Below are 115,343 nucleotides of genomic sequence, written 5' to 3' on the forward strand. Positions count from 1 at the left end.
ATGGCCGTCATTCTCCAGATAGACCTCCAGCGTGTGGAGCATCTCCTTAACATATTCAGGCTCCCGGCTAAGCAGTCCCCGCAGGCTGCCGCTGTAGTAACGCTCCATGGTCTCTGCCGGAATCTTGCCCAGCAGCAGATCAAGCTCCAGCTGGCGGTAATGCACCACATTTCCGTGTGCGCCCCATTGCCGGGCCATGCCCATACATTCCTTAATCTCGGCAAAAGCTTCCTTCAGCCCCTCCGGCTTCTGCTTCACACTGCTGACAGCGGCCTGCGGATAGTACCCTTTATCGAACTTCAGGTTGTCGAAGCATTCCTGAATCAACGCCCGGAACTCCTCCGGCTGGTGAGGCCCGGCCGGATACAGCGACACCAGTCCCTCTTCCACCAGGAAGTGGACCGCCTGCAGGCCATCCAGCACCGGATGCTCCGAATACTCCTCCTTCAACCGCAGCAGCTCTCCCTGCCGGGCTTCTCCCGCAGCAGCCACATCGGTAAGCAGCAGCTGAAACGGGGCCTCAAGCAGCGTAATCTCCAGCCGGAGCGCTGCCTGTGCCAGCTCAGCGTATTTCAGCCCGTCCTTCAGGAACCGCCGCAGCAGCCCGCTGAATTCCCGGTGTCCGGCCTGCTCGAAATAATCCTCCAGTCCGGTATGCATATGATAAGAAATCAGTTCTGCCCCCTGGACGAACAGACTTTCCTCCACGGGCAGCAGCAAAGGATCAATATCGCAATAATGTAGGTAACCTAGGCATTTTCCCGCTTGCAGCAGCGGAATCCGGTAGCCTGTGCCCGTGCTGAGCCGGAAGCGCTGATTGCGGGGCTGCCAGGGCCAGCCTTCCAGCAGCTCACTTTCGGTGTACCCCGAGTTATTGAATACTACCGTTCCGCGGCTACTGATTACAGCCAGCGGATAACCGATGATCTCAGAGACGGTGTCCAGCAGCGGACGGCTGCGCCCGGAACGCAAGGCAAGACGCATCAGCAGCCGCTGCTTCTCCATCATGCTCTGCAGGGTGCCCACGCTGCGCGACAGCTCCGCGCGGAACAAGCCGTTCATCTGGTCGGAGAAGGTGAACTGGAACGGCAGCTCGATCAGCGGGAAATTCAGCTGCTCCGCCTCCGCAATCAAGGGCGGCGGCACAGCCTCCCAGAACCGGCCCAGCTTAATGCCCAGCCCCGCTGACCCGCGCCGGTTCAGCATCTGCAGCAATGCCGAGGCATCCTCCGGGCTGTCCTTGATCAGATAGGCTGTGGTCAGCAGCATTTCTCCTTCCTTGATCCAGTCCGAGATATCGGGAGCATCCATGACATTGATTGATTTCACAATCCTATGCTTCCCCTTGGACCCGGCTATCAGCTTCGCTTCGGATAAAGGATAAATGGACAACGCTTCTTCCACTGTAAGATGCATAGCCACCCCTCCTTCTGAGCTTTATTATAAGTTTATTCGATTCATATGTTACTTTATGTAACATTATAGATAAAATGACCGCTGTTGGAAAGAGAAAAGTTAGAGTGGGATTAGTTTGCGTTATATAATATTACTCATAAGTAACATTCATCAGCATCGAACCTCATTCGGTCCCTTGGAGCTGCATACGGCCTACTCATCTCCTCACCGGCCAATGTATGCTGTTTATCGCATACATTCGGTGCGCTCACCCGCCACCTGCCCATTGGATGCTGTTTTTCGCACACATTCGGTCAACTCACCCCCGCACCGGCCCATTGCAATCGCTCCGTCAGCCCTCGCACCGCCCAATGTAATCGGTTTTCCGATTACAATCGCACCGTCAGCCCTCGCACCGCCCGATGTAATCGGTTTTCCGATTACATTCGCCCCGTCAGCCCTCGCGCCGCCCAATGTAATCGGTTTTCCGATTACATTCGCCCCGTCAGCCCTCGCGCCGCCCGATGTAATCGGTTTTCCGATTACAATTGGATGCTGTTTTCCACATACACTGAGCAATCAGCAAATAGCCCTGGTTCTCTTCGTTCAGAGAACCAGGGCTATAACTTTCTACTTCCATACCTCCTGTATCCAGGACAGGAGTCTCAGATCTTGTCCGTGCCCGCCGATGACGGACAACCCCAGCGGCAGTCCGCCGGGGCCGGGCACCGGCAGCGTAACCTGCGGCAGCCCGGCCAGTCCGGACAGGCAGCTGAGCATCATGGCGCTGCTGCGGCTCCGCTCCAGCTGCCCGGGTCCCGCGCCGCGCAGCGGGGCCGGACCCGGCACGGTCGGAAGGACGAGACAGCCGTCCTTCCCGAGCAGCGCCCGCAGCCGCTGAGTGATCCGGCTGCGCAGCATAGCGGCCGGGCTGTGATCCGCCCCGGCCAGCTCCGCCGCCCAAGCGAACCGGGCGGCAATATCCGGCCCGAAGACCGGCTGCTCCCGCCCGATCCACTCCCCATGGGTTGCCCAGATCTGGGCACCCTGCAGCTCGCGGAAGGCGTCCATCCAGGTCTTCAAGCCTTCAGGGGCAACCACGGCTTCAGCAGCCTGCAGCGAAGCGCCTGTCTGAAGCTTGTCCAGCCCCCGCCTCAGGTAGTCTGCACAGTCCTGCTCCACAAGCGCCCAGCCTTCCGGAGGGAAGAACATCCGGGATATTTGAAGGTCACCGGCTGACTTGTCAACCGCCTCCCCGCCGCTCTGCTCCATGCTATTTTCCATGCTCTGGGCAACTACGCCGCTGTTCGCAGACCTGAGCTGATCGCCTGCCTTCTTCCTGTTCTCCCCGCTACAGGCATCTTCGTTGCTGTCCGCATGCCCGAGCAGATCACTCTCCTTTTTCCCACTCTCCCCGCCCTGGGCCTCTCCGCCGCTGTCCACAGAACCGAGCAGAACTCGCCCCGTCTTCAGCAGCAGCTCCGTGCTTCCCGCGATCCATCCCACCGTGTCAAAAGCCGGGGCCAGCGGAATAACTCCCTCCAGGGACACCGCCCCGTGCGATGGACGATAACCGAACACACCGCAATAAGCCGATGGAACCCGGATAGAGCCGCCTGTATCCGTCCCGAGGGCAAAATCCACACTCCCCGAGGCCACCGATACCGCCGACCCGCTGGACGAGCCGCCGGGAATCCGGTTCTCCCCGTGCGGATTCACTGGCGTACCGTAATGATAGTTCTCTCCGCCAAGGCTGTACATCAGCTCATCCGTATGGGCAGCCCCCCGCAGCGTAGCTCCCGCTTCCAGCAGCCTGCGTACAGCAGCTGCATGGGAGTCCGCCGGTTCGTGGCTGCGCAGCCAGTCCGGGTTACCGGCGGAAGCGCGGTGCCCGGCCACTGCGAAGACATCTTTTACCGTGAAGGTCAGACCGTACAATACCCCATGCCCGCTGCCGGGAATCTCCAGCTCCGGGACCCGGAATGCACCGTGCCGATTATCAAGAACCATGCTGTTCCACCCTCTCCCTCCCGGACACACCGGGTCTATCTCCCTATCTCCCTGCCTCCCTATCTCCCTATCTCCCTATCTCCCTATCTACCTATCTCCCTCTCTCCCTCTCTCCCTATCTCCCTATCTCCCTATCTCCCTATCTCCCTATCTCCCTATCTCCCTATCTCCCTATCTCCCTATCTCCCTATCTCCCTATCTACCTGCCTTTCCGCCTTCCTGCCTCCCTATCTCCCTGCCACGAATTCAATCCCTCTACCACCCGATAGCCGCTCCATCAGAGCGAGGGTCCGTCCCCCCGCTGCGGTAGCCGTTACCATCAATCGAAATAGCATGGGCGTGCCCCATCACCCCGTCATAACTCTCTGCCTCACGAACCAGATGCCCCGCTTCCGCCAGCTCCGCCCGCACGGCTTCCTCTACCCGATTCTCGATCCGCAGCCCCTGAGTCGGCTCCCCCCAGGTTCTGCCCCAGACGAAGCGCGGTTCACTCACCGCAGTCTGCGGGTCCATCCCATAGTGAAGCATGCGCGTGAGCAACAGGGTCTGCGTCTGCGGCTGTCCTTCACCGCCCTGCGTGCCATAGAGATAAGCCGGCTTCCCGTCCCGGCAGGCCATCGCCGGCATCAGCGTGTGGAAGGTGCGCTTGTGGGGCTCCAGCGTATTGACATGGGCGGGATCAAGCGAGAAGAAGGACCCGCGGTTCTGAAGCAGAATTCCCGTATTCCCCGCCACAACCCCCGACCCGAATTCGAAATACAGACTCTGGATGAACGAGACTGAATTACCCTCTTCATCCACCACCGCTGCGTAAGCCGTGTCCCTTCCAACCGGTTCGCTGCTGAGAGCAAGCGCCTTACGGGGAGAAATTGCCGCCGCGAGTTGTGCCGCATAGGGCTTACTCAGCAGACGGTCCAGCGGAATGCTGCTGAAGGACGGGTCGGTGAGCACCTGGTCCCGGTCACAGAAGCTCAGCTTCAGCGCCTCAACCAGCAGATGATAATACTCATAGGAGCCGTGCCTGATCTCCGCGAAGTTAGAATGCTCCAGGATATTAAGCGCCATGAGCGCCGTGAAGCCCTGCGAGTTCGGCGGAACCTGATAGACGGTATGCCCATGGTACTCCGTCTGGAGCGGCTCTTCCCAGCTCCCCTGGTGATCCGCGAAATCATCGCGGGTCAGGTACCCGCCGGAAGCCTGCATATAATCACTGATCTCTTCCGCAATGCTCCCTTTATAAAAAGCATCCCGGCCTCCCGCCGCAAGCGTCCGCAGCGTCCCGGCCAGCTGCCGCTGCACAAACCGCTCTCCCGCCGCCGGTATCCGGCCGCCGGGAAGATACACCGCCGCCGCTTCGGGTGACAGCGCGGCTCCGGCCAGTACGCTGCCGCCATGCTGATCCGGCGACAGCGGAAAGCCCCCGGCGCTGTAGCCGATAGCCGGCTCCAGCACCTCGGCCAGGGTCAGCCGTCCATACTCCCGCTGGACGGCTGACCAGCTATCCGCCATTCCGGGCACCGTAATGGCGCTGCGCACACCCCGCCGGGGAATGGCTTCCTCCCCGGCATAGCAGTCCCGGCGGACGGCGTAGCCCGAGCGTCCGCTGCCGTTGTAAGCCCGCACGCGCCCTTCGCTGGCGCTGTACCCCAGCCAAAAGGCGTCGCCGCCGAGCCCGGTCATATGCGGGTAGACCACAGCCAGCGCCGCGCTGACTGCAACGGCCGCATCATAGGCGTTGCCGCCTTTGGCCAAAACTTGCGCGCCCGCTGCCGAGGCCAGATAATGCGGGCTGACTACCATCGTTTTCGTTCCGGTCACCGGTCCTCTACTCATGTTCAGCCTCCGCCTCCCTTCCCTGCCGCTTAAGTTAGTGTCATTTAACAGCAGGCCCGGAACCTCTGTCAACGGCTTCCGCAGGACCATACATTTGCTGCCGCTTATTTTGTGAGCCGTGCACAAACTTTAGGAGACAAGCAGGCGGATGCAGAGCGGCCTCTACGCACATCCCCTTATTTCAGGATATATTGGGACAGCACAGCCTGCACTTCATAGATATCGACCGATTTGTTGAAGGTTTTCTTCAGCGGCAGCCCCGCACCAGAGATATACAAGCACAGCTCCGCATCCAGATCGAAATGCCCCGCCGTCTCTACAGAGTAATGAGTGATGCTTTTGTAAGGAACAGAGTGGTATTCGGTTTTCTTTCCGGTCATCCCCTGCTTGTCTACAAGAATCAGCCGCTTGTCTGTAAAAATAAACATGTCCCGGACCAGCTTATAGGCGCGCTCAATCTTTTCATTCGAAGCCAGAATCCGTCCGTATTCCCGCTGCACCTCCCCCAGCTCCACCTGAGTTGCATTGCCGAGCAATCCGTTAAAAATCGCCATAACTCTCCTCTTTTCCCGCAGCCGTTATAAGGGCAGTGCCCCTTCGCCACACTCCATACTACTTGCAGTGCCATGCATTTATGTCTCTGCGGGAACAATTCTCCCTTGCTTATTTCGGGATTTTTGGTTACACTAGCTTTAAATTTATCAAAAAGGAGGTGTAGGAGAATGGATCACAATCGGACCAACAGTGTTAGCAGCCGGCTGATTAATATTATGGCTGGCGTTATTCATGCAAATCTGGACAACGGGAGAAGTCTGTCCATTTACATGAATTTAATAACACTACAACATTGTGAAATGCCTTTCTCGCCTACACTTCAACGGATATCCTAACCCGAAGAATACTCAGGCCGCGGGGAAATTTCCCTGCGGCCTTTTTATGCTGTTTTGACCGGAATCCGCAGAAGCCAAAGGACGGCGAAGGAGAGTGCATTCCTAATTAAAGGAGAAGAATAACGATGATAATCTCATGTCAAAATATCCAAAAATACCACGGTGCCCAGCTCGTCCTGAGCGATGTCACCTTCGATATCCGCCAAGGCGAAAAAATCGGTCTGATCGGCCGCAACGGCTGCGGCAAAACCACCCTCTTCCACCTGCTGAGCGGGGAGGAACGCCCGGATCAAGGGCAGCTCTCCATCCGCCGGGGCAGCGTCATCGGCCTGCTTGCCCAGATTCAGGAGGTGAACGAGAGCGACACGGTCTATGCCGTCCTTCAGCGCAGCTTTGCGGAGCAGCTCGGCTGGCAGCGCCGCCTGCGGGAGCTGGAGCTGGAGATGTCTTCCGCAGGCGCGGGCGAAGACGGGCAGGCCTGGAACCGGCTGCTTAAGGAATACGGCACCCTGCAGGAGAAGTTCGAGGCCGCAGGCGGCTATGAGCTGGAAGCCTCGATCCAGCGTGTAGCCTCAGGGCTGGGGATTGGAGCGGAGCAGTACGACCGCCGCTTCTCTTCCCTCTCCGGCGGAGAGAAGACCAAGGTAGGGCTGGCCGAGCTGCTGCTGCGCCGTCCCGACATCCTGCTGCTCGATGAGCCGACCAACCATCTGGACATGGAGGCTATCGAGTGGCTGGAGCAGTTCCTCCAGAGCTATGACGGCACGGTGCTGGCGATCTCCCATGACCGTTACTTCCTGGATGCCGTGGTGAAGAAGGTCATCGAGATTGAAGACGGGGAGGCCTTCACCTTCCATACGAACTACAGCGGTTATCAGGTGGAGAAGGAAGCCCGGCTCCTTCAGCAATTCGCTGACTACCAGGAGCAGCAGAAGAAGATCAAACAGATGCAGGAGAGTATCAAAAGGCTGATTGAATGGGGCAACCGCTCCAATCCGCCGAACCCTTCCTTCCACCGCCGTGCGGCGTCCATGCAGAAGGCGCTGGACCGGATGGTCAAGGTCAAACGCCCGATCCTGGAGCGCAAGTCCATGGATCTTCAGCTCCAGCAGGAGGACCGGACCGGCAACCAAGTCGTCATCCTGGACCGGATCAGCAAGTCTTACGGGGAGCGCAGGCTTTTCTCGGCCGCCAGCGATATTCTGAGATACGGTGAGACCACCGCACTGATCGGCGGCAACGGAGCAGGCAAAAGCACCCTGCTGAAGATCATCCTCAGCCAGGAGACACCGGATAGCGGGAGCTGTACGCTTGCTTCCCGAGCTGTCGTCGGTTATCTGGCCCAGGAAGCTGTGCCGGAAGAGGGCGGCCACTCCGTGCTGCGGTATTTCCGCGAGGAGGCCGGACTTGAAGAAGGCGAAGCCCGCAGCCAGCTGGCCCGCTTCCTTTTCTATGGCAGCGATGTCTTCAAGAGCATCACTAACCTCTCTGGAGGAGAATGGACCCGGCTGCGCTTCGCGATCCTGATGCACAAGAAGCCGAATCTGCTGATTCTGGATGAGCCGACCAACCATCTGGATATCGATTCACGCGAGGCGCTGGAGGAAGCGCTGGAGGAGTTCCCCGGCACCGTGCTGGCGGTATCCCATGACCGTTATTTCATCAACCGCTGCTTCGGCAAGCTCTGGCATATTGACGGCGGACACTTCTCCTCCTTCCCGGGCAACTACGAATACTATAAGGAAAAGCAGGCCGAAGCCGCCCAGCGGCAGGAGGTCACGCAGCCTTTCGGAGGCGGAACCGGCAAGCCCCGCTCCTTAAGCGGGCAGGTAGACCGCTCCCCTTCTGCCTCTGCCTCAGCAGGTTCGGGTACGGAATCCGCTTCCTCCCGCCGCAAGAATACAGGGGGATCACCCTCCAGTCCTGCCAGTCCGGACCGCAAGCCGCGTCCGGCAGCTTCGTGGGAGCAGGATATTGCCGCAGCGGAAGCGCAGCTTGCTCTTATCGATGCCGAGATGCTGGACCCGCAGCTGTCGAGCAATGCAGCGAAGCTGGCCGAGCTGCAAGGAATGAGAGATGCTGCGCAGCAGAAGCTCGATGACCTGTATAGCGGCTGGTTAAGCGAAGCGGAGATGTGAATTGTAGACAGACTAAATACTAAATCTAAGGTAGAGGTGACCGTAATGACATTAACCCCGGAAATTGCGAAATATTGGGAGAGTTATCTGGCGAAGCATCCGGAAGCGGCAGACAAATTCGACAGCGCCTGGGCGTTCGGCGACAATCCCCGGCTGGCAGATGAGCTGCTGGATCTGGTTCTGAGCGGAATCAAGACAGGAACCGCGCAGAATTATGAGCTGGTTGAAGCTCAAGGGCTGACCATGCCTTTTACAGGCGGGTTATCCGTCCTGCTTGACAGTAATGGGCAGCCGCGTGCGATCATCGAAACAACGAAGGTGGAGGTCGTTCCATTCGCTGAGGTAACCGCTGAATTCGCCTACTCCGAAGGGGAGGATGACCGCAGCCTTGAATCCTGGCGCTACGAGCATGAGGTGTTCTTCACCAGGGAGCTGGGGCGTGAGGGCAAGCCATCATTCGACCCGGATATGCGGGTGGTCTGCGAGACCTTCCAGCTCGTGCATATCAACAACGACTTGTAATTTCAGCATAAAAAGGCTGCTTCTTCACTTCGAAGAGGCAGCCTTCATTGTATATGTGCAGTTAGTAGTAGTGAGACTTAGCAATTGCTGCGGACGGGTCTTAGAATTTCCAGATGCCCATCATCCAGCCGATCAACGAGATCCATAAGGGAATACTGATCAGGACACCCCATACCAGGCCCGTGGCGATATTGCCCTCTGTAGGCCGGGTCATCCCCTCCTGCGCAAGCGGAAGTCTTAGCTCTTCTTGTTCCATGCGATCCCCTCCTAAAATTCTTATCGTCAAAGCAGAGGAAAAAATGTAGACCGCCAGGCCCAAAAAGAGATGTTTTCGATAAATTTTTTAGATATAAAGGCTCAGCGGACTATCATTGTAAAGGCTTACATAAATAATATTAACCAAAAAATGTATTCATAAAACTTATATACACTCTTGGTTACCTAATATATGCAGTTCTTTAGTCCAATATTACTTCTTTTTCGGGATTGTGTAAATATTGGAATAGGGTGTGCAGCTGCTCGGCCGTGTTGCGTTCCTCAGACAATTCGGGCAATGCATCCTCGGCAAAAAATCCCGCACCGCTCGTCTCCACACCACCCGCCGCTTCCCCGCCTGTAATTCTGCACAGGATAAACATTTTATAGGTATGGTATGGCTCCGGCGGATGCTGGTGGAACTTCTTATCCAGTACAGCAAGCAGACGGACCGCTTCCGCCTGGTAACCGGATTCCTCGGCAATTTCCTTCACTACTACCTCGCTTGGTGACAGGCCGATATCCGCCCACCCTCCGGGCAGTGCCCATTTTCCGTCGAGCTTCTCGTGTACGAGCAGAATTTTATTATCCTGAAAAAGTACTCCCCGAATATCCACCTTAGGTGTGCTATACCCGCCTTCGCCCGCGAAAGAGAGCCTGATACGTTCCTTGCTCTCATACGTATAGTTCGCCAGAATATCCACACTCAGCTCGCGCAGCGCCTGATAACGCTCAATATCATATACATCCTTGGCATACGCCAGCCCTGTCTGGGCAATCCCTTGAATTTCTTTGGCCCAGGTTAACCATTTCGGTTCCACAAGCACACCGCCTTCACTCGGATTTAGTTACGCTGTTTCTTCCAGCCGCTCTACTCGCACAGCATCAGGTGACGGGAGAACGCACCTTTGCGCGCCACACAACGGTCTACAATCGTAAAACCGGCCGCAGCAATCATCTCATCCACCGCCTCAATCGCCACAATGACCACTCTGTCCGCAATCCGCCGCGTATGGCTCAGAATCCCAAGCTGCTCTTCGGGGGTAATCCGTGAATACAGATTATAAGGCATATCCACGATGGCCGCATCGTAATGCTCCTGGATGTCTGCGATATCTCCGAGCGTAACAACGCTCTCGAAGCCGAAGTGAGTAATGTTCGTCCGCGCACCTGCCGCTATGAGCGGGTTAATATCACGGCCGACGACATCGATTCCCATCGACAGAGCTTCCACCATTACTGTGCCAATTCCGCAGCAGGGGTCGATCAGCTTCACACCGTGTATGCGCGGAACCGCCATATTGACCGCTGCCCGGGCTACCCGTGTGCTGAGCGCTATCGAGTAGCTGCGGGGCTTTTTCATCTGCCGGAACCAGGTTGCATTGTTCTTATGATAAGGGCCGAAGTACCAGCGTCCGCCGAGCGTAACAATCCCGTACACCAGCTCCGGATGGTTCACATCCGCCTCTCCCTCAATCCGCAGGCCGATTTCCCGCTCAATCACTCTGCGCTCACCATATTCGATTTTATGTTCAGGAGCCAGATCATTAGTCTTCACAAAAATAACCTTGAAGCTCCGCCCCGCAACCTCTACCTGCTCCGTCTGCTTGTAAATCTCCGGGAGCGTGTCCCCTTCGTACATCACATCTATCCGCTCTTTGATAAAAGGACTGCGGCTGACATCCACCTCCACCCCGCTTGCAAATATAGCCGGAGGAATCTCCCTGCCGAACAGGCAGCGCAGCTCCATCCCGCACAAAGAGGTCTCATCCGGCGAATGGGCATACGTATAAATATATATCGGTTCAACACTTGCAGGTATATTCATTGACACTACAATTTCGCTCCTGTCGCTTCCGCCGCGCCCGGCGGTTCCTTTGCTTAAACTAATTAAGTCTATCACGGTTACTGCCAGTTATCAACAGCCTGCAAGGAACTGTTTGCTAAGCTGCGCAGCTCCGGTCACCCTCTGTTGAAGGGGTAGGACAATCCTTTTTTGATCCATCGGGATATCTCCAGTATAATGAATGCATTACACTGCCGAACCTGAGCCGCAGAGACCCTCCGTTATGCCTTTCGCCGCATAAGCCGCATAATAAGGGTAGCTGTGGTATTAAGCAGCGAATTCCAAGGAGGTACATACCTACAATGTCATACAAAACTTACTTTCAGGCTGAGCGTGAAGCACAGCTTGGCGAGCTCAAGCAATGGCTGGCCATCCCCAGCATTTCAGCCCTGTCCAGCCACAAAGAAGATATCCATACCGCAGCCGGCTGGCTGGTAGAGACCCTGAAGCGTGCAGGCCTTGAGAATATCGAGCTGCACCCTACAGCCGGTCATCCGGTGGTCTATGCAGATTACCTTCACGCCCCCGGCAAGCCGACCATTCTGGTCTACGGCCATTATGATGTACAGCCGGTTGATCCGCTGAACCTGTGGACTACGCCTCCGTTTGAACCGGAGATCCGTGACGGCAAGCTCTATGCGCGCGGCGCTACAGACGACAAAGGCCAGGTATTCATGCATATCAAAGCCATCGAGGCTATTCTCAAGCAAGAGGGTACTCTGCCGGTCAACATCAAGCTCTGCATCGAAGGGGAAGAAGAGATTGGCAGCGTCAACCTGCCGCCATTCCTGGAAGCCAATCAGGACAAGCTTGCAGCAGATGCCGTCCTCGTCTCGGATACTTCCCTGCTGGAACGCGGACGCCCTGCCATCTGTACCGGACTGCGTGGTCTCTGCTCCATGGAGGTCACAGTGAACACCGCCTTGACTGATTTGCACTCCGGCTCCTACGGCGGCGGCGTTCCCAATGCGCTGCATGCGCTGGTGTCGCTGCTGAGCACCCTTCACGATGACAAGGGCCGCGTATCTGTAGAAGGCTTCTATGAAGGCGTGCCTGCCCTGTCCCCGCTGCTGCGCGAAGAATTCGCCAAGCAAGGCGTGGATGAAGACAAAATCCGGACCGCCCTCGGCCTGGAGCAATTGTACGGTGAAGAAGGTTACACCTTCGTAGAACGGGTCGGCGCGCGTCCAACACTGGAGCTGAACGGTGTATACGGAGGCTTCCAAGGCGAAGGCAGCAAGACTGTAATCCCGAAGGAAGCCCATGCCAAGATTACCTGCCGCCTGGTCGGCGACCAGGACCCGCAGCACATCCTGGATGCCGTTGAAGCTCATTTGAAAGCTAATATTCAAAAGGGTGCCAAGGTTCAGGTGAAGCAGATGGAGAAGGCACGCGCCTTCAACATCGACCCGTCGCACCCGATCCTCCAGACCGCTGCCGATGCTTACGGCAAGGTCTACGGCACCCGCGCCCTCTTCACCAAAGACGGCGGCTCCATCCCGATCATGGAGAGCTTCTCCCGCATCCTGAAGGCGCCGGTCGTCCTGATGGGCTTCGGACTCGATGACGAGAACCTGCACGCGCCGGACGAGCATTTCAACCTGGAGAACTTCGACAAAGGCCTGTTGACCCTTGTTGAGTTCCTGAAGACCGTCTAACGTCCAAGGCAGACGGCTTACCTGTCATTTCATAAAGCCAGGCCCCCGAAGGATCGGGAGCCTGGCTGCTTTTTGTTTTATTTTCGTCTATATTGGGTCCACACGCCCTCATTTTCACAACAAAAAAACCCTTGCGGACAAGGATTTCGGAAGTTAAATATGGAGCGGGTGATGGGAATCGAACCCACGCTATCAGCTTGGAAGGCTGAAGTTCTACCATTGAACTACACCCGCAACTCGAATTGAGTACAAGAAACATTGTAGCATCACTACGAATAAATTGCAACCCTATTAAATTCAGATACCGGAGGTCCGGAGGTTACGACGGCATTTCCAGCAAAGGCCTGAGGAAGGACTGCTCGAATTCAGCGGCCTTCACCGGCTTGCTGAACAGATACCCCTGGGCCTCATGGCAATGCTGCTGGCGCAGAAAGTGCAGTTGCTCCTTGTTCTCCACTCCTTCGGCGGTAACCTTGAGCTTCAAATGGTGGGCCATCGAGGTAATCGTAGAGACAATCGCAGCATTGTTGCTGTCCTCCATAACATCGGATACGAAAGAACGGTCGATCTTCAAGCGGTCAATCGGCATATTCTTCAGATAATGCAGCGAGCTGTAGCCCGTGCCGAAATCATCGATGCTGATGCATACGCCAAGTCTTTTGAGGCGGTTGAGCTGATCGAAGGCGGTCTCCTTGTCCAAGGTCATACTCTCGGTAATCTCCAAATCCACGTAGCAGGGATCCAGACCGATATCCTTCAGGATGGCATCAATTTTTCCGGCCAGATTAGGCTGCAGGAACTGGCGCATCGAGAGGTTAATGGACACGCAAATCGGATGATAGCCGGCATCCTGCCACATTTTATTCTGCAGACAGGCCGTCTTAAGCACCCACTCCCCAATGGGAACAATTAGCCCGCTCTCTTCAGCGATAGGAATGAAATCTACCGGAGAGACCAAGCCGCGTTTGGGATGGTTCCAGCGCAGCAGCGCCTCCATGCCTACAATCTCTTCTGTCTCAAGCAGGACCTGGGGCTGATAGACCAGATAGAACTCCCCCCGCTCCAGCGCCCGGCGCAGATCATTCTCCAGCTTGAGACGTTCCTTCGCCTTCATCTGCATAGCCGGAATATAGCGGCGGATCTCCACCCCCTGTTCCTTGGCATTGTGCACAGCTGTGTCTGCATTCTGTATCAACTGCTCAGCCGTATCTCCGTCCCCGGGATAGATGCTTACCCCCAGACTAAGCGAGATATGGTATTCACCCGACTCCAGACCTACCGGTGTCTCGAACAGGCGCAGCAGCTCACCCGCCCGGACCAGACAATTCTCCAGCCCTGTCCGCTCCGTCATCAGAAAAGCAAACTCGTCCGCCCCCATACTAAAGAGTTCTTCATTGACTCTAACCTCGTCCCCGATCCGCCGGGCAACCAGCTGCAGCAGCAGATCTCCTGCATAATGACCAAGAGAGTCATTGATATTCTTGAAATGGTTGATGTTCATAATGACTAGCCCCGAGAAGCCGCGGCTTTTGTCCTGCTCACTCTGGAGCACCACCTCTTCCATGCGCTGCATCAGACGGCGTCTGTTCGGAAGACCTGTCAGCTCATCGTGGTACGCCAGATAATTAATCCGTGCTTCCGCCTGCTGGTTCTCCTGGAACGGCTCCTCAATCGTCAATCTGTAGACTCCGGTCAGCAGAAGATAATACGCCGCTGCGCTGCTGAGCATCCCAAAGAGATAATCCAATTCTCCGACACTGAACAGATTCATGAAGAAGACCTGAGCCAGTGAGAAGAACACAAGGGAACGGATAATAATCAGCAGAGAGGCTGACTTTTCGCTTTTGCCCGGATAGATGATAATCGCAGCACCAAGCAAGTAGACGAACAGTATCGCCATGTTCATCAGATCTCTTGCCGTTTCTGTCCATGGTTCGTCTGCCAGCCCGGAGACAATCAGGTTGCCGAGACCAAACACAGCCAAAGACAGCAGAATCACCACAAAAGCATTCCTGAACACCTTCCCCTTGCTGCCGGTTCCTACAAGCTGGTCTTCTCTGCTGAAAATAAGCATAATCCCCAGTGCGCTGGCCAGCCGGGAGAACGTCAGGAGCCATAAGGACTGCCCCTGGCTGATATAAGGGGTGATTCCGGGAATACCTGCAAACCCGAGTACATGCAGGAAGTCAAAAATGCTCACCCCCAGGAACAATGCAGAGGTGTACAGCCTGGCCTTGGATAAACTATTAGCGAACAGCAGCCAGCCCTGGGCGAAAATCGCAAAACCGAACGCGACAGTGCAGCAGCCCAAAATAAGGTAAAAGGCCATCAGTAAATCCTTGTCCTCTATTTGGCCCAGCGGTGTACGAAAAATCTGGATCAGAAGGAATAGCGCAGCCCCCAGAATAGCCGCATGAATCGTCTTTCTCTCTTCTTGTCTCATAAGTCCCTCGCGTCTAAAAATAATATCTATAAAGTCAGATGGTTGTGTATGATGTCCTATGTATAAATATCGGCTAGACAGCTCCGTAAAGTTACATTGATCACCTACAATATTGCACGAAAGCAGCTCCGGCAGAAAAAAAGCACCTGCCTACAAATAGAGGCCAGTGCTTTCTCCTTCCAGACGGTTATTTGTCCCCGAAATTGACCTCAGGTGTTGTCAGTGTGTCATAGAAGTCAACCGCCTTATCTTTATCGGCCGAAGATCGCAGCGCCATTGCCGAGCGTGGATGCTCATCTAGCGTTCCCGTAATCATATACGGAATGATATAGCCCCACTCTTCCTTCTCCCGCAGAGGGATCATCAGGTTCTCAACGATATCCAGAACAGGCCGGAGCGTATAATTCGTGTTCTTCAGATGGGTAACCAGCAGCTCTGTAGGACAGTTGCCTGCGGCGCGGCCCATCCCATAACAGGAAGCATCCAGCAGCTCTACCCCCTTCTCGGCTGCAATCAGCGTATTGGAGAAGGCCAATTGAAGATTGTTGTGGGTATGCACACCGAGCCGCTTCTCCGGCAGATGCGTCTTGAACTTCTCTACCAGGTAATGAAAGTCATTATGATCCAGGCTGCCGTAGGAATCCACGATATAGACTACATCAACTACGCTCTCACGGATCTGCTCGAAGGCTTCCAGCAGCTCATTCTCCATCACATTGGACAGGGCCATAATATTAATGGTCGTCTCATAGCCCAGGTCATGGAATGTCTGCACCAGTTGAAGAGCCTTGTCCACATCCTTGCTGTAACAAGCCACACGGATCAGATCGAGCATGCTCTCGCTGCGTGGCAGAATATCATTCTCGTCCACACGGCCGATATCGACCAGAGCCGACAGCTTCGTATGCCCCTTTTGCGGAATAACCTTGCGCAGGAAGTCATCATTCAAAAAGCGCCAAGGGCCTGCACCCTCTGCCCCTTTGAGCAGCTTCGGCGAGTTCTTATATCCGATTTCCATATAATCAACACCGGCTTCATTCAGTCCGGCATATAATTTCTGAACAAATTCAATGCTGAAATCCCAGTTATTCACCAATCCCCCATCACGGATGGTACAATCGACAATTTTACTATGATTAGTCTTCACAATCTGTTCTCCCTTCGGGGTATCTCTTAAGTACTATGCTTATATTATCGTTCAATCATACTTTAATGAAGAAGATATTGTAAAGAAAATTTCAGCAATCTTCATATCGATTTTCGCGAACAGAAACAATGACATTAATCACAGAAAAAATGGAAGTAAAATGCTACATTACAAGAAATCATTGAGATTGATTATCAGTCTCTTTCGGAGGGATAACAATGGCTCTAACATCCTGCTCCTTGCTGCGTTTGCAACCAGGCACTACAGGCTCCATTCAAAGAATTGAAGGCATGAATCCTATCTTGCGCCGCCGTCTGGCCGATCTGGGAGTATCTGAGGGTGTAATGATCCGTCTCAAGGGTAAAGGGCCTTTCATGGGTCCGATTACGCTTGAATGCAACGGTCAGTTATTTGCTATCCGGCGGAAGGAAGCATCTATGATAGAGGTGAAGGTATCATGAGCTCTATAGCACTTGTGGGGAATCCCAACACTGGGAAAACCTCGCTGTTCAATACCCTGACTTCTTCCTACGAATACGTGGGGAACTGGGCAGGCGTTACGGTTGAGAAAAAGATCGGCAGTCTCAAGAACGGAGCCGGCAAGCTGATCGATCTGCCCGGAATCTACTCTCTTCACCCCCTCTCCCGCGATGAGGGCGTAGCCGCACAATATCTGATCGAAGAAACCCCTGAAGCGCTTATCAATATTGTCGATGCCTCGCAGTTGGAACGGAACCTGCTGCTTACGCTGCAACTGCTGGAATACGGCAAGCCGACGATCCTCGGATTGAATATGACCGATGTCGCCAAAGCACGCGGCATTCAGGTGAATCCCGACATCCTTAAGGAACGTCTCGGTGTCCCCGTACTGCCGCTGATTGCCCGGACAGGCAAGGGAACCAGTCAGGTGCTTAGCGTGCTGGAACAGCCCTCCCACATCCCGCCTGTTACCTTCCAGTTGAATTATGGCGAAATCGCTGAGGAAGCGATAGCCTCCATTGTTGCACAATTGCAGAAGACCTCTGGTCTGCCTAATCTCCGCTGGGTTGCTCTGCAGCTGATGGAGCAGAACCCGGTTATCCTTGAGCTGCTGAAGAAACGAACGGATATTTCTGGATTGCTGCTGATCGCAGATGCCGCTCAGACCCGGCTGCAGCAGGAGAAGCTTGCACTCACTCTTCCCCAATGGATTCGCTCCGTCCGCATGGACTACATCCGTAAGGTATGCGCTGACGCTATAGACTCTACCCTGCAAAAACCGCATAATCTGACTGAACGTCTGGATTCCATCCTTACCCACCGTTTTCTGGGACTTCCCCTGTTCATCGTCTTTATGTATGCCATGTTCAAAACTACCTTCGACTGGATTGGAGGCCCTTTGTCAGATCTCTTGGATGGCTTCATCGGCGGTCCGCTCAGCGATTGGACGAATTCGCTGCTGCAGACGATCGGGGCTTCGGAATTCACGCACGCACTGATCGTTGATGGTCTCATCGGTGGTGTTGGCGGCGTACTCGTATTTGTCCCGCAGATATTCATCCTGTTCCTGATGATCTCCTTCCTGGAGGATTCCGGGTATATGGCCCGTGTCTGCCTGCTGATGGACAGCACGATGGAACGGATGGGACTGAACGGCAAGGCCTTCATTCCGTTCATTATCGGCTTCGGCTGTAACGTACCGGCGATTATGGCTGCCCGGAGCATTGAACAGCCCAAAGACCGGCTTTTGACGACGCTGCTTATGCCGCTAATGTCCTGTTCCGCCCGGCTTCCGGTATATCTGCTGTTCGCAGCGGTCTTCTTCCCCGCGCAGCAGGCCACTGCCGTATTGGCTATGTATGTAATGGGTGTTGTATTTGCCCTGATTCTATGTAAGTTCTTCTCCAAGTACCTGTTCAAGAATGAGACGTCTATCTTCATTATCGAGTTGCCTCCTTACCGGATGCCGCAGCTCAAGACACTTAGCCGCAGCACCTGGGAGAAGGGCAAGGGCTTCCTGCGCAAAGCAGGGACTATCATCCTGGCCGGCTCTGTCCTGATCTGGCTGATGTCCTACGCTGGTCCTGGCGGCCTCAATGTGGACATGGATCACTCCTTCCTGGCCAAATTCGGCGGCTTCATTGCCCCGCTGCTGCAGCCGCTCGGCTTCGGGACCTGGCAGGCCGGTTCTACCCTGGTGCCCGGCTTCCTCGCCAAAGAGGTTGTGGTCTCCACCATGAACATCATCTACCATGCCCCGGATGCAGCAGGACTGGAAGGCCAGATTGCTTCAGTCTTTACACCGCTTAGCTCGATCAGCTTCATGGCCTTTATCCTGCTCTACATTCCTTGCCTGGCCACTGTCGGCGTTATCAAGAAGGAGACTGCCTCCTGGAAATGGACATTCTTCTCCATGGGTTACTCTCTGGTATTGGCCTATGCGGTGTCACTGGTGATCTATCAGGGAGGACGTTTGCTCGGATGGTCGTAGCCCCGCAGCAAGTCCAAGTTATTAAGAGAGGAAGCGATGACAGTAATGATCGTTAATATTGTGATTGTGGCGCTAATATTCGGGTATTCCGGCTGGATGATCTACCGTCATGTACAGAAGGGCAAGCAGGGAGCCTGTGCCGGCTGTGATAAAGGCAAGACCTGTCCTGCAGCAGCGATGGATTCACCTTTGTCCTGCGGCAGTACTACACTGGGCAGCAAGCGCTAGGATGCAGCTCTAGCGGATACGGACTTCATATTCTTTCGTTTAGAAACCTTGGCATGCGGGTATGTTAGTTATAAGCTTTTAACAACCAGACTATTGCCAAGGAGGAATCACCATGAACACCAAGAAGACTTTGTTTACAACGGTAGCCTTGGGAGCCGCCTACTTGCTGAAGAATAAGAATACGCGGGATAAGATTATGAATAGCGTCCAATCCCTGACTGCCCAGATGAAGGCCCGTAAATAGGCTGCCATTCCCGCAGTTATAGGAATCAGGATGCCAAGCAGCAAAGAGCCGCAGGTCTCAGGGAACTGAGAATCTGCGGCTCTTTGTCTATCAGGGGCGATTCGGCTTAGCCTTCAGGGGAGCGGCGATCCGGTTCAGCGGCAGCGCTCAGCAGATATTCCAGCAAGGTGCGGACCATTACGCCCGTGGCACCCTTAGGATTCATTCCCCGTTCCGCAGACAGAAAGGCAGTCCCTGCAATATCGAGATGTACCCATGGCAGCCCCTCGGCGAATTCTCCAATGAACAGCCCCGCCGTACTTGCAGCTCCATACCGCCCGGCAGCATTACGGAGATCCGCAACCTCGCTGGTCAGCATCTCCCGGAATTCAGGATAGACAGGCAACGGCCAGATCTGCTCCCCCGACAGCCTTGAAGCTGCCAGAAGCTCTTCCAGGAATGCTTGGTCATTCGTTACTGCCCCTGTAGCCACATCTCCCAGAATCGATACCACAGCTCCTGTCAGCGTGGCTACGTCAATGATCCTCTGCACCTCCCACTCCCGGGCATAGGTAAGCGCATCTCCCAGAATAATCCGGCCCTCCGCATCGGTATTGATAATTTCAATTGTTCTTCCACTGAGGGTAGTAATGATATCGCCGGGTTTAAAAGCATTCGCTGCCGGCATATTCTCAGCCGCAGGAATCAGCATGATCACATTGACCTTGGGACGCAAATGCCCCAGCGCATCCATGACCGCCAGGACGGCTGCGGCCCCGGCCATATCGCTGTGCATGCTCTCCATGCCCGGTGCCCGCTTCAGAGAAATACCTCCAGTATCGAAGGTAACCCCTTTGCCGACTATGCCCACTGCGTTCTCCCATTGATTCGTTCCTTGATAGCGGATAACAATCATCCGGGGAGGATTCACACTGCCGCTGCCGACCGCAAGCAATCCGCCCATTCCCTTAAACGCAAGCTCCCGTTCATCCAGCACTTCAGCCGGAAGTCCGTGCCGTTCAGCGATTTCAATAGCGGCCACCGCAAGACCCGACGGAGTCAGCAGATTCCCCGGACGGTTGGTCAAATCACGGGCAAGGTTAACAGCCTCCCCGAAAGCCTGCCCCCGCTTGATCCCCTGTCTCCAGGCTTCCTCTTCTGCTGCTTCGCTCTTGCCTTCCATACGCAGAAGTACCGTATCTATACCCGGGTAGGCTGCCTGTTCCAACTTATATTGCCTTCTGTGATACGACCCCAGAACTAGCCCTTCTGCGATGGCCTGGCCGGCCTTCTCTGCCTTCAGCGCCCCAGCCCGCCCGCCTAGTGCCACCGGTATCTGCACAACGAGCGCAGCAGCCTTCAGCCTGTAAGCCGCCTTGGCGGTCTGTGCCATCAGTTGCCGAAGCTCGTGCATACCCATCTGGCCCTTTCCGCATCCGGCCAGAATGACCACAGGCTGCTCCATTACGGGCAGGATATACACTTGCCCCAGCTTGCCGCTGAACAGGCCCGCTGCGGACAATAGGCGGACTCGCGCGGCCCAGTCCGCCGGAAGTCCTTCTCCCTGTACCTGTGCCTCTGAGATCATTAGACATGCAGCCTCTCCTCGCGCCATTGCTACACTGGCATCACTGCTCCATTCAAAAATCAAACCTCATCCCTCCGGCAGACGCAGATAAGGCTGATCTCCTGCACTTGTTGGTGCTTTGCAGGAATCAGCCCTTACATATTGATTATAACCCGTATGCACTCCACCGAGAACAACGGGCTTAAGATAAGCATTAATGAGTAAGCGGAAGGGAAATGACGAACCGGGTTCCTTCATTCAGCCGGCTGCTGACCGAGATGCAGCCGCCATGATTCTTGATGATCCGGTCACTGACGGAGAGTCCGAGTCCCGTCCCATTCTCCTTCGTGGTGAAGAACGGATTGAACAGTCTGTCAAGCGTGCAGATATCCATTCCCTTACCGTTGTCAGAGATGAAGATGCGCACCTCTGTTCCTTCTTTACGTGCGCCTACCTCAATCCGGCCTACAGAATCATCCACCCGCTCCGAGATCGCTTCCATCGCATTTCTGATCATATTCAGCACAACCTGCTTCATTTGCTTAATATCCCCTGAGATGACCAGGTCTTCCTGGAGCATCTGCAAGTTGATCTGGCAGCCCTTCATCAGCGCCTCGCTCTCTGTCAGCAGGACCACTTCCTTCAGCAGGGCAGAGACAGGAATCATGCTGATCTGCGGCACAGAAGGCTTGGAGGAAGTCAGAAATTCATGAATAATGTCATTGGCACGGTCAATCTCCGCTAATATAATCTTCGCATATTCTTCTTTGCCAAGCAGATGCAGATGGGGATGAAGCAATTGGATGAACCCCCGGATAGCTGTCAGGGGATTGCGGATCTCGTGGGCAATGGAGGCCGATAACCGGCCCAGCATGGCCAAGCTGTCATTCTGGTAGGCCGTCTGTTCAATCAGCTTGTAATCGGAGATCTCTTTGAATGTGAACAGGTAGCTGCCCTTCATCTCCTCTCCGCTGGACAGGGTTGCGCGCCAGTACCGTCCATATTCATCCACGAATTCATAGCTTGGCTTACCTTTGAGCACCATTTCACGGTAACTACGGAGCACCTGCTTCTTCTTGAAGCGGCTGAGCTGAATATGGGATAACAGATGATGCAAGGTGCAGCCCAGAAGAGAGTGACGGTTAAGCTCCAGAATGCCGTACATCTGCTTATTGACGAAAGTCAGCACACCCTCATCATCAAAAAGCAGAATCCCGCTGTCGATGTGCTCCAGCACATCCTCAAATGTGGTATCCATCGGACCAGTTTGAAACGTTCTTGCCGATAATAGCAAGCTTTCCTGATATTGGCTTATCACGATACGAAGTTCCCCCTTTTACTGCAATTGACGAAGACGCTTAAGCGACATCAAATTACTATGTATCTGAGTATATGACGAAGCCGCCAGAACATTCGAAAATCGTATTGTATTATCCAACCGTTTCAACTATATTCCAATCATATCCAAGAGAAGAAGACAACGCAATCAGAGAATCTGTCGAATGACAAAAATATTCTTAAAATGATTCTTAAGACACATTTAAGTGTGAGGGGAATGATTTGTTTCCTGCAAATACATTGAAAAGAGCCCCCGCCATGTGGCGGGAGCTCACTAATTTATAACATGATGGTGGCAGGATCTAAAAAAGATATTCAAGCCTTCTGCTGGAGACGGTGACGCCGCTGGCTCATAACAGCCAGACGCTTCTTCAGCTCACGTTCCCATTTGGAGTCACCGATCTGTTTGGCAACTGCCAGCAGGTCCAGCGACATATCGATCTGGCTGCGTATGATCGCGAGCGGGTCCTCGCTCTCCATATTGATGACGTTCTCGAAGATCGCTTCCTCTTCCTCCATCACATAATCCTGGAAATCCACATCCGTGACGCCGTCGCCATGGGCATATTCCGCCAGAATTTCATATTCATTCTCGACTTTGTAATGTACCTCTACCCGGTGGCATACCGGACAAAAAAGCAGGGGAACATTATGGACTTGCGTGCGATAATGCTTTAGGGTCCCCTTCGTTCCAACCATACTCGCTCCACAGCAAAAGCTCATTTTTGTTCACCCTCCTTGAGTGTTGTCGTTGATTTGATTTCCTATTAGTATATTACAAAGCAGCAGGAGAGATTCCTCCCCTTACAAGCTATATATTAACCTTTATGCCCATTTTCAAACGTCTGCCCTTATCTCAAGTGGAAACGGCTTTGCCGTCCTTTTAAAGGACGGTACCGTTTCAGCGAGAAAGATAAGGATAATTATAGTGCGAAGCATATACATTCTTATCTTTTTGCAAAAAACCTCCTTGAAGGGAATAATGCTTCCCGCAAGGAGGTCCTCTTAGTATATCAAAGATCGCGGCTCATGAGGTCCGGAAGCTTACAGGTTCTTGTCGCCTGGTTTCCAGTTCATAGCGCACAGCCCGCCGGATTGGAGAGCCTGCAGCACACGCAATGTCTCTTCAACGCTGCGGCCTACATCATTGTGGTTAACAACCTGATACTTCAGTTCACCTTCAGGATCGATGATGAACAGTCCGCGCAGCGCAATGCCTTCTTCTTCAATTAGGACGCCATAATCGCTGGCAACCTTCTTCGTGATGTCAGAAGCCAGTGGGAAATTGATCTGGCCAAGGCCGTTCATATCCTTAGGAGTAGACAACCAAGCCTTGTGGCTATGGATGGAGTCGATGCTCACACCTAGAATCTCTGTATCAAGCTCTGCGAAATCCGCAGCAGCATCACTCAAGGCTGTGATTTCAGTTGGACATACGAAGGTGAAATCAAGCGGATAGAAGAAGAATACAAGCCATTTGCCGCGATAGTCGGACAAGCTTACCTTACCGAAATCCTTACCGTCGCCTGTTACTGTCTCCATGAAGAAGTCAGGAGCGGGTTTACCTACCAAACGTTCTGCCATTGCTTAAATCCTCCTTTTGATTATGTAAGAAAAACAGCTACCGGACCGTTGCCGGATGCAATATGCTTTTCTTGATTTTATGGGATGGTTACATTCTTACGGGTACAGACCAAATGTTATCATCGTACAAAATCAAAGTCAATATTACATTGATTACTTTTTTATAATAATTATAAATAAGCAACATTTTGTGAAGTTTTTCTTCATTCTGCGTCAAAAGGGATACATGTGGTAGAACTAGGCTTTGCGGATAGCGGCTACAATCAGGTCACCCATCTCTGTGGTGCTGATCGCCTTGCTCTTATCAACTGCGATATCGCTCGTCCGGTGACCGGCATCCAGTACCTCCGCAACTGCGGCTTCAATGGCAGCGGCTGCATTCTCGTAGCCGAAGGTCATGCGGAACATCAGTGCAAGCGACAGGATCGTAGCGATCGGGTTCGCCAGCCCTTGTCCGGCAATGTCAGGCGCCGAGCCGTGAACCGGCTCATAGAGGCCGTAGCTGCCTTCTCCCAGTGAAGCGGAGGCCAGCATGCCAATCGAGCCGGTCAGCATCGCTGCTTCATCGCTCAGGATATCTCCGAACATATTCTCGGTCACGATAACATCGAAGCTCGCAGGACGGCGCAGCAGCTGCATCGCACAGTTATCCACCAGCACGTGCTCAACCTCAACCTGCGGATATTCCGGCGCCACTCTGTTCACCACTTCACGCCACAAACGGGAGGTCTCCAGTACATTGGCTTTGTCTACACTCGCCAGCTTACCCCGGCGCTTCCCGGCAATCTCGAACGCCTGGCGTACAATCCGCTCAACCTCCATGACATTATAGACACAAGTGTCTACCGCTTCTTCTCCATGCTCGCCTTGACGGCGCAGCTTGTCCCCGAAGTAAATCCCGCCTGTCAATTCACGTACGACCATCAGGTCCGTTCCTTCCAGTACCTCGGGCTTCAGCGTCGAAGCATCCTTCAGACAATCGAAGACCACCGCCGGGCGCAGATTGGAGAATAGGCCAAGCGCCTTGCGGATACCCAGCAGTCCGGTCTCCGGACGCAGTTCCTTCGGATTGTTATCCCACTTCGGTCCGCCTACGGCTCCAAGCAATACAGCATCGGCGCTGCGGCAGATTTCCAGCGTATCCTCAGGCAGCGGAGTTCCGCGTTCATCAATGGCGATTCCGCCGAACAGGGCGTGCTCCGTTTCAAATGTATACCCAAACAGCTCTTCCGTTCTTTTCAATACCTTTTCCGCTTCTGCCACAACTTCAGGTCCGATGCCGTCCCCGGCAATTACGGCGATTTTTTTGACCTCGCTCATTCCTGTCACTCCTTAGGTAGTCCTGCTGGTCGCAGACATAGTTCTTCTGTATATTGTTGTATCATAACGAAGGACAAAGGACAAAGATATAGATTCTATCACGTTCATAGATATAGCCTATAAGTGAAACGGAGCGTGAATTTGCCCTTGTCCCGCCAAGTGATTACAATTAATGGGTAGGTGAAATTATCGGATCTCTAATCATATGGAAGAGGAGTGATCTTAAGATGCAATACGCGAAGCTTGGCAAGTCTGGTATGAAGGTAAGCCGCCTCTGTCTGGGAACGATGAACTTCGGTCCCATCACCGACGAGAAAGAAGCCTTCCGGATTATGGATGCGGCGCTGGACGCGGGAGTCCAGTTTTTTGATACCGCCAATGTGTATGGCTGGGGTGAGAACTCGGGTCTGACCGAGACTATTATCGGCCGCTGGTTCAAGCAGGGCGGCGGACGCCGTGAGAAGGTTGTCCTGGCGACCAAGGTCTACGGGGCGATGAGTGACAAGCTGGATGGACCCAATGATGAAGGCGGACTCTCCTCCTACATTATCCGACGCCATCTGGAGGGCTCCCTGCAGCGTCTGCAGACCGATCACATCGAACTCTACCAGATGCACCATATCGACCGTAACGTGTCCTGGGACGAGCTGTGGGGCGCCTTTGAGCTTGCGGTCAGCCAAGGCAAGATCGGCTACACCGGCTCCAGTAACTTTGCCGGCTGGGATATTGCCGTTGCCCAGCAGGAAGCTAAGGCCCACGGGTTCCTCGGACTGGTATCCGAGCAGCATAAATACAGCCTGACCTGCCGTCTGCCGGAGCTTGAAGTTCTGCCTGCGGCGCAGCATCTGGGCCTTGGCATTATTCCGTGGAGTCCGCTTGACGGAGGGCTGCTTGGCCGCAATGCGCTGAAGAAGATTGAGGGCAGCCGCAGTGGCGGCAACGCGGAGCGTGTGGAGCAGCACAAGAAGCAGCTAGAGGCCTTTGCGGAGCTAAGCCTGGAGCTGGGCGAGCCGCAGGATAATATCGCTCTGGCCTGGCTGCTGACGAATTCTGCCGTCACAGCTCCGATCATTGGACCGCGTACGCTGGAGCAATTCGAGAGCGCGCTGCGCAGCCTGGAGGTCGTTCTGGACGAATCCGTGCTGAAGCGTCTGGATGAGATTTTCCCCGGACCCGGCGGTGCCGCTCCGAAGGCTTATGCATGGTAATCAAGACTAACTGGCTGCAGCCCGCATAATCTCCCGAAATCATTTCTTCTCTTACAACAAAGAGCTGTTCACCGGCATAACGTATCCGGTGAACAGCTCTTTATGCTTCTATGTCTTTTATTGCGCCGTATCCACTGTTATAGAACCATTGCTGGTGGACAAGGTGACCTCATGGGTCCCTTTGCCAAGTACAGCCGTTCCATGGTCCTCATCGCCGCCGCCCCAGTCCACGTTGCCTTTAAGCGATCCGTTACTGGTATCTGCCGTAATCTTGGCATCCGTTACCGCCGGAAGACCCAAGACAATCTTGCCGTTGCTGGATTTCAGCTCCCATGCACCCGTGATTGACGAATTGACTGTAATCTTGCCGTTGCTGCTTCTGGCCGACACAGCGCCGTCAATATTCCCCAGCGTAATCGCACCGTTCGAGCTAACCAGGTCTGCTCCGCCCTGTACATTCTTTACCGTCAGCGTGCCATTGCTGCTATGAGCCTTCACACCGCCGGAAACATCATGGATATCCATCGTCCCGTTGCTCGTATCCACATTAATGCCTGCGGCCAGCCCACCGGCTTCGATGGAACCGTCACTGGTCTCTACCTGAGCGGCCAGATTCTGCGGAATGCTGACATTCAGATATGGCGCATTGTTGTTGAAGCCGATCTGGATATTGGAGAGCCAGCCTGAATCTCCCTCAAGCGCCATCACAAGCGTGTCGCCCTCGGTTGTCACTTTCCATTTACGCTCCAGAGCACTTGCTGCTTCATTATCTGTATTGCCCGGCAGCTCCAGTTTCCCTTCATACGCCAGCGTGTTCCCATCCACACCCTGAAGCTTAACCTTGCCTTGGGGCAGATTAATCCGCAAGTTCTTAATATCCTGCTGCACTTCTACCTTCCCGTCCACCGGCACCAGCTTGGTATTGCCGAAGATACTGCTCAGCGATCCTCCGGCCAACACCGTCTGTGCCCCGCTTGCCGCGATGAGCACAATGATCAGCAAAATGGCCCAGCCGCTTACCCGGCTTTTGACATCCGATTTAATGAAGAGCCTAAGCAGCATCTCCAGGCCGAACAGGATAAGCAGGGCCGGCCAGATATAGCCCAGCACATCGTACGTGATTACACCATACTGAGCCATGACTACAATAACTCCTACTATTATGCACCCTATTGCGGCGGTAAAGCTGCCGATCTTCCATCTCCCCATCTTTCAATTCCCCATTTCACTATACTTTTGAATTATTCTTCAGCATCCTGAATCCATACCCGATCAAAGCAAGCGACAGCAGAATCGCTCCGATGTTCATATCGTTCAGAATCTCCCACAGAGCTGGAAATGCAGTGATGAGCAGCAGCAGGATGCCCGCGATAACACACCCTATACCGACCCATACCGGATTCACATCATCATGCGGATACATCGGGGGTGCAGACATGCCCATCGACCAAGGCGCTCCAAAGCTATCCGGATGGAACATCATCCGCTCATGCTCGGCAGCCGACACCTTCATCCAAGCCGCCTTTTGCAGCGCATCGAATAATTGATAGAACCAAAGCGCAGCAAGCGCGAACGGAAACACTGTGGGCATGGACGGAATGAATATAATGCAGAGCGATGCTCCAATCATATACTCCAGACCCATTTTTTTAAAGCCCAGATACATGTGGCCCAGTCCCGGAACCATGGCCAGGAGAAACGTGAGCCAGCGTCTTTTCTTAATCATATGTTACCCTCCCAAAAGTTTTGTTGAAATAAATTAGATAACCGGCGAAGCCGCTATGGATTTATTTATGGTTACCTTGCGGGCCGAACCAGGAGCTGACCGATGTGGACATATGCCCGTTGATTTCAGTGATGCCATAGGCCAAATTCTCAAATACGCCAAGCTGCAGCAGGATAAACGTCAGGCCAACCGCCACACCGTAATGCATCCAGGAGGTTCCCCGGGTCGTGCGCCGTCTGGTCATGGTGGATTTCACGATCCGTTCTCTGCGCCCGTTCTCCAGCTGGCCGATCCTTGCCATAACATCCCCGGTCAAATCAGGGAAGTCATGCGGCAACACGGGCTCCTGCCCGTTAAGATCAAGCCCGGCTTCCATATCGCTCCACATCGCCGCAAGCTCGCGCGCCTCCTCCAGCCATTCCGCGCAGCCGGGACAGGTCAGGGTATGCAGATAGATGGCCTGCTGGGCCTCTGGTGACAACTGTCCATCTATATAATGCGGCATCCACTCTTTTACTGTTGAACAATTCATCGCCATTCCTCCCCGCTTTTGCGCATCATCTGTCTGGCCCGATAGAGCTGCGATTCAACCGTTTTAACCGAAATTCCTTTTTGCTGCGCTATCTCCTGATACGAGTGTCGCTGAAAATAGTACAGCTGCACAACCGACCGGTACGGTTCCGCCAGACTATCCAGGTTCTCACCCAGCTCACGGGAAGCCTCCTTGCGAAGCACTGCCTGTTCAGGTGTCTGCGAAGTCACCCAGTCATTCTCCGTGTAATCTGCTGCGCTCCGGTGCCGCCATTCCCGGTCATTGGCACGTTTCCAGTCCAGACAGGTGCGGTAAGCAATCCGGTACAGCCAGGTGGAGAAGGAAGACTGTCCTCTGAAGGTGGGAAGGGCTTTATAGGCTTTGATGAAGACTTCCTGAGCCATATCCTTGGCAGACTCGGCTTCTCCTGTAATTTTGATGCATACACTATATACCATGCCTTGATAACGGGTCACCAGATTCCCGAAGGTCTGATGCTCCCCGCTTAGCACAGCATTGATCCACTCCGTCTCTTCCAAGTCTTTCTTCCCTCCTTCAGCTACATAACGTTAGACGCCTGGCTTTAAGGTTCCCCTGCATGGTTTTCTAAATTATTTTAGAATAGCAGCATTTCTATTCAAAAATCAGCCTCAAGCAAGCTCAGAGGGAGGATAACCATCATCCTTGTCGAATTATCCTTAAACAGCCAATGACAAGACAACATTCCTTAATGAAGTGGTGGGATAGATATGATTCAGGCCTTGCTGGTTGATGATGAACGGCTTGCTCTTATGAAGCTGAAAATGATGCTGGAAGAACTGACAACTATAAATGTAATCGCTACTTATACTGATCCTTCCGAGGCGGTCAATGCAGCGCCGCTGCTACGTCCTGATGTGATTTTCCTCGACATTGATATGCCTGAGATGAATGGCGTCCAGGCTGCGGAGGCCATGCAAAAGCTGTGCCCGCAGGCAAGCATCGTATTTGTGACTGCCCATAACAGCTACGCCATCGAGGCGTTCGAGCTTTATGCGCTTGACTATGTTCTTAAGCCTGTACAGCGGGGCCGTCTGTTGAAGACCATTGAACGGCTGGAGGAACGTGTCAGCCGGGCACAGGAGGATTCCCGCAAGCCTGCGCAGACGGTCATGATCCGCAGCTTCCAGTCCTTAAGATTCGAACGCAGCGGCCAGCCGCTGCCCAATATCCGCTGGCGCACCACCAAAGCACAGGAATTATTTGCTTATTTATTTCACAACCGCAACCGGTTCGTAAGCAAAGATACCTTAACCGATCTGCTGTGGCCCGATTTCAATCTTAAGAAAGCCTCCACTCATCTTTATACAACGATTTATCAGGTTCGGCAATGCCTGAAGCAGGCAGAGATTGATCTGCAGATCAGCAATGCCAGCGGGGGAGAAGGCTACACCCTGGAGACCGGCAGCCTGCTGATAGACAGCTACGAATGGGAGAAGGGCATTCTGACTCAAGATGCCATCAATAAGGACAACTATGAGGAGCACCAGCGGTTGTTCGATTTCTATTCGGGCGACTATCTGAACGATTACGATTACCTCTGGGCTGAAGGGGAACGGCAGCGTCTGCGGACCATCTGGCTGCATCACGCAATGAATATCGCCGAATTCTATGTCAGCAGCGGCCGGATACCGGAAGCGGTAACCGTGTACCAGAGGGTGGTGCAGCTTCAGCCTTATTTTGAACAGGGGCATCTCGGGCTGATGAAGGTCTACGACAGCATTGGGGAGCGTTCAGCGGTAGAGGAGCAATATCATACTCTGACGGCATTACTGAAGCGGGAGCTCGGTGTGAAGCCTCCTGCGAGTATTAAGCGCTGGTATGAGGAATGGAAGCATCTTAACCTCAGAAGTATGTGATTCTCCGTGAATAGAAACGGCAATGCTGACCTTTCAGGGGACGGTATTATTTCAGAGACTTTATATTTGTAACAGCAAAGACACCCGCAGCAGGCTGCGGGTGTCTTTGTCTATACTGCCTTATTAGCTGTTAATGCTTGATAAGTTGTACTCTCCTACATTTTCTTGCGGGCATTGAATCTTCTGGACAGTACAAGTCCCAGAATGATCAATCCGCCGCCAGTCAGATACAGCGGGAGAGGACTTTCTTCACCGGTCTGAGGAAGCTTGCCGGGAAGTCCGCTGTTGTTGCCTTTGTCAGTTGGTTGTGTAACCGTACCCTTAGGCACTTCATCGACTCCAACTTCAATTGTAATCTCTTCCTCATTGCCGTCTTCATCTGTAACGACAATCGTGAATTTATCCTTGCCGGTGTAGCCTGGATCTGGAGTATACGTCCATTTGCCATCCGGTGTAATAGTTACCGTACCATGCGCCGGCTCTTCGCCGATGCTAGGGATACCTCCCAGCGGGATCTCGCCGTCAATAGGCACTTCCTCAATCGTAGTCACCTGTGTGGCTTGCGGCGTTGGAGTGCTGACCGTTCCAGGCTGAGCCGGTGTTGCTGCTGGCGTTACCTGTGGCGTAGCTGTTACTCCTGGCGTACTGGAAGCAGCCGGAGTTGCCGTTGGTGCTGGCGTTACCGATGGTGTCGGCGTTGGTGTACCGATAACTCCAGGAATGCTTGATGGTCCAGGTGTCGGTGTGTAATATACCGGCGGTGATGTTGGTACTGGTGTTGCTGTTGGTTCTGTAACTGGCGTCGGTGTTGCTGTTGGTGTCACCGGCGTTGGTGTCGGTGTCGATTCTGTAGGCGGTGTGGTTACCTTTTGGTTAGTAATTGGCAACAGCACCTTTTGCACGCCGGAATCAATCGTTACAGGATGCTCTGTATCGCTCAGAACATAACCTTCCGGAGCTGTAATTTCCTTCAGAATATAATTCCCCAGCTTCAGCGATGTGAATACCAGTTCACCATTTGCATCGGTTTTTCCGCTTACTACCAATTTCTTGGCGGAATCATACAGTCCGAACTCTGCTCCTGCAAGCTTCTTGTTCGTATCCTCCCCAGCAACCTTCGTTACTTTGAGCGAGCCGAGGATTTCAACCGGAATCAGTTTGTTCGTAATTGGTGCGAGTACCTTCTGTACGCCGGAATCAATCGTTACAGTATGCTCTGTCGCCTCCAGCACATAACCGGCAGGGGCAGTAAGCTCCTTCAGTGTGTAGGTTCCGAGCTTCAGCGATTTGAATTCCAATACGCCGTCAGCGTCTGTTTTTCCGCTTGTCACAAGCTTCTTAGTGGAATCATACAATCCGAACTCTGCATCTTTCAGCTTCTTGCCCGCATCCTCTTGCGCTACCTTAGTCAACTTCAGCGATCCGAAGACTTCGGCCGGAATAAGTGCATTAGTCACTGTAACAGTTTTCTCTTGATTGGGATCAATGGTAACATTAATGGCTTTGGTATCCAGGACATAACCGGCAGGGGCGGTTTTCTCTTTCAGGGTATACTCCCCGCCTTTAAGCTTAGTGAATACCAACTCACCGTTGCCATCAGTTGTTTTCAAACTCACTAGTGCACCCTTGGAGTCGAATAGTTCGAACACTGCGCCTTCAAGTTTCTTCTTGGAATCATTCACATCCAACTTGGTCAGCTTAAGTGAACCGAAGAAGTCATTCTTGACGGTAAGCTGCACAGGCGTGGACGAATTAATCGTTACTTTATGCTCGGTGCTGTCCAGCGCGTAACCTGCCGGAGCTTTGGTTTCTTTCAGAACATATTTACCAGCCTTAAGATTTGTAAAAGTCAGGGTTCCGTCTTCTGCAGAAGTCTGTTTTTGAGTCTCCTTCAGTTCAGTTCCAATCACCCGTGAGAGTGCGAATTCGGCGCCTTCAAGCTTTTCATCGCCGGTCTGATTGGTTTTGGTAACATTTAGCGAGCCAGTAACGCCGCTTCCTGTACCGGAAGTGTCAACAATTTTAATACTTTTCTCAGATGTAATAGGTTTTGTAATCTGTTCTACACCATCACCGCTAAACGAGATAGCATTTTTCAGTTGCACATTATTTCCTGCCTCAGTCACAACGGACTTATAAGTCAGAATATATGGTTTACTGATCGGGTTCGGGTTAATGAAGGCAAGCTCGAAGCTTTCTTTACCATCTTTGTCGGTTTTGAAGGTAAGGGTGTAATCAACATCCTTCTTCAATTCATTCCCAGACGTAGGATCTACTGCTTCCCCGCTCTGATTCACTGTAGTCACGTAGAGATGGAAGCTGTCCGGCAGCAGCACCTGATTCGTGCTAGGATTATCTACCAGTTTTACGTTTTTGACAATGGACTGGTTGGCGTTGATGACCACTTTCCAGTTCAGAAGAGTCTGATCATCTTTATCGCGTGTAAAATCTTTAGCTACATATTCGCCGCCCTTAGGAACCGTTACTGTTACTTCCAAGGGCTCTGATACAGCCTTGTTATCCTTATCGTATAAAGTGGCTTTATTTGTAACTGTACCTTGATTGACATCACTCCCAATGAACTCTGTACTGAAGACCACATAGAAGGCATAGTCAACCTCGTCTTTGAATTTCACTGTGAGTTGCTTGTCTGTGACAGTCAGATCATATTTCGAAGCGTCAATGATAGCACCCTTACTGTGCTCCCCATCTTCTTCATATCCCATCTTGTAGACTACTGCAGTTACGCTAGTTGCTTTCTGGCCTACAGGAATCGTATCCACTAGAGTGGCTCCTGCAGCCAATACACGTTTATTATAGTTGGCCCCAACGGTCCAGGTAAGCTGCTTGGTATTTACATCGTAAGAACCTGTCTTCTTACCGTTGTTTTTAACTTCTTCCCGCGGATCAAAGGTTTTGGTCGATGTCAGCGGTTTATTCGTTTTATTTTCATCCCATGTAATCGAAGCTGTGTTACTGAACTCCTTCATACCATCAATCAACTTATAAAAATCAAACTTTGTGGTGTAAGTAATCGTGTAGGCTTCATTAATCGGATTTTTAAATTCGATTTTAAAACCATCGCCCTTACTGAAATCTTCAGTACCAACCTTAGTAATGATATAATCTGTACCTTCAACACCAGGACTCGGGCTAATAATTGGTTTGCCGATAAGTTTCAGTCCGGCATTGCCGAAAGTATCCGTCAGAATCAGGTTGGTCATGGTTCTTTTGTCTTCATTGACTTTAACGGTCCATTTTACTGTTTTATTGAGATAATCGACATCTTTATCCTTACCCGTATCTACATTCTGCTTGTTTAAAATACGCTGAGTAGTATATTGGTTTGCTTCTCCCTTATACGTATCTCTGGTAACTGTGTTAAAAATTTGTTCAGCTCCATATACACGGTCTTTGACTTTGGTTTTATATTTAATTTTATATGCAGAATTGATATCATTATTAAATTGCAGTTTGAACCCGATCTTGCCTGTTTTGTCGGTCAAAGGCGAGGTTAGAGTATAATCGGGTCCTTCATTGATAGGAGTCCCGCTTCCTACTTCTTTTCCGTCTTGATCCAATTGAATTTTGTATACGACTAATGAACTTTCAACCAACTTTTGGGAATCATTAAAATAATCCAGCAACACCGCATTAGCGGATGTAATGGTTTGTTCATTATAGTTGAACTGAATCTCCCAAGGAATGGTCTCATCCATAGGATCAAAATTTCCCGCAGTCTTCTTCAGTGGAACTCCCCGCACAATATCAACCGTCTTAGAAGAACTCTTATCGATTCCTTCACCAGTAAGCTTAGCGGTATTAGTGAAATTTTTAAGCGTTGTATTTGTAATTTTGGTCGAGAATGTCACCTGGTACGCATCCGTAATGGTGTTGAAGAACTTCACATTCAAGCTGCTCGTCGTGCTGCCTGAAGGATCATATTGGTCGGACCCGATCTGCGTTCTATGGGTCACTTTACCCTGAACATCAACCTCAAGCTTATAGACCTCAATTGAACTTAGGTCAAGCTCCAGGCCTGCCGGAATGGAGTCTGTAACAACCGCTTTGTATACTTCATCCTGCACAGTGTTCACATTAACAGTCCATAAGATGCTGGACGGATTATATTTTTGCGGCTGTGGAATCCCGTCCTTGGTAATGCTGGTGCCGCCCTTAGGATGGACTTTAATCACAATCGTATTATTCAGGTTCCCGGCGATCGGGAATAACAGCTCCTGTGTCGTAGTTCCCGTGACTTTGGTGGAGCTAAGTTTGGACGTCACATTAAAAGTACCGCCCACATTGAACAAACCTTCGATATCTTTAATGAACGTAAGCACCACTTTGTTGTCAGTACCGACTTTGTACGTTCCGATTTTCCCCGATGCTACACCACTGTATACCAAGTCACCCGTGTATGATTGGTCAATGGCTAACTGGTAAGGCAACTGATATTCGAACGTGTCCCCATCCTTATAACCATGGGCTCCAGTCTCAGGGTCCGTCACTGGAAGCTTGAAGGTCAAGCCTACTTTGACTTCCGAATCAAGCTTATACACACTATCCGTGACCTGTGTGCCGTTTTCATATACTGCCATTGTGACACTTGTAATGATACTATTCGTTGCCCCCGCATTAACCTTCGTCATGAACCCGAAACCGTTGGCAAACTGTGTAATCAGCATTACAACAACCAACCAGGCGCCTATCGTCTTTTTCTTCATATCACTATTCCCTCTCTCTCTTTCTGCAAAATGATTGTTCCAGCATCGCCATTACCCGTTCCCGCCTGCTTTTTTCGGATCGTCCCCCTGTCACTAGTATGTATATGGGCCTTCGATTTCGCTTTGACTTTACTTCAGTAACTCTACTTCCCGCCTCTGAACAATTTCTGAACAGATTATGAGATAAATCATAGTTAACTCAAAAATAAAATAATTTTATCGGTAAAAAAGTGGCTTCAAACGCAGAATATGAGGAATCAGCCCTCGATTGTGAACTATTTTTCATTTTTTCGACTCATCTTGTTCATTCTTTTTATGCAAAATCTTGTTTCAAAACCTCCCCGGCTGGATTCTAAGCCAGCATGCTCTGCACAAAAAAAATTTCAGCAGATTTTTGAACAAAAAAAAGAAGCCTCCCCGGACAAATCGTACTAGTCCGGTGAAGCTTCTTTTAAATAGTTGAATTAAAGATTGGCATGTTCACGCTTGGTGTAGGTCTTGCGCTTCTCAATCAGCTTGTTCAGTGCATCCAGGTAGGCTCTGGCACTCGCTTCCAGAATATCGGTGCTAAGTCCGCGGCCCTGCGCAGCCACCTCGCCTTGCGAGAGCACGACATGTACCTCACCCTGAGCATCCTTCCCTCTGCTGACGGCTTTGATTGAGTAATCGCCAAGTGTGACTTCTTCCCCTGTAGCCTGATCAATGGCATTGTAGATCGCGTCTACCGATCCGTTGCCTTCGGCAACCGCCACAATCGGCTGCGGGTCCTGGCCGTGAATAATTACCTTGGCGGTTGGAGTAGCCTCATTGCCATACGTAACATAGATCGTCTGCAGACTGAAGGTCTCCGGCGTATCAATCAGCTTCTCTTCCAGAAGCGCAAGGATATCCTCGTCTGAGACTTCTTTTTTCTTATCAGCAAGATCCTTGAACTTGGCAAAAGCGGCATTGACCTCTTCCTCAGAAATGTCATAGCCCAGATCACTCAGCTTATCGCGGAAAGCGTGCCGGCCCGAATGCTTGCCAAGCACCAGCTTGCTTTCTTTGAGACCAATCGTTTCCGGTGTCATAATCTCGTAGGTGGTCTTCTCCTTCAGCATGCCATCCTGATGAATCCCGGATTCATGGGCGAAGGCATTGGCGCCGACAATCGCCTTGTTGCCCGGCACAACCATTCCTGTCAGCTTGCTGACGAGACGGCTGGTACGGGAGATTTCGGACAGGACCAGAGAGGTCTTGGCACCGAAATACTCACTGCGGGTCTCAAGCGCCAGAGCGACCTCTTCAATCGCTGTATTGCCGGCTCGTTCCCCGATCCCGTTGATCGTACCCTCAATCTGGTCTGCACCATTCTGAATGGCAGCGAGGGTATTGGCGGTAGCCATCCCCAGATCATTGTGACAATGGGCGCTAAGCTGAACCCGCTCGATATCCGGCACCGTATCCTTCAGGAACTTGAAGATGGCTCCGTATTCCGCCGGATTCAGGTATCCGACCGTATCTGGAATATTCACCACATTCGCACCCTCGCGGATCGCCATGGAGACCATTTCAGCCATGAATTCACGTTCGGTACGGCCAGCGTCCTCCAGGGAGAATTCAAGCTTGGGAAAATACTTCTTGGCATAGCGGATCGCCGATTGTGCCGTTTCCAGCACCTGTGACTTCTCCATGCGCAGCTTATGCTGACGGTGTATCGGCGAGGTTGCCAGGAAAATATGAATGCAAGGGTCCTGTGCCCCCTGCAGCGCTTCCTTGACCGCATCAATATCGCTCTCTCTGGAACGGGACAGACCGATTACGGTGACATTCTTGACGGCTCTGGCCACTGCGTTCACCGCAGCCAGATCTCCGGGCGAAGCGGCAGGGAAGCCTGCCTCCATCCGGTCAATTCCCAGCTTCTCCAGCTGGTAAGCGATTTCTACCTTCTCACGCGTATTGAGGTTCACACCCGGCGACTGCTCCCCGTCACGCAGCGTCGTGTCGAACACATAAATTTTCCGCATGCTGAGCACCTCCTGAAGATTGTCCATAAACCCTCAAATGCGGCCCGCAAAATTACGGCCGCATCTGAGGGTTACCTATGGTTCATTGCAATTGTAAGTATATGACCTATTTCTTAATCCAGTGCATCATTTCACGCAGCTGGCTGCCGACTACTTCTACCGGATGAGCAGCTTCGTTACGGCGGGTAGCGGTCAGGAAGGCACGGCCGGATTGGTTCTCAAGGATAAAGTCGCGGGCGAATTTACCCTGTTGAATATCAGACAGTACTTCTTTCATAGCTTTTTTAGTCTCAGCAGTAATGATGCGTGGTCCAGTTACATAGTCACCGTATTCCGCAGTGTTACTGATGGAATCGCGCATGCTGGACAATCCGCCTTCATACACCATGTCAACGATCAGCTTCAGCTCATGCAAGCACTCGAAGTAAGCCATCTCAGGCGCATATCCGGCTTCAGTCAATGTCTCGAAACCAGCCTTGATCAATTCGGACACACCGCCGCAGAGGACAGCCTGTTCACCGAACAGATCCGTTTCAGTCTCTTCACGGAAGGAGGTTTCGATAACTCCTGCACGGGTACAGCCGATGCCTTTGGCATATGCCAGACCGATAGCCTTGGCATTGCCGGTTGCATCCTGTTCAATAGCGATCAGGCCGGGAACGCCGAAGCCTTCAACATAAGTGCGGCGAACCATGTGTCCCGGGGATTTAGGAGCTACCAACAGCACATCCGCATCCTTAGGAGCTACGATTTGTCCAAAATGCACGTTGAAACCGTGGGAGAACATCAGAGCCGCGCCATTCTTGAGGTTCGGTTCGATATCATTCTTATATACAGATGCCTGAGTTTCGTCCGGCATGAGGATTTGCACCACATCTGCACGGGATACCGCTTCTGCTACAGACAATACTTCAAAGCCGTCATTCTTGGCAGTTTCAAAAGATTTACCTTCACGCAGACCGATAACCACCTGAAGACCACTGTCACGCAGGTTCTGTGCCTGGGCATGTCCTTGGCTACCGTACCCGATTACTGCAATTGTCTTTCCCTTCAATACGCTAAGCTCTGCATCCTGTTCATAGTACGTTGTAACTGCCATTGTCAAAATCCTCCTTTAATTTGGGACCCATCGTAAAGAGCGGGTGCTTCAAGAGCACACTCCTGTTAGGCTTACTCTATTATAGCGTGCTCCTCAAGCCCCCGCTCTTTAGCGGGCAAAGTCTGTCCTAATCTTAATTAAATTAATGCACGCAAGCAGCAATTCGTTAAAGCTGTAAAATGTGACGATTAGGCATTCCCGCGGATCATCGCCGTTACTCCTGTCCGGGACAGCTCCTTAATGCCATAAGGCTTCAGCAGCTCAATCATTGCATCAATCTTGGTGGTATCCCCAACTACCTGTACAAGCAGGCTGGTTGAGCCAATATCTACAACAGAAGCACGGAAGGTTTCGACTACGCCCATAATCTCAGGCCGCTCAGAGGGCTCAGCCTTGACCTTAATGAGCGCCAGCTCACGGGCAACCATAGGCCTTACACCCAGATCAACTACCTTAATTACATCAATCAGCTTGTAGAGCTGCTTCTCAATCTGCTCCAGAGTATGCTGATCACCTAACGTTACAATGACCATCCGGGACAATCCGACCTCTTCGGATTGCCCAACAGTAATACTCTCAATATTGAACCCCCGGCGGCCGAATAATCCGGATACCCGCTGCAGCACGCCAGGCTGGTCATTCACAAGCACAGCAATCGTATGTCTCATCACTGTTATTCATCCCCCATCAGCATTTGATCAATGGTAGACCCTTGGGTTACCATCGGGTAGACATTCTCGTCTTTGGGGACAACGAATTCTACCAGGACAGGTCCAGGTGTTTCCATGGCTTCTTTCCAGGCGGCGCTGGCTTCTTCCTTGTTCGTTGCCCGCAGGCCCTTCACACCGTAAGCCTCAGCCAGCTTCACAAAGTCCGGGCTGCCGGCCAGATCGGTATAGCTGTAACGCTTCTCATAAATCAGGTTCTGCCACTGACGAACCATCCCGAGTACCTGATTGTTGATCACAACGATCTTGACCGGAATCTTATTGATCGCACAGATCGCAAGCTCCTGGGAACACATCTGCATGCCGCCGTCACCATTAATGGAGACTACGAGCCGCTGCGGATGGGCCATTTGCGCCCCGATCGCTGACGGGAATCCGAAGCCCATTGTTCCAAGGCCCCCCGAAGTAATCCATGAACGCGGATGGTTGAACTTGTAATATTGAGCAGCCCACATCTGATGCTGGCCTACGTCAGTCGTCACAATAGCTTCACCTTTGGTGGTGTCATTGATCATCTGGATGACCCACTGCGGCTTCAGCTCCGTCTCCGAATCCTTGTACCGGTACGGCTGGTCCAGCTTCCACTGGGCAATCTGTGTTCTCCAGGCATCGGCCTTCGAGGCACGCTTCACATCCGGGATCAGCATTTCCAGAACCGTCTTAACATCGCCCACAATAGGAATATCAGTTGCTACATTCTTGCCGATCTCGGCCGGATCAATATCGATATGCACGATCTTCGCTTTGGGAGCGAAGCCGTCCAGCTTGCCGGTTACGCGGTCATCGAACCGGGCACCGATGTTAATCAGCAGATCGCATTGCTGAATGGCATTATTGGCTGTGTATGTGCCGTGCATTCCCGGCATTCCCATCCACAACTCTTCGCCGCTCGGGTAACACCCCAGTCCCAGCAATGTAGTAGTAATTGGAATCTCCGTGCGCTTCACGAATTCATACATGGACTCATGCGCTCCAGAGTAGATGACTCCGCCGCCTGCAATAATAATCGGACGCTCCGCCGCCTCAATAGCCTTCACCAGTTTATCGAGCTGCAGCTTATTGGGAACCGTGCGCGGATTGTAGCCGCGAAGGTTAACTCCCTGGTGTTCTGCCGGAGTGAACAATGTCATCGCCGCCGATACATCCTTCGGAATATCGATCAGTACCGGACCTTTACGTCCCGTATTCGCAATATGGAAGGCTTCATGAATAATGCGCGGCAGGTCCTCAACATCCCTTACCAGATAGCTGTGCTTCGTAATCGGCATCGTTATCCCGGTAATATCCGCTTCCTGGAAAGCATCGGTACCGATCAGGCTGGAGAATACGTTCCCGGTAATCACTACCAGCGGAACAGAGTCCATGTAGGCCGTAGCAATCCCGGTTACCAGATTGGTTGCTCCCGGACCTGAAGTCGCAATACATACGCCAGGCTTACCGCTTGCTCTTGCATACCCGTCAGCCGCATGGATCGCTCCCTGCTCGTGGCGTGTCAGAATGTGTTTGAAATCCTCGAAGCCATAAAGCGCATCATAGATATAAAGTACAGCCCCGCCCGGATATCCGAATACCGTATCTACACCTTCAAGTACCAGGCTGCGAAGCAGGATCTCAGACCCCGATACCACCTCAGGATTTTTCCATTTCTCACGTAACTGCTCTATCGACCGCACTTCTTCCGGTAATTGCGCGCTCATCAGTATTCCTCCCTTCGATCGTTCACATGCATTATTCAAATGACAGGACGTCAGTATCCAATCTTTAATATTAGCGAACAGGCCTCAATCCTTCCTGTTTCAACAAAAAAACCTTTCGCCTCCCACGCGCAGAAGAAGCGCGTGAGGGACGAAAGGTTTAGCTTCCGTGGTACCACCCATGTTTGCATAACATCTCACGATGATATGCCTTATCAGGATACAAAAATCCATCGATGTAGGCAGGGCCCAAATCTTCGTAACCTGAAGTCCCTAACGCGGACCAAACGATTCCCCCTAATAATTCCACCGCTCCTGCTGGTGGACCTTTCAGGGAAACAGCTCCGAGGTGAGCTCGTATATAAGGGATTCTGGTGGAGGTTGCAGCAATTCCTCTCACTCTCTGAACAAAAGAGCCCTTAAAACTTCGTCCTCATCATTGCCGATACATGTATGCTCGTTAAATGTTTAGACACATTATATGATTCCTCACACGGTTAGTCAATACCCATCTGCGGGTTATACATTAAATTCTTCATAAAATCTTGTTCTATTCTTGCCGGAACGCCCACACCGCCCGGGGCATATGATGTACGACAATACGTGGAAAGGGGGCAATATTTATGATTCGTTACCGCAGACCCAGGCAGGATGACACGATTATTTATGACTTGATTGAAAAGCAGCTTGTCCCGTTATCCCATCTTCCGCAGACAATCATTAATCAGGTCAGGAAAGATCTGCCCCGCCGTCTGGGACAGGGAGTCACACTTGTTGCTTGTCCCGACTACGACAGCGATCCGCTGGGATTCGTGCATTTTCTGCTGCATGGCGACTTGTTATATATTGATATGCTCGCTATTGCCCCGGGAGCAAGGCGTAAGCGCTACGGTAATATGCTCATGGACAGGGCAGAGCGGTTTGCACTATCCCGTGCATGCCATAGAGCGAAGGTTTCCGTAGATACCGGAAATACCGCTGGTCTGGCTTTTTATGAAAAACTGGGCTACAGCGTAGCCCGTTATCAACCGCAAAATTACTGTTATGAGCTTGAGAAACAGTTTCGCTGATAGAGCAGGCTCTATGGTTTAAAAGAATCCAATCGGCGGAATGCCATAACCAGGACCGGGACCATAGCCGCCATAAGGGCCGGGAACAGGACCATGGCCATAACCATAACCGCCCCCGTAAGGAGCCCCGCCGCCATAGCCGTAGCCATAGCCTCCGCCGTAACCGTAAGGAGCCGTACCGATGGCCAGCAAATCAAACAACACGAGCGGAATCAGTGCCTTGGTTTGTACTTTTTTCCCACTGATGCGCTGCAGGATCAGCCGGTTGCCTGAGATGCGGACCAGTTTGCCCGTCACTTTAGACCCGTCTTTTTTTACCGCCACGATATGTTTGCCTATCAGTTTGATCACTTGCTGCTTCGTAACCGGGTGTGCCATAATATCCCTCCTGTATTTGTTTCTTAACAATCTATTCGCCTCACCCGGTATTTGCCTGTACTTCCGCCCGCCTCCGGGCTGAAAGTATCCGCAGCAGCTGCCTGCAATGATTACAAAATCCCCCACAAAGTGGGGCTTTAGCCTCGAGGATGACTCAGGTACTTTGCGTGGACCCCAAAACATATAAATTCTTATCTATCAAAAAAGCGCATTCCCGGAAATCCGGAAATGCGCTCTGTTCTGTTAAGCAATGGGAATGGTATACCGATAGCCTTAGCGTTTGCTCGGATCGTAAGGTTCACCAAGCGCCTTAGGTGCCGAGGAACGGCCCACTGCACTCACCAGAACAATAATGGTTAACACATAAGGAATCATGAAGATGAATTCCTGCGGAATGCTCTTGGACCATTCAAACAGCTGGACATAGTTGCGGATCGCCTGGGAGAAGCCGAAGAATACCGCAGCACCGAAGGCACCAAGCGGATTCCACTTCCCGAAAATCATCGCAGCAATGGCAATGAAGCCTTGTCCCGAGATCGTATTGTGCGCAAACGTACCTGTAGTAGTCAATGTAATAGTGGCTCCGCCGATCCCCGCCAGCAGCCCGCTCAGCATTACTCCGATATATCTCATCTTGTTGACGTTGACACCCAGGGTATCAGCCGCACTCGGATGTTCCCCGACTGCACGCAGACGCAGTCCGAACGGAGTTTTGAACAGGACGAAATAAATGACAATGACTAAGATAATCGCCAGATAAGTGGTTGGATAGGAGTTAAATATCCCCTCGCCGATGACCGGAATCTTGGAGAGCCCGGGAATCGCCACTTTGCTGAATCCGTCGATTAGCGGAGTTTCGCCTGATCCTTCGAAAAACAGCTTAACCATGTACAATGTGCTGCCTGCGGCCAGGAAGTTAATAACCGTACCACTTATCGTCTGATCAGCCTTGAAGGTAATCGCAGCCACTGCATGAATCAGTGAACCGATTACTCCTACAGCCATGGCACAAAGCACGCCGACCCAAGGTGCCCATTCGCCCATACCTGCATCTTGAGCATAGTAGCCACCTACGGCAGCTGCAAAGGCACCAAACATCATTAAACCTTCAAGTCCGATGTTCACAACACCGGATCGTTCAGAGAAGATGCCGCCGAGGGAGGCAAATATTAGCGCTGTGGAAAAAACAAGCGTCGTATTGAGCAGTTGGCCTAAGACTACGAAGTCCATCTATAACACCTTCTCTTTCTTGCGCTTGAAGTAAAACGGTTTGAGCACCCAGCGTACAATGCCTTGCGCAGCAATGAAGAATATGATCGAACCAATCACAATACGGATCAGCTCCGGCGGCACATCGGCGCCAAAGCTCATACCAGCCGAGCCATACGTTAACGTGCCGTAAAGAATGGCAGCCAGAATGACACCCAGCGGATGAGTCAATCCGAGCAAGGCAACAGCGATACCGTCGAATCCATAACCAGGTGAAGCTGCAAATACCGATTGATAATGGAAGACGCCAAGCACTTCACCAGCGCCTGCCAATCCTGCGAACACGCCGCTGATGAACATAGCCTTCACCACGTTACGTCCAACATTCATGCCTGCATACTCAGCAGCATGCGGATTCAGACCTACTGCGCGCATCTCGTAACCCTGCTTGGTCTTCCACAGATAGACATAGAAGAAGGTAGCTGCTGCCAGGGCAATTACAGTTCCCCAGTGCAGACGGGCGTTATCGAAGGTGGAGAAGAGGAAGGTCATGGAGAGAGAAGCCGGATTATCCTCCGACCGGTTCTGTCCCTGCAGAAGCAGGAACGTCCGGACAATATAGTTCGACAGGAAGAGCGCAATCCAGTTCAACATGATTGTTGTAATAACTTCATTAATTCCGCGCTTAGCCTTCAGATATCCGGCAATACCGGCCCATAGTCCGCCGCACACAGCGGCTGCAATGACTGCAAGCGGGACTAACAGGAAACCGGGCAATACGCCGCCAAGCTTAATGCCGACAACAGATGCAGCCGTCATTCCGATCATGACCTGCCCGTCCGCACCAATGTTGAACATCCCTGAGCGGAAGGCAAAGGCTACAGCCAGACCCGTCAGCATCAGCGGAGTCATCTCACGGATCGCCTCACCGAAATCATACGGGCTGCCAAACACACGCTTGAACAGCGCAGAGTAGGCTGCAATAGGATCGTAACCGCCAAACAGCATGACAATAGCACCTACCAGGAAACCCAGCAGAATCGCTACAAGCGGAACGATATAGCTGTCTGTTGCGAATATTTTCCGGAGTCTAGACATCCGCATGACCTCCCCGCTTCAAACTGCCCGCCATCATCAGACCCAGTTCCTGGTCGTTCGTGTCCTGCGGGAATACTTCTCCGACAATCTGTCCTTCATAAATAACGGCAATCCGGTCAGATACATTCATTATTTCATCCAATTCAAAAGAAATCAGCAATACTGCCTTGCCTTGATCCCGCTGGGCAATGAGCTGCTTCTGCACAAATTCAATCGCCCCGACATCCAGTCCGCGTGTTGGCTGTGCGGCAATCAGCAGAGTCGGATTCTTGTCTATTTCCCGCGCAATAATCGCTTTTTGTTGATTACCGCCGGATAAGGAGCGGGCTTTGTTCTCTATGGAAGGTGTACGCACATCGAACTGTCTTACCAAATCTTCGGCATGCTTGTTAATCACTTCTGTGTTCAAGAATCCGTTCTGGTTGTACGGACTCTTATAATACGTCTCCAGAACCATGTTCTCACTTACAGTGAAGTCCAGCACCAGACCATGCTTGTGACGGTCCTCCGGAATATGGGAGACATTCATTTCAGATACCTTACGCGGAGACAGATTAGCAATCTCCTTACCGGAGACCTGGATCGAGCCCGAATCAATCTTGCGTAGCCCAGTAATGGCCTGAATCAGCTCACTTTGGCCGTTACCGTCCACTCCGGCGATTCCGAGAATCTCCCCTGCCTTCACTTCAAAGCTCAGGTTATTCAGCACAGGCACGCCATCCTTGCTCTTGCTGCTGACATTAGACAGCTTCAGGATGCTCTCGCCAATATGCGGTGTCTGCTTGTCCACTTTGAACGTAACCCCGCGTCCGACCATCTTCTCAGCCAGCTCATTCGGATTGGTCTCCGCGGTCTTCACCGTATCAATTACCTTACCGCGCCGGATAATCGTGACACGGTCAGAGATGTGCATAATTTCCTTCAGCTTATGCGTGATCAGGATAATAGATTTACCTTCAGCAACGAGCCGCTTCATAATCGCCATCAGTTCCGTAATTTCCTGCGGCGTAAGTACAGCGGTAGGCTCGTCGAATATAAGTATATCCGCTCCGCGGTACAGGGTTTTCATAATTTCTACCCGTTGCTGCATGCCTACCGAAATGTCATGAATTTTGGCATTTGGATTGACTTGGAGCCCGTACTGCTCAGATAGCTTACGAACCTGCTCCGCAGCGGATTTATAGTCAATTTTAAGACCTTTCTTCGGTTCCATGCCCAGAACAATATTCTCGGTGACCGTAAAAGGATCAACAAGCTTGAAATGCTGGTGAACCATACCAATGCCAAGTTCAATAGCTTTATTGGGGTTATCGATAATAACCGGTTTCCCGTCGATTTCGATGCTGCCTTCATCGGGCTGATACAGTCCGAATACGATATTCATCAAGGTTGATTTGCCTGCCCCGTTCTCACCAAGCAGCGCATGGATCTCCCCTTTTTCCAGCGTCAGACTAATAGAGTCGTTCGCAACGATACCGGGAAAGCGTTTTGTGATTTGCTTCAACTCTACGACAGGAGCCGCAGCACTCATGGAATCACCCTCATCACAGAATATATATAATATTGCCTTTTAGACACGGCTGTACCGCCCCACACAAGGACGGTACAGTTGTGATTGTCTATAACAGATGCTGACAGAGAACAAGGCCAGTACTTGAACCGGCCTTGCTTCGTCGTTATGTTAAATCGGGTAAAGCTGAAGCAATGAATTACTCGGCAGGAACAACAACTGTTCCATCAATGATTTTTTTGCTGTATTCGTCAACCTTAGCCAGAATATCTGCACTAACGTTAGCTTTGGAAGTTTCAGGGAGACCTACACCGTTGTCTTTCAGACTAAGAACAGTTGTAGTTCCGCCTTTGAATGTTCCGTCAACAACCTGCTGGGAAACCTTCTTAACCGCTTCGTCAACACGTTTGATCATGGAAGTCAGCGTTACATCATCGCCAAATTCCAGGGACTGGTCTTTGTCGACGCCGATAACCCATACTTTAGAACCGCCGGCTTTGTTGCGGGATTTTGCTTCGTTGAATACGCCGTTGCCTGTTGCGCCTGCAGCAGGGAAAATAATGTCGTTGCCGGCATCATACAGCGTTGCAGCCAAAGATTTACCTGTATCAGGCTTGTCATAAGCACCTGCATAAGTGATAGTTACTTTTGCATTAGGGTTAACCGCTTCTACGCCGGCTTTGAAGCCCACTTCGAAACGTTTGATAACCGGGCTTTCCATACCACCGATGAAACCTACTTTGTTGGTTTTGGTTGTCATACCAGCAACAACCCCCACCAGGAAGGAGCCTTCGTTCTCGGCAAAGGTTACAGATTCAACGTTAGGAGCGTCCACTACACTGTCGATGATGGCCAGATTGGCATTCGGGTTTTCTTTGGCAACCTTCAGTACAGCATCGCCAAGGTCGAAGCCGATTCCCCAAGTCAGATCATAGCCGCCTTTAACGAACTGGTTAAGGTTAGGCTCATAGTCTGCATTGGATTTACTCTGCAGGTATTTAATTTCAGCGCCGAAATCCTTCTCCATAGCCTCCAGTGCTTCCCAAGAAGACTGGTTAAAGGACTTGTCATTAACTCCGCCTACGTCAGTTACGAGACCCAGCTTGACAGCCTTAGGAGCCTTAGTTGCTTCAGGTGCTTCTGTTGCAGCTGCGTCTGTTGGTGCAGTAGTTGCTGTTCCAGCATTGGAGCCGGAATTAGCGCTGTTATTGTTACCGCAACCTGCCAGAATGACAGTGAAGGCCATAACCATAACCAAAGATAGTTGGTAAAACTTCTTCATCGAAAGTGATCCCCCTTAGTAAATTGGATGTCTTCTGTGTTCTGCTTTGGACATACCATTAGTACAAATTATACCTGCAAAAAAAGCTAAAATCCAGTCTATTAATGACCTCAGGTCAATAATAATTTGCATTTTTCAACAAGAAATCGCTTACCTTGACATAAGCTGTTACCTATGTGTCCGATATATGTTAGAAAACCTCAAAATGTATCTATGGCTCCAAGTGCATTAACATTATTATTGCACAGGGAAGGCTTTTCTATTATCATGTATGATTACATCTTGTACGCAAAGGGAGTTACTGAAAATGGAACAAGAACACACACCACAAGCTGCACCCGACTTCAAATACTGTCATGAATCCCGCGTATTCAAAACCGGCCGTGTCTTCCCGAATGATGTGAACAATCACAAGACACTGTTCGGCGGCAAGCTGATGAGCACCATTGATGAAGTGGCCTCCATCTCGGCCATGCGCCACTGCCGGGTCAACGTCGTAACGGCATCCGCTGACTCTGTAGACTTCCTCCTGCCGATCCGGCCGACGGATTCCGTCTGCTTCGAATCCTTTGTCTCCTGGACGGGCCGTACCAGCATCGAGGTATTCGTCAAGATTATCTCCGAGAATCTCTATACAGGCGAACGCGCCGTTGCCGCTACTTCATTCCTGACCTTCGTAGCCATGAATGAAGACGGCACTACAGCCCCTGTTCCGGCCATCGTGGCCCAGACCGACGAAGAGAAGCTGATCTGCCAGTCTGCGGACGAGCGGTCCGCCCTGCGCAAGCTGAGACGCTCCAGCAGCAAGAAACTCGCTTCGCTGCTCAGCACTACAAAATACTGGGAATAGCCGTCATCCGGCGGTTCCCGCCGCACAAAAAAGCACCGTCACACGGGAGAACCCGCAGGCGGTGCTTTTCGGTTTATAGCTTCTTACGCGTTGATCTTCTCTTTGGCAACAACAGCCAGGGAGTTGAAGGCGTTCAGATCGTTCACTGCCAGATCAGCCAGCATCTTACGGTTCACTTCTACACCAGCCAATTTCAGGCCGTATACAAGCTTGCTGTAAGACAGACCGTTCAAACGGGCTGCAGCATTGATACGAACGATCCACAGTCTGCGGAAGTTACGTTTAGTCTGACGACGGTCACGGTATGCGTAAACCATCGATTTCATTACTTGCTCTTTAGCTGTTTTGAAAATGCGGTGCTTGGAACCGAAGTAACCCTTTGCCAGCTTCAATACTTTTTTATGTCTACGACGAACTACAAATCCGCCTTTAACTCTTGCCATATTAATAAACCTCCCAAAAATGTGTGATTAACTATTTCAAGTTAGCGAGTCCTTGTTTCAAACGTCTTACATCCCCAGGGGCCATTACCGGATTGCCGTTCAATACGCGTTTTGCACGCTTCGATTTGTGGGACAGCAAGTGGTTCTTGTGAGCTTTGTAACGCAATACTTTACCAGTTCCAGTGATCTTGAAGCGGCCTTTCAGGCTGCTATGTGTTTTCATTTTAGGCATGGTGTTTCCTCCTTGAATATTATGCGGCGCCAGATTGCTATGCAAGTGACTCCAAGATTATTGGGGCTTCGGAGCCAGAATCATGATCATGCTGCGGCCTTCCAGCTTAGGCTGGCGCTCTACAACAGCAATTTCTTCTACTTCGCTCTTCACGCGCTCCAGGATCTTCTGGCCGATACTAGCGTGGGTAATCTCACGGCCGCGGAAACGGACGGAGCACTTCACTTTATCGCCTTCGCCCAGGAACTTGATTACATTGCGGAACTTGGTCTGATAATCATGTTCCTCAATGTTTGCACGGAACCAGACTTCCTTGAGATCCACGATCTTCTGGTTCTTACGGGCTTCCTTCTCTTTCTTCTGCGTTTCATAACGGAACTTGCCGTAATCCATGATGCGGCATACCGGCGGCTTCGCCTGCGGTGCTACGTTGACTAAATCCAGATTAAGATCGATCGCCATTTGTAACGCCTCGCGGATCGGCTTGATCCCGATTTGTTCACCCTCTGCTCCGACCAGCCGAACCTCTTTGGCACGAATTTCATCATTGATCATATGTTCCTTACTGATAATCCTCCACCTCCGAATAATTTTCAGATAATATATTACGGTTCTCCATAAAAAAGGGATGCCGGTAATTCCCCGACACCCCGTTTGATCAACGTTCATGAATTGTAACCATTCATAAAGCATTGAGATCAAAACCAGCAGGCTGTTAGCCAGTCAGGTGAGAAGCCGGTGCTTCTGCTTGCAATCCCTATGTTTTGCACACTTGAATACTATACATCATCAGACCTAAGATGTCAACATCTTCTGAAATTATTAATTTGCAGCGCGGATTATGAAACCTGCTTGCTCTGCACTTCTTCCAGCCGGACTACGCGCGTATGCTTGGTATGACTCCACTGCTTGTTGTTCTGCGTGAAGAACGCATAGAACGTGATGGGATACCATGAAAGCAGATAGACCGGGAACACCAGCAGGTACAGGTAGACCTTCTTGAACTTCACCCGCTCCAGCGCCATGGCCAGCAGGAAGGTCAGAATGTTCGCTCCTACGGCAAAGTACCCGAGCCAAAGTGGCAGATGTCCGTAAATATTCGCAATATGCGGACCGTCGAACACAGCATTATCCACAAACATTACGGCAGTCATCAGGAATGTAAGCAACACAATATATACGTTCGCTCCGTAGAGTGCCAGGTCGAACTTCGTCAGGCTGCGTTCCTTAATCCCCTGCCACAGCAGCGGGAAGAAGTAACGGCGGGCTACGGTGAAATGACCCTGCATCCAGCGCAGACGCTGTCTGGAGGATGCCTTGAAGGTAAGCGGCTTCTCATCGAATACTTTGGCATCATAATTAAATTTTGGATATACACCCTTGGAGGCGCTGCGCATGGTGAATTCCAAATCCTCGACCAGACTGGTTGCGCCCCAGCCCATTTCCTTCAGCAGGTTCGTCTCGAAGCACATACCTGTTCCGCCGAGGAAGTTGGCCATCTTAAGATTATGGCGCGACAGCTGCCACAGCCGGTTAATGTACCAATAGGATACGCCATATGCAGCCGTAATCCAGGAATCCTCCGGGTTCTTCGTATCGATGTAGCCTTGAATAACCCGTCCGCCTGAACAGAGATCGTTGTTCATCTCTGTCAGGAACTCTGTATGCGCAAGGTTGTCGGCATCGAACATGACAACAGCGTCATACTGGCGGGGCAGCGCCCACAGCTCCTTCAGCATCCACTCGATGGCATAGCCTTTACCGCGCAGGTTACTGTTGGTACGTACACAGGCATTCATGCCGTGCTCCCGTACAATCGCAGCTGTATTATCCGTGCAATTGTCACAGATGACAAATACATCGTACAGTTCCTGGGGATAATTAAGCTGCTTCAGGTTTTCCATCAGGGCGCCGACCACTTCTTCTTCGTTATGCGCAGCAACCAGCACGGCAAATGATTTCTGCGGCGCATACTTAACCTTATTCTTCTTCTTGCGCAGTCCAAACAGTGAGAATGCAAACTGATAAACTGCAATTGCCGCCAAGATCACTTGGAGCGTAACAAACAGTGCGTCTGTCATGATCTTTAGATGCCCCCTTTTTCAAATCTTGATGTTTTTTCTCTTTCTCTCTCTAACTTGCTAACGTTCTATCTGACCCTTTTGTTGCATCCCTTACTGTAGACAAGAATTTCCCCTTAGTTTCGGGCAGGATTCCGAGTTTGTATGGTCACGTTCAGAAGATATGAATATGGATTCCAGTGTACTGGCTGGCTCCTTATTTCTCTGTTACCTTATAAACGCGTTCTTCCTGCTTGAATCATTGTAGACGCTTTGGGGCTCCCAAGTCAAAAGAGACATTTTTCGAGCGGACCTGAGCTTTTTCTTGAACGGTCTACCTTAAAAAAGTATGATAAAGACAGCTTCAGGCCGTGAAATCTGCTGCTTAAGCTGCGCCAGAACTCTTTTAGCCGGACTATCGGAGGGACATGATATGAGACCTTTATTCAAGAAACTGCATCTCCTGGAGCAGCGGGTGTTTCAATGGATTAACGGACGGATGCACAATCCGTTTCTGAACTTCTGGCTCTTCTACCTCACTCATCTCGGAGGTGCAACAAGTGCGATCGGCATCAATCTCCTGGTCTGGGCAGTGTGCCCGCAGCCATGGAGAACTACAGGGCTGCAAGCGCTGGCCGCGCTGGCGATAAGCCATGTGCCCGTCGCTATCGCCAAAAAGCTCTACCCGCGCCTGCGGCCTTATCTGGCCCTGCCGGACACCAATACGTTCCGTAATCCGCTTAAGGATCATTCTTTTCCTTCAGGCCATACGACCGCTATCTTCGCCTCAACGGTTCCTTATATGATAGCATATCCTGTCCTGACTGCAGTTCTGCTTCCTCTGGCCTGCACAGTCGGATTCTCCCGGATCTACCTCGGGCTGCATTATCCGTCTGATGTCCTGGCTGGAGCAGTCATTGGGTCTGGAGTCGCAGCCGGTACGCTTGCCCTCTGGATATGATGCCTGAGGGACGTCCGGCCAGTGAATACCTCTAGGGAACAGGTGAACTATACATTGCGCAAAAAAAGAATATTATTGCTGTCGGAGGGCTTCGGTGCCGGGCATACCCAGGCTGCATATGCGCTGTCGAGCAGCCTGCGGAAGCTGTCTCCGGAGGTGCAGACCAAGGTGCTTGAGCTGGGAAGCTTCCTGAATCCCAAGGTGGCCCCGCTGATTGTCTCGGCCTACCGCAAGACGGTCACCTCCCAGCCCCGGCTGATGGGCTACGTGTACCGTCACCAGAAATCATTCAATCGTCTTACCACACTTGCCCTGCACCATTTGTTTTATACGCATGCCCAAAATATTGTGAAGCAGCTGAAGCCGGACATCATCGTCTGTACCCACTTCATTCCCGGTGCTGTTATCTCACGCCTGAAGCGGCTTCATCCGTCGCTGAAGGCCCCGCTGATTACGGTCATTACGGATTATGACGCCCATGCCAGCTGGATCAGCCCGCAGGTGGACCGCTATCTGGTATCCACTCCCGAGGTCAAGGCGAAGCTTCGCCGCCGGGGTGTTGCCGCCTTCAAAATCCGGGTAACCGGGATCCCTGTACACCCGAGCTTCTGGGAGCAGCACGGCCGGGAAGACATTCAAGAGCAGTTCAAGCTGCTGAGTATTCCAACGGTCATGGTTATGGGCGGCGGATGGGGCATGATGAAGGATGAAGTAGTGAACGCGGCCTTGACCGGATGGCGGGACAAGGTGCAGATTGTGTTCTGCCTCGGCCAGAATGACAAGCTGCTGCAGGAGATGAAGCAAGACGAGCGGTTCAGGCATCCCAACATCAGGCTGCTGGGCTTCACCCGGGAGATTGACAAGCTGATGGAGGTATCCGACCTGCTGGTCACGAAGCCGGGCGGCATGACCTGCAGCGAAGGCTTGGCCAAGGGCCTTCCCATGCTCTTCCACTCTCCGCTGCCGGGCCAGGAAGAAGAGAACTGCCGTTACTTTACTGCCGCCGGCCTGGGGGAGCCTATCAGCTCCCTCGATGTAGTTGACAGGTGGATGGAGAGGCTGCTGAATGATTACGGGAATGTCCGCACGGCGCGCAAGGCCCATCTGGAGGCCATCTCCAGGTACAACCCGCTGCAAAGCGCCCAAAGCATTATTGATATGCTGGATAAACCGCGAGCAGAGCAGGGAAAGTTAAGAACTTAAGTTAGAACGCAAAAGGCAGTCCGGTATGAACGAACCGGACTGCCTTTTGCTGTAATAAACCGGCAATGCATCTAGAGACGGTACTTGTCCAGACGGGTGGCCTGATATTGCTTCAGTGCCTCATCTCCGACAATCGCCTCGCAGCGGTGAATGTTCACGCCGCGGCCATAGAACTTGGTCTCGTATTCGGTCATTACATGCTCTTCGTTGATTACGCCGCCCTCATGCAGATCAAGGGAAATATTCTTCATCTGCAGACCGTAGTCCGCAAAGGCATTAAGCGAGAATTCAAACAAGCTGCGGGAATCCGTCTTCAAATGGATCTCGCCGAGCGGACTGAGTAGTCCGCGGTATTTATCCAGAAAACGCGGATGGGTCAGACGGCGGCGGGCATGCTTGCTTTTCGGCCAGGGATCACTGAAGTTGAGATAGATCCGTTCCAGCTCCCCCGGAGCGAACACTTCCTCCGCGTAATCGATATTGGCCAGGGCCACTCTCACGTTCGGCGGTGTCTCTTCACCTGCCGGCTCCCATACATTCCGGGCCTTCTCGGCTGCACGCCGTACCAACTCGTCATACATATCTACGCCGATGAAATTAATCTCCGGGTATTTGAAGCTCATCTGACTGATAAACTGCCCCTTGCCCATTCCGAATTCCACATGAATCGGATGATCATTGCCGAACAATTCGGACCAGCGCCCCTTCAGGCTGCGTGGTTCCAGGATGACCAGATCGGTCTGCTCCTCAAGACTTTCACGTATTCCTTTTCTTCCGCGTAAACGCATAGGTACTCCTCCGCTTATCTCTTATTGCCTTATCTGTGAATAGGATAAATGCCACTTGCAATATTGTGCCGAACTTACCGGCAAAAGTAAAGGGATTTCAGCAAAAGAAAAGGAACTTCCGTCCCGCCCTTGTTGGACTGGTCGAAAGTTCCGTGCGTCTTGTATTCTGTAATACCGGCCCGCCGTTCAGCGGACTGCTATTTATTTATCGAACTCGAAGGTCTTCTCGAACGCATTGCGGATCTTCCGCTGCGCTTCTGTCTTGATCTTGTGGTTGCCGTTGAATTCTACGCCTGTCAGGGCGAGAGCTTCATCGGGAGTCAGCTGCACATCAATCGAACCTTTGTTATCAGCAAATACCGCTTGCAAATTCATCGTTATCACCTCTAAGGTTTAGTATGGACCGGACGACACGAAATTATGAATTCAAAGCATATGATTGTGGTTGCTGCAGCGGCTTTTTTAACACTTTAAATATAACATAATGTGTAAGCATTTTCAAGCCGAATGGCGGTAATTCACAGCCTATTTTTAGTTTTTTTTCGGCGGATTTCCGGGAGGGATTGTTACGTTCATCACGGATTTTTGATACAATGGGAAGGTTAATGAAAGGAGCTGCACATGTCTAATCTTCAACAAGCCTCCTCTCCGCTTCTGTGGGGGGATAAACGCTTCCATACCTGGAACTACGAAATGCGCGGGCAGATGGATACCAAGGTGTTCAAGGTCATGCTCGATGCGGGCTTCACCTGTCCGAACCGTGATGGTTCCATTGCAAAAGGAGGCTGTACGTTCTGCAGTGCCAGAGGGTCAGGCGATTTCGCCGGAAGCCGCCGGGATGATCTGGTCACCCAGTTCAACCATATCCGCGACCGCCAGCATCAGAAATGGCCGAATGCCAAATATATCGGCTATTTCCAGGCCTATACCAATACGTATGCTCCTGTCGAGGAGCTAAGGGAATATTATGAAGTCATTTTGCAGCAGCCCGGGGTTGTCGGCCTCGCCATTGCCACCCGCCCCGACTGCCTGCCGGATGATGTAGTGGAGTATCTCGCGGAGCTGAACCAGCGCACCTATCTATGGGTGGAAATGGGGCTTCAGACCATTCATCAGTCCACTTCGGATCTGATTAACCGCGCGCATGATACCGCCTGCTATACTGAAGCTGTTGCGAAGCTCCGCCGTCACGGCATCCGGGTGTGTACCCATATTATTCACGGGCTTCCGCAGGAAACGCATGAGATGATGCTGGAGACTGTAGCTGCTGTAGCGAATATGGGGGTTCAGGGAATCAAAATCCACCTGCTTCACCTCATGCGCAAAACGCCGATGGTGAAGCAGTACGAAGCCGGGCTCTTGCGGTTCCTGGAGCAGGATGAATATGTGAAGCTCATCGCCGATTCGCTGGAAATTCTGCCGCCGGACATGATTGTCCACCGCTTAACCGGCGATGCCCCGCGCGATGCTCTGATCGGCCCGATGTGGAGCCTCAAGAAGTGGGAAGTGCTGAATGCCATTGACCAGGAACTGGTTGCCAGGGACACCTGGCAGGGTAAGTACTGGAGGAAGGGCTGATGGGCTTCCTGTCTGTCCTTAGCTTCGCCCATAAGCTGACCGCTGAGCGGCTCTCGCCGGGGGGACTGGCTATCGACGCCACCGTGGGGACCGGCGCCGACACTCTGTTCCTCGCCAAGGCGGCCGGGCCGCGCGGCGGGGTGTACGGGTTCGACATCCAGCCGCAGGCGCTGGCTCTTGCCGGCGAGCGCCTGCGGCTGGCCCGGGAGGAAGCGCCTGCTGCGCTGGCTCCCGTGACGCTGCTGCTGCAGAGCCATGCAGCCATGGCTGCAGCCGTTCCGCCCGCCTGGCGCGGAACGGTCTCGGCGGTGATGTTCAACCTCGGCTATCTGCCTGCGGGCGATGCCGATAAGACCATCATCACCGAACCGGCAAGCACGCTGGCCGCGCTGGAGGCGGCGCTAGCGCTGCTTCGCCCGGGCGGGATCATCACGGCCGTGCTGTATCCCGGCCACGAAGGCGGCGGCAGCGAAGCCGCCGCTGTCGAAGCCTGGGCCGCCGGACTGGCCCAGCAGGACGCGCAGACTATCGTGTACCGGCAGCTTCAGCGAGAGTCTGCCCCGTATGTTGTAGCTGTAGAGAAGAAAAGAAGCTGATCAGAGATTGCAATCGCCCAGTTTTCGCAGCGATTGTATTTTCCCGGGACACTATCATCGGGTTGACAGCCCGGGACAAGACAAATCACCAATTCTATTATCAGGAAGGAAGATGTTGTAATGACGAAACCATATCCTCTGAAATTTCAGCCGGAATTCAAAGAACGTGTCTGGGGAGGCCGGGCGCTGGAGAAATTCGGCCTGGATCTGCCCGAAGGCCATATCGGCGAAGGCTGGATGATTGCCGATCATCCGAACGGCACCTCCTCTGTAGTCAACGGCGAGCTGGCCGGACAAGGCCTGGATGCCATCCGTGAGCAGTTCGGGCACGAGTGGTTCGGCAGCAAGGGCATCACGGAGGAAGGCGGAAGATTCCCGCTGCTGATCAAGCTGCTGGATTGCAACGATAACCTCTCCGTACAGGTTCACCCTACGGATGATTATGCCGGTCTTCCCAAGGGAGAGCTGGGCAAAACCGAAATGTGGTACGTGCTGGACGCCAAGCCGGGCGCCAAAATCATCTACGGCCTGAAGGAAGGCGTCACCCGCGAGATGCTGAAGGACGCGCTGGAGAACGGAACGGTTATGGACAGCCTGCAGGAAGTGACTGTAGCTGCCGGTGACTCCTTCTATATCCCTGCCGGGACTGTACATGCATTGTGTGCAGGAGTCGTTGTAGCAGAGATCCAGCAGAACTCTGACACTACATACCGGATTTACGATTATGACCGTCCGGGTCTGGACGGGAAGCCGCGCGAGCTGCATATCGAGGATTCCCTGAATGTGACTGCCTATGAGGGAGCAGGCGCGACTTCGATGAAGACAGATGGTGCTGTGGCCGGGGAATGGCTTAGAATTGCCTCCTCGCCTTATTTTATTGTGGAAAAAGGAATCGTCTCTGGTGAATGGCAGCTCGCCACCACCGATGACAGCTTCACCATTCTGGTGATCTGTGAGGGCAGCGGCCATCTGATCTGGGAGGGCGGCTCCCAGCCATATGCAGCGGGCGAATGCTATCTGCTTCCGTCCAGCCTCGGCGCTTACAGTATTGAAGGACAATCTACAGTGCTGCGCTCTTATCTGCCTTAAGCAGCCGGACTGCGTTTCACTTGGATCAGAAGCAACAGGTACTCTTTACGCTAGGAATGCTGAATTTCACTTTCAGGAGGACAGGCGATGACTGAGAACACTTTTACCATGACTGATCCCTTAGATGTCAAAATCCATGTCTATGAATGGCTGCCGGACGCGGGAACGGAGATCCGGGGGATTGTGCAGATTGCACACGGTATGTGTGAGACGGCTGGGCGGTATGCCCGGTTCGCCTCGGCGCTCACCGCAGCCGGTTATGCTGTGTATGCCAATGACCACCGGGGACATGGCCTTACCGCCGGCAGAGTCAACCTGCTCGGCGACAGCGGGGAGAACGGCTTCTACTGGATGCGGCGCAATCTCCTTCAGCTTGCAGAGCTCGCCTGCTCCCGGCATGAGCACGTGCCTATCTTCCTGTTCGCGCACAGCATGGGCTCATTTCTGGCTCAGAAGCTGATGTGCGAGGAAGGCCACGAGATCTACAGCGGCTTCATCCTCAGCGGCACCAACGGTCCCCGGGGCATGCTGCGGCTGGCGGAGTCCTTGTCGAAGGTGCAGTTAAGGCTCCAGGGAGACCACCACCGCAGCGTGTTGCTGAACGGAATTGTGTTTGGCGCATACAACCGCTCCTTTTCTCCGGTCCGGACGGCTTTTGACTGGCTGAGCAGCGACCCGGAGGAGGTGGACCACTTCATTGCCGACCCGTACTGCGGGGCGATCTGCACCACCCGCTTCTTCCGGGATTTCTTCCATATGCTGCGGGAGCTTCATACCAAATCCACTCTTCAGCACTTATGCAGCAACAAGCCGGTCTACCTGTTCGCAGGCGAGAAGGACCCTGTGGGGAGTAATGGCCAAGGGGTGATACGTCTGGCTGAGTTATACCGGAAGCAAGGGCTTCAGGATGTAGAATGCAGGCTGTATCCGGGAGGCCGGCATGAGATGCTGAACGAGGTCAACCGGGACGAGGTTACGGCCGATGTGCTGGACTGGCTCGCCCGCCACCTGCCTGCCGGGTCCATGATTAGTTATTAACAAAAACAACAAGGCAGCGATTCCCCTCTTATTGGGAGGATCGCTGCCTTGTGTTTATTGGAATTGCGGAACCGGTCTCTACACATTAAAAGATATCAGCTTCAGCTGTGTCATCTCCTGTACGGCGTAAGCAACGCCTTCGGTTCCCTTACCGCTGTCTTTCACACCGCCATACGGCATATGATCCACTCTGAACGTCGGAATATCATTAACGACTACACCGCCGGCCTCAAGTTCACGGGCAGCCTGAAAAGCGCGCTTGATGTCAGAGGTATACACCCCCGCCATCAAACCGTAGCGTGAAGAATTCACCTCGCGGATTGCCTCCTCCCAGTGGTCAAAGGGCAGAAGCACCGCAACGGGTCCGAATATCTCCTCTGTCCATACCTTGGCGCTGCGGGGCACCTGAGTCAACAGGGTAGGGGCAATAATATTTCTGGCTGAGCGCAGGCCGCCTGTTTCGATCACAGCGCCGCCTGCCACGGCTTCCCCGATCCAATTCATAATACGGTCTGCCGCCTTCTCCGAAATCAGTGAGGTCACATCCGTAGCTTCTTCCAGCGGGGACCCGGTTATAAGCTTTGCTGCTGCTGTGACAAAATGTTGTTTGAATTCTTCATAGAGCGATTGATGGACTAGAATCCGCTGCAAGGAAATACAGACTTGCCCGTTATAGGCAAAAGCACCACTGACACACCGGGCGGCAACCGCCGCAATGTCTGTGTTCTCATCAATAATCAAAGCAGCGTTGGACCCAAGCTCCAGAGTGGTGCGGCGCAAACCCGCCTGCCGCTGAATCAGCTGGCCCACGGCATAGCTCCCGGTAAAGCTGATCTTGCGGACCAGCGGATGGGTCGTCAGTACTTCCCCCAGCTCCGCTCCCTCACCGGTCACAATATTCAGCACTCCGGCCGGCAGCCCCGCCTCTTGAAACAGCCCGGCAAGCAGCAACCCGCTTAGCGGTGTCTGCTCCGCCGGTTTCAACACAATGGTGTTGCCGGCCGCAAGGGCCGGTCCCACCTTATGGGCTACCAGATTAAACGGAAAATTAAACGGAGTAATAGCTGTTACAACCCCGATGGGGACCCGGATTGTAAAGCCGAAATGCTGGTGTCCGCCTTCAGCCGCATCCATCGCAACCTGCTCACCGGTCACCTGTTTTGCAGCTTCGGCTGCAAAACGGTAGGTCTCCACGGTCCGGGCAATTTCGCCTCTGGCTGCCTTGAGGGGCTTGGCCGCTTCCATTGCTATCACCCGGGCCAGTTCTTCCCTGCGCTCGTCAATCAGCCCGGCCACCCGGTATAGAATCTCGCTGCGCTGATAGGCCGTCATCCGCCCGAAGACAGCAAAGGCTTCGTGAGCCGCCTCGATTGCCCGCACTCCCTCAGAGGCATCTGCCTGGGCAATCCGTGCCAATACTTCCCCGCTGTATGGATTATATAAGTCCTTGTATTTCCCGGCCTTGTGCCACTGGCCGGACATCCATAAGCCGTAACATTCCTGCAGCTTCAAATTTTCTCACTCCCTATTTGCAAGTTGCAGCCATGCTGTATGAATATCGGCTGCCCGAATCTCGCCCTGATGACCGGCGAGATGACGGTGGACCTCCTGCTTCCGGTGCCAGCGCAAGGCTGGCGGCAGTTCCAGCAGCAGCACCGCTAGCGCATCGCTGGCTTCAGGAGTAAACCGCTGTTCATAGCTTTCACGGGCAGCTCCAAACTGCCATAGCGGCTGTACTATACCCGAGATTTGCCAGCGGCCCGGCATATCCGAAGAGCTTCATTCCGTCCAGAGCCTGAACCAGGATTTCAGCATCTTGTTGGCCTAACTGCGGCCGGTTGCCGCGTTAAAAATATTCTGCTAAAACCTCCGCTAAAGCCTGTTTGTAGGCATTTAAATCATACGAAGAGTTATTTGCTTTTTTCTTGGCGATAGTTAGGCCGTTATATATCTTCTCTTCCAGTTCCCGTCTTGCCTCAAGAACCTGAAGCGTTCCTTCTAAGCCCTGGTGGCCCTGTCCTAAGCCATACCCCTGGGTGGTGAAATATTTGATGAACCCTTCCGACCACTCTTGGGCTCTTTCCTGGACCGCTTTGCGGAAAGCATATTCCAGATCGTCCTGTTCGATAACAATCAGCAGCGGATTCAAAGACTTAATGATGGCCTCCAGCTCCAGAATGTAGCTTATCATGTACTCGTCCGCTGCTTCATTCTTGATCATTCCCATGGTTACAGGGTTCTGAATGAAAGAGCAATCAAACACATACGTGTCCGTTCCCTGCAAGGCCATCTCCGTAAACTGTCCCCATCTTGCTGTAATCAGCTTCCTGTGCTGAGCCAGCGGCAGTTCATATACATCCTTCCGGGCTAATGTGTCCATCCATTCCTTTGGAAGGAGAGGCTCGTGTTCATTTACTATTTTCCGGTATTCGACAAGGTAATAGCCGTCATGAAAAGTTGTCCGCGGACTTAATATATGCCTTGAATCGGCCCACATCCCCAGCAGCTCATCGTACTCTGCCTTTGTAAGACAAGCGGCGCCGTCATAATCCGCCGGATGATCCAAATTCCCCTCAAGGAATAGCTGAGCATTATTGCCCGCCTCCGTAAGAATTTCGTAAACCAGCTGTGCCGCTGTGGACTTCCCGAAGCCGGGTAGACCCTCGATTAAGATTAATTTCGGTTGCATGCATCGTTCCCCCATTCACGATTTAGAAGGATAGGCAGGGAAAGAGCCAATACAATTAGGTGTTCACTTTAGTGTACTCGCTGATTGAGGCATGTGGAATTTCAGCTAATTCTCCTAACAAGGTACGAAAAGCCATACCGTGTCCGGTAATAATCACCTTTTGGAAGCCCAAATATTGGTTAATCACCTTCTCCACACGGTTCCTCATCAGTTCCTTGGATTCCCACAGCTTAGTTGCCCCGGGAGGATAAGCTCCGCCGTCTATTCGCCCAAAAACGGTCAGAGTCTCACTGCCCCCAAGGAACCACCTTAAGCTCCGGCCATTTACTCTTCCATTTCTGCGTTTTGGTATGGTAAATCTCTTGGGTAATCAGCGCTTTGTTGGGCCGCAGAACCAGTTGAAACAAATCCTCCAGACCAAATGGAGCATAAATCTTCCATTCACCGTTCAGCTCAAGCCTTGCTCCCAGCGAGGTCACTGTAGTCGGCCAGCTGTCGATTGCTGCTTCCAGGGAGAGGTAGGGGGTGATCTCCACACCGAACTTCTGCGGATACCACAGATGAACCCGAGCCTGATTTTTGAGATCGACCGGGATAGCAATATCCTTAAAAAGCTCCCTGCCCTTAGCAACCATCGCATCCTCAGCAGCATAACTCAAATCGGCCGCATCATAGTAAATAATATCGATGTCACTAATTCCGTACCCCGGCGCTCGCCCGGTAAGCTCATTCCACACCGTTTGCACCAAGCATCCTGCACCTATGTAGTAAGGGAACGGGGCCAAACCTTGGGCACGCTTGAAAATATCCATTAGCAATGTATCGCGGGTGAATAGCTCCGTAAGACGATTATACATTTCATAGCAACTATCCATCGCCCAGATCCCCCACACTCCCGCTAGACAGCCCGTACTGCAAAATCAGCTGCGTTCCCTTGCTCCCGCTGCGCCGCAGGCCGTGATCCTGAAATCCGGCGCGGAGATATAGCTGACTGGCGGCGGTATTGCGTTCATTCACAGCCAGCACCATCTGTCGGGCTTCAGGGTAGTGACGGCGGATAAAATCCGGCAGCAGTGCCATCGCTGCTTTGGCGAACCCGCGGCCCTGGCTGGCGCAGTCCATCAGGAAGACCCGGAGAAGAACTGCTCCTTGGTAGTCCTGGTAGAAATTCGAGATACCTTCACCAGTATGTAGGATGAAGAAGCCTACCGCCCGTTCTCCATGAGCAATAACCACCCCGGCCTTACCGGCATCCTCCCTGAGGTCCTGAAGCGTCTCCTCCGGCAGCCCGGTGAACTGCAACTGCTCCGCCGGAAGCTTAAAGCCAAGTAACTGGTCCTTGAATTGCTCCCCGTGCTCGTCACCGTACCTAAACAATGATATGTGCTGCTCCTGACTCAACTGTATGCCCCCCATAGGTAACCGACTCCCGCTCATGCTCCCTTGCGGCCGCAACGCCGAATGTGGTCGATTTTTCGATTACATTTGGTCCACGTGCCCACGCAACGCCGAATGTAGTCGGTTTTTCGATTACATTTGGCCGACGTGCCCACACAGCGCTAATTGTGGTCGGTTTTTCGATTACACTTGGTTCAAGCGCCCACGGAACGCCGGATGTGTTCAGTTTTTCGCATACATCCGCATCGGCAGGCAGGTGTCCAGTGTAGTCATGGGCATTCCCCTATAGAGGCAGCGTAAAATACTGCGCCCGCTGGCTCTCGTCCTGCTGATACAGGACGACCAGCAGCGTGCGGCCATCGCTTGCCCCAGGGTGCGGATTGTTATGGACCGCCCCAGCCCCAGCCTCGGCCACTGCTACCGCAAGCTCCGCCGACTCTCCTTCGGCCACCGCTCCAAGCAGCTCCCGGGCGTCCCCGTTCCCGGCATCAGCACCAGCTTCAGCCTGTGCCCCCGCCTCAGCGCCTAGCTCCCCGTCATAGCGAAGCCCGCTGATCGAGTCCAGCACCGGCGCAAGGCGGAACGGCAGCTCATCTAGCACGATGAACTTCTGCAGCTCCCGCTCGCTAAGTCCGGCCTCCGCCAGCTTGGCCGAGATCCGCTCCGGCTGACTGGCGATCTGCTTCAGGTGCTTCGCCCACTCTGCTTTATCAAGCACATCGTCCCACCAGATTTTGCGTGGCTTGTACTTGTGGGCGAGGAAGTAGTCCAGCTTCATCAGGCCAGTGACAATGTCCATGGAGGCCGTGCTCCGGTCCGTCAGGAAGTCATGCAGCCGGGTGAACAGATCCTCCAGCTGATGCCCGATCTTCTGCCAGCCCCGCTCTTCCCAGTAGTCCCCGAACTCCTGGAAGAAGTCGAACGGGGACGGGAAGACATGGCGGATCAGGTACTTGACCGAATGAGCCAGCCGCTGGCTGTTCCAGTACTTCTCCAGCACATCCTCCAGCCGCTTGAGCCGGATGATATCGGCGAACGGCATGACATGGCTGCTGAGAATCTCGTACGGCGCATGCTCCATGTACGTGTAGTCATATTTGGCTGCCTGGGCGCGCAGCCCGGTGCCGCGCAGCATTTTGAGGAACCCTAATTGCAGCTCCTCCGGCTCCATGGCGAAGACGTCATTGAAGGTCTTGCGGAAGGTCGCGTAATCCTCCATCGGCAGTCCGGCGATCAGATCGAGATGCTGGTCGATGTTGCCGCTGGCCTTAATCTTCATCACAGTGCGCGACAGCTTGGTGAAGTTCTGGCGGCGCTTGACCAGCTCATTGGTCTCATCATTCGTCGACTGGACGCCGATCTCGAAGCGGAAGACGCCCGGAGGGGCGTTCTGCGCCAGGAAATCCAGCACCTCGGGACGCATAATATCGGCGGTAATCTCGAACTGGAACACGCAGCCCTGATGATTGTCGATCAGGAACTGGAACATCTCCATCGCATAATTGCGGTTGATATTGAACGTGCGGTCCAGGAACTTGATCACCTTGGCACCGCCCTCAATCAGGTAGAGCAGATCGGCCTTCACCCGTTCGATATCATAATAACGCACGCCCACCTCAATGCTGGACAGGCAGAATTGGCAGTTGAAGGGACAGCCCCGGCTCGTCTCAAAATAAACGATACGCTTGCTCAGCTCCGGCAGATCCTCCGCGAAGCGGTGCGGGGTCGGAAGGGTATTGAGATCACTTTTGGGACGGGGAGGATTGACGATCAGCTCTTCGCCCTTGCGGTATGCCGCACCGTATACGAAATGGTACTTATGTTCGTCCCGGATCTCCTGCAGCAGATGGTGGAAGGTCTCTTCCCCGTCACCGTTCACGACAAAGTCTACTCCGGCCTCCCGCTTCATCCAGTAGAGCGGCTCATAGGATACCTCCGGCCCGCCCAGCACAATCTTGACCTCCGGCATGACCTGCTTGAGAATTCCAACTAGCTTGATGGTCTCCTCGATGTTCCAGATGTAACAGGAGAAGCCAATCACATCCGGCCGCTTCTGAAAGAGGTCAGACACGATATTCATCGCGGGATCTTTGATGGTATATTCCGCCAAAAGGATATCCTTGAACTCATGCTCGCTATACGCCTTCAGCAGCCGGATCGCAAGCGACGTATGAATATATTTGGCATTTAATGTGGCCAGGATGATTCTCATGCCTTATAACCTTCTTTACATTTCATTTTGAAAAAACTCCAGGAAGGCCTTGCCGTACTTCCGGTACTTCACTTCACCGACACCCTTCACCCTAAGCATCTCCGATTCCGTCTGCGGACAGACCACGCTCATCTCGCGCAGCGTCGCATCATTGAAAATGATGTACGACGGCACATGCTCGCGCCCCGCCAGCTCGCGGCGGATCAGGCGCAGCTGCTCGAACACCGTCTCGTTGACCGCTGACGGCGAAGTATCGCGCGAGCGGCTGCGGTCCCGCGTGCCGGAGGTGACCAGCTTGCGGGCGACACGCTGATGCACCTGACGCTGGCCGCGCAGCACCTCGGCTGCCAGCGGCTGCAGCCGGACCACCGGATACTGGCCTTCGGACAAGGCCAGATATCCTTCCGAGATCAGCATATTGATGATCTCGGTAATCTCCTTCTCGCTGCGGCTGGACATAGCGCCGTGGGTCGGCAGCTTCTCGAAGCCGTATTGCAGCACCTTCTGGTTCCGCGAGCCCTTCAGCACGGAGGAGACCAGCGCCACGCCGTAACGCTCCCGCATCCGGTGGATACAGGAGAAGATCTTCTGCGCTTCAACCGTGATATCCACCAGCTCACGCTCGTCGGTACAGGAGCTGCAGATCCCGCAGTGATCGTCGTCATGGCTCTCGCCGAAATAGTCGAGCTGCGCACTGCGCAGGCAGCGGGTGGTGTAGCAGTATTCGATCATCTGCTGGAGCTTGCGGTATTCGTTGGCTTTGCGTTCCGGGTCCTGCGGGTTCTGCTCAATCAGGAACTTCTGGGTCATGATATCCTGCGCACTGAACAGCAGGATACAATCGCTTGGCTCCCCGTCACGCCCCGCACGACCCGCCTCCTGAACATAGGCCTCCATGTTCTTCGGCATATTGTAATGGATGACATAACGCACGTTAGACTTATCGATCCCCATCCCGAAGGCATTCGTAGCGACCATGACGCGGATATCGTCATACAGGAAGCCTTCCTGGCTGTCCGCCCGCTCCTGGTCGTTCATTCCGGCATGATAACGCCCGGCGGTGATGCCTGCGGCCTGAAGGCGCTGGTAGAGATCATCCACCTCCTTGCGGGTGGCCGCATACACGATGCCCGGCTGGTGGGCATGCTGAGCCGCGTAATCCAGCACGAACTCACGCTTGTTCTCTCCGCGCAGCACGGACATCGCCAGATTGTCGCGGCCAAGTCCGGTCATGAAGACGCCCGGCTCGCGCAGGCGCAGCAGCCGGACCATATCCTCCATGACCTCCGGGGTAGCCGTAGCGGTGAAGGCCGCAAGAATCGGACGTTGCGGCAGCTGCTCCACGAACGGGGACACTGCCAGATAACTGGTGCGGAAGTCATGGCCCCACTGCGAGACGCAGTGCGCCTCATCCACTGCTACGCAGGAGATATTCAATCCTGCCATCTCCAGGCGGAACCAATCCAGCTCCAGACGCTCGGGAGCTACATAGAGCAGCTTCAAATCGCCGCGGCGGGCCGCGCGGATGCGCTCATTCACTTCTTTGCCGCTCAGGGTGCTGTTGATATAAGCAGCCGGAATCCCTGCGGTCGTCAGAGCATCCACCTGATCCTTCATCAGGGAGATCAGCGGCGAGACAACCAGGGTAAGCCCCGGCTGCAGCAGCGCCGGAACCTGATAACAGATGGATTTGCCGCCTCCGGTTGGCAGAATGCCAAGCGTATCGCGGCCTTCCAGCAGATTGTTCACAATTTTTTTCTGGCCGTCCCGGAAATCGGGATAACCGTAATATTTTTGCAGCTCGGCCTGGGCCTGCTCCATTAATGATCCTTGCATCTCCATAGCTCTTCAAACTCCTTAAGGCTTTCTACCTTTTAGTTTACCGGGCAACCCGCTGCCAAGCAACCGCCTGAAGCAGATATCATAGCACTCCTTCCTGGACTTACACATAGAAATTACATAAAAACTGCACGATCAAGCAACACTTTAGATAGATTCATCCATCTGCCCTATGAAGGAGGCCGCCCGTTTGCAAGACTGGAAAGATAAATATGCTTCCTACATAGATAAGCAACAGTCTTCTCCTCCAGAGCCGAAGCCGGCCAGCGGCAGCAGGCTTACAGGAAAGCTGAAGACTGATCTGCCGGAGCTTCAAGCCAGGCTCGGGGAGAACGGTGACCTGGTCGTACGCGCCTTTCTGCTCTTCGGGGCTTATCCTGCTGCTATGCTCTTCTTCACGTCACTCGTGAATATGGAGCAGGTACGCGAGCATGTGCTCAAGCCGCTGATGGCTCCGCCCCCAGGCCAGCCTGAGGTTCCTAAGGATAAAGGCGGAATGATTCAATATATCTGGAGTACTGCCGTCCAGGTCACTCAAGGCACCACGACTGCCGATCTGTCCGCACTCCCCCAAGCAGCCGTGAAGGGCGAACTGATTCTGCTGATTGACGGGGTTCCCGAGGCGCTCCGCATGGAGATGCGCCAGATTGAGATGCGCGGGGTCGAGCAGCCGCAGACGGAGCAGGTCATCCGCGGGCCCCGTGAAGGCTATGTGGAGAAGCTGGAGAACAACCTTTCCCTGCTGCGCTACCGGCTGCAGAGCACAGACTTCCGGATTGAGATCAGTCCGCTCGGGGAGCGTACCCAGTCAAGGGTGGCTCTATGCTATATAGACAGCGTCACAGACAGCGCTCTGGTGGCTGAAGTTATGCGCCGAATCTCGCTGATTCATACCGACGGCATCCTCGATGCCGGATACATCGAACAGTTCATCGAGGACCAGCCGCTCTCCCCCTTCCCTCAGGTTCAGAGCACTGAGCGGCCGGACAAAACTGTGGCCGCCCTTCTGGAAGGAAGAGTCGCCATTCTTGTAGATGGCTCCCCGTTTGCCCTGATTGTTCCCGCCCTCTTCAACCAGTTCTTCCAGACGGTGGATGACTATACGGAACGCTTCATTATGGGCAGCCTGATCCGGATCATCCGGCTGATTGCTTTGGCCAGCTCACTGTTTTTCCCGGCATTATATGTGTCTGTGATCTCGTATAACCCCGAACTGCTGCCTACAGATTTCGCTGTGGCTATCTCGGGCGGCCGTGCGGGCGTGCCGTTTCCGGCTGTGCTGGAGGTACTGATTATGGAGGTATCCATGGAGGTGCTGCGGGAAGCGACGATCCGGCTGCCGCAGATGATCGGCGGGGCATTATCTATTGTAGGCGTCCTCGTCATCGGACAGGCTGCAGTGGGCGCAGGACTCGCCAGCCCGATCACGGTTGTCATTGTCGCTCTGACGACCATCGGCTCGTTCGCCACCCCCGCCTACAATGCAGCGATCGCCCTGCGGATGCTGCGGTTTCCGCTGATCCTTCTGGCTGGTATGTTCGGCCTCTACGGGGTTATGATTGGCACGATTCTGATTCTGAACCATCTCTTGTTCCTGGAGTCCTTCGGCGTTCCTTATATGTCCCCTTACATTCCCGGCAAATGGCGTGATCTGAAGGATACGCTGGTGCGGGTGCCGCTCTGGTGGATGCGCCGCCGCCCCAGCTTCCTGCATGCCCGGGATACGGACAGACTGCCCCGCAGCGTGCCGGCCGCAGAGATTGACCAGATTCTCAGGCAGGGAGATGAGACCGATGAATAATCCGCGCCAGATTACGACTCTGCGCGCAGCAGCCGTGATCAGCAGCACCATTATCGGAGTAGGCATCCTCAGCTTCCCGCGCTACATGACCGAAGCAGGTAACAGCAGCGCTCCCCTTGTTGCATTCTGCGGCGTACTTTTCTCCTTCATCAGCTACTGGCTGCTGGCCTCCCTCTGCCAAAGGTTTCCGCAGGAGACCCTGTTTGTGTTCAGCCGCCGCCTGATCGGACGCCCGCTTGCTGCTATTTTCACTGTGGTGATTATGCTGCTGTTCATTATACTCACCGGCCTCACTGTACGCCAGTTCGGGGATGTCGCCACAACCGTGCTTTACAAAAAAACACCGATCGAAGCAACCATCTTCCTGATGCTGCTTATCAGTCTGCTGTCCTCCAGGCGCAACGTTGTGAAGTTCTCCTATATCCACTTTTTCTATCTGCCGCTGATTGTAGGCTCTATTCTGGTCACCATTCTGCTCTCGCTCAAAAATGTGGAGATGCTCAATCTGCAGCCTGTCCTGATGGCTCCCAGCCTCCAGTTCTGGAAAGGAGCGCAGGAGGCCACCTATCTGTTCCAGAGCTCCTTCGTCATCGTGCTGCTGATTCCATTCATGGAGAAGCCCGGGCATGCGGTTCGTGCAGGGGCCTGGGCCATCTTCCTGTCGGGTGCAATCTACGTGCTGATCGTCATTGCCTCTGTAGGGATATTCGGTGCCGAGGAGACCAAGCTGCTGATCTACCCTACCTTGGAGATGGCCCGTTCGGCGGCCTTTGGCGAAGGATTCCTGGAGCGGCTGGATGCTATCTTCATTATTATCTGGGTCATCTCTGTCTACACGACGATCTACACTACTTATTACATATCTGCCTATCTGCTGCACAAGCTGCTGCGATTCCGTGATCAGCGGATGGCCTCCACGGTCCTGCTGCCGGTGATGTTCATCCTGGCCATGCTGCCCTCCAATGTGTTCGAATCTTACCGGTGGGCCCTTCACCTCGGCAATGCCGGCATGATGCTGATGTTCGGCTATCCTCTGCTGTTATGGACGGTCTATCTGCTCAGACGCCACAGGAAGAAGGTGACCTCATGAATATACAGCTTCCGCGCACGCTCGTCCTGCTCCTGCTGCTCACTATAGCCGCCCCGCTGCTCAGCGGATGCTGGGATCAGGTGGAGATTGAGGACCGCGCGCTGGTTCTCGGCCTATCCATTGACAAGATCCCTGCAGACGATACGCAAAAAGAAGACTTGGTGACTCACATCCATGATAACTCTCTGCCTACGGAGATGATCAGTGTCACCGCCCAGATTGCCGTCCCGGGCAGAGTCCCGCTGGGCCCCGGCACCGGCGGCAGCGCAGGGGAAGGCAAGACCAGTCCTGTCTGGGTAGTCAGCGTGCGCGGCATCTCGCTCGATGACGCCATGAATAATCTGCAGCAGCAGATTGCCGACCCGCGTTATCTGGTTCACCTGCGGATCATCATCATCAGCGAGGAGATTGCCCGGGGCAGCCTTGCCGAGCTGAATGATTATCTGCGGCGCAACCCGGAAATCCGGCGCAGAACCTGGCTGCTCGTCTCCGAGGGCCGCGCGTCCGCCTTCATGGATGTGAACCCGCCGCTGCAGCGTGTGCCTACTCTTTATATTTTGTCCATGATGGAGAAGTCCGTCTCCTCCGGCAAGTTCCCCCGGGATTATATCGGCACATTCTGGTCAGCAGATTCCAAATGGGGACAAAGCGCCTATCTGCCTTATGTCGCACTGCGCAACAGGGACAATATTCTGATCAAAGGGCTGGCTTATTTCAGCGGCGGCCGGATGGCGGGCAAAACTGCCCCGATCGAGATCGGCGGATTCATGGCGATGCAGGGGATGGACCCCGGCGGCTATTCCACTCTGCTCCGCACGCAGGAGCTCGGGATTGTCATGACCAAGATCAATGAACGCTTCACCCGCACCCGGAGCTACATCAAGGACGGCAAACCCTATTTGGCCTATGACATCTTCCTGGAGGGGGATTTGGATGAGCATTACAGCAGTGATGTCCCCGTCAATTCCCCGCAGAAGCTGCATGAGATCGAACAGGATTTCCAGCAGCAGATTCAGAAGGTGCTGCACGGGCTGGTGAAGCAGACCCAGCAGGACCACTCTGATATTTTTGGCATGGGTGAACAGATCAGAAGCCATCATCCCGCCTACTGGAGGGAACACATCCACGGCAAAAACGACTGGGAGAGCCTGTACAGCAGTGTTGATGTAGAGATCAGACTGACCCTGCATATCCGCAGAGTGAGCCTCAAGCATGATTAAGCGCCCGTCCGTGCAGGTAACCGCCTATGGAGGAGGAAGCGTATGATCCGATTGCTGGGAAGCCTAGCCGGGATGCTGTTGTTCTCGGCCTTGCTCCTACTGGTTGTAGATATCCGAATTTACAGTAACCGGCGCTGGCACCGGGAGAAAAAGTACGCAAAGGTCATAGCCTGGAGCTATATCCTGCTCTCTCTGATGATCTGTATCGGCCTGCTCCTCTATATCTAGCTGCCCCCGTACCTTCCGTAGTATTTCTTCACGGCCCATGGTATATTGAGGAGTAACCTATTAAAGGACGGAGAATGCGGTCATGAATACAAGAAGAACCAGAAATCAGGGGAACAGAACCTCTAACCATAAACAGGGAGCAAGATCCGGAGCTCCGGCCAAGCCGGCAGCTGCACCCAAATCCTATACGGTAGCGGAGCCTGCGGAGCTGCTTGCTTTTCTTCTGAAGACGATTACGAATAAGGGACGCAACTCGATCAAATCCATGCTCTCCCGCGGGCAGGTTGCTGTGAACGGCAAGCCGGTGACGAAGCATAACCATCAGCTCCATCCCGGACAGACCGTAACGATTGATCAGGAGAAGCCTGCCGAAGCCAAGGAGATGCTGGGACTGACTATTGTCCATGAAGATGACGATATTATCGTGATTCAGAAGGATGCGGGGCTCCTGTCCATCGCTACCGGAGAAGACAATGAACTGACGGCTTACCGCCAGCTGATGGAACATGTCCGCCTGAGCAATCCGAAGAACCGCGTCTATGTGGTACACCGTCTGGACCGTGATACCTCGGGCGTCATGATGTTTGCCCGCAGCGAGGCGATTCAGCAGTCCCTCCAGAACAGCTGGAAGGAGACCGTCAAGGAACGTTCCTACGTGGCTCTGGTGGAAGGCGCCGTTAAGAGATCCGAAGGCACGATCAGCTCCTGGCTGAAGGAGACCTCCACGCTGAAGATGTACTCCAGTCCGCATGAGGGAGACGGGCTGCATGCCGTAACCCGCTATAAGCTGATCCAGGCGAACCGCCACTTCTCCCTGCTGGAAGTGCATTTGGAGACCGGACGGAAGAATCAGATCCGTGTTCACATGTCCGACATCGGACATCCGATTGCCGGGGACAAGAAGTACGGCGCTGAGACCAAGGCAGTCGGCCGTCTCGGGCTGCATGCCCGCGTGCTCTCGTTTGTTCATCCAACCACCGGTGAAATCCTGACGTTTGAGAGTGCGATTCCGAAGACTTTTCTGAAATACACGGCACCGGCACCTACGAACTAATCCCTAAGCTGTGAGTGCCGACAGCAGATCATAATATAATATAGAGAAAAGATAGAAGGTGCCGCTCTTGTTCCACCCTACTGTTTTTGACAATATCAAAATCGCCCTGGAGAACCAGATCTACGACTACGATAATCTGGATGGGGTTCTAGTCGTAACAGACCGGTCTGATCTGCTCAATCTTGCGCTGATGTCGCGTGAATTCAGCCTCGTGTTCAAGCTGACCGGAGGCCTGAATGTGACGTCCGAGATTCTGCTCCAGTCCACAGTGAAGGACCTTGGCGATGAGATTCTGGAGACACCTGGCAGCGATCCGGGATGCAGTCTTTTCTTACGCTTTTATCTGGAGATCCAAGATGTGAACGAGCAGTGCCTGGCGATTGAAGAGATTCTGACCGGAATCTGGGGACCTGAATTCCAGCCTGTGCAATCGCTCAGCTTCCGCTATGGACAGCCGGACGATACGTACAATAACTGTGTTGAACTGCAATTCAAACGGCAAATTACCGAAGAGCAAATGGAAGACCTTCCGAACCTCTTGAAGTTCCTGCTGCAGAGCGCCGAAGAACTGGAAGAGGTATAACGCTATACATGGGGTGAGCTGATAATGAATTTCCTGCCTCCTGCCCGGACGGGCCGCTGGCTGGCATGGTCTGCCGGTTACGCACTGCTGCTATGGCTATTGCTGATTCTGCACCGGTACATGTGGTTAGGTGAACCTTTTAACCTTATTCTAGCTGTGCGCTGGGCCATCCTTGCCATTGTAATCTCCGTTATAGTCAACGGATTCGGCTGGTTGGGTGCGCAGCTTGTGTGGATTTTCTCAACCGCTGGAACTGTGGCGGGGCTCTTGCTGATGTACCTGTATACCTACCGTGAGATGTCGGGCTTCGAGGATCTTGCGGGCTTTCTGTCCTTCGGCCTGTTTACAGCAGGCGGCTTCGCTCTGGGTCTGATCGCTGAGGGCGGCCGCCTGCTGATACACTATTGGCGCACACGCTGATTCCTGTTAGGAGCTGATGACCCCTATGTCCAATTCCCTGCTGACCAAAAATGCGCTCGCCCGCTCGCTCAAGGACCTGATGACCCATCTTCCGCTGAACAAAATCTCCGTCCGGCATCTGGTCGAGGATTGCGGCGTGAACCGGCAGACCTTTTATTATCATTTTCAGGATATCTATGATTTGCTGGGCTGGATCTACAAGACTGAGGCTGTCGAGAGCATTGCCGAGTACCGCAGCTACAGCACGTGGACCGACGGATTCTACCGGATATTCTGCTATATCGAGAACAATAAGGCGTTCTGCTGCAACACCTTGGACTCCCTCGGGCGGAGGCATCTGGATGCGTATCTGTACGAGGTGACGAGTGATCTCGTCATGGGCGTCATCAACGAGCTGGCCGCCGGGCTGGATGTCGGGACGCCGGATAAGCAGTTCATCGCCAACTTTTACACACTGGCCTTCACCGGACTGGTCATTCAGTGGATGCAGGACGGGATGAAGGAGCCTCCGGGGCCGATGATTGAGAAGCTGAGCGTCCTGATTGAAGGGAACTTCCTAAAGGCGCTGCATAAATATGAGAACATTTTGTCGTAACCTCAGGGATGCGGCTTTTTTTCTGCCCAAAAACGTTACACTTTGTTCCATATGTCCAAATTTTATACAGATCAAGCGCTTTGATGATACCCTCCAGGGCGGGACTGGATTACACTCGGTTCAGGTCCATTATTCAAGCAAATCTATGGAGGCGGTAATCAGTGAAAAAAGAGTACGGTAACGAGCAGGTATATTTCGTAGGCGGCGGCATTGCATCCCTTGCGGGTGCGGCCTATCTGGTTAGAGACTGCAATTTTCCCGGACAGAAAATTCACATTATTGAAGAGATGAAGATCCTTGGCGGCAGCAATGACGGTGCCGGCGATGCAGAGCATGGCTATGTCATTCGCGGCGGCCGGATGCTGAACGATGAGACCTATGAGAACCTGTGGGAGCTATTAAGTACCATTCCGTCCATTGACCAGCCGGGTATGACGCTGCGGGAAGAAATCGTTCAATTCGACGAGTCCAATCCGACCCGCGGCCAGGCACGGCTGATCAACAGCAAGGGGGAGGTTCAGGATGTCACCTCCATGGGCTTCGATATGGCAGACCGCCTGGCCCTGGGCAAGCTGGTCATTACGCCGGAGCCGGCCCTGGGCACCTTGCGGATTAACGACTGGTTCGGACCGCATTTCTTCACGACGAACTTCTGGTACATGTGGGCAACCACCTTTGCTTTCCAGCCTTGGCATAGTGCGGTTGAGTTCAAGCGTTATATGCTCCGCTTCATGCACGAGTTCCCTAGAATTCAAACACTTGAAGGCGTAACCCGTACCCCATATAACCAATATGATTCCATCATTCTGCCGCTGCATCAGTATTTGGAGCCGCTGGGCGTAGATTTCACCTTGAAATGTACAGTAACCGATCTCGAATTCAAAGATGGCGATGGCATTACTGTAACAGCGATGAAGGTCATCCGCGATGGCGTGGAGGACACGATCCAGGTTCATGAAGGCGACCGCGTGATTGTGACGAACGGCTCGATGACTGAAGGCTCCAGCCTCGGCTCGATGACCTCTGCTCCCGGGATCAACGGTAAGGGCAGCTCATGGAAGCTGTGGGAGACGATCGCCGTGAAAAAGCCGGGGCTCGGCAATCCTTCTTCCTTCGACGATCATGTGGACGAATCCAAATGGGAATCCTTCACGGTGACCTTCCAGGACTCGAAGTTCTTCGACCTTATGGAGAAGTTCACCCGCAACCGGGCCGGAACCGGCGCGCTCGTTACCTTCAAGGATTCCAGCTGGTTCATGTCTGTCGTGCTGGCCTTCCAGCCGCATTTCCGCAACCAGCCGGAGCATGTCAGGGTCTTCTGGGGATATGGCCTGTACCCGGACAAGGTCGGCGATTATGTACACAAAAAAATGAGCGACTGTACCGGCGAGGAGATTATGGAGGAGCTGATCGGACATCTGCACTTCGAGGCGCATAAGGAAGAGATCATGGCTACAGCCAACTGTATTCCCTGCATGATGCCGTACATCACCTCCCAGTTCATGCCGCGCCTGAACAGTGACCGGCCGCGGGTGGTGCCTGAAGGCTCAACTAACCTGGCCTTTATCGGCCAATACTGCGAGATCCCGGACGATATCGTGTTCACGGAAGAGTATTCAGTCCGTGCCGCCCGCATCGCCGTCTACACCCTGTTCGGCCTGAACCGTCCGGTAGAGCCGATCAATGCGTACCAGAACGATGTCCGCACACTGTTCTCCAGTCTGGTGACCTCGTTCCGGTAACGGACTGATCCAGCTGCGGCGGCGTTGCCCGCCCGGACGTTCAGCCCGCCATCTGAGGACGGCGGGCCAGTGTTCCCTGTAAGCAATAAAAACCCCCGCTGCATGAATGTCATGCGGCGGGGGTTTCGTGTGTCCATTTGTTGCAAACTTGCCCCGAAAAACCAGTGGCGGCAGGAATGCAAGCCGCCCAAAGTAGCCTTTTGGCGCAATTAGCGGAACTGTAGTTCGTAACCAGAACCGTTCGTCCAGGCCCAGCAAGCTGCAACGTTTACCTCAAGCCTGCCACTAATCACAATTAGATGCTGCAAGAACCGTCATCGCAGCCGTCAGCAGACGGTGCAGCCCCGGACTTTGGCTGACCGACCACCTGAAGCTCTGGGCCCTTCTGTTCCTCCGCCCATACCGTATCCAGCACTTCAGTAAAGACCGGACCCGGCTGTGCGCCGGATACTGCGTACTTATTATTGAAGACGAAGAATGGAACGCCGGTGATGTTCAGCTGCCGGGCAGCTTCAATGTCAGCCTGGACCCGGTCGCCGTAAGCCTCACTGTCGAGCACCGCAGCCACTTCAGCCTGATCCAGTCCGGCCTCCGCAGCCAGCTCAGCCAGCACTTTACGGTCACCCAGATTCAGCGAATCGGTGAAGTACGCGCGCAGCAGCCGTTCGGTCATCTGTGGCGCCTTGCCCTGAGTAGCGGCATAATGGCTTAAACGGTGAGCGTCAAAGGTATTCGTGGACTGAATCGTATCGAAATTGAACTCCAGACCCACACCCTGCGCCTGTTCGGCCAGCTGTGCGTTCATCTCCTTGGCCTTGTCACGGGTCATGCCGTATTTACCGGCCAGCAGCTCATGGATGTCTCTCGTCTCATCGGTGCGTGCATTCGGGTCCAGCTGGAAGCTGCGGAACACGACCTCCACCTGGTCACGGCCGGGGAACTGGCTCAGCGCGTGCTCCAGCCGTCTTTTGCCGATATAGCAGAACGGGCAGGCATAATCAGACCATATATCTATTCTCATGGGAATTCCTCCTGAATGGTAATGGTATTGGTATTGCAATTCACTTACTATTATATAGTTAAAAACTGAAAATTACAAACAAACTTTCTGAACAATCTATGCTCGCTAAATGCCCGCACACTCTCTTCTCTGCTGGCTTCCGGGAGAAAAGTAAACGAAAGAGGTATATACGTCCGCCCGGCCGGGCAGGTAAAATTAGAGCAACATCTTTAATTCAAAGCGGACGGTCTATGGCGTCCCGAAAGGAGTCAGCGGCATGCATGACCTGTCTATAGTCATTCCCACGCGTAACCGGATCAGCGATCTGACCGTCTGTATTGAATCCATCGGCGCGCAGACCGGGCTGGAGAATGTCTCCATCGAACTGCTGATCGTGGACGACGGTGAGATCGAAGAACGGGTGCTGGAGTATTTCCGTGAGGTGCTCGGGCGCCTTCCGGATGCCAGCCTGCGTTATTACCGCAAAACCAAGCCCGGCGTCTGGCTCTCCCGCTACGAGGCCCTCGGGCTCATCGACGGGGAGATTCTGCTCAGCTTCGATGACGATGCGGAGCTGGACGATCCGCTCTATATCCGCCGGATGCTCGACACCTACGCCTCAGATCCGTCCATTGTTGGGGTCGGCGGAATCGCCAAGGGTCTCTCCAGCAGCAAGTCGGGCAAGCTGCTCGGCAGGCTGACCTGTCAAATGTCGGGTTCGCCAGGCAGACTGTCGGCAAGTACACTGGCCGGGTCTCTTCTCTTATGGGGGGAGACGGAGAATATTTTTGAGACGGACTTCTTCCATGGCTGCAATATGTCCTTCCGCAGTTCGGCGCTGCAGGATATGAAGCCGTACCCCTGGATGACCAGCTATGCAGTGGCGGACGATATCTATATGTGCCATCTGGCGAGCAGATACGGCAAGCTGGTGATTAACCCGGAGCTGAAAATCATGCATCATGAATCGCCCAGCTCGCGCGACAAGGCAGGCCGGGTCGCCCGGGCGACCGCAGTCAATCATTATTATCTGCTGAATCTGCGCAAAGCACCCGTGAAGAATTATGCAGCCCTGCTCTGGACACTCACCTATCTGACGGCAAAAGCCACCCTGAAACGGAATTTTAATGCCGTCTCAGGCTACACCAGCGGCATTCTGTTCGTGCTTAATCCCCGCAAGAATAAATACAGGGAATTCATGCTGGACTAGGCGGCTTCCGGGCTGTCGCAGAAGTCCTGTACCACAATTCGAGACGCCGTCCTGCTCAGGACGGACAAAAAGGGTGCCCCCGAAGCAGCTTCGTGCTGCCCCGGTGACACCCTTTTACCTTCTACCTACTTGGTTCTTAAACCGTATAGCCAAAGCCCAGGATGGTGAAGCACTTCTCCTGATCCTCCGGCGCCATCCGGATCTCCACCACATGCTCCTCGCTCTGCTCATTCTTATACAGAATCACAGCATTGCAGTGCGTCCAGCTATTCACATGCGGATCTGCCGTCAGAACCAGCTTGCCGTCCACATAGATCTCCGCCTTGCCCACATCCGGGCTGCCCGAATCCTTGAAGACCAGGATCAGATTCTTGCTGGTGATTGTCAGCCTGAAGCGATCCTCACCGGACGCAGCCGTGTGCATCCAGTTATGCGGAAATTGCGGAGTGCCGAACGGGTTGGCATCCATCTCCACCTGCTGCAGCTCCTCATCCGTACGTTCGAAGCCTCCTGCTTCAATAGCAATCGCAGTACCTGCGCTGCCCAGATCACTTATGCGGTCCAACAGCCGGACCCGGGCAAAATCTTTGCCGAGCACAGGCGCTCCCGTCAGCGTATCCTCCCCCTCTTCATCCATCCCCGCCCGGGCGGTTTCGGAGAACAGGTAGCCCAGGGAGTCCGCCATTACGCGGTGCCCATCATTCGTAGGGTGATAGATATCGTAGAAGAATTGCCGCTTGGAGATGATATTTCCTTCGGCCTTGCTCAGCCGGAACTGCTCTGTTACTGCATCTTTGACACTGACCATCGGGAGGTTATAGCGTCTGCCTACCGGGGAGAGGCGGTCCTGCAGGTTCCAGTCGTTCACGAACACACTGAACAGCAGGATGACGGCAGGCTGGCTTTCGGCAGACAGGATTTTGAGACAGAGACTCTCGAAGCAGTTACCCTTCGTCTCGTCTCCTTCATCATTCACAGCAAATTCCACCACTACGATGTCAGGAGCGGCTGCGCCATTCCTCAGCACATCCCGCTCATAGCGGATCATCCCCAGCTCGGAGGGCGTCCCGCCAACCCCGGCCTTGATGAAATGAATGTTCTCTCCTCCGTCCTTGCTGAATAGCTCCTTAAACCTCAAGTACGACTGATAAGCATAGCATTCTGTATGGATCGGCTTGGCTCCTGCACCCTGTGTGATGGACCCGCCAATATAAGCAATCGTTACATCCTCGCCGCTTGCTGCCTTGTCCATAGCTCGCTTCAGCCGCCGGTTATTGCCCGCATGCAGCTGGGACTTCGCAATCATCGCACGGTAAGCAGGCGACTCGAAGTCTACGGGAGGTTCCGCTGTCAGCTCAGGCACCGTGTACCCGTCATTCAGGTAGAGAACGATACTCGCTGTCGCCAGTTCCCCCTCCTTACTGAATTCAAAGGCGTATTTGCCGGGAGCCACATCCTCCTCAGACCACTCGTGCTCCTCCAGTTTCACTATGATTTCTGTACCATCCCCAGGACAAGGGACCCGCAGCTGCGTACCGGTCTCATACTTGCTGGTTCTGCCCCAGTTCTGCATGAGAAAAGTGACCGCAGCCCCTTCCTCCGCCGTCTTCACAGACACTCCAATGCTGTGCACCAGCTTGCGGAAGCCGGTCCAGTCTCTAAGCATCGCCAGCATCTGCTCATCCGTAACCCCGCCTATGTATTTGGCCTTATCGATCAGATAATTGCCTTCCAGATGGACCTCCTGCGAGGGCATGCCCTCCGCCAGGGCGGTTGCCTCAACCGCCGTCTCGAACATAACGAAGAAGCCGTCACGGCGCTCCACTGGATCTTGGGGTGCCGCCGGACCCTCCTGCCCGCCAAGCCCGGTACCGCTGCTATACTTTTCCATATCCATCAGCCTCACTTTGTCTGAAGGCGCTCTCACCCATCAGGAGCAGGACAGCTCTCATCCACCGCCATAGCCGCTCTTGACTTCAGCTGCGCCATAATAGTCTGCATCAACGATTTCATTATAGCCCGGGGCGCTGGAGCAGCTCAACGTACAACCTGAAGCTCTGTTTAGTTATTACAACAATTCGCTAGTTTGTCTCTATTGCAGCATTCCGGTGGAGATGAACAGAATCATATGCTCTTTGATCTTGTCCTGATCCAGCGGCTCATGGGATTTGTTCCATTCCGTAGTCAGCGCCAGATACATCCGCAGAATCATAAACGCCGCCACACTGGCATCGCAGGCCTTCACTTCTCCGTTCCCGATGGCCTCCTCGATCTGCTGCCGCAGGAAGTCCAGCGCATAGCCCTCCATCCGCTTCACGCCTTCGAGCGCCTGGGCCGTACCGATATCCCGTACCTCCTGGGCCAGCTTCACGAACAGCTCATGGTCCAGGCGGAATTCCAGAATGGAGTCCAGCAGATGAAGCAGTTTATGGACGAAAGAAGTTTGCTGCGCAGCCACACGGCTCATCACCGATGTTAATTCAGATGTGGCCTTGTCCAGAATTTCCTCGAACAGATCTTCCTTGGTTTTGAAAAAGGTATAGATCGTGCCCTTGCCTACATTGGCGATTCTGGATACCTGATCCATCGTTGTAGCTTTATAGCCGAATTGTACAAAGGACAGGGTTGCTGCCTGCAGGATTAACGCTTTACGGTCAATAGACATGGGTCATGCTCCTTTACTGTAAACAAGTGGAAATGGCTTCAGCGGGAAATAGAAGGATAATGTATAGCCTTATATTTTGAAAATATCACAAGCCTCCCCCTTCGGCAAGCCGCGCTTTCGCACAAAATGTCACCAAATGAGTATCCATTGCCGTTCTTTCTGGGGTATGATAGTAAAGATGCAATCACGAAACTAATTGTATGGATGGTGGAATATGTCTGAAATCAAAAAAACATCTAAGAACAAAAAAACCGTTGTAATTCTGGCCGCGCTCGTCGTTGTTATCGCTGCGGCTGTGGTAATCTGGCTTACAGTAGGCAATAACAAGACTGAAGACAGCCCTGCTGCTACTGGAACCGGCGATACGAAATCCCTGGAGCAGACGTTTTATATTTATGATACCGTCGTGAATATCAAGGTGTTCGGTAACACGGTGGAGCAGAAGAATATGGACGACATTCAAGCCATGCTGGAACGGATGGACATCGAGTTCAGCCGCACCAAGACGAACGGGGAATTGTACGCAGTGAATCAGGCCGCCGGTAAGGAAGCTGTTGCTGTGTCTGATGAAACGCTGGATATCGTGAAGCTCTCCCTCAAATATGCCGCGGAAATGGACGGCCTGTATGATCCGACGGTTGGCCCGCTTGTGGATCTCTGGGCGATTGGCGAAGGCGGAGATCATGTGCCTGACCAGGCGGCGATTGACAAGGCCCGCAGCTTAACCAACTATAAGGATGTTATTGTAGATGAAGCCGCGAAGACGGTGAAGTTAGCCAAAGAAGGCATGGTGCTGGACATGGGCGGAATCGGCAAAGGCTATGCGGCTGACCGGATCGCTGACTATCTCAAGGCTCAGGGCTTGAACAGCGCGATGATCAATCTCGGCGGCAGCAGCATTATCGCCCTTGGCAATAAGCCTAATGGTTCACAGTGGAACATCGGCCTGCAGGACCCCGATCAGAGCCGGGGCACCCAGCTCGGCACGATTAAAATTACGGATGAGGTCATTGATGCTTCCGGGGTGTATGAGCGCTTCTTCATGCAGGACGGGGTGCGTTACCACCATATTCTCGACCCGCGTACAGGCTTCCCATCCCAGAATGGGCTGAAGAGTATCACTATCATGAGCCCCAATGCGACAGATGCGGACGCTCTTTCCACCGGTGTGTTCCTTATGGGCCTGGAAGAAGGCATGAAATATCTCGAAGCGCTGCCTGAGAAGGTTGAGGCCTTCTTCATTACGGACGACAACAAGATCTATGCCACCTCTGAGCTGAAAAAACGGTTGAACCTGACCGATCCGACTTATAGCTTCGCTAATTAACGGAGTTTGGTGCTGATGTGACTAAGTAGCCTCCAGGTAAAATACACAAAAAGGTGCCTTCCACTCACGGAGGGCACCTTTTCTGTATGAATGTTTAGAGCGGGAGCTCACCGAACTCCTTATAATTCGTGAAAATATAGCTCGGCTTATGGTCCGTCCCTGGCTTACGCCCGCGCGGATTGTACCAGCAGACCCGCCAGCCTGCCGTAAGCGCCCCGACCACATCGTTGGTCCAGGTATCGCCTACATAGAGGCTGTTCTCCGGCGTCGTTCCCGTCACCCGGTTAACATGAGCGAAAATGGCCGGGTCCGGCTTCGCCAGACCGACCGCATCCGAGATGAAGATCATTTCCGGCGGAATGATCCGGTCGATCCCCAGCCCGCGCAGCTTGCCCATCTGGTGCTCCTGCGGCCCGTTCGTGATAATGCCAACCGGGTGGCCTTGGCTAATGAACCGCTGCAATTGCTCCGCTACGCCTTCGATCATCTCAATCGTATACTGGCGGGCAATATAGGAGGCCTGTATCTGCACAGCCTGCTCCCCGGAGAGCGGCAAGCCAAATTCGGCAAAAGCCAGCTCCAGCCGCATTACCCGCGTCTCCTCCAGCCCCATCTCCCCGCGCAGATACTTCGGCCACAGCAAATCACTATGATGTCTTACCGTGTAGAACAGCTCTGCGTAATCCAGCTTGTCCTCCTCAGGGGACAGCACCTCACGTACGGCTTCCCGGAAGGGAACCAGGTGGTCATACAGCGTATCATCCAGATCAAAAAACACAGCCAGCTTACCGTTTGTCTCCGTCACACTAACTCTCCTAACCCTGCCTTAGAAATATAAATAATAATTATAAAAGCTCTCGTCCCGCACGTATCCATGGGCTTCATATAAACGCTGGGCGCCTGTGTTGTCCATCATGGTGGACAGCGTCAGCCCTTTGGCTCCTGTCCCCTGGGCGAAGCCCTTCACGCCTTCAAGCAGTAATGAGCCCAGTCCCTGTCCCCGCTGCTCCTGCGTCACGAACAGATCATTCAGAATCCATACCGGCTGGAGCGTGACAGAAGAGAACGAAGGATATAACTGCGCCAATCCATGAACCTGCCTGTCTTCACCCTCACCGGCGACCGCCATGAAGACAACCGATTCCTCATGGTGCAGTCTTGCCGTCAGAAATTCCCTGGCAGCTTCCAGGTCAGCGGCTTGGCCGTAAAAACTGCGGTATTCATCAAATACCGGTGCAAGCTCCTCCACATCCTCAAGGCCCGCCCGTTCAAAGCGAAAATTCAGCAAAGGTACGCCCCCTTATTCCCTGGAATCGTAAAAGACATGACGGGCGGTAATTGTACCGTCCTCAATATCCATCAGACCGAACGAATACTGCTTCTCCCGGCGTTTGTCCGTAGGCGAGCCCGGATTGAACAGCAGAATCCCGTTCTCGCGGCGCATCAGCGGCTGGTGAGAATGGCCGAAGAGGATGCAGTCCACCTTCTGGCCTTCAAAGGCCAGCAGCGCATTCCCATCCGTTCCCTTGCGGGAATACGGTGCGTGTCCGTGAATCATTCCGATGCGCATGCCCTCTAGCGTAAGAATCTTACTCTCCCCGAAGCGCTCAATAATCTCATAGCCATCGTTGTTCCCGGCAATCCCCTCTACCGGGGCAAGCTCGGCCAGCAGTTCATAAATCTCCGGCGACACCCAATCGCCCAGATGCAGAATGATATCTACCTGGCTGAATTCCTTGATAAGCACGGATGGAAGCCCCTTGGCCCTGCTTGAGAGATGGGTATCCGAGACCACTCCAATCTTCATCTGCATTCTCCTCCTTATTCAAAATGGCTAAGAAGCGCGATAACTGCGGTTCCCAGCCATTTTTATGTTCAAATCCAAGTTTACGTTCTATCATTGTACGATGCTCTGAAGCGGGAATGCAAATTGAAGCTGCAGATCACCGTCCTCTGATCCTTCAGCCATTTTCCATCACAATCCTCACTCCGTCCAGTTCCACAGCCGTACTTCCCCCACCTGGAGGTGACTCACCCATGAAGCCTCACGCAGCTTCAGCAGCTCCTTGACCGGCCCGGTGACAACGGCTCCATAGAGCTTCACTCCGTTCTGCTCCAGATAGGCTACGGAGGCATCTAACTGATTGATATACACCGCTCTGCCAGCGAGTGTCTGATGCTGCTGCAGCAGCTTAAGGGTCTTGATGAAATTGGCATCCCGCACGGCTCCGCTACCATATGCCTCAATTGAAGGCGACACGCTGCTGTAAGAGGAGGTGGAGCTGAACCAGCCTGTTTTTTCCTTGGTGACCGCGGATTTCTTCATATCATCAGCGTGCCACATAGGCTGATAGGGGAATCCAAGCGGATATATGACCACATCATCACGAATCCCGGTTCCGGTATCGGCACCGAACCAGACAGGCTGAAGGTTCAGCGGCTCCAGTTGTTTCAGCAGCTCATCTGTGGTATATAAATGGCCGAGTGACAGATATGCCTCGGCAACCGTACCTTCAGGAAGCTTCGCAAGCCTCTTCCACTGATTATTATCATCCCCTCCCCCGGCAGTCCCCTCCGCAGACGGATAATAGAACACTTTTCCAGACCCGTTCCGCTCATCCATCCAATTAAACTTACCAATATTGGCCAGTCCGAGATGGAGATCCTGGGTATAGCTGCCCACCTGTATGCTCTCGCCGCCCACCTGCTTCAGCAAATTCCCTGATAACTCCAGCCGGAAAAAATAATGCGCAGCCGATGACAGCCGTACCGTAGTGTTGGGACGGGTAACAGCAACCGCTGATTCTACCACATCACGGTAAGTGTCACCACGCTCTCCGGTGCTGTAAAAGACTGCTGTAATAATGCTGCTGATGACCGTAAATAGCAGAAACATCGAAAATACAGTTAACGTGTTGCTGATCCGTGCCTTCCATTTGCCCCGGCGAATAATGGACTTCTCTCTTCGCTTCTTCTTCGCCTTCTTCAACCCTGGAGCTGCGCTTCCTTGCCCATCCGTCTTGGTCCAACTCCCGGTGGCCGGCCCGTCCTGCTCCTCCCGTTCCATCTGCTCCTCCAGATACAGCTGATACGCCTCAAGCTTCGCAAGCTCACTCTCCAGCTCCTCATGCTCTTCCTCCGGGAGCGTGCCCTCACTGTACCGGCGCAGCTTCTCTTTGAATTCCTCACTCATGCTCATTCCTCCTCCGATCCGCCTCACGCAGCTTCTGCCTGGCGCGGAATACGAGTATCTTGTATTGGGACAAGCCCACCCCCATAATGTCAGCGGCTTCCTTATAGCTCAGTCCGTGTACATCGTGCAGCAGCAGGGCATGACGCTGCCCCTCCGGCAACTGGCTGAGCGCCCGCGCGGCTTCCTCCCAGCGTTCCTGCTTCAGCAGAGTGCCTTCCGTCGTCTCCGGGTGGGGCAGACTGCTGAAATAAGTGCCTTCCTTTGCCTCACTCCGCTTCTCTTTGCGCGTATAATCCACGAATGCATTATATGCGACCCGGAACAGCCACGGCTTAATCCGCTCCTCCCGGCAATCCTCCAGATACAGATACGCCCGGTAAAAGGTATCCTGCATCAAATCTTCAGCCGCATGATGGTCCTGGCAGAGGGAGCGCAGATAACGGTAGATGTCAGCAACATATTGTTCATATAGTTCATCCAGCGAATTCGGCTCCATCTCCTCCCCCCTTACTCCATCCACGTATGAGAATGCGAAAAGTTACATTCCAGCACAAAATTTCCTGAAATCATCCATTTTGCCCGCAAGCAAAGTCCTTCTTCCCCGGAGGGGGCAGTGGTGCAGAATCCGCTAGGTTGCAATGGGCCGAGGGGCGATGTGCGGGGGCGAGCGACCCCTTCCACTCCCGTTGCGGACTGGAGATCTCTTATTTGGCCGGAACACAGCATTTCGCATGTCTGGCGGACTCAGATGCCATTAAGTCCCTTCTCCGGCCTCCTTTTACGCTCCACAATACAATATAGGGACTCCTGTGGGATTAGAATTGAAAGTAGACGACAGTTAACGGACGGAGGGATAATAAGGGCAACGGAGGTGCATCCCTATGGGAGAAAAACGACAACGGTACAACGAAGAATATAAGAAGCAAACGGTAAAGTTCATTCAAGAGCAGACGAAGAGCATAGGGGACATCGCGCAAGAGCTGGACATTCCGAAAAGTACGCTGCACCAGTGGATGGGGAAATACCGGGAGCTAAAGAATGAACCGGTAGCCAGTATGGATCGGGTACGGGAACTCGAAGCCGAGCTCCAAGAGATGCGCCGTCAGCTCCAAGAGAAAGACAGTCGACTTGCCGATACAGAGGAAGAATTGGCAATCGTAAAAAAAGCAGTGCACATCTTCAGCAAACCAAGGAATTAAGATTCCAGTTTATGAAGGACCATCGCTCCGCATTTCGCTTGGAGAAGATGTGCAGTACCCTACAGGTATCCAGGAGCGGATATTACAAGTGGCTGAACGCCAAAGCCAGTGTGCAAGCCCTCCGCAAGGCTGCTGTTATGGAGCGAATCCGGTACCATTTTGACGACCATCAAAAACGGTATGGAAGTCCGAAGATCACCCGCCTGCTGCATCAGGAAGGCTATACGGTCACGGAACGCACAGTGAGTGTGTACATGCGAGAAATGAAGCTCCGCTCTATTGTATCTAAGCCATACCGAGTGCAGACGACCGATTCCAAGCATAATAATCCCATTGCACCAAACACACTGAACCAAGAGTTTAAGGTGCTTAAGCCCAATACCGTATGGGTCACCGACATCACGTATATCCCTTGTCGTGGAGGTCGCTTATACCTAGCTAGCGTCATGGATCTATGCACGCGAGAAATTGTAGGGTGGCGGCTGTATAACCATATGGAGACGAGCCTGGTCTTAGACGCGCTGCAGGCGGCGTACACGGCGAAGCGACCCGGCGAGGGCCTACTGCACCACTCTGACCGAGGGTCTCAATATACCTCAAAAGAATATGTCGACCAACTAAAGACATACCACATGAAATCCAGCATGAGCCGTAAAGGAAACTGTTACGATAACGCCTGCATTGAGTCTTGGCACAGTATTTTAAAGAAAGAGCTCATCTACTGTAATCCGCGCTTCAAAAACCCGGAACAGGCATATGATGCTATTTTCCAATACATTGAGTTCTATTACAATCGCAAGCGAATGCACAGCTCACTGGGGTATCTTTCCCCCGCCCGCTTTGCTAAGCAATTCACTAAAAAATCCGTTGCGTAACAGTCTACTTTCTTGACAGAAGTCCACTGAGTCCGTTACGAGCAGAAAAGGCATCTTTTTCGCCAAATAACGTCCTCTGTGTCCGCATAACTCCCCAGATAACCCCGAAACCTCTAAATTATAAACACCGAAGCCCAGCAGCCAGTAACGGCGGCAGAGCTCAAATCCAGCACAAAGGGAGCCTCCCGGCCCCCTGTATGCTAACTCTGGCGATTCATTCCCCAGCCTCATTCGCGCTGGCAGCCTGCTCTCCACGTATCTTGTTCAATAAAAGCCGATGCTGGACGAAGCGTCCTTCATCCATTCCCGTTTGCGGCCCTTGTCCAGCTCGCCGCGCATGCCGCGCACAAGAAGCTCCACATCTGCCGTGCCGTTCTCATGCCATTCCAGTGCAGCACTGACATACAGCTCGCCGAGCTGGGTCAGGGAGAAATCCCCGGTCAGACGCGCAGCAGTGGCTGTGCCTTCCTCACCTGCAAAGGCAGAGAAGCCGCGCAGCTGCAGATATTCAAGGCGCAGCGCCTCGCTTGGCATCTTGATCTCATAGGCCCGGTCGAAGCGCCCGGCGCGGTTCATGAGACCCGGGTCGATTTTATCCGGATAATTGGTCGTGCCGATCAGGAAGATTCCCTCCTTGGAGGTGGCCCCGTCCAGCGTGTTCAGGAAGAAGGAGCGCACCTCCTGCGGCATGGAGTCGATATCCTCAATCACGAGCACCATCGGCGCCAGCCGGGCCGCAGCCTCGAATACCTCATTCACTGATTCGCTGCTCGTATACTCTGTAATCTGCCAATAGAGCACCGGTCCCGGCACGCTTCCGGCAATGGATTTGACCAGCGTGGTCTTACCGTTGCCCGGATGCCCGTAGAGCAGAATCCCCCGCTTGTACGGGATATCATAGGTTACATAGAAGCTGCGGTCGCTGTCGAAGAACTGGTCGAGCGAGCGGTAGATCTCTTTTTTGATACCGGCATCCAAAATCACCTCTTCACGCCTAACCGCACGCGTAATCGGCTCATCCTCCCGGGAAATCCCGTTGCGCCGGTCGGTGAACACTGTCACCTTGTTGATATTTTGCTCCCGCTGACGCTTGCGCACATTGCCAAGGAAGAACTGCAATTGCGCGTCCGATGCGGCAAACACATAATCCTGAAAGTTAATCCCGTTCTCCTGAAACACCGGAACCCGTGCCAGGGCAATGCCCATCGCCGGATAAGCGAGCACATTATTTCGGACCGACAGATGGATATGATACTCCGGCTGCTCCTTCTCATCATCGAACACGAAGGTCCGGTCCTCCAGACGGTCAAAAATCCGCGCCACATGCTCCACACCGGCATTCCCGCTCTGCACATCGTTCTCCAGCAGCTTCCAGTATTCGCTGTTGGGATCATCGCTGGCATACAGCTCATAACGGACACCGTACCGGGTGTAGAGGGCTTCAAGGATGCCGTCCACCAGACGGGCGTACACATCGTAGCCTTTGATAATTCCAGCTCTTTCTTCATCATATTCATAGATTACAGCCGGTTTCTTGTTCTCCTGCTCCATCCTTATTTTGTCCCCTTTATCGCTGCGAGCGGCTTGCACTTGGCCACCACGGCAGCCAGGCCGGCGCCCGTAACGCTTTCTATGATCTCATCTACATTCTTATAGGCTTGGGGAGATTCGTCAATAATAGATTCCAGGGAATGCTGGTTCACAACAATCTCATCTTCCGTTCCCACCTTCATCGACCGGGAGAATTCCTGGACACTCACCAGCCGCTTGGTAGCCGAGCGGGAGCGGATACGTCCTGCACCATGGCAGATGGAATAATAATTCTCTTCCCCGCCGGGCTGGCCGACCATGATATAGGATGCCGTACCCATGGAGCCGGGAATCAGCGCCGGATGTCCGGTCTCCGCATAAGGGCGCGGATTATCCGCATGTTCCGCAGGCAGAGCGCGGGTGGCTCCTTTGCGGTGGACGAACTTGCTGCCTGAGGAAGTCTTCTCTTCCCAGGCGTAATTGTGCATCAGATCGTAAAGGGTACGCAGCTCGCACTTCGTGCCGAAGACGTCCCGGAAGCCCTCACGGACTCCATAAGCGATCAGATGACGGTTCACCACCGCATAGTTCAATGCCGAGTACATCAGATTAACATAGCGCTGTGCCTGCGGATGCGCCAAAGGCGCATAGATCAGGCGCGGATCAGCGCTGCCCAGCCCCAGCTGGCCCATGACCTTGGCGAACGCCGGGGTGCAGAACTGATTGACCATGCCGCCCCAGGCCCGTGAGCCGGAGTGGATCATCACGGCAATCTGCCCGTCCTTCAGCCCCCAGGCTTCGGCTACTTCCCGCTGCTCCTCTGCGATCTCAATCGCCTGAATCTCCACGAAATGGTTGCCGCCGCCAAGAGTTCCGAGCTGGCGGTGGCCCCGGTGCCAGGCCAGGTCAGGCAGCTCATTCAGAATCTCTTCATCGAAGCCGAGCTTGCTGATCTCCACGTGGGATAGAGCACTTGATTTCTTCGGCGTGTAGCTGTCCGGGATATATTTGTTCGGCAGGCCGTGCAGTCCCTTGCGTACGATATTCTCCAGACGGATATCACTGTAATGGCCGCGCTGCTGGGCTTCCATCGGCAGATACTTCTCAATGGCGCGGACCAGCTTGCGGCGCAGCTTCACTTCACGCAGATCATCCATATGCAGGTTGGTTAGATGCACGCGCATCCCGCAGCCGATATCGCTGCCCACAATGGATGGCGACACATAGCCTGATTCGGCATCCCAGACGGCGGTTGTACCAATGCAGGTTCCGACGCCGACATGCACATCCGGGGTATAGCTCATATACTCGATGCCGGGAATCTGCAGATTATTATTAGCCATCTCCAGGACCTTGTAATCCAGCGTGCCGAATAATTGCTCACTGGCGTAGATTTTGAGGTCGCCGCCCGGAAGGGCCACCTCATGTTTATAGCGGGATATCTCCTCCGCTTGGTACTTCATGCTATTCATATCTATTTTCATTTCCTCTCAGGTTGGGTTTCTGGTTTGGTTCCATAGGAGTCCAGCAAATTTCGAGTTTCCAGGTACACAAAAAAGAGCCGCAGACCAGTTCTGATCATGCGGCTCCCGGCGCGCTAAGTGCAGCTTCCCGTTGAAGCTTGCACCTGTTCAAAGCACACCTGTATTCAGTTCAGACATCAGCAGCAATACCCTGCGCATTATGTCTTCCGGACGAAGGCGATGAGATCAGATCGTACATATGCGGTTGTCAGGTGATCCTGCTGTCTGTTCCGTTTATTTGTTCCAATCATGACCCGTCAGCCTCCCTTCTCTAAATGATAAACCCAATAATATATGGCCTTGCAGCAGATTGTCAACCCTGATTCTGGGAAAGAATTATTTTACTTAAATTTGGACCAGTCCTGATTGCTGTTCTCCAGCAGGTGGCCGAAATCGTTTTCCAGCCGCTTCTGCTCCGCCTTCCGCTTATCCTCAGCTGCCTTTAGAACAGCCTCTTTCTTGTCACGTTCTTCTGCCTTGAGCGCATCGGACTGCGCCTTTAGCTTCTCCAGAACCTCACCGCTCAGCATATCCTTCAGGGTTGCCGGGGCATCCGCCTGCGCAGGGCGCGGGGCCGGTGTATTCTTCTTCTTTTTTGCCATGGGAATCATCCTTTCATGCGGCTATAATCCTTCAAATTTGTTTTAGGTACAGGGAAATTCGTTTATAATGTACAGTAAGAGGTGAGCCTAATGAAATCCACAGAGTTATGTCCAAGATTACAAAAAAGCATGGATATTATCGGCAGACGCTGGACGGGCTTAATCATCTATCAGCTGCTCTTGGGCCCCCAGCGCTTCGGGGAAATTGAGTCCTCGCTGCCTGTCAGCGGCAGGCTGCTGTCCGAACGGCTGAAGGAGCTGGAGCAGGAAGGCATCGTACTGCGCGAGGTGTTCCCTGAGACCCCCGTCCGCATCCAGTACTCGCTTACAGGCAAAGGCCGGGCGCTGGAATCCGTCATCCGCGATCTTCAGGTCTGGTCGGAATCCTGGATTACGGAAGAGGAATGCCGTTCCGCCTTCAGCCCTCCTCCGCAACCTCAATAAAGGACTGTCTTTTTATATATTTACAGCTTGCGGCCAATGATGACCAGATCGCGGGGGATGCCGTCAAGCACCGCGACTCCCGGCAGAAGTCCCCACTCCTTGAATTCGAACTTCCGCAGCAGGGCGAGGCTGGGCTCATTATGGCCGAATACGAACCCGACCAGATTCTGCAGCCCAAGGCGCGGACATTCCTCCACTGCCTTGGCGAGCAGAATACTTCCCGCACCGCTGCCGCGGAATTTCTCATTTACATAGACACTAATCTCTGCTGTTCCATTATAAGCCGGACGTCCGTAGAATGACTGGAAGCTGAACCAGGCCGCGATTTCGCCGCCCTGTCTCAGTACCCACAGCGGCCTGTGATGGCTGCTATGCTCATGGAACCATCCCACCCGTTCCTCCACGCTAACCGGTTCAAGATCCGCAGTTACCACTCTTCCGGCAACCGTCGAATTATAGATCTCCACAATTGCTTCCAAATCCTCTATTACTGCATCCTCTATACTGTAAGCCTGCCAATCCATGCTGTATGTCCTCCTAATTGTGGTATGAGCATCCGTAGAGTAATTATACTCCAAGCCGGTCTTATTACGCAGCAGCTCTATAGTTGCAGCACTGCTGAAACAACGCTACAGAAGCAGCATTACTCAAGCCCTGTCTGCTCCAGACTCCACTTCCATAATTGTACGGCCGCTTCTGTATCCTCCGCCCGTGGCGTCAGTTCCTTGATCTTGCGGCGGTAATAATATTGCCCGCTTACCCCGTCCAGCTCCGGCGCAGTCGCCAGCAGGATGGCCGTATCTGCCCCCTGCTCAGGCGTCAGGAAGAAGCGGGACAGCAGCTTCAGCACTCCGCGCCCGAAGCCGGTCTCCCGGTTCACCCCGATACTCGTCCCCACCGCCCCCGGATGCAGACAATTCACAGTAACCCGGGTATCCTTCAGACGTGCAGCCAGCTCACGGGTGAACAGAATATTCGCCAGCTTGGAGCGGGCGTACGCCTTCGCCGGATTGAAGCCGCGGGATAACGTATGGTCCTCCAGATACAGCTTCCCAAGCTTATAGGCTCCCGAAGCCACAACCACAATCCGGCCCTGAGCAGCAGCCTTGAGGTTATCCAGCAGCAGGCGGGTCAGCAGAAAATGCCCCAGATGATTCACGCCCAGATCCAACTCGTAGCCATCTGCTGTCAGCTCACGCTTCAGCGCGACCACCCCTGCGTTATTGATCAGAACATCCAGTACCGGATATTCGGCAGTGAACTCCCCGGCAAAAGCCCGAATGCTATCGAAGGAAGCGAGATCGCACAGCATCAGCCGGATCTGGCTGGAGCCGCTCTGCCGCACCGCTTCGGCAAGTGCCTCTTCTCCCCGCTTAAGGCTGCGGCAGGCCATAATGACAGTTGCTCCCCTGCGGGCCATTTCTACGGTTGTAGCCAGCCCCATCCCGGAGTTCGCACCGGTGATCAGCACGGTTTTGCCTTGCATAGACATCCTCCCCTTCCTCGCCGGCCGGCATAGCTCAAGCACCGGCCTAACCTTACTCCATATCCGAGTATATGCGCTAAGCTCATGTTACATCATTTCAGAGAGTTAACATAGTCTTCGTCCGGGATGTGCAGGCTTCAGGATTATGAATTATAATAGGAACATTGCTGTTCAAGCGTGTAGATGAAAGGGGAACTATTGAAATGAATGCAGCTCTGCAACAACTGGAGCAGGACATGACAGCCGCAAGCCTGGATGCCCTGCTCGTAACCGATCCCAAGCATGTGTACTATCTGACGGGCTTTGCCAGCAACCCGCATGAACGTTTTCTGGGCCTGCTGCTAATCCGGGGTGAAGAACCGGTGCTGATCGTTCCGGCGCTGGACGCCGAAGCCGCGCATGCCGCCTCCTCGGTGAAGACGATTCTGACACACAGCGACACGGACAACCCGTACGCTCTGCTGAAGTCACGCTTCGGCAGTGTTAGTCCGGGCAGCATCGGCATCGAGAAGGAACACTTCTCCGTCAGCCGGTATGAACTCCTCGCAGAAGCGGTCGCCGCCGGTTCCTACCAGGATATCGGCCATCTGCTCCGGGCGATGCGCGCGGTCAAGACTCCGGAGGAAGTGCGTATCATGAAGCATGCCGCCGAGCTGGTGGAGGAGGTTCTCCGTCTGGGTCTGGCGCATGTCAAAGCCGGAGTCAGCGAGATTGAACTGGTAGCGGAGCTGGAGTATCTGATGAAAAAAGTCGGCGCCTCCGGCCCCTCCTTCGACACGATGGTGCTGTCCGGTCCGAACACGGCCCTTCCGCACGGCGTACCGGGCGAACGCCTTATTCAGCCGGGCGACCTGCTAATGTTCGACCTGGGTGTGTATGCAGGAGGCTACGCATCCGATATCACCCGCACCTTCGCGGTGGGAGAAACGGACAGCAGACTGCGTGATATATATAGTACTGTGCTTGCCGCCAATGAAGCGGGCATTGCCGCATCCGTGGCCGGAGCAACCTTCGGTTCTGTCGACAAGGCGGCACGTGATGTGATTGACGCCGCAGGTTACGGGGAGTACTTCATGCACCGTGTCGGACACGGGCTGGGCATGGACACCCATGAATATCCTTCGCTGCACGGGCTGAATACGGATATTATCCAGAACGGCAACGTCTTCACCATAGAGCCGGGAATTTATGTGCCGGGTCTCGGCGGTGTGCGCATTGAGGATGATGTGCTTGTCACCGCCGAAGGTCCGCAGACGCTGACCAGCTTCCCCAAAGAATGGACTGTGCTTAATCTGTAATTTTTGCTGAGCGTTCAGGAAGCTTCAAGTTAGCGCGCGAGTCCGCTATACATCACCGCACACAAAAGCCCCAGTCTCCCGGATCTTCGGGGGCTGGGGCTTTATAAAAATATAAGAATTTATAGGTTTCCTCTACAAATTTTCCTTCTATTTCTCGCCGAAACGGTACCGTCCTTAAAAAGGACAGCAATGCCGTTTCCACTTGTCGGGAAGCTTAGTCCCGGATAACAGGCTTCTGCTCTTCTTCGGCAAATTTGAAGGAACGGCCCAGATACAGCACCGGTGTGCCGGCGGCCGTGAGGATGAACTTGGACAGGTAGGTGGTCAGCAGAATCTCGGTCCACACCTTCATGTCGTAGGTTCCGGCAAAAGCAATCGTACAGAAGATCAGCGTATCGACAAAGGAGCTGATCATCGTGCTGCCGTTCGAGCGGATCCATAGCTGCTTAGAGCTGCCGTAATACTTTCGTATCCAGGCGTAGAGCCGTACATCCAGGAACTGGCTGATAAAATAAGCGGTCAGACTGCCCAGCGCAAGTCTCGGCATCAGGCCGAATATCGTCTGCAGCGCGGATTGGGCAATGTCCGTCTCCTGCGGCTTGAACACCAGCACCATCTGCATAATAACAGTAGTCATGAGCAGCGTGAAGAAGCCGAACCACACAGCACTCCGGGCTTCAGCCCGGCCGTACCGCTCATTGAGCAGGTCACTGGTCATATAGAGTGTGACATACATCGTATTGCCCAGCGTCATTACGATATCGAACGGCATCGCAATGGTCTTGGCGACCTGGATATTAGCGACTACGGTCGCCATACCGACCCAGGCGTAGAGTCCTTTTTTACCGAATAAGCGGTAGCACAGCAGAAAAAACACAAAATTAACGACAACAAAACAAACGCCCCACAACAAGTTAAACATAATGCCTGGTATTCCTCCTAGTTTTGGTTACGCGGGATGGTTACGAACCGCGGATCACAGTAGTTAAGAAACAAAACATAACTACTCTATCACATACAAAGCTAACATGCTATGAAATTTTAAATTTTCAGGAAAGCAGCATTTCGTTGCTTCTTTTTGGCGAATTGGTGATAGAGTCGTTAAATATTCAGCTTTTTCTGAAAATAATGCAGCATATAGCAAATTTTCACTATTCAACCGGAGGTTAATTCTATAGAATATGGAGATTAAGATGCATTTCACGTAAAAAGGAGCGAATGCCATGTTTGGCTTCAAAAAATCAATTAGCCGCAAGTTTACGCTGTTGCTGTTCGTCGTTCTGCTACTCACTTCTCTTACGTTGAGTATCAGCTTCTACATTATATCTATCGGCACCATTAACAGCTATGTCATTCCGCAGATCGACAAGTCTCTGAGTGCCGCCGCCCAGGATGCCTATAAGAACCTGAATGCAACCAGTGCGCAGCAGACCCTGAACAAGAATGAGCAGGCCAGGACCAATGTCGAATTCTATCTGGAGGATAAGCGTAAAAAGCTGGATGTGGATACTATCTTCCTCATCAATCTGAAGGATGGCCAGGCCACCGTCCTGACCGCAGATCATGGTGCCAAGCTCAAACCGGATGAAGCGATAGAAGTATCGCCTGCCATGGAGCAAGCCTCCAAAGGAAAAACTGGACTTAGTGAAATTTATAGTGATAGCCACGGTATACATAAAAGTGCCTATGTAGGCGTTCCCGGAACGACAATGATTGTGGCCGCAAGCGCCGATATGGATTTCGTCCAAGACAAGATGAGCAGCATCCTGTGGACAAGCGCAGGAATTACTCTGCTGGCGCTGGTGGTAGGCGTCACTGCCGCAGGCTTCATGAGCCGCAAAATTACCCGCCCGATCACAAAGCTTGCTGCCTACAGCAACAAGCTGGCAAGCGGCGACTTCACCGAAGCGCTCACCCTTAAGGGTACCGATGAAGTCGGACAGCTCTCTGAGAGCTTCCGCATCATGAGTGAGCGCCTGAAGGAGATGATCGGACATGTGCTGGATACCTCAGGGACAGTTGTGGCCGATTCCAATGATCTGAAGACGCGTGTCCAGATCCTTAATGAGATGGCTGAACATTCAGCGGCCTCTGTGGAGGAGATCGGCAAGGGCAGTACCATGATTGCCAGCAGCGCGATGGATAACTCCCGTGCGATGGATGAGATCAATATGGGCATCCAGCATATTGCCTCCGCCGCCGGTGAGGTCACCGAGCAGATCAGCGAGGCTTCCACCGAGGCCCAGAGCGGCAATGATATTGCCCAGAGTGCAGTGGAGCAGATGCGCCAGGTAGAGCAGGCCTCCGAACAATCGCTGGAGCAGTTCCGCCTGATGAACGAACGCTCGCTGATGATCGGTGAGGTCGTGCAGGGAATTACCGAGATTACCAAGCAGATTCAGATGCTGTCGCTTAATGCCTCCATTGAGGCCGCACGTGCCGGGGAGCATGGCCGCGGATTCGCTGTGGTGGCCGGGGAAGTGCGCAAGCTCTCCGAGCAGTCTAAGGAATCCAATGAGCAGATCCGTGAATTCCTGATGAGTCTGCAGGCGGATATGAACCAGTCCGTATCCGAAATGAACCATGTCAATGCGGAAGTGGCTTCCGGGATGAACAAGGTGGTCGAAGCCGGCAATGCTTTCAACCACCTGCTGATCCTCATTCAGAGCATCAATCACAGCATCCAGTCCGTCTCTGCCGCCACTCAGCAGATCTCGGCGGGCACCGAGGAAGTCAGTGCCTCTGTAGAAGAAACGGCGCAGATTACCGCCAAGTCGCAGCAGAACGCAGACGCACTTGCCGGCAACTCGGCACGCCAGCACGAGGAGCTGGAAGGCCACGCCCTGACCGTCGAGCACCTCTACCAGCAGGCCGTGAAGCTGCAAAAGGCCGCTCAGCAGTTTAAGATTTAAGGCTGCCGGGAGCAGGAGCCACGTGGAGATATAGCGAGCGCGGGAATGCTGAAGGCTGCCGAGGGAATGCGGGAGTACTGGGAGCCTGCGACCGCTGGAAAGGCTGGAACTGCTGGGAACCTGCGACCGCTGGAAAGGCTGGAACTGCTGGGAACCTGCGACCGCTGGGAAAGCTGGAACTGCTGGGAACCTGCGACCGCTGGAAAGGCTACATCAGGAGCGCAGGTCGCTAATTGTGGAAGTGTGACACAGGATTTAGTTGGATAAATGTATCCTAATTCGGCCAGTTTAGGCCGTTTAAGGATTTTAATTGGATAAATGTTACTTGTTTTCGGGTGAATTCTCTCTTTTCGGTAATTCCAGCTTTTTAAGTGCCTATTTTCCAACTACTGCTTGGTTAGCTGTCTCTGCTGCACGAACAAGTGACGAAAATCCAACTAATCCGGATGCCGGAATGCTGAACCTGACGCCACCCATCCAAACCAATTAACTATATACAAGCTACTAGCTAATAGAAAAAGCAGTTCCGGAAGCCACGAGTATTCGGCCTTATGGAACTGCTTTTGTTATGGAAAGGGCTTGATCAGTGTCTTGGCGCCCATAAAATGACGGATACCCCGATGACGCAGATGCCGGCTCCGATCCAGTCGTAGAGATCCGGCGTCTTGCGGTCCACCAGCCAGCCCCACAGTACAGCCAGGATGATGAATACTCCGCCATAAGCGGCGTACACCCGGCCAAACGAAGGAAATTTCTGCAGGGTCGGGATTATACCATAGGCGATCAGGATAACTGAGCCTGCCAATCCATACCATAACGGGCGTGATTCCCGCAGCCAGAGCCAGACGAGATATCCGCCGCCGATCTCAGCGAGACCAGCTACAACAAACAGCAGCACGGCAAACAGCATTGCTATTCTACCCCTCCCGGCAGACCCATAATTGCATATACTGCAGCCATATTCAAATGGGACTCTACGGCATCTGCCAGCCGGTCGAATTCCTGCTCACGGAGTGCAGCAGCCGAGAAAGTGGCGGTCAGTGGTGCCAGTCCCTTGGAAATGCGCAGTCCGTTCAGCCAGCTCCGGCGCAGAGCATCGTTATGAAACAGCCCGTGCAGATAGCTGCCCCAGACTCTGCCGTCCTGGGTCCCCCAACCCTCCGGTACTGCCTGCCCTTCCGGTCCGGCCAGTGTAAACAGACTAAGAACCGAAGTCGGATCGTGGTTCGTAGTTGTTCCCATATGTATCTCATACCCGGCAACAGGCAATGCTTCCGGTGTTACGCCGGTGGCTGCGTCGCTTAAGCACAGGGGGTGATCCGCAGCCAGCCCGCCGCTCACCCGCACCGTAGTCTTGTGCTGGAGAAAAGCTGTCGAGAGCGGCAGATAGCCCAGCCCCTCGCTCTCTCCCGGCTCCGCACTCTCTACGGCATGGGGATCAAGCAGCTTCAAGCCCAGCATCTGATACCCGCCGCAGATCCCGGCAAGCTGCTGCGTTCCCCGCTCCAGTGCACGCCCGATTGCAGCCGGAAAACCCTGCTCGCGCAGATATTGCAGGTCAGCAGCGGTGTTTTTCGTGCCCGGCAGGATAATGACATCCGGTGTTCCAAGCTCATCTGCCGACTGCACATAACGTACGGTAGCATCCGGCTCCTCCTCCAGCGGATCGAAGTCGGTGAAGTTGGAGATCCGCGGATAACGGATGACTGCGATATCAAGCTCCTTCGCGGACTCCTCCCGCTGGCGGCCGGACGTTCCTCCCAGTACTACGGAATCCTCCGCCTCAATCCGCAGCTGCGGCAGGAACGGCAGCACCCCGAGTACCGGGATGCCTGTGCGCTCCTCCAGCCAGTCCAGTCCGGGCTGTAACAGGGAGACATCCCCGCGGAATTTATTGATGATGAAGCCCTTGACCCGGGCGCGTTCATGCGGCTCCAACAGCTCCAAGGTGCCGACGAGGAAGGCGAAGACCCCGCCCCGGTCAATGTCGGCGACCAGCAGCACAGGCGCATCTGCCCAACCGGCCAGATTCATATTGACGATATCCCGGCTCTTAAGATTGATCTCCGCCGGACTGCCCGCACCTTCCATCAGCACAATATCATAGGCCTCCCGCAGCCGTCCGAGCGCATCCATTACGGTGTCCTTAGCTTCGGGAAGGAACTTCTCGCGGTATTCCCTCGCGCTGAGTGCGGCATGCGGCACCCCGTGCACGACAATCTGCGCACTCATCTCCCCGGAGGGCTTCAGCAGAATCGGATTCATATCACTGGTAGCCGTAATGCCGAAGGCTTCCGCCTGCATCCCTTGGGCACGGCCGATTTCTTTACCGTCCGCTGTGACATAGGAATTCAGCGCCATATTCTGCGACTTGAACGGGGCAGTCCGGTAGCCGTCCCGGGTCATAATCCGCCCGATGGCGGCGGTGACCAGGCTTTTGCCGACATCGGAGGCCGTCCCCTGGATCATCAGCACAGCACCGGACCGCCGCAGACCGGCTTCCGCTGCCCGGTCTGCGCCTGTGTATACGGCTGTATCTTCCATGTTCATCTTCCTCCTCTATTCAGACTACATTTTTGCGGGGGAGGACTCCAACTTCTTTAGGGGGATATGGAGCATCCAGTCCACATCCCCCTGCGCCTGCCCATTGTGTCCGGTTTTCCGCACACACTCTGAAGTCTTCTCCCTTTCCAATCCGTGCTCTACCTAACTCCGGCTAATTCTGAAGGTTTTCTCTTTCACCGGCGGCTTGTATGGAGAGCATTGTTGCACTTCTTGCAGGATTTCTCTAAAAATGTTACTGGCTGTGGGAGCATTGTGTTCGGTTTTCGCATACATTTGTCCCAAGGATTTCACATTAAGTCGTTTAGGGTTCATCATGCCCACCCGCTGGTGTAAATCTGATTATGCATTAGTAATCATCAGATTTACACTTGTGAGCATCGATTAAATTATCGCTTGCTGAAAGTCCGCCGTGCCCCTGTTAGGGGTGCAAGAATACATCTATCACTGATTGTTCGCTACGGGCGCGGCGCGAAACGGCGCATAAATGCTGCGTAGGTACTGCGCACAATTCAGACGAACCCGGATGCGGGCAGTTGCCGAGCGGCCCGCTAAGGCAGATTGTGCTGGGCCAGTACCAGCACAAGCAGGACCACCGTCTCCAGCAGCTCGCCCAGCGCGCCGTAGACGTCGCCGGTGAGCCCTCCGAGCCGGCTGTTGATGCGCCGCGCAGCGAGTCTGCCGCAGGCCGCCGCAGCCAGAGGTGCCAGGATGGCCGCAGCTGCCAGCAGCGGCCAGGCCCCGCTGCCCGCGCCCAGCGCCAGAGGCGCAGCGGCTGCGGCCAGTGTCAGCAGCGCGGCGCTAAGACCCGCGCGCCGCTCCTGCCGGGCAGGCAGCCCGCCGAAGGTGGCGGCCAGCCCTTCATTGCCGCGGGCCAGGGGATAGCGGGCCATCGCCCGCACCATGTACCAGCGGCCCCAGACCGGCGGCAGCAGGAGCAGCGGCAGCAGACTGAAGCTGCCGCCTTCGAGCCATGCCGCCAGCAGCGAGGCCTTCAGCAGCAGGAGCAGCACGCAGGCCAGCACGCCCATAGCGCCGACACGGCTGTCCTTCATGATCTCCAGCATCCGCTCCCTGGAGCGGTAGCTGAGCAGCGCATCGGCGCTGTCCATCCAGCCGTCCAGGTGCAGCCCGCCGGTCAGTCCCACCCACAGGATGAGGGTGACGACAGCGGCAGGCCAGGCCGGCAGCAGCCAGCCTGCTGCGGCGGCGCCCAGTGCGGTGCTAAGGCCGATGGTCGCACCGACGAGCGGGTAATAGACCACGCTCGCACGCAGCAGCTCCGGCGAGAAGTCTTCCTTGGTGCGGACCGGAAACCGCGTCAGGAACTGAAACGCAGCCGCAGCATTTCCCCGCTCACTCACAGGAGATACTCCCGGCTTCTCAGCTCAACCGGGATTCCGGCAGTCACGAGAAAGACCTGCCCGCACCGGGAAGCCAGCCTGGCGTTCATTCTTCCGGCCAGATCACGGTACAGCCGCCCCAGCGCATATTCCGGCACAATGCCGCCACCCACTTCATTTGTAACCAGAATCAGCGTGCCCTCGAAGCCGGAGACGGCCTGCTCCAGTTCGGCAATTGCAGCCTCTACTAATTCCTGCCTGTCGCTCATCTCCTCCACAGCCAGTAGCTGATTCGACAGCCAGAGCGTCAGGCAGTCCACCAGCACAGTCTGGCCGCTGCCGGAGAGCTGCTCCAGCAGCGCTGCGAGCTTAAGCGGCTCCTCCAACGTCTCCCACTTGAATCCGTCCGCCTGCCGCTGTTGCCGGTGCAAGGCAATCCGCGCCTCCATCTCCGCATCAAAAGCCTGTCCGGTTGCCACATAGACCGCCTGCTGCGAGTCAGCCAGCTTGCGGGTCAGACGCTCGGCGAAGCCGCTTTTACCGCTGCGTGCCCCGCCCGTGACCAGAATGCTCATACGCTCTCCGAGCCGGAGACGCCTGCACTCTCGAAGGTCGCCATCTCACGCATAATCCGGCAGACCGCTTCGATGAAATGCAGACACAGCGCCCCCCCGGTGCCTTCGCCCAGCCGCAGGCCCATATCAATCAGCGCTTCCAGACCGAGGCGGTCCAGCATCAGCTTATGCCCCTGCTCACCAGAGACATGGGAAGCGATCATGTACGCTGTGGATTCCGGCGCCAGTGCCCGGGCGATCAGGGCTGCCGCCCCGGAGATGAAGCCGTCCAGAATGACCGGAATCCGCAGGGCCGCCGCTCCGAGAATCAGCCCGGCCAGCCCCGCAATCTCAAGCCCCCCTACCTTAGCGAGCACATCAACCGGATCAGCGGGGTCGGGGTTATTTACCTGTAGGGCACGTTCGATTACCGAGATTTTGTGCTGGAGCCGCTCATCGTTAATGCCTGTCCCCCGTCCTGCCGCCGTCTCTGCCGGAATGCCTTCAAGTGCGCACAAGACCGCCGCACTGGCTGTCGTATTCCCGATGCCCATCTCCCCGGTAATAAAAATCTCCGTGCCGTTCTTCACCGCCTCCTGCGCCACATGAACTCCCGCCAGAATCGCGCGCAGCGCATCCTCCCGGCTCATTGCCGGACCTGCTGCCATATTGTCTGTGCCCCGGCGGACCTTGCGGTTAATCAGCTGCGGGTGGTCGATATCGCCGTTGATCCCGATGTCCACGAATTGTACCTCAGCACCGCCTTGACGGGCCAGCACATTCACAGCCGCCCCGCCGCTGAGAAAGTTATAGGCCATCTGCATGGTCACCTCCTGCGGAAAAGCACTGACGCCTTCAGAGCAGACCCCATGGTCTGCGGCCATAACCACTACCGTTCGTTTGCTGTAGCAGGGCTGCTCTACTTTGGAGATTCCGGCCAACCGGACAGCCAGCGCCTCCAGCCGCCCGAGGCTTCCGGGCGGCTTGGTCAGACTGTTCAGGCGGAGCACCGCGCGCAGTGTAGCTTTTTCGTCAGGCGGAGCAATCCGTCCGGTTACGTCTTGAATGGCTGAGATCATTAATAATGCCTCCTATTAGATATAAATAGTGCGAAAGCGGACTCCCGCTGCAAGAATACATCTGTGTCTGCTGATCAGGTTACGTTGAAGTTGTTTAACAATCATTGAAGTTTAAATCCGCAAGTATTGCAGGCAACCCAAAAGCCCCCTGCTACGAAGAAGGGGGCTCCTGATCCGGCGGCGGGCCGGAATGCTGTTTCAATCTCCCTATTTCTTCCTGTTAGGATTATAGGGGATATGAAATCAACTTACAATTAGATTTTTAACTCTCATGAAGCCTTCCAGCCGCTCCAGCGCTTCGGTCAGCTTCGCCGTAGAAGCGGCGTAGGAGCAGCGGATGTAGCCTTCCCCTCCATCTCCGAACACATGACCCGGCACCACGGCAACCCCTGCCTCCTGCAGCAGGCGCATGGCGAACTCTTCTGACCCGAGCCCGGTGCGGCTGATCGAAGCGAAAGCATAGAAGGCCCCCTGCGGCATATGGCAGGACAATCCGGCGGCCCGCAGGCCCTCTACGATCAGCGAGCGGCGTTCTTTGAAGCACGCCTTCATCCGCTCCATATCCGGGAGCGCACTGCGCAGCGCCTCGACCGCAGCAATCTGGCCCGGCAGAGGGGCGCACATGGCGGTGTATTGATGAATCTTGAGCATGGCCGAGAGCAGCTCACGGTTCCCGCAGGCATAGCCCACCCGCCAGCCCGTCATCGCAAAAGCCTTCGAGAACCCGCTGATCACCACCGTCCGCTCCTGCATCCCGGGCAGGGAAGCGATGCTTACATGCTTGCTGTCGTAGGTCAGCTCGGCATAGATCTCATCGGAAATGACGATCAAGCCATGCTCCTTCACCACTTCAGCCACCGGCAGCCAGTCCTCGTAAGTCATAACCGCTCCCGTAGGATTGCTCGGAAAATTCACCATCAGCAGCTTCGTACGCGGCGTTACCGCCTTACGCAGAGCTTCGGCAGTGAGCTTGAACCCTTCCTCCGCCGTTGTCTCCACCGGTGCCAGCGTCCCGCCGTTCAGGTAGGCGATAGGCGCGTAAGCAACATATCCCGGAGAAGGAATCAGAATCTCATCCCCGGGAGCCATGAAGGCCCGCAGCGCAAGATCCACTGCTTCACTGCTGCCCACCGTGACCAAGATTTCATCCGCTGGATCGTAAGCCAGACCGAAGCCGGTCTGCATATAGCCCGCAATTTCCTCCCGCAGCTCCGGCAGTCCGCTGTTAGAGGTGTACCCGGTCTCCCCTCGATCCAGCGCACGGATGCAGGCTGCTCTTACCTGCTCGGGTGTAGCGAAGTCCGGCTCACCTACTCCAAGTGAAATAATATCGTTGTTACCCGCAGCCAGATCAAAAAAAGCCCGGATGCCCGAAGGCGGAATCTCTTGTAACCGCGGATTAATTATATGACTGTGCATAGGGCTGTTGACTTTATCTATAAGCAGAGCGATATTGTCCCTTCTCATCGTGCTCATAGCCTGACACCTCCATATTCTACAGGCTGGGCTTGAGGCGCTTGAGGGGCATAATGGGTATGATTGACATAATCATGATCGGCTTGCTGCGCTTGCTTCACTTGCCCCTGCGGTTTAAGTCCTGCATCCACATCCGTCCGCTCTCCCTCTCCACGTTCACCTTGCAGCTCCCCGCGCTCCCGCAGCGATCCGGTAATAATCTCATCCAGCAGGCTGCTGAAGTCCATCCCGAATGCCTCTGCACTCTGGGGCAGCAGGCTGGTTGCGGTCATTCCGGGCAGTGTATTCACCTCCAGCACATAAGGGATGCCATCCTTCAGCAGCATATCCACCCTGGCATACACCGCACATTTGAGCGCCCGGTAGCAGGTTAACGCCGCCTTCCGCACCTGTTCCTGCAACGCATCCGGCAGCCGTATAATCCGCTCCTCCGCTCCGCCCTGCTCGTATTTGGCGGTATAATCGAACCAGTCTGCGCCCAGCGACTGAATCCCGATGACCGGCAGCATTTCTCCCCCTAGGATGGAGCAGGTAATCTCCTGTCCGGGGATGTAGTGTTCAATCAGCACCGCGCCTCCATCCGCACTGGCAAAAGCTTTTTCCACCGCCGCCCGCAGCTCCTCCTGCCCTCTTACCTTGCTCATGCCGATGCTGGACCCGCCGGAATTCGGCTTCACCATCACCGGATACCTTAGCCGTGCCACGGCCTCCAGGTCATATTCCTCGATATGGTCCCAGCTCACCCAGTCAGGGGTAGCGACTCCGCGGCTGCGGATGATCGTCTTGGCCAGCCCTTTATCCATACATAAGCTGCTTGCGAGCACCCCGCTCCCGGAATACGGAATTCCGAGCGTCTCCAGGGCTCCCTGCACCGTACCATCTTCCCCGTAGGCCCCATGCAGGGCGAGCAGAGCGAAGTCCAGTCCCGCTGCCCCTTCCAACAACTCTTTACGCGAGGTAATGTGTACCGGGATTCCTGTGTATTTTGCCGGATCAAGCGCCTTCAGCATCTCCCTGCCGGTCTTCAGCGACACCTCATATTCGGACGATACCCCGCCCATAATCACACCTACTCTTAGCATATCCGCACCTCATTCTCCCATGATTTGCCGTGCTGTCTTCCCGATGATTGCAATCCCCCTCACGATATCCTCATCCGCCACCCTGGAGAAGCCCAGCCGCAGCGTGTTCTGCCCTGCACCGTCTGTGAAAAAAATATCTCCCGCCGTAAAAATAACCCCCCGCGCGTGACAAGCCGCCAGCAATTCCCTTGTGTTGAAGCCTTCTGCGAACGTTACGAACAGATGCAGCCCCCCATCACCCGACAAGGAGGCATATGGTATATGCTCCTTACAGCAGGCCAGGGTCAGCTCGTATTTGCGTTTATACTCCAGCCGGGCTTTTTTGAGATATTTCTCCAGGTTGCCGCCCAGCAGATATTGATACAGAATGGACTGGTCAAGCGTCGAGGTATGAATGGTCCGCGCCCGCTTCACACTCTCCAGATAATAGATCAGTTCCTGATCCGCCAGCACCCAGCCCACCCGCAGTCCGGGGAACAGGACTTTGGAAAAGCTGCCGAGATACACCACACCGTTCCCGCCGCCCGCCGCCGCAATTAACGGAGCCACATGGGCGCCGGAATAGCGCAGTTCCTCATTGAACCCGTCCTCAATCACCGGCACATTGTAGTCCTGCATAAGTTTCATTAGCCCTTGTCTTTTCTCGGGGGACATGACGATACCAGTGGGATTATGGTAGGAGGGGACCAGATAAGCACAGTCATATGGCCGCGCCTCCAGCGCCTGCTTCAGCTCCCCGAGGTGGATGCCGTCCCGCTCCATCGTGACCCCGTGAATTCCGAAGCCGTGCAGCTTCAGATTCTTGATCGCCGTATGATGCGTCGGATTCTCGCAGACCACTGCGCCATACCGCTTGCCGAGAGCCGACAGCACCAGGTCGAAGCCCTCCGTGAACCCGTTCGTAATCAGCATATCTTTGCCTCGCAGATCTACGCCTTTATGCTCCATATATTGCTTGAGGTAGTCTATTAATGGCTTGTAGCCTTTGGCATATCCATAATTCAGCAGAACGTTGCCCTCTACAGACATACGCTCCAGGAACGCTCTGCGGACATGATCCAGATCGAAGAGACGCTCATCCGGGGCGATGCTGGTAAAAGAAATCGTGCCCTTCTCCGCGCGTATCCCCCGCTTCATAATGTCCAGCTCCTCCGCGAGCAGCGCCTGGCTGCTGATCCGCTCTGTCCAGTCCAGCATCCATGGGGCGGCTTCCGCACCGTTCTGAGCTGCCGCGCCTTGTGCGACGTAGCTGCCCTGGCCTTGTACGGTGTAGGCGAAGCCGTCATCCTCCAGCCCTTCATAAGCTGAGATCACCGAGTTCCGGCTGACCTTCAGCAGGCTGCTGAGTTCGCGTGTCGAGGGGAGCTTTTGGCCGCCCTGCAGAGCGCTTTTGATGATGAGGTGCTTCATGTAATCCTTCACCTGGATCGATACCGGACGCCCGGCAATGAGCTTGAAATCCTTAAACATCCTGTGATCGCCTCCATAGCTATCATGGCACAGACTTTGCCGTAAAAAAAGAACCACCGCCCCGGGATTTTCTTCCGGGCGTGGTTCTGTGGGGGATGAGGGGCGGGAATGTGGCACATGTGCTGCTTATACGCGTCACCCCGCCTGCTTGGATCGAAGATGCCTGATGTGAAGCTGCAAGCGCCCCCGGGACCAGACGTGCCAGATATAATACTGTGAGTTCCCGCATGGGACCGGAATGCTGATGTGCTGCTACGAGTACCCGTGTGGGACCTAAACGACGGTGCGGCGGGACACGGACATGATGTGATTATACGAGTTGGCTCTAGACACCATTCGGGCGCTCACAGGGTGTTCTATTGTATTTTGTACAGTCAGATTAGCGTATATTGGCCCTTTTTCGTGTTCTGCTGCATTATGTACATTAGAATTTTGGATTTCGCCCGTTATGGGGCCAGTTGCTGATTATCTGTTGCAGGAAAGAGACAATTTCATAATTCAGTTTACTGAAAAGCAAGACTGGGCCAAAGTCTAAGGTCATGTTTTTAAAAAATCAGGCGACTTGCTGGGAGTTTTTCACCTGCTGGTTCAACTTGTCTAACGCAAATTTACTCAAATTGTACGCTAATGTACTGAGCTGGAAATCAACACTTGCCCGGACACCGCGGTGACGCGTTCGTTTCATGCCGAAATACTCTTTGAGATAGGCAAACACACGCTCCACCGCCGTACGCTTGTTGTACAGCGTGGTAAAACTTTCGCTACCTCTTGCGGGATAGGTGTGTAAACGCAAATCCGTTTGTATGCGAATTTTAAACACTTTTTGGCAATCGGTACCGGAGAGCGCACAGCCTTTGCATTCGCTAGGCCGGGTGTACTTCAGGGTCTCATACTTGGCATCAAAACTGTCGTAACGGTACGCATGTCCTTGAGCGCACACCGGCGTGTACTCCAGATTCATTCCTGCAGGCGGGTCTTTGTGGTGAATCAGGGAAATCGCAGGATAGGCGCCGAGCGAATGAATCAACTGGTAGATCGCCGCGCAGTCGTAGCCTTTGTCGCCCAAGATATGCTTGACCTTTAGCCCCGGAAACTTCAGGAGCAGGCCTTTGAGAAGGACGACCGCCATCCGCTGGTCATTCGGATTGGCCGAACTAAAGAGGCCACTGAGGATATACTGGCTGTCCGTGTCGACCAGCAGATTCGCCTTGAACCCGTAATAGCTGGTCATTCGCCCCTTCGTATTTTTCTTGTCACAACGCGCAGCATGCCGGGGCAACGCGGTCAGCAGTTCATTGTACGTGTAAGGCAACATCGCTTCAATGGTTTTCTGGAACGGTCCGAGACTTTGTTCATAGGCTTCCATTTCCTCGCGCCGACGTTCCTTTTCGGCCTGGGATGGACGACCTGGCTTGCTGTACTTGGGTTTCTTCAGCGGCTCGTTCACCGCCTTCGGCTCAGGCTCGGGAGGTTCGAGCTGAAGTTGCTCGGCCACCGGAGCTTCGCCTTTCTTTTGCTCCCGACGAGCCGCACGACGCTTGGAAGCCGATTCGCTAAATTGGCAATCCCACGCCTCGACCATGGAGGAATCCACAGCAAGATGGGTGCCGCTCACAAAACCTTCTTCTAGGGCAGATGTGACTAGGCGATCCTGAAGTTGTTCCAGCATTCCCGTTTGCTCCAGCGCATGAATCAAACGGGAATAGGAAGCCTGGCTTGGAATGTTGTCCGAGCCCGTAAACCGGCACTGGACTCGAAATTCGTGGCTATGATTCAGTCGCCGGACCAAGGCAGAAATAAACTCAATGTTCTCCATTTTGGCAATCAGCAGCGAGTAGATCATGGCAGGTACGTTTAATTGCTCAGGCCGTCCGCGATGGTTCTTTTTCCCCAGTGCGGACAGAACTGGAGCTAAATGTAAGTGTTCAAAGATTTGGCTGTATTTATCTTCTGGACCCATCTGGAGCAATTCCTCAAAGGAAAACAGTTCTTCTTGTCGAATAGAATAGATAGGGATTACCTCTTTTCTTCTCGGGTGTTGGTTTCGTCGCCTATCACTTCGAGAATGTGGGGAGGTACTCCTTTTTCTGTGCTCAAAAAAGCCAGGTATAGCAAGGGTTTTGAATTATGAAATTGTCTCGGAAATACAGCAGAATGAATTTTGGCACGTTTTTTAGACCAATCTGATGTACATAGTGCAATCACCCGTTAGCCGTTGCGTGTACTAATCAGCATTTGCGTTAGCGACAGCGTATCCGTTGACGGAATCATCACCTTTAGCGGTTGCGCAGAATCACCAGCATTTGCGTCAGTGACAGCCTATTCGTTAGCGGAATCATCAGCGTTAGCGGTTGCGCCACATTCACCCGTTAGCATTCCCCTCTGCCATGTGCCAGCATCCTCCATCCCTCCGCAGGCGCAGGACCGTAACCTCACCTGGAGCGGGTGCTGCTGCGGTATAGAACGTCACGCCTTCGATGATCTGCGCCAGCAGTTGCCGGATTACTCCGCCATGGGTTACCAGTAATATACGGGGTACTGCGGGAGCCTCTGCTTCCCGCTGAAGCTGTGTCCAGAAATGATCAACCCGGGCGGCGAATTGCGTCCACGCCTCCCCTTGCGGGGGCGTTGCCGATCCGGGGTTGTCAATCCAGCTCCGGTACAGCGGATCATCCTTAAGATGATCATACATACAGCCTTCCCACGCCCCGAAGTTCATCTCCCGTAGCCGGGAATCATAGACTGCCTGCGGAATCAGGTGCGGAACCAAGGCCGCCAAAGTCTCCCGGCATCTGCGCAGATCACTGCAATAGACACTGCGGAACCCCCCGCCAAGCAACGGCTGTGTCTGTAGCTTCTCAAGCCGCTCTGCCTCACCCGGCACAAGCGGCAAATCGGTGCTGCCCAGATAACGGTGTTCCTTATTCCACTGGGTATAGCCATGTCGGACTAAAACCACTTCCAGCTCCGGCTGCGCAGATTGGATGAGTGATGACTGCGTGCCCTGCACCTTTGGAGCTACCTGATCTCCCCAAGTTTCCTGGATGTTCTTAGCTTTCTGACCTTTCTGAGCTTCCTGAGCTTTCTGGACTGCCGGAGAAGAATATCCCGCACCCCCTGCTCGAACTTTCCTCATTCCGCTTTAGCCCCCGATCCCATGCCACAGCAAGGCAACGGCTGCACAGATGCAGACAAATATTGCGGATGACCACATCATCATCCGCGAGGTCACAATAATATCCTCGGGCTCCATCGTCCGCAGCGGCTCACCCATGTAAGCCCGAAAGGATGTTACGCCATGGTATACATTCTCACCGCCGAGCCGGATGCCGAGAGCCCCGGCAACTGCCGATTCCGGGTAGCCGCTGTTTGGGCTGGGATGCAGGCGGGCATCCCGGCAAACCGTGTGCCAGCATCTGCGCCAGTCCAACCGCAGATGCGCAGCACATAAGGTTAAGAGCAGCGCGGTCATCCGCGCCGGTATGTAGTTGGCGATATCATCCAAGCGGGCCGATGCCCAACCGAGATCGCGGTATTTATCGTTCTTGTAGCCGACCATGGAATCCAGCGTGTTCACCGCACGGTAAGCCATGGCCAATGGAGCTCCGCCCAGCAGGGCGAAGAACAGCGGCGAGAGGATCGCATCGACGATATTCTCCGCAACCGTCTCCACTGTACCGCGCACAATCTCCGGGCTATCCAGATGGCCTGTATCGCGGCCAACGATCATTCCGAGCGCCCGGCGGGCGGCGGGCAAATCCCCCGAGCGCAGCTCGGCGTAAACTGCCATGCCCGCATCCTTCAGTCCTTTGGAGGCAATGGTGGTGGAGATCAGCCATACTTCGGCTGCTCCGGCCAGCCAGGGCGATAGCCTATAGAGCAGCATGACAACCAGCGCTGTCAGCGCCCATGCCCCGCCTGCTACCAGCAGAGGAAGAAGAATCCCCGCCCGCTTCAGAGCACTGGGCGTTGCGGCGAAGCGGCGAATTCCCCGCTCAATGGCACTAATCGCCTTCCCCATATAAATAACGGGATGGGGAAGCTTGCGCGGATCGCCGACTACCCGGTCCACAATATAAGCAGAGAGCAGGATGATAGCAAGCTTCACCTTGGCTCACCCCGCCGCTCTGTATAGCAGTCCGTGTTCGTCATTCCCGGCCGCCGCTCTGAGAGACACGGGGCAGTGCAGATCGTGATACCTGTGACGCTTCCGCGTCTCCCCCTTGTGTATCCTGCGATTCCTCCGCGTGTGCTCTGCTCACAGATTTCGCTGCCATAACCGAGCGCAGACTCTCCGTCACCGTGCTGTACACCAGTCTGCCGATGGCTCCGCCGAGGTCAGTCGCCGTCCCGGCATACACATGCTCCGCAGCATAGCGGCGGCTTCCGCTCACCGCAATCACAATGGCATCCGTAGTGGTTCCGGTTGCGCTGAGCCCATTCTCGGAATCCTTGATTCCTAGGTCTGCCAGTGCCGCAGCCTTTGCTTCCGTAGCCGTCATCACAGCGTTGACCATAGCCGATTGGGACAACCATCCGTCTATCCCAATCATGATGTTGATCGTACCCGGACGGTAGGCCGCCAGCACACTGCGCTCCGACCCGGCCCGGGCCGCGTTGCCCGCAGCCGCTGTTACGCAGCAGAATATGCCTGCTGATCCGGTATCCTCCTCGGCAACAGCGGCGTGCTCCAGCGGAACTGCCGTCATCAGTCCGGCGCAGCCTTCCAGCGGGTAGCCCCACTCCTGAAGCTTGTTTTCCAGATCCTGCACCGGATTGCTGCATTCGTAGTCCCTGCTGACGTATTGATTCACCGCACGCTTCAGACGCCCCGCGCCTCCGCCATACACCGCACTCGATATACTATCCGCTTCAGCCGGAAATTCCAGCAGCAGATGGCCCTCCCGCCATTCCAGCGCCAGCCCGGGCCACACCTTGCTGCGGTACGTCTTCACTCCAAATTCAAGATTAAAGGGCAAACTAACCTCGTTCTCATCCACGTATCATCGACTCCTTTCATTAATGACTCTCAAAATCTCCTGAATGCGGATGTCTCACATCCCCGCCCGGATCAACTCCCCCATCTGCTGAAGCAGACGGTCATTGTCCGCGCGGCCTTTGACCGCGATGCGGATATGCCCGGCTTCAAGGCCGGGATACATCGCGCAGCTGCGGACGAGGATGCCTCCCGCGCCCAGCCGCTGCTGCATCTCCTGCGCGCTCCACGGGGCGGGCAGCCGCAGCAGCAGGAAGTTCGCTTCGCCCGGCGGCACGCCGCAGCCGAGCTCAAGCAAGCCCTCCCGCAGCCGCTGCCGCTCGGCTGCGATCAGCGCGCGCGTCTCCTGCCCGTAGCCGTCGCCGCAGCGCAGGCAGGCTTCCCCGGCCAGCAGCGCCAGGCCGTTCACGCTCCAGGTCACCTGCTTGCCGCTCATGGCCGCAGCAAGCGCCGGATGTGCGGCAGTGAAGCCCAGCCGCAGCCCCGGAATGGCAAAAAACTTCGTCATCGAGCGCACCAGCACCGTATGACGATAAGCCCCCAGCTCCGGCAGCAGAGATTGCCGGTCCGCCTCCGGGATGAAGTCGATGAACGCTTCATCCACTGCCAGCACCGTCCCGCAGGCCTCCGCCTGCTGCGCGAGCTGCCGCAGCCCGTCCAGCGGATACTGGACGCCGTTCGGATTATTCGGCTGGCCGAGGAACAGCAGATCGACCTGCTCCAGCAGGCCGGATATGCCGTCCACGGCAGCCCGGTAATCCATCCCGCTGCTCCCCTGAACGGACAAGACCTCCGCGCCGAACTGCTCGGCGAGCTGGCGGTACTCGGAAAAGCACGGCTCCACGATGCCCACACGGCGCGGAGCCACCGCCAGCAGCAGCAGCGCCATCGACTCTGCCGCCCCGTTCGCCACGGTAATCCACTCCGTGCCGAGACCCAGCTCCTCCGCCAGCAGCGCCTTCAGCCTCCGGTGGCCCGGATCGGGGTACGCTGTAATGGAAGCTACAGCATCCTGCAGCAGCGCCATCACACCCGGCGGCGGCCCCAGCGGGTTAATATTCGCGCTGAAATCCAGAAACCCGCCGTTGCTATCCCCGTATAATTCAGCTGCGGTCAGCAGATCACCACCGTGCCCATATTTTTCAAGCAAATGGATATCCTCCGTGTCCTTATTTCCCATCCTATATCTCCTCCCTGTCCATTAACCAACAGCTCCAACACCATTCTCCCAATTATTGGCCAATTGCCGGAAATCCGTCAATGCTATATCACCCACTTCCCTGCCTCCACCCGCCATTCCCGTTCCCTTTTGATGAAATCTCTCTTTTAGTTTAGAATAAGTACAGCAGTTTACTATGGTTAACGGAGGAATCACGAATGCTTTTTATCGATAATACCGGAATTACAGACGCATCGATCAATCTGGCCATTGAGGAGTTTGCGCTCAAAAACCTGCCGATGGACGAGAGCTACCTGCTCTTCTATATCAACAGCCCGTCGATTATTATCGGCAAGCATCAGAATACGATCGAGGAGATCAACCAGGAGTATGTGAAGGAGCATAACATCCAGGTCGTGCGGCGGTTGTCCGGCGGCGGCGCGGTGTATCATGATCTCGGCAACCTCAACTTCAGCTTCATTACCAAGGATGACGGCCAGTCCTTCCATAACTTCCTGAAATTCACCCAGCCGGTCATCGACTACCTGCAATCCATGGGTGTGAACGCCGAGCTGAGCGGACGCAACGACCTCCAGGTCGGGGAGCAGAAAATCTCCGGCAACGCCCAATTCTCCTCGCGTGGACGCATGTTCAGCCACGGCACCCTAATGTTCGATCTGAATCTGGATGATGTCCAGGCTTCCCTGAACGTGAACCCCGAGAAATTCAAGTCGAAGAGCACCAAGTCCGTCCGCAGCCGGGTCGCCAATATCAAGAACCTGCTAGGCAATCCTGATATGACGATTGAACAATTCCGCGAGGGGCTGCTGCGCTCGATCTTCGGCATGGAGCCCACTGATGTGCCGCAGTACAAGCTGACAACGGACGACTGGGTGCGGATCAATGAAATCTCCAAGGAGCATTACCAGAACTGGGACTGGAACTACGGTCTCTCGCCTAAGAGCAACGTGAAACACACCCGCAAATTCCCGGCCGGACTCGTGGATATCCGCATGGATATTGAGGATTCGGTCATTCGGGAGATCAAAATCTACGGCGACTTCTTCGGCGTCGGCGATGTGGCAGATGTGGAGAACGCGCTGCGCGGCAAGCGTTATGAGGAGGCAGCGGTCCGCCAGGCGCTGGCTGATCTCGATCTGAAGCATTACTTCGGCCGCATTGAGCCGGAGGACTTCATCGGACTTGTGTTTCTCGAGGAATAGCAGCTGCATTTAAAAGAACCCCGCTAACCTGCCGCGTCCTGCGCAGAGCTAGTGGGGTTCTTTGCCTTCATATGCTTGCCGGATCGCTGCTATACAAGCACGAACACATACACAACGAGCGCCAGCGTAAGCATCATGCATACTTTTTCCACCGTGTTGCCCTTCTTCGTGCCGGTGCTCATCAGCTTCAGCCGCAGCTTGAAGGGAATCGGAGGCAGCGGGGTAATCCCGCGCTGGGTCAGGGAGTCGGCGAGGAGATGCAGTCCGTAGGACAGGCTCCCGGCAATCCACAGACTGCTGCCGTCATTCATGTCAAGGGAGACGAAATACAGCAACGCGCCCCATCCGGCCACGGCATACAGCGTATGCGTGATTCCCCGGTGTGGAACTACGGAAGCTACGACCAGCACACAGGCGGCGATATAGTTCCATGGATCATAAGCATCGGCAAAAGCAAACAAGGCCAGCGCAATCAGCAGCATCACCAGATGCCGCAACCTGCGGCTGGGCAGGAAGGATACGCTGCCAACCAGCAACGCCAGTGCGATATTCCAGGGCGGCTCCGCTATCCCGGCAAAATAAAGATAAATGCCCGCTCCGATCAGCGACACCTGCAGAATACGCAGCAAAAACTCCGGCACGGCCTTGCGTACCAGCATGGAATTTGGCTCGTCGATATCGGGCAGCAGTGAGCTGACCACGGCGACGGCAACAGCCGGAAGGGTAATGGCATGCCCTAGCAAGCTCATGGCGGACAGGGTAACCCCGGTGCTGATAACTAAATGGGATTTGCCCATCATGGTGAATCCGCTCCTTAGATGAAAGTATAAATGCTTCTGGATGTCCCGAAATAAGAACAGGTGTGCGGTTACCGAAGTATACCAAGGCTTTCCTTTTTTGTCCAGCTTATATGTAGTTTCCAGGCTCCTCAGGCCCGCGGGGCCAAGGAAGCCGTACAGTTTCGGCTTGTCCTGCCCTCTGTTTTAGGATACAATTTGGACAACTCAACTGGCCCTGAAAGGATGACACCCTGTGAATCGCTCCCGAATCGCCGATCTAAGTCTCCTCCTGGTGGCGATGATGTGGGGATGCACGTTTCTGATCGTGCAGTCCGCCGTGCGGGTGCTGCCGCCGCTTGCTTTTAACAGCATCCGGTTTACAGGTGCCGCCGTGCTGCTGGCCTTGATTACCGCTGTCTTCTACCGCCAGGAATGGCGTAAGCTGAGCTTGCGCATGGTGATGCATGCCCTGCTTCTGGGCCTCTTCCTGTTCCTCGGCTATGGCTTCCAGACCGTGGGGCTGCTGTACACCACCACTTCTAACACGGGATTTATTACCGGTCTGTCGGTGGTACTGGTGCCGTTCCTGTCTCTGGCGCTGCTGAAGACGGCCATCTCCAGATATACCTGGCTCAGCGCCGGGCTTGCAGCAGGGGGCTTGTATCTGCTGACCTTTACCGGCTCTGCCTTCTCCCTGAATAAGGGCGATGGCCTGATTCTGCTCTGCGCCGTGGCTTTTGCGCTGCAGATCGCGTATACCGGCAGATACGCACCGCGTTATCCGGCACTGCCGCTGGCGGCGCTTCAGCTCGGCTTCGTAGGCCTGCTCAGCATTGTTACCTCCCTGCTCGTGGATGGAAGCGGCCCGCTGCTGCACAGCGGAGAGCTGCTCCGCCAGCCGGAGGTGCTCTCTGCGATGCTGATCTCCATCGGACCAACCAGTGCCTTCGCCTTCTGGATTCAGACGGCCTGCCAGAAATACACCACCCCGTCCCGGGTGGCGATCATCTATGCCATGGAGCCGGTGTTCGCGGCCGTCACCGGCCTGCTCTTCGGCGGAGAGACGCTGGGCATATCTGCGCTGCTCGGCTGCGGCTGCATTCTGGCCGCCATGCTGCTGGCGGAGCTCAGCCCCGCGCCGTCAGGAACGCAGGCGGAGGGCTGAGCCGGAATCTGCGGACCCTTTTACCAGATTAACGTTAATAAGTTCCATTACTACAGACAGAGAGCCGTTCTTCCGTTACCCTTCCTATAGAAGCTTCAGCGGATAGCCGGACTATAAACCACGCTTAGGAGAGAACCCAAATGTACAAATTGATTGCCATTGATATTGACGATACCCTGATTAACGACGACAAGGAAGTGACCCCGGCCACTCAGACCGCGCTGGAGCAGGCTGTAGCCGCAGGCGTTGTAGTCACCCTCGCTACCGGACGCGCTTATGCTTCCGCCCAGGCGATTGCCCGCCAGACCGGACTGAATGTTCCAATCATCACTTATCAGGGGGCGCTGGTAAAGAACCTGCTCGATGAAGAGGTCCTGTATGAGCGTTATGTGCCGCAGGACGCGGTGCGCAAGCTTTTCCAGTATTGTGTAGAGCATGACCTGCACCTGC

The 115,343-nt window shown here is 54.0% G+C and carries 107 protein-coding genes and 1 tRNA gene (2 of these 108 cut by a window edge); 36 read left to right on the top strand and 72 right to left on the bottom strand.

The window, feature by feature from the left end; all coding sequences use genetic code 11:
* The 5 genes from MKX42_RS26870 to MKX42_RS26890 all read right to left on the bottom strand — a co-directional run.
* Positions 1–1,416, bottom strand: partial view of a PucR family transcriptional regulator gene (locus MKX42_RS26870; protein ID WP_340755986.1) — the 5' portion only. Its footprint begins 159 nt before the window's first position; 1,416 of the gene's 1,575 nt are visible here — the first part of the coding sequence; it begins with the start codon at positions 1,414–1,416; the stop codon falls past the left edge of the window.
* A gap of 225 nt (positions 1,417–1,641) precedes the next feature.
* A complete protein-coding gene (locus MKX42_RS26875; RefSeq protein WP_340755987.1) occupies positions 1,642–1,974 on the bottom strand; it encodes a hypothetical protein in 333 nt (110 codons plus the stop codon).
* A gap of 51 nt (positions 1,975–2,025) precedes the next feature.
* Positions 2,026–3,405 carry an amidase family protein gene (locus tag MKX42_RS26880; RefSeq protein ID WP_340755988.1) on the bottom strand — a complete coding sequence of 460 codons (1,380 nt, stop codon included), beginning with the start codon at positions 3,403–3,405 and terminating at the stop codon, positions 2,026–2,028.
* Positions 3,406–3,660: 255 nt separating this feature from the next.
* Complete coding sequence (gene ggt / locus MKX42_RS26885) at positions 3,661–5,238, bottom strand: gamma-glutamyltransferase (protein ID WP_340755989.1); 1,578 nt, start codon at positions 5,236–5,238, stop codon at positions 3,661–3,663.
* Positions 5,239–5,414: 176 nt separating this feature from the next.
* Positions 5,415–5,792 carry a PH domain-containing protein gene (locus tag MKX42_RS26890; protein WP_340755991.1) on the bottom strand — a complete coding sequence of 126 codons (378 nt, stop codon included), beginning with the start codon at positions 5,790–5,792 and terminating at the stop codon, positions 5,415–5,417.
* Between the two features lie 461 nt (positions 5,793–6,253).
* Here MKX42_RS26890 and abc-f point away from each other — a divergent pair, with 461 nt between their 5' ends.
* Together abc-f and MKX42_RS26900 are read left to right on the top strand one after the other, a co-directional pair.
* A complete protein-coding gene (gene abc-f / locus MKX42_RS26895; protein WP_340755993.1) occupies positions 6,254–8,266 on the top strand; it encodes a ribosomal protection-like ABC-F family protein in 2,013 nt (670 codons plus the stop codon).
* Between the two features lie 45 nt (positions 8,267–8,311).
* Positions 8,312–8,788, top strand: coding sequence for an ASCH domain-containing protein (locus MKX42_RS26900; protein WP_340755995.1), 477 nt, complete (start codon positions 8,312–8,314; stop codon positions 8,786–8,788).
* A 100-nt stretch (positions 8,789–8,888) separates the two neighbouring features.
* Here the strand turns inward: MKX42_RS26900 and MKX42_RS26905 are convergent, their stop codons facing one another.
* The 3 genes from MKX42_RS26905 to MKX42_RS26915 form a co-directional block, all read right to left on the bottom strand.
* Complete coding sequence (locus MKX42_RS26905; RefSeq protein WP_156949647.1) at positions 8,889–9,044, bottom strand: hypothetical protein; 156 nt, start codon at positions 9,042–9,044, stop codon at positions 8,889–8,891.
* Positions 9,045–9,246: 202 nt separating this feature from the next.
* A complete protein-coding gene (locus tag MKX42_RS26910; RefSeq protein WP_340755997.1) occupies positions 9,247–9,864 on the bottom strand; it encodes an NUDIX hydrolase in 618 nt (205 codons plus the stop codon).
* Positions 9,865–9,914: 50 nt separating this feature from the next.
* Positions 9,915–10,871: a TRM11 family SAM-dependent methyltransferase gene (locus tag MKX42_RS26915; protein WP_340757845.1), complete on the bottom strand. Its 957-nt coding sequence runs from the start codon at positions 10,869–10,871 to the stop codon at positions 9,915–9,917.
* Positions 10,872–11,191: 320 nt separating this feature from the next.
* Between MKX42_RS26915 and MKX42_RS26920 the strand changes: the two genes are divergently transcribed.
* Positions 11,192–12,547 carry a dipeptidase gene (locus MKX42_RS26920; RefSeq protein ID WP_340755999.1) on the top strand — a complete coding sequence of 452 codons (1,356 nt, stop codon included), beginning with the start codon at positions 11,192–11,194 and terminating at the stop codon, positions 12,545–12,547.
* Between the two features lie 160 nt (positions 12,548–12,707).
* Here MKX42_RS26920 and MKX42_RS26925 read toward each other — a convergent pair.
* The 3 genes from MKX42_RS26925 to MKX42_RS26935 all read right to left on the bottom strand — a co-directional run bounded on the left by MKX42_RS26925 (position 12,708) and on the right by MKX42_RS26935 (position 16,137).
* Positions 12,708–12,781, bottom strand: a tRNA-Gly gene (locus MKX42_RS26925).
* Positions 12,782–12,866: 85 nt separating this feature from the next.
* Complete coding sequence (locus tag MKX42_RS26930; protein WP_340756001.1) at positions 12,867–14,990, bottom strand: putative bifunctional diguanylate cyclase/phosphodiesterase; 2,124 nt, start codon at positions 14,988–14,990, stop codon at positions 12,867–12,869.
* A 187-nt stretch (positions 14,991–15,177) separates the two neighbouring features.
* Entirely contained in the window at positions 15,178–16,137 is a 960-nt protein-coding gene (locus tag MKX42_RS26935; RefSeq protein WP_179090501.1) for an aldolase catalytic domain-containing protein, read from the bottom strand.
* Between the two features lie 218 nt (positions 16,138–16,355).
* Here MKX42_RS26935 and MKX42_RS26940 point away from each other — a divergent pair, with 218 nt between their 5' ends.
* The 4 genes from MKX42_RS26940 (at position 16,356) to MKX42_RS26955 (ending at position 19,079) form a co-directional block, all read left to right on the top strand.
* A complete protein-coding gene (locus MKX42_RS26940) occupies positions 16,356–16,598 on the top strand; it encodes a FeoA family protein (protein ID WP_036696155.1) in 243 nt (80 codons plus the stop codon).
* Positions 16,595–18,607, top strand: coding sequence for a ferrous iron transport protein B (gene feoB / locus MKX42_RS26945; RefSeq protein WP_340756003.1), 2,013 nt, complete (start codon positions 16,595–16,597; stop codon positions 18,605–18,607). Before MKX42_RS26940 ends, feoB begins: the two co-directional genes overlap by 4 nt.
* A 36-nt stretch (positions 18,608–18,643) precedes the next feature.
* Positions 18,644–18,835 carry a FeoB-associated Cys-rich membrane protein gene (locus tag MKX42_RS26950; protein ID WP_340756005.1) on the top strand — a complete coding sequence of 64 codons (192 nt, stop codon included), beginning with the start codon at positions 18,644–18,646 and terminating at the stop codon, positions 18,833–18,835.
* Between the two features lie 112 nt (positions 18,836–18,947).
* Positions 18,948–19,079, top strand: coding sequence for a hypothetical protein (locus MKX42_RS26955; protein ID WP_339222935.1), 132 nt, complete (start codon positions 18,948–18,950; stop codon positions 19,077–19,079).
* Positions 19,080–19,185: 106 nt separating this feature from the next.
* Here the strand turns inward: MKX42_RS26955 and MKX42_RS26960 are convergent, their stop codons facing one another.
* The 5 genes from MKX42_RS26960 to leuB all read right to left on the bottom strand — a co-directional run bounded on the left by MKX42_RS26960 (position 19,186) and on the right by leuB (position 24,867).
* Complete coding sequence (locus MKX42_RS26960) at positions 19,186–20,709, bottom strand: leucyl aminopeptidase (protein WP_340756006.1); 1,524 nt, start codon at positions 20,707–20,709, stop codon at positions 19,186–19,188.
* Between the two features lie 130 nt (positions 20,710–20,839).
* On the bottom strand, positions 20,840–21,943 hold the full coding sequence (locus tag MKX42_RS26965) for an ATP-binding protein (protein ID WP_340756007.1): 1,104 nt from the start codon (positions 21,941–21,943) through the stop codon (positions 20,840–20,842).
* 335 nt (positions 21,944–22,278) lie between these two features.
* Entirely contained in the window at positions 22,279–22,686 is a 408-nt protein-coding gene (locus tag MKX42_RS26970; protein WP_036727687.1) for a hypothetical protein, read from the bottom strand.
* 321 nt (positions 22,687–23,007) lie between these two features.
* The gene (locus tag MKX42_RS26975; RefSeq protein WP_036727686.1) at positions 23,008–23,547 is read right to left on the bottom strand and encodes a peroxiredoxin; all 540 of its coding nucleotides are present in this window, start codon (positions 23,545–23,547) and stop codon (positions 23,008–23,010) included.
* A gap of 237 nt (positions 23,548–23,784) precedes the next feature.
* On the bottom strand, positions 23,785–24,867 hold the full coding sequence (leuB, locus tag MKX42_RS26980; protein ID WP_340756009.1) for a 3-isopropylmalate dehydrogenase: 1,083 nt from the start codon (positions 24,865–24,867) through the stop codon (positions 23,785–23,787).
* Positions 24,868–25,094: 227 nt separating this feature from the next.
* Here leuB and MKX42_RS26985 point away from each other — a divergent pair, with 227 nt between their 5' ends.
* A complete protein-coding gene (locus MKX42_RS26985; RefSeq protein WP_340756011.1) occupies positions 25,095–26,075 on the top strand; it encodes an aldo/keto reductase in 981 nt (326 codons plus the stop codon).
* 117 nt (positions 26,076–26,192) lie between these two features.
* Here MKX42_RS26985 and MKX42_RS26990 read toward each other — a convergent pair whose 3' ends face one another.
* From MKX42_RS26990 to MKX42_RS27005, 4 genes are all read right to left on the bottom strand, one after another.
* The gene (locus tag MKX42_RS26990) at positions 26,193–27,284 is read right to left on the bottom strand and encodes a LiaF transmembrane domain-containing protein (RefSeq protein ID WP_340756014.1); all 1,092 of its coding nucleotides are present in this window, start codon (positions 27,282–27,284) and stop codon (positions 26,193–26,195) included.
* A gap of 19 nt (positions 27,285–27,303) precedes the next feature.
* The gene (locus MKX42_RS26995; protein WP_340756016.1) at positions 27,304–27,801 is read right to left on the bottom strand and encodes a hypothetical protein; all 498 of its coding nucleotides are present in this window, start codon (positions 27,799–27,801) and stop codon (positions 27,304–27,306) included.
* A 61-nt stretch (positions 27,802–27,862) separates the two neighbouring features.
* The gene (locus MKX42_RS27000) at positions 27,863–28,333 is read right to left on the bottom strand and encodes a zf-HC2 domain-containing protein (protein ID WP_340756017.1); all 471 of its coding nucleotides are present in this window, start codon (positions 28,331–28,333) and stop codon (positions 27,863–27,865) included.
* Positions 28,330–28,872: an RNA polymerase sigma factor gene (locus MKX42_RS27005; protein WP_340756019.1), complete on the bottom strand. Its 543-nt coding sequence runs from the start codon at positions 28,870–28,872 to the stop codon at positions 28,330–28,332. Before MKX42_RS27005 ends, MKX42_RS27000 begins: the two co-directional genes overlap by 4 nt.
* 210 nt (positions 28,873–29,082) lie before the next feature.
* Between MKX42_RS27005 and MKX42_RS27010 the strand changes: the two genes are divergently transcribed.
* Positions 29,083–30,231, top strand: a complete 1,149-nt coding sequence (locus MKX42_RS27010) for a response regulator (RefSeq protein WP_340756021.1) — start codon at positions 29,083–29,085, stop codon at positions 30,229–30,231.
* Between the two features lie 155 nt (positions 30,232–30,386).
* Here the strand turns inward: MKX42_RS27010 and MKX42_RS27015 are convergent, their stop codons facing one another.
* The 5 genes from MKX42_RS27015 to ilvB form a co-directional block, all read right to left on the bottom strand.
* Positions 30,387–34,958 carry a SpaA isopeptide-forming pilin-related protein gene (locus MKX42_RS27015; protein WP_340756024.1) on the bottom strand — a complete coding sequence of 1,524 codons (4,572 nt, stop codon included), beginning with the start codon at positions 34,956–34,958 and terminating at the stop codon, positions 30,387–30,389.
* Positions 34,959–35,422: 464 nt separating this feature from the next.
* Positions 35,423–36,964: a 2-isopropylmalate synthase gene (locus tag MKX42_RS27020; protein ID WP_340756026.1), complete on the bottom strand. Its 1,542-nt coding sequence runs from the start codon at positions 36,962–36,964 to the stop codon at positions 35,423–35,425.
* A 106-nt stretch (positions 36,965–37,070) separates the two neighbouring features.
* On the bottom strand, positions 37,071–38,063 hold the full coding sequence (gene ilvC, locus MKX42_RS27025) for a ketol-acid reductoisomerase (protein WP_036727672.1): 993 nt from the start codon (positions 38,061–38,063) through the stop codon (positions 37,071–37,073).
* A 188-nt stretch (positions 38,064–38,251) separates the two neighbouring features.
* Positions 38,252–38,731, bottom strand: a complete 480-nt coding sequence (gene ilvN, locus MKX42_RS27030; protein WP_340756028.1) for an acetolactate synthase small subunit — start codon at positions 38,729–38,731, stop codon at positions 38,252–38,254.
* Positions 38,732–38,736: 5 nt separating this feature from the next.
* The gene (ilvB, locus tag MKX42_RS27035; RefSeq protein ID WP_340756031.1) at positions 38,737–40,488 is read right to left on the bottom strand and encodes a biosynthetic-type acetolactate synthase large subunit; all 1,752 of its coding nucleotides are present in this window, start codon (positions 40,486–40,488) and stop codon (positions 38,737–38,739) included.
* 620 nt (positions 40,489–41,108) lie between these two features.
* Between ilvB and MKX42_RS27040 the strand changes: the two genes are divergently transcribed.
* Positions 41,109–41,555, top strand: coding sequence for a GNAT family N-acetyltransferase (locus MKX42_RS27040; protein ID WP_036696120.1), 447 nt, complete (start codon positions 41,109–41,111; stop codon positions 41,553–41,555).
* 18 nt (positions 41,556–41,573) lie between these two features.
* Here MKX42_RS27040 and MKX42_RS27045 read toward each other — a convergent pair whose 3' ends face one another.
* The 5 genes from MKX42_RS27045 to MKX42_RS27065 form a co-directional block, all read right to left on the bottom strand.
* Positions 41,574–41,933 carry a hypothetical protein gene (locus MKX42_RS27045; RefSeq protein ID WP_340756033.1) on the bottom strand — a complete coding sequence of 120 codons (360 nt, stop codon included), beginning with the start codon at positions 41,931–41,933 and terminating at the stop codon, positions 41,574–41,576.
* A gap of 273 nt (positions 41,934–42,206) precedes the next feature.
* Complete coding sequence (locus MKX42_RS27050) at positions 42,207–43,163, bottom strand: ABC transporter permease (protein WP_340756036.1); 957 nt, start codon at positions 43,161–43,163, stop codon at positions 42,207–42,209.
* Positions 43,164–44,240 (bottom strand): ABC transporter permease, encoded by a 1,077-nt coding sequence (locus tag MKX42_RS27055; protein ID WP_340756038.1) that lies wholly within the window; start codon positions 44,238–44,240, stop codon positions 43,164–43,166. It abuts the gene before it with no gap.
* Complete coding sequence (locus MKX42_RS27060; protein ID WP_340756039.1) at positions 44,233–45,771, bottom strand: ABC transporter ATP-binding protein; 1,539 nt, start codon at positions 45,769–45,771, stop codon at positions 44,233–44,235. Before MKX42_RS27060 ends, MKX42_RS27055 begins: the two co-directional genes overlap by 8 nt.
* A gap of 178 nt (positions 45,772–45,949) precedes the next feature.
* Positions 45,950–47,032, bottom strand: a complete 1,083-nt coding sequence (locus MKX42_RS27065) for a BMP family lipoprotein (protein WP_340756041.1) — start codon at positions 47,030–47,032, stop codon at positions 45,950–45,952.
* 307 nt (positions 47,033–47,339) lie between these two features.
* Between MKX42_RS27065 and MKX42_RS27070 the strand changes: the two genes are divergently transcribed.
* On the top strand, positions 47,340–47,882 hold the full coding sequence (locus MKX42_RS27070; protein WP_036696107.1) for an acyl-CoA thioesterase: 543 nt from the start codon (positions 47,340–47,342) through the stop codon (positions 47,880–47,882).
* 83 nt (positions 47,883–47,965) lie between these two features.
* Here the strand turns inward: MKX42_RS27070 and rplT are convergent, their stop codons facing one another.
* The 4 genes from rplT to MKX42_RS27090 all read right to left on the bottom strand — a co-directional run bounded on the left by rplT (position 47,966) and on the right by MKX42_RS27090 (position 50,638).
* Entirely contained in the window at positions 47,966–48,325 is a 360-nt protein-coding gene (gene rplT, locus MKX42_RS27075) for a 50S ribosomal protein L20 (protein WP_036649386.1), read from the bottom strand.
* Positions 48,326–48,356: 31 nt separating this feature from the next.
* Positions 48,357–48,557 (bottom strand): 50S ribosomal protein L35, encoded by a 201-nt coding sequence (gene rpmI / locus MKX42_RS27080; protein ID WP_036696104.1) that lies wholly within the window; start codon positions 48,555–48,557, stop codon positions 48,357–48,359.
* A 57-nt stretch (positions 48,558–48,614) separates the two neighbouring features.
* On the bottom strand, positions 48,615–49,112 hold the full coding sequence (gene infC, locus MKX42_RS27085) for a translation initiation factor IF-3 (RefSeq protein WP_036696103.1): 498 nt from the start codon (positions 49,110–49,112) through the stop codon (positions 48,615–48,617).
* A 284-nt stretch (positions 49,113–49,396) separates the two neighbouring features.
* Positions 49,397–50,638, bottom strand: a complete 1,242-nt coding sequence (locus MKX42_RS27090; RefSeq protein ID WP_340756043.1) for a glycosyltransferase family 2 protein — start codon at positions 50,636–50,638, stop codon at positions 49,397–49,399.
* 412 nt (positions 50,639–51,050) lie between these two features.
* Between MKX42_RS27090 and MKX42_RS27095 the strand changes: the two genes are divergently transcribed.
* Both MKX42_RS27095 and MKX42_RS27100 read left to right on the top strand, forming a co-directional pair.
* Positions 51,051–51,578: a phosphatase PAP2 family protein gene (locus MKX42_RS27095; RefSeq protein ID WP_036696099.1), complete on the top strand. Its 528-nt coding sequence runs from the start codon at positions 51,051–51,053 to the stop codon at positions 51,576–51,578.
* Between the two features lie 54 nt (positions 51,579–51,632).
* Positions 51,633–52,781, top strand: a complete 1,149-nt coding sequence (locus MKX42_RS27100) for an MGDG synthase family glycosyltransferase (protein WP_340757847.1) — start codon at positions 51,633–51,635, stop codon at positions 52,779–52,781.
* A gap of 71 nt (positions 52,782–52,852) precedes the next feature.
* On the opposite strand, the gene trmB is transcribed toward MKX42_RS27100, so the two are convergent.
* Positions 52,853–53,569 carry a tRNA (guanosine(46)-N7)-methyltransferase TrmB gene (gene trmB, locus MKX42_RS27105; RefSeq protein WP_076160578.1) on the bottom strand — a complete coding sequence of 239 codons (717 nt, stop codon included), beginning with the start codon at positions 53,567–53,569 and terminating at the stop codon, positions 52,853–52,855.
* A 201-nt stretch (positions 53,570–53,770) separates the two neighbouring features.
* The gene (locus MKX42_RS27110; RefSeq protein ID WP_340756045.1) at positions 53,771–53,944 is read right to left on the bottom strand and encodes a hypothetical protein; all 174 of its coding nucleotides are present in this window, start codon (positions 53,942–53,944) and stop codon (positions 53,771–53,773) included.
* Positions 53,945–54,190: 246 nt separating this feature from the next.
* Here MKX42_RS27110 and MKX42_RS27115 point away from each other — a divergent pair, with 246 nt between their 5' ends.
* From MKX42_RS27115 to MKX42_RS27130, 4 genes are all read left to right on the top strand, one after another.
* The gene (locus tag MKX42_RS27115; protein ID WP_036696094.1) at positions 54,191–55,147 is read left to right on the top strand and encodes a TIGR01212 family radical SAM protein; all 957 of its coding nucleotides are present in this window, start codon (positions 54,191–54,193) and stop codon (positions 55,145–55,147) included.
* Positions 55,147–55,743, top strand: a complete 597-nt coding sequence (locus tag MKX42_RS27120) for a class I SAM-dependent methyltransferase (RefSeq protein ID WP_340756047.1) — start codon at positions 55,147–55,149, stop codon at positions 55,741–55,743. Before MKX42_RS27115 ends, MKX42_RS27120 begins: the two co-directional genes overlap by 1 nt.
* A gap of 120 nt (positions 55,744–55,863) precedes the next feature.
* Positions 55,864–56,832 carry a type I phosphomannose isomerase catalytic subunit gene (locus MKX42_RS27125; protein WP_340756049.1) on the top strand — a complete coding sequence of 323 codons (969 nt, stop codon included), beginning with the start codon at positions 55,864–55,866 and terminating at the stop codon, positions 56,830–56,832.
* A gap of 87 nt (positions 56,833–56,919) precedes the next feature.
* Entirely contained in the window at positions 56,920–57,870 is a 951-nt protein-coding gene (locus MKX42_RS27130) for an alpha/beta hydrolase (RefSeq protein ID WP_340756050.1), read from the top strand.
* 78 nt (positions 57,871–57,948) lie between these two features.
* On the opposite strand, the gene MKX42_RS27135 is transcribed toward MKX42_RS27130, so the two are convergent.
* The 8 genes from MKX42_RS27135 to recQ all read right to left on the bottom strand — a co-directional run bounded on the left by MKX42_RS27135 (position 57,949) and on the right by recQ (position 66,011).
* On the bottom strand, positions 57,949–59,352 hold the full coding sequence (locus tag MKX42_RS27135; protein WP_340757849.1) for an aldehyde dehydrogenase family protein: 1,404 nt from the start codon (positions 59,350–59,352) through the stop codon (positions 57,949–57,951).
* A 36-nt stretch (positions 59,353–59,388) separates the two neighbouring features.
* Complete coding sequence (locus tag MKX42_RS27140; RefSeq protein ID WP_340756052.1) at positions 59,389–59,637, bottom strand: hypothetical protein; 249 nt, start codon at positions 59,635–59,637, stop codon at positions 59,389–59,391.
* 79 nt (positions 59,638–59,716) lie between these two features.
* The gene (locus MKX42_RS27145; RefSeq protein ID WP_340756054.1) at positions 59,717–60,559 is read right to left on the bottom strand and encodes a hypothetical protein; all 843 of its coding nucleotides are present in this window, start codon (positions 60,557–60,559) and stop codon (positions 59,717–59,719) included.
* Between the two features lie 55 nt (positions 60,560–60,614).
* On the bottom strand, positions 60,615–60,755 hold the full coding sequence (locus MKX42_RS27150; protein ID WP_340756056.1) for a hypothetical protein: 141 nt from the start codon (positions 60,753–60,755) through the stop codon (positions 60,615–60,617).
* Between the two features lie 91 nt (positions 60,756–60,846).
* Positions 60,847–61,434, bottom strand: a complete 588-nt coding sequence (locus MKX42_RS27155; RefSeq protein ID WP_340756057.1) for a nucleotidyltransferase family protein — start codon at positions 61,432–61,434, stop codon at positions 60,847–60,849.
* Positions 61,427–61,936, bottom strand: coding sequence for a GNAT family N-acetyltransferase (locus tag MKX42_RS27160; protein WP_340756058.1), 510 nt, complete (start codon positions 61,934–61,936; stop codon positions 61,427–61,429). The genes MKX42_RS27155 and MKX42_RS27160 overlap by 8 nt, the downstream gene beginning before the upstream one ends.
* Before the next feature lie 304 nt (positions 61,937–62,240).
* On the bottom strand, positions 62,241–64,169 hold the full coding sequence (locus MKX42_RS27165; RefSeq protein ID WP_340756059.1) for a B12-binding domain-containing radical SAM protein: 1,929 nt from the start codon (positions 64,167–64,169) through the stop codon (positions 62,241–62,243).
* A 15-nt stretch (positions 64,170–64,184) separates the two neighbouring features.
* Positions 64,185–66,011: a DNA helicase RecQ gene (gene recQ / locus MKX42_RS27170; protein WP_340756061.1), complete on the bottom strand. Its 1,827-nt coding sequence runs from the start codon at positions 66,009–66,011 to the stop codon at positions 64,185–64,187.
* Positions 66,012–66,198: 187 nt separating this feature from the next.
* On the opposite strand from recQ, the gene MKX42_RS27175 reads away from it, so the two are divergent.
* From MKX42_RS27175 to MKX42_RS27215, 9 genes are all read left to right on the top strand, one after another.
* Positions 66,199–67,809 carry a spore germination protein gene (locus MKX42_RS27175; RefSeq protein WP_340756063.1) on the top strand — a complete coding sequence of 537 codons (1,611 nt, stop codon included), beginning with the start codon at positions 66,199–66,201 and terminating at the stop codon, positions 67,807–67,809.
* Complete coding sequence (locus tag MKX42_RS27180) at positions 67,802–68,899, top strand: GerAB/ArcD/ProY family transporter (RefSeq protein WP_340756065.1); 1,098 nt, start codon at positions 67,802–67,804, stop codon at positions 68,897–68,899. The genes MKX42_RS27175 and MKX42_RS27180 overlap by 8 nt, the downstream gene beginning before the upstream one ends.
* Positions 68,896–70,119, top strand: a complete 1,224-nt coding sequence (locus MKX42_RS27185; RefSeq protein WP_340756067.1) for a Ger(x)C family spore germination protein — start codon at positions 68,896–68,898, stop codon at positions 70,117–70,119. Before MKX42_RS27180 ends, MKX42_RS27185 begins: the two co-directional genes overlap by 4 nt.
* A gap of 42 nt (positions 70,120–70,161) precedes the next feature.
* Positions 70,162–70,347: a CLC_0170 family protein gene (locus tag MKX42_RS27190; RefSeq protein WP_340756069.1), complete on the top strand. Its 186-nt coding sequence runs from the start codon at positions 70,162–70,164 to the stop codon at positions 70,345–70,347.
* 82 nt (positions 70,348–70,429) lie between these two features.
* The gene (locus MKX42_RS27195) at positions 70,430–71,401 is read left to right on the top strand and encodes an RluA family pseudouridine synthase (protein ID WP_340756071.1); all 972 of its coding nucleotides are present in this window, start codon (positions 70,430–70,432) and stop codon (positions 71,399–71,401) included.
* Between the two features lie 58 nt (positions 71,402–71,459).
* A complete protein-coding gene (locus MKX42_RS27200) occupies positions 71,460–71,984 on the top strand; it encodes a hypothetical protein (RefSeq protein WP_340756073.1) in 525 nt (174 codons plus the stop codon).
* Between the two features lie 24 nt (positions 71,985–72,008).
* Complete coding sequence (locus MKX42_RS27205; protein WP_340756075.1) at positions 72,009–72,404, top strand: hypothetical protein; 396 nt, start codon at positions 72,009–72,011, stop codon at positions 72,402–72,404.
* A gap of 25 nt (positions 72,405–72,429) precedes the next feature.
* A complete protein-coding gene (locus MKX42_RS27210) occupies positions 72,430–72,999 on the top strand; it encodes a TetR-like C-terminal domain-containing protein (RefSeq protein ID WP_340756077.1) in 570 nt (189 codons plus the stop codon).
* A 161-nt stretch (positions 73,000–73,160) separates the two neighbouring features.
* Positions 73,161–74,741 carry an oleate hydratase gene (locus MKX42_RS27215; RefSeq protein ID WP_340756079.1) on the top strand — a complete coding sequence of 527 codons (1,581 nt, stop codon included), beginning with the start codon at positions 73,161–73,163 and terminating at the stop codon, positions 74,739–74,741.
* A 295-nt stretch (positions 74,742–75,036) separates the two neighbouring features.
* Here MKX42_RS27215 and MKX42_RS27220 read toward each other — a convergent pair whose 3' ends face one another.
* Positions 75,037–75,762: a DsbA family oxidoreductase gene (locus MKX42_RS27220; protein WP_340756080.1), complete on the bottom strand. Its 726-nt coding sequence runs from the start codon at positions 75,760–75,762 to the stop codon at positions 75,037–75,039.
* Positions 75,763–76,018: 256 nt separating this feature from the next.
* Between MKX42_RS27220 and MKX42_RS27225 the strand changes: the two genes are divergently transcribed.
* Positions 76,019–76,951, top strand: a complete 933-nt coding sequence (locus MKX42_RS27225; protein WP_340756082.1) for a glycosyltransferase family 2 protein — start codon at positions 76,019–76,021, stop codon at positions 76,949–76,951.
* Between the two features lie 136 nt (positions 76,952–77,087).
* On the opposite strand, the gene MKX42_RS27230 is transcribed toward MKX42_RS27225, so the two are convergent.
* Both MKX42_RS27230 and MKX42_RS27235 read right to left on the bottom strand, forming a co-directional pair.
* Positions 77,088–78,842, bottom strand: coding sequence for an SGNH/GDSL hydrolase family protein (locus tag MKX42_RS27230; RefSeq protein ID WP_340756083.1), 1,755 nt, complete (start codon positions 78,840–78,842; stop codon positions 77,088–77,090).
* A gap of 201 nt (positions 78,843–79,043) precedes the next feature.
* On the bottom strand, positions 79,044–79,616 hold the full coding sequence (locus MKX42_RS27235) for a TetR/AcrR family transcriptional regulator (protein WP_340756085.1): 573 nt from the start codon (positions 79,614–79,616) through the stop codon (positions 79,044–79,046).
* A gap of 214 nt (positions 79,617–79,830) precedes the next feature.
* Between MKX42_RS27235 and MKX42_RS27240 the strand changes: the two genes are divergently transcribed.
* Positions 79,831–80,943: an FAD:protein FMN transferase gene (locus MKX42_RS27240; protein WP_340756087.1), complete on the top strand. Its 1,113-nt coding sequence runs from the start codon at positions 79,831–79,833 to the stop codon at positions 80,941–80,943.
* A 94-nt stretch (positions 80,944–81,037) separates the two neighbouring features.
* On the opposite strand, the gene MKX42_RS27245 is transcribed toward MKX42_RS27240, so the two are convergent.
* From MKX42_RS27245 to MKX42_RS27265, 5 genes are all read right to left on the bottom strand, one after another.
* A complete protein-coding gene (locus MKX42_RS27245; protein WP_340756088.1) occupies positions 81,038–81,748 on the bottom strand; it encodes an HAD family hydrolase in 711 nt (236 codons plus the stop codon).
* Positions 81,749–81,769: 21 nt separating this feature from the next.
* The gene (locus MKX42_RS27250) at positions 81,770–82,231 is read right to left on the bottom strand and encodes a GNAT family N-acetyltransferase (RefSeq protein WP_340756090.1); all 462 of its coding nucleotides are present in this window, start codon (positions 82,229–82,231) and stop codon (positions 81,770–81,772) included.
* A 12-nt stretch (positions 82,232–82,243) separates the two neighbouring features.
* The gene (locus tag MKX42_RS27255; protein ID WP_340756092.1) at positions 82,244–82,750 is read right to left on the bottom strand and encodes a metallophosphoesterase family protein; all 507 of its coding nucleotides are present in this window, start codon (positions 82,748–82,750) and stop codon (positions 82,244–82,246) included.
* A gap of 177 nt (positions 82,751–82,927) precedes the next feature.
* Positions 82,928–84,136, bottom strand: a complete 1,209-nt coding sequence (locus tag MKX42_RS27260) for an anti-sigma factor (protein ID WP_340756094.1) — start codon at positions 84,134–84,136, stop codon at positions 82,928–82,930.
* The gene (locus MKX42_RS27265) at positions 84,129–84,632 is read right to left on the bottom strand and encodes a sigma-70 family RNA polymerase sigma factor (RefSeq protein WP_340756097.1); all 504 of its coding nucleotides are present in this window, start codon (positions 84,630–84,632) and stop codon (positions 84,129–84,131) included. The genes MKX42_RS27260 and MKX42_RS27265 overlap by 8 nt, the downstream gene beginning before the upstream one ends.
* A gap of 385 nt (positions 84,633–85,017) precedes the next feature.
* Between MKX42_RS27265 and MKX42_RS27270 the strand changes: the two genes are divergently transcribed.
* Positions 85,018–85,335 (top strand): transposase, encoded by a 318-nt coding sequence (locus MKX42_RS27270; protein WP_340750981.1) that lies wholly within the window; start codon positions 85,018–85,020, stop codon positions 85,333–85,335.
* Positions 85,336–85,346: 11 nt separating this feature from the next.
* The gene (locus MKX42_RS27275; protein WP_339311273.1) at positions 85,347–86,210 is read left to right on the top strand and encodes an IS3 family transposase; all 864 of its coding nucleotides are present in this window, start codon (positions 85,347–85,349) and stop codon (positions 86,208–86,210) included.
* Between the two features lie 264 nt (positions 86,211–86,474).
* Here MKX42_RS27275 and MKX42_RS27280 read toward each other — a convergent pair whose 3' ends face one another.
* The 3 genes from MKX42_RS27280 to MKX42_RS27290 form a co-directional block, all read right to left on the bottom strand.
* Positions 86,475–87,761 carry an ATP-binding protein gene (locus tag MKX42_RS27280; protein ID WP_076159168.1) on the bottom strand — a complete coding sequence of 429 codons (1,287 nt, stop codon included), beginning with the start codon at positions 87,759–87,761 and terminating at the stop codon, positions 86,475–86,477.
* 2 nt (positions 87,762–87,763) lie between these two features.
* Positions 87,764–89,212 carry an RtcB family protein gene (locus MKX42_RS27285; RefSeq protein ID WP_340756099.1) on the bottom strand — a complete coding sequence of 483 codons (1,449 nt, stop codon included), beginning with the start codon at positions 89,210–89,212 and terminating at the stop codon, positions 87,764–87,766.
* Between the two features lie 392 nt (positions 89,213–89,604).
* Positions 89,605–89,865: a YqkE family protein gene (locus MKX42_RS27290; RefSeq protein WP_340756100.1), complete on the bottom strand. Its 261-nt coding sequence runs from the start codon at positions 89,863–89,865 to the stop codon at positions 89,605–89,607.
* A 90-nt stretch (positions 89,866–89,955) separates the two neighbouring features.
* On the opposite strand from MKX42_RS27290, the gene MKX42_RS27295 reads away from it, so the two are divergent.
* A complete protein-coding gene (locus MKX42_RS27295; protein WP_340756102.1) occupies positions 89,956–90,309 on the top strand; it encodes a winged helix-turn-helix transcriptional regulator in 354 nt (117 codons plus the stop codon).
* A 20-nt stretch (positions 90,310–90,329) separates the two neighbouring features.
* Here MKX42_RS27295 and MKX42_RS27300 read toward each other — a convergent pair whose 3' ends face one another.
* Together MKX42_RS27300 and MKX42_RS27305 are read right to left on the bottom strand one after the other, a co-directional pair.
* Entirely contained in the window at positions 90,330–90,833 is a 504-nt protein-coding gene (locus MKX42_RS27300) for a GNAT family N-acetyltransferase (protein ID WP_209991601.1), read from the bottom strand.
* Positions 90,834–90,952: 119 nt separating this feature from the next.
* The gene (locus MKX42_RS27305) at positions 90,953–91,795 is read right to left on the bottom strand and encodes an SDR family oxidoreductase (RefSeq protein ID WP_340756104.1); all 843 of its coding nucleotides are present in this window, start codon (positions 91,793–91,795) and stop codon (positions 90,953–90,955) included.
* 203 nt (positions 91,796–91,998) lie between these two features.
* Between MKX42_RS27305 and MKX42_RS27310 the strand changes: the two genes are divergently transcribed.
* Positions 91,999–93,093, top strand: coding sequence for a M24 family metallopeptidase (locus tag MKX42_RS27310; protein WP_340756106.1), 1,095 nt, complete (start codon positions 91,999–92,001; stop codon positions 93,091–93,093).
* Between the two features lie 214 nt (positions 93,094–93,307).
* Here MKX42_RS27310 and MKX42_RS27315 read toward each other — a convergent pair whose 3' ends face one another.
* Positions 93,308–94,015 (bottom strand): queuosine precursor transporter, encoded by a 708-nt coding sequence (locus MKX42_RS27315; RefSeq protein ID WP_339254300.1) that lies wholly within the window; start codon positions 94,013–94,015, stop codon positions 93,308–93,310.
* 301 nt (positions 94,016–94,316) lie between these two features.
* On the opposite strand from MKX42_RS27315, the gene MKX42_RS27320 reads away from it, so the two are divergent.
* On the top strand, positions 94,317–96,005 hold the full coding sequence (locus MKX42_RS27320; RefSeq protein ID WP_340756108.1) for a methyl-accepting chemotaxis protein: 1,689 nt from the start codon (positions 94,317–94,319) through the stop codon (positions 96,003–96,005).
* Positions 96,006–96,588: 583 nt separating this feature from the next.
* Here the strand turns inward: MKX42_RS27320 and MKX42_RS27325 are convergent.
* The 13 genes from MKX42_RS27325 to cobD all read right to left on the bottom strand — a co-directional run bounded on the left by MKX42_RS27325 (position 96,589) and on the right by cobD (position 111,747).
* Positions 96,589–96,915, bottom strand: a complete 327-nt coding sequence (locus MKX42_RS27325) for a YnfA family protein (RefSeq protein WP_340756110.1) — start codon at positions 96,913–96,915, stop codon at positions 96,589–96,591.
* A 2-nt stretch (positions 96,916–96,917) separates the two neighbouring features.
* A complete protein-coding gene (locus MKX42_RS27330; protein WP_340757850.1) occupies positions 96,918–98,474 on the bottom strand; it encodes a cobyric acid synthase in 1,557 nt (518 codons plus the stop codon).
* Between the two features lie 644 nt (positions 98,475–99,118).
* Complete coding sequence (gene cobS, locus MKX42_RS27335) at positions 99,119–99,931, bottom strand: adenosylcobinamide-GDP ribazoletransferase (protein ID WP_340756112.1); 813 nt, start codon at positions 99,929–99,931, stop codon at positions 99,119–99,121.
* Positions 99,928–100,485, bottom strand: a complete 558-nt coding sequence (gene cobU / locus MKX42_RS27340; protein ID WP_340756113.1) for a bifunctional adenosylcobinamide kinase/adenosylcobinamide-phosphate guanylyltransferase — start codon at positions 100,483–100,485, stop codon at positions 99,928–99,930. Before cobU ends, cobS begins: the two co-directional genes overlap by 4 nt.
* A complete protein-coding gene (gene cobT, locus MKX42_RS27345; protein ID WP_340756114.1) occupies positions 100,482–101,543 on the bottom strand; it encodes a nicotinate-nucleotide--dimethylbenzimidazole phosphoribosyltransferase in 1,062 nt (353 codons plus the stop codon). Before cobT ends, cobU begins: the two co-directional genes overlap by 4 nt.
* Before the next feature lie 243 nt (positions 101,544–101,786).
* Positions 101,787–103,010 carry a pyridoxal phosphate-dependent aminotransferase gene (locus tag MKX42_RS27350; RefSeq protein WP_445669394.1) on the bottom strand — a complete coding sequence of 408 codons (1,224 nt, stop codon included), beginning with the start codon at positions 103,008–103,010 and terminating at the stop codon, positions 101,787–101,789.
* A 5-nt stretch (positions 103,011–103,015) separates the two neighbouring features.
* Positions 103,016–104,101, bottom strand: a complete 1,086-nt coding sequence (locus MKX42_RS27355; RefSeq protein WP_340756116.1) for a D-alanine--D-alanine ligase — start codon at positions 104,099–104,101, stop codon at positions 103,016–103,018.
* A gap of 9 nt (positions 104,102–104,110) precedes the next feature.
* The gene (locus MKX42_RS27360; protein WP_340756118.1) at positions 104,111–105,571 is read right to left on the bottom strand and encodes an aminotransferase-like domain-containing protein; all 1,461 of its coding nucleotides are present in this window, start codon (positions 105,569–105,571) and stop codon (positions 104,111–104,113) included.
* Positions 105,572–106,124: 553 nt separating this feature from the next.
* On the bottom strand, positions 106,125–107,531 hold the full coding sequence (locus MKX42_RS27365; protein WP_340751616.1) for a transposase: 1,407 nt from the start codon (positions 107,529–107,531) through the stop codon (positions 106,125–106,127).
* Between the two features lie 402 nt (positions 107,532–107,933).
* Entirely contained in the window at positions 107,934–108,707 is a 774-nt protein-coding gene (locus MKX42_RS27370; RefSeq protein WP_340756120.1) for a histidine phosphatase family protein, read from the bottom strand.
* Positions 108,708–108,713: 6 nt separating this feature from the next.
* Positions 108,714–109,679 carry an adenosylcobinamide-phosphate synthase CbiB gene (gene cbiB, locus MKX42_RS27375; RefSeq protein ID WP_340756122.1) on the bottom strand — a complete coding sequence of 322 codons (966 nt, stop codon included), beginning with the start codon at positions 109,677–109,679 and terminating at the stop codon, positions 108,714–108,716.
* A gap of 40 nt (positions 109,680–109,719) precedes the next feature.
* The gene (locus tag MKX42_RS27380; protein ID WP_340756123.1) at positions 109,720–110,571 is read right to left on the bottom strand and encodes an adenosylcobinamide amidohydrolase; all 852 of its coding nucleotides are present in this window, start codon (positions 110,569–110,571) and stop codon (positions 109,720–109,722) included.
* 54 nt (positions 110,572–110,625) lie between these two features.
* On the bottom strand, positions 110,626–111,747 hold the full coding sequence (gene cobD / locus MKX42_RS27385; RefSeq protein ID WP_340756124.1) for a threonine-phosphate decarboxylase CobD: 1,122 nt from the start codon (positions 111,745–111,747) through the stop codon (positions 110,626–110,628).
* A gap of 197 nt (positions 111,748–111,944) precedes the next feature.
* On the opposite strand from cobD, the gene MKX42_RS27390 reads away from it, so the two are divergent.
* Positions 111,945–112,949, top strand: a complete 1,005-nt coding sequence (locus MKX42_RS27390; RefSeq protein WP_340756126.1) for a lipoate--protein ligase — start codon at positions 111,945–111,947, stop codon at positions 112,947–112,949.
* 89 nt (positions 112,950–113,038) lie between these two features.
* On the opposite strand, the gene MKX42_RS27395 is transcribed toward MKX42_RS27390, so the two are convergent.
* A complete protein-coding gene (locus tag MKX42_RS27395; RefSeq protein WP_340756127.1) occupies positions 113,039–113,749 on the bottom strand; it encodes a metal-dependent hydrolase in 711 nt (236 codons plus the stop codon).
* Positions 113,750–113,981: 232 nt separating this feature from the next.
* Between MKX42_RS27395 and MKX42_RS27400 the strand changes: the two genes are divergently transcribed.
* Positions 113,982–114,893 (top strand): DMT family transporter, encoded by a 912-nt coding sequence (locus MKX42_RS27400; protein WP_340756129.1) that lies wholly within the window; start codon positions 113,982–113,984, stop codon positions 114,891–114,893.
* 140 nt (positions 114,894–115,033) lie between these two features.
* Positions 115,034–115,343, top strand: partial view of a Cof-type HAD-IIB family hydrolase gene (locus tag MKX42_RS27405; RefSeq protein ID WP_340756131.1) — the start only. Its footprint extends 503 nt past the window's final position; the window shows 310 of its 813 coding nt (coding positions 1–310); its start codon is at positions 115,034–115,036; its stop codon lies beyond the right edge, outside the window.

The sequence above is a fragment of the Paenibacillus sp. FSL R7-0204 genome (assembly GCF_038002225.1).
Classification (GTDB): Bacteria; Bacillota; Bacilli; order Paenibacillales; family Paenibacillaceae; genus Paenibacillus_AQ.

What these genes read in the sequence shown, in the direction of transcription:
- MKX42_RS26880 (WP_340755988.1), bottom strand. Translation starts at nt 3,405, where the DNA reads ATGGTTCTTGATAATCGGCACGGTGCATTCCGGGTCCCGGAGCTGGAG.
- ggt (WP_340755989.1), bottom strand. Translation starts at nt 5,238, where the DNA reads ATGAGTAGAGGACCGGTGACCGGAACGAAAACGATGGTAGTCAGCCCG.
- MKX42_RS26890 (WP_340755991.1), bottom strand. Translation starts at nt 5,792, where the DNA reads ATGGCGATTTTTAACGGATTGCTCGGCAATGCAACTCAGGTGGAGCTG.
- abc-f (WP_340755993.1), top strand. Translation starts at nt 6,254, where the DNA reads ATGATAATCTCATGTCAAAATATCCAAAAATACCACGGTGCCCAGCTC.
- MKX42_RS26900 (WP_340755995.1), top strand. Translation starts at nt 8,312, where the DNA reads ATGACATTAACCCCGGAAATTGCGAAATATTGGGAGAGTTATCTGGCG.
- MKX42_RS26905 (WP_156949647.1), bottom strand. Translation starts at nt 9,044, where the DNA reads ATGGAACAAGAAGAGCTAAGACTTCCGCTTGCGCAGGAGGGGATGACC.
- MKX42_RS26915 (WP_340757845.1), bottom strand. Translation starts at nt 10,871, where the DNA reads ATGAATATACCTGCAAGTGTTGAACCGATATATATTTATACGTATGCC.
- MKX42_RS26920 (WP_340755999.1), top strand. Translation starts at nt 11,192, where the DNA reads ATGTCATACAAAACTTACTTTCAGGCTGAGCGTGAAGCACAGCTTGGC.
- MKX42_RS26930 (WP_340756001.1), bottom strand. Translation starts at nt 14,990, where the DNA reads ATGAGACAAGAAGAGAGAAAGACGATTCATGCGGCTATTCTGGGGGCT.
- MKX42_RS26940 (WP_036696155.1), top strand. Translation starts at nt 16,356, where the DNA reads ATGGCTCTAACATCCTGCTCCTTGCTGCGTTTGCAACCAGGCACTACA.
- feoB (WP_340756003.1), top strand. Translation starts at nt 16,595, where the DNA reads ATGAGCTCTATAGCACTTGTGGGGAATCCCAACACTGGGAAAACCTCG.
- MKX42_RS26950 (WP_340756005.1), top strand. Translation starts at nt 18,644, where the DNA reads ATGACAGTAATGATCGTTAATATTGTGATTGTGGCGCTAATATTCGGG.
- MKX42_RS26955 (WP_339222935.1), top strand. Translation starts at nt 18,948, where the DNA reads ATGAACACCAAGAAGACTTTGTTTACAACGGTAGCCTTGGGAGCCGCC.
- MKX42_RS26970 (WP_036727687.1), bottom strand. Translation starts at nt 22,686, where the DNA reads ATGAGCTTTTGCTGTGGAGCGAGTATGGTTGGAACGAAGGGGACCCTA.
- MKX42_RS26975 (WP_036727686.1), bottom strand. Translation starts at nt 23,547, where the DNA reads ATGGCAGAACGTTTGGTAGGTAAACCCGCTCCTGACTTCTTCATGGAG.
- leuB (WP_340756009.1), bottom strand. Translation starts at nt 24,867, where the DNA reads ATGAGCGAGGTCAAAAAAATCGCCGTAATTGCCGGGGACGGCATCGGA.
- MKX42_RS26985 (WP_340756011.1), top strand. Translation starts at nt 25,095, where the DNA reads ATGCAATACGCGAAGCTTGGCAAGTCTGGTATGAAGGTAAGCCGCCTC.
- MKX42_RS26990 (WP_340756014.1), bottom strand. Translation starts at nt 27,284, where the DNA reads ATGGGGAGATGGAAGATCGGCAGCTTTACCGCCGCAATAGGGTGCATA.
- MKX42_RS26995 (WP_340756016.1), bottom strand. Translation starts at nt 27,801, where the DNA reads ATGATTAAGAAAAGACGCTGGCTCACGTTTCTCCTGGCCATGGTTCCG.
- MKX42_RS27000 (WP_340756017.1), bottom strand. Translation starts at nt 28,333, where the DNA reads ATGAATTGTTCAACAGTAAAAGAGTGGATGCCGCATTATATAGATGGA.
- MKX42_RS27010 (WP_340756021.1), top strand. Translation starts at nt 29,083, where the DNA reads ATGATTCAGGCCTTGCTGGTTGATGATGAACGGCTTGCTCTTATGAAG.
- MKX42_RS27015 (WP_340756024.1), bottom strand. Translation starts at nt 34,958, where the DNA reads ATGAAGAAAAAGACGATAGGCGCCTGGTTGGTTGTTGTAATGCTGATT.
- MKX42_RS27020 (WP_340756026.1), bottom strand. Translation starts at nt 36,964, where the DNA reads ATGCGGAAAATTTATGTGTTCGACACGACGCTGCGTGACGGGGAGCAG.
- ilvC (WP_036727672.1), bottom strand. Translation starts at nt 38,063, where the DNA reads ATGGCAGTTACAACGTACTATGAACAGGATGCAGAGCTTAGCGTATTG.
- ilvN (WP_340756028.1), bottom strand. Translation starts at nt 38,731, where the DNA reads ATGAGACATACGATTGCTGTGCTTGTGAATGACCAGCCTGGCGTGCTG.
- ilvB (WP_340756031.1), bottom strand. Translation starts at nt 40,488, where the DNA reads ATGAGCGCGCAATTACCGGAAGAAGTGCGGTCGATAGAGCAGTTACGT.
- MKX42_RS27040 (WP_036696120.1), top strand. Translation starts at nt 41,109, where the DNA reads ATGATTCGTTACCGCAGACCCAGGCAGGATGACACGATTATTTATGAC.
- MKX42_RS27045 (WP_340756033.1), bottom strand. Translation starts at nt 41,933, where the DNA reads ATGGCACACCCGGTTACGAAGCAGCAAGTGATCAAACTGATAGGCAAA.
- MKX42_RS27050 (WP_340756036.1), bottom strand. Translation starts at nt 43,163, where the DNA reads ATGGACTTCGTAGTCTTAGGCCAACTGCTCAATACGACGCTTGTTTTT.
- MKX42_RS27055 (WP_340756038.1), bottom strand. Translation starts at nt 44,240, where the DNA reads ATGTCTAGACTCCGGAAAATATTCGCAACAGACAGCTATATCGTTCCG.
- MKX42_RS27060 (WP_340756039.1), bottom strand. Translation starts at nt 45,771, where the DNA reads ATGAGTGCTGCGGCTCCTGTCGTAGAGTTGAAGCAAATCACAAAACGC.
- MKX42_RS27065 (WP_340756041.1), bottom strand. Translation starts at nt 47,032, where the DNA reads ATGAAGAAGTTTTACCAACTATCTTTGGTTATGGTTATGGCCTTCACT.
- MKX42_RS27070 (WP_036696107.1), top strand. Translation starts at nt 47,340, where the DNA reads ATGGAACAAGAACACACACCACAAGCTGCACCCGACTTCAAATACTGT.
- rplT (WP_036649386.1), bottom strand. Translation starts at nt 48,325, where the DNA reads ATGGCAAGAGTTAAAGGCGGATTTGTAGTTCGTCGTAGACATAAAAAA.
- rpmI (WP_036696104.1), bottom strand. Translation starts at nt 48,557, where the DNA reads ATGCCTAAAATGAAAACACATAGCAGCCTGAAAGGCCGCTTCAAGATC.
- infC (WP_036696103.1), bottom strand. Translation starts at nt 49,112, where the DNA reads ATGATCAATGATGAAATTCGTGCCAAAGAGGTTCGGCTGGTCGGAGCA.
- MKX42_RS27090 (WP_340756043.1), bottom strand. Translation starts at nt 50,638, where the DNA reads ATGACAGACGCACTGTTTGTTACGCTCCAAGTGATCTTGGCGGCAATT.
- MKX42_RS27095 (WP_036696099.1), top strand. Translation starts at nt 51,051, where the DNA reads ATGAGACCTTTATTCAAGAAACTGCATCTCCTGGAGCAGCGGGTGTTT.
- trmB (WP_076160578.1), bottom strand. Translation starts at nt 53,569, where the DNA reads ATGCGTTTACGCGGAAGAAAAGGAATACGTGAAAGTCTTGAGGAGCAG.
- MKX42_RS27110 (WP_340756045.1), bottom strand. Translation starts at nt 53,944, where the DNA reads ATGAATTTGCAAGCGGTATTTGCTGATAACAAAGGTTCGATTGATGTG.
- MKX42_RS27115 (WP_036696094.1), top strand. Translation starts at nt 54,191, where the DNA reads ATGTCTAATCTTCAACAAGCCTCCTCTCCGCTTCTGTGGGGGGATAAA.
- MKX42_RS27120 (WP_340756047.1), top strand. Translation starts at nt 55,147, where the DNA reads ATGGGCTTCCTGTCTGTCCTTAGCTTCGCCCATAAGCTGACCGCTGAG.
- MKX42_RS27125 (WP_340756049.1), top strand. Translation starts at nt 55,864, where the DNA reads ATGACGAAACCATATCCTCTGAAATTTCAGCCGGAATTCAAAGAACGT.
- MKX42_RS27130 (WP_340756050.1), top strand. Translation starts at nt 56,920, where the DNA reads ATGACTGAGAACACTTTTACCATGACTGATCCCTTAGATGTCAAAATC.
- MKX42_RS27135 (WP_340757849.1), bottom strand. Translation starts at nt 59,352, where the DNA reads ATGTCCGGCCAGTGGCACAAGGCCGGGAAATACAAGGACTTATATAAT.
- MKX42_RS27140 (WP_340756052.1), bottom strand. Translation starts at nt 59,637, where the DNA reads ATGCCGGGCCGCTGGCAAATCTCGGGTATAGTACAGCCGCTATGGCAG.
- MKX42_RS27145 (WP_340756054.1), bottom strand. Translation starts at nt 60,559, where the DNA reads ATGCAACCGAAATTAATCTTAATCGAGGGTCTACCCGGCTTCGGGAAG.
- MKX42_RS27155 (WP_340756057.1), bottom strand. Translation starts at nt 61,434, where the DNA reads ATGGATAGTTGCTATGAAATGTATAATCGTCTTACGGAGCTATTCACC.
- MKX42_RS27165 (WP_340756059.1), bottom strand. Translation starts at nt 64,169, where the DNA reads ATGAGAATCATCCTGGCCACATTAAATGCCAAATATATTCATACGTCG.
- recQ (WP_340756061.1), bottom strand. Translation starts at nt 66,011, where the DNA reads ATGGAGATGCAAGGATCATTAATGGAGCAGGCCCAGGCCGAGCTGCAA.
- MKX42_RS27180 (WP_340756065.1), top strand. Translation starts at nt 67,802, where the DNA reads ATGAATAATCCGCGCCAGATTACGACTCTGCGCGCAGCAGCCGTGATC.
- MKX42_RS27185 (WP_340756067.1), top strand. Translation starts at nt 68,896, where the DNA reads ATGAATATACAGCTTCCGCGCACGCTCGTCCTGCTCCTGCTGCTCACT.
- MKX42_RS27190 (WP_340756069.1), top strand. Translation starts at nt 70,162, where the DNA reads ATGATCCGATTGCTGGGAAGCCTAGCCGGGATGCTGTTGTTCTCGGCC.
- MKX42_RS27195 (WP_340756071.1), top strand. Translation starts at nt 70,430, where the DNA reads ATGAATACAAGAAGAACCAGAAATCAGGGGAACAGAACCTCTAACCAT.
- MKX42_RS27205 (WP_340756075.1), top strand. Translation starts at nt 72,009, where the DNA reads ATGAATTTCCTGCCTCCTGCCCGGACGGGCCGCTGGCTGGCATGGTCT.
- MKX42_RS27210 (WP_340756077.1), top strand. Translation starts at nt 72,430, where the DNA reads ATGTCCAATTCCCTGCTGACCAAAAATGCGCTCGCCCGCTCGCTCAAG.
- MKX42_RS27220 (WP_340756080.1), bottom strand. Translation starts at nt 75,762, where the DNA reads ATGAGAATAGATATATGGTCTGATTATGCCTGCCCGTTCTGCTATATC.
- MKX42_RS27225 (WP_340756082.1), top strand. Translation starts at nt 76,019, where the DNA reads ATGCATGACCTGTCTATAGTCATTCCCACGCGTAACCGGATCAGCGAT.
- MKX42_RS27230 (WP_340756083.1), bottom strand. Translation starts at nt 78,842, where the DNA reads ATGGAAAAGTATAGCAGCGGTACCGGGCTTGGCGGGCAGGAGGGTCCG.
- MKX42_RS27235 (WP_340756085.1), bottom strand. Translation starts at nt 79,616, where the DNA reads ATGTCTATTGACCGTAAAGCGTTAATCCTGCAGGCAGCAACCCTGTCC.
- MKX42_RS27240 (WP_340756087.1), top strand. Translation starts at nt 79,831, where the DNA reads ATGTCTGAAATCAAAAAAACATCTAAGAACAAAAAAACCGTTGTAATT.
- MKX42_RS27255 (WP_340756092.1), bottom strand. Translation starts at nt 82,750, where the DNA reads ATGAAGATTGGAGTGGTCTCGGATACCCATCTCTCAAGCAGGGCCAAG.
- MKX42_RS27260 (WP_340756094.1), bottom strand. Translation starts at nt 84,136, where the DNA reads ATGAGTGAGGAATTCAAAGAGAAGCTGCGCCGGTACAGTGAGGGCACG.
- MKX42_RS27265 (WP_340756097.1), bottom strand. Translation starts at nt 84,632, where the DNA reads ATGGAGCCGAATTCGCTGGATGAACTATATGAACAATATGTTGCTGAC.
- MKX42_RS27270 (WP_340750981.1), top strand. Translation starts at nt 85,018, where the DNA reads ATGGGAGAAAAACGACAACGGTACAACGAAGAATATAAGAAGCAAACG.
- MKX42_RS27275 (WP_339311273.1), top strand. Translation starts at nt 85,347, where the DNA reads ATGAAGGACCATCGCTCCGCATTTCGCTTGGAGAAGATGTGCAGTACC.
- MKX42_RS27280 (WP_076159168.1), bottom strand. Translation starts at nt 87,761, where the DNA reads ATGGAGCAGGAGAACAAGAAACCGGCTGTAATCTATGAATATGATGAA.
- MKX42_RS27285 (WP_340756099.1), bottom strand. Translation starts at nt 89,212, where the DNA reads ATGAATAGCATGAAGTACCAAGCGGAGGAGATATCCCGCTATAAACAT.
- MKX42_RS27290 (WP_340756100.1), bottom strand. Translation starts at nt 89,865, where the DNA reads ATGGCAAAAAAGAAGAAGAATACACCGGCCCCGCGCCCTGCGCAGGCG.
- MKX42_RS27295 (WP_340756102.1), top strand. Translation starts at nt 89,956, where the DNA reads ATGAAATCCACAGAGTTATGTCCAAGATTACAAAAAAGCATGGATATT.
- MKX42_RS27300 (WP_209991601.1), bottom strand. Translation starts at nt 90,833, where the DNA reads ATGGATTGGCAGGCTTACAGTATAGAGGATGCAGTAATAGAGGATTTG.
- MKX42_RS27305 (WP_340756104.1), bottom strand. Translation starts at nt 91,795, where the DNA reads ATGCAAGGCAAAACCGTGCTGATCACCGGTGCGAACTCCGGGATGGGG.
- MKX42_RS27310 (WP_340756106.1), top strand. Translation starts at nt 91,999, where the DNA reads ATGAATGCAGCTCTGCAACAACTGGAGCAGGACATGACAGCCGCAAGC.
- MKX42_RS27315 (WP_339254300.1), bottom strand. Translation starts at nt 94,015, where the DNA reads ATGTTTAACTTGTTGTGGGGCGTTTGTTTTGTTGTCGTTAATTTTGTG.
- MKX42_RS27320 (WP_340756108.1), top strand. Translation starts at nt 94,317, where the DNA reads ATGTTTGGCTTCAAAAAATCAATTAGCCGCAAGTTTACGCTGTTGCTG.
- MKX42_RS27325 (WP_340756110.1), bottom strand. Translation starts at nt 96,915, where the DNA reads ATGCTGTTTGCCGTGCTGCTGTTTGTTGTAGCTGGTCTCGCTGAGATC.
- MKX42_RS27330 (WP_340757850.1), bottom strand. Translation starts at nt 98,474, where the DNA reads ATGATCCAGGGGACGGCCTCCGATGTCGGCAAAAGCCTGGTCACCGCC.
- cobU (WP_340756113.1), bottom strand. Translation starts at nt 100,485, where the DNA reads ATGAGCATTCTGGTCACGGGCGGGGCACGCAGCGGTAAAAGCGGCTTC.
- cobT (WP_340756114.1), bottom strand. Translation starts at nt 101,543, where the DNA reads ATGATCTCAGCCATTCAAGACGTAACCGGACGGATTGCTCCGCCTGAC.
- MKX42_RS27350 (WP_445669394.1), bottom strand. Translation starts at nt 103,010, where the DNA reads ATGAGAAGGGACAATATCGCTCTGCTTATAGATAAAGTCAACAGCCCT.
- MKX42_RS27355 (WP_340756116.1), bottom strand. Translation starts at nt 104,101, where the DNA reads ATGCTAAGAGTAGGTGTGATTATGGGCGGGGTATCGTCCGAATATGAG.
- MKX42_RS27360 (WP_340756118.1), bottom strand. Translation starts at nt 105,571, where the DNA reads ATGTTTAAGGATTTCAAGCTCATTGCCGGGCGTCCGGTATCGATCCAG.
- MKX42_RS27365 (WP_340751616.1), bottom strand. Translation starts at nt 107,531, where the DNA reads ATGGGTCCAGAAGATAAATACAGCCAAATCTTTGAACACTTACATTTA.
- MKX42_RS27370 (WP_340756120.1), bottom strand. Translation starts at nt 108,707, where the DNA reads ATGAGGAAAGTTCGAGCAGGGGGTGCGGGATATTCTTCTCCGGCAGTC.
- cobD (WP_340756124.1), bottom strand. Translation starts at nt 111,747, where the DNA reads ATGGGAAATAAGGACACGGAGGATATCCATTTGCTTGAAAAATATGGG.
- MKX42_RS27390 (WP_340756126.1), top strand. Translation starts at nt 111,945, where the DNA reads ATGCTTTTTATCGATAATACCGGAATTACAGACGCATCGATCAATCTG.
- MKX42_RS27395 (WP_340756127.1), bottom strand. Translation starts at nt 113,749, where the DNA reads ATGATGGGCAAATCCCATTTAGTTATCAGCACCGGGGTTACCCTGTCC.